General features: G+C 67.3%; 101 protein-coding genes and 1 pseudogene (1 of these 102 running past the window's edge). 36 read left to right on the top strand and 66 right to left on the bottom strand.

Annotation, left to right across the window (positions count from 1 at the left end; translation table 11 throughout):
- The 3 genes from pyrR to efp all read right to left on the bottom strand — a co-directional run.
- A protein-coding gene (pyrR, locus tag ABD115_RS06270) for a bifunctional pyr operon transcriptional regulator/uracil phosphoribosyltransferase PyrR (RefSeq protein ID WP_343959319.1) crosses the window boundary here: on the bottom strand, positions 1-90 show its beginning. It extends 435 nt beyond the left edge of the window; the window shows 90 of its 525 coding nt (coding positions 1-90); the start codon lies at positions 88-90; its stop codon lies off the left edge, out of view.
- A gap of 102 nt (positions 91-192) precedes the next feature.
- Positions 193-609 (bottom strand): transcription antitermination factor NusB, encoded by a 417-nt coding sequence (gene nusB / locus ABD115_RS06265; protein WP_343959317.1) that lies wholly within the window; start codon positions 607-609, stop codon positions 193-195.
- Between the two features lie 2 nt (positions 610-611).
- Positions 612-1,175, bottom strand: coding sequence for an elongation factor P (efp, locus tag ABD115_RS06260; protein WP_343959315.1), 564 nt, complete (start codon positions 1,173-1,175; stop codon positions 612-614).
- Between the two features lie 170 nt (positions 1,176-1,345).
- Here efp and ABD115_RS06255 point away from each other — a divergent pair, with 170 nt between their 5' ends.
- Together ABD115_RS06255 and ABD115_RS06250 are read left to right on the top strand one after the other, a co-directional pair.
- Complete coding sequence (locus ABD115_RS06255) at positions 1,346-1,939, top strand: thioesterase family protein (protein WP_343959314.1); 594 nt, start codon at positions 1,346-1,348, stop codon at positions 1,937-1,939.
- A 53-nt stretch (positions 1,940-1,992) separates the two neighbouring features.
- Positions 1,993-3,072 carry a VanZ family protein gene (locus ABD115_RS06250; RefSeq protein ID WP_343959312.1) on the top strand — a complete coding sequence of 360 codons (1,080 nt, stop codon included), beginning with the start codon at positions 1,993-1,995 and terminating at the stop codon, positions 3,070-3,072.
- Here the strand turns inward: ABD115_RS06250 and ABD115_RS06245 are convergent.
- Both ABD115_RS06245 and ABD115_RS06240 read right to left on the bottom strand, forming a co-directional pair.
- The gene (locus ABD115_RS06245; RefSeq protein WP_343959310.1) at positions 3,062-3,901 is read right to left on the bottom strand and encodes a serine/threonine-protein kinase; all 840 of its coding nucleotides are present in this window, start codon (positions 3,899-3,901) and stop codon (positions 3,062-3,064) included. The two genes, ABD115_RS06250 and ABD115_RS06245, sit on opposite strands and share 11 nt — an antisense overlap.
- 89 nt (positions 3,902-3,990) lie before the next feature.
- Positions 3,991-6,030, bottom strand: coding sequence for a VWA domain-containing protein (locus ABD115_RS06240; RefSeq protein WP_343959308.1), 2,040 nt, complete (start codon positions 6,028-6,030; stop codon positions 3,991-3,993).
- A gap of 104 nt (positions 6,031-6,134) precedes the next feature.
- Here ABD115_RS06240 and ABD115_RS06235 point away from each other — a divergent pair, with 104 nt between their 5' ends.
- Complete coding sequence (locus tag ABD115_RS06235; RefSeq protein ID WP_343959306.1) at positions 6,135-7,586, top strand: AAA family ATPase; 1,452 nt, start codon at positions 6,135-6,137, stop codon at positions 7,584-7,586.
- Here ABD115_RS06235 and ABD115_RS06230 read toward each other — a convergent pair.
- The gene (locus ABD115_RS06230; RefSeq protein WP_343959304.1) at positions 7,519-8,751 is read right to left on the bottom strand and encodes an acyl-CoA dehydrogenase family protein; all 1,233 of its coding nucleotides are present in this window, start codon (positions 8,749-8,751) and stop codon (positions 7,519-7,521) included. The two genes, ABD115_RS06235 and ABD115_RS06230, sit on opposite strands and share 68 nt — an antisense overlap.
- Before the next feature lie 177 nt (positions 8,752-8,928).
- Between ABD115_RS06230 and ABD115_RS06225 the strand changes: the two genes are divergently transcribed.
- The 4 genes from ABD115_RS06225 to ABD115_RS06210 all read left to right on the top strand — a co-directional run bounded on the left by ABD115_RS06225 (position 8,929) and on the right by ABD115_RS06210 (position 14,495).
- Positions 8,929-9,825, top strand: a complete 897-nt coding sequence (locus tag ABD115_RS06225; protein ID WP_343959302.1) for a LysR family transcriptional regulator — start codon at positions 8,929-8,931, stop codon at positions 9,823-9,825.
- Between the two features lie 115 nt (positions 9,826-9,940).
- Complete coding sequence (locus ABD115_RS06220) at positions 9,941-11,875, top strand: acyl-CoA dehydrogenase family protein (protein WP_343959300.1); 1,935 nt, start codon at positions 9,941-9,943, stop codon at positions 11,873-11,875.
- Positions 11,872-13,080, top strand: a complete 1,209-nt coding sequence (locus ABD115_RS06215) for a CaiB/BaiF CoA transferase family protein (RefSeq protein WP_343959298.1) — start codon at positions 11,872-11,874, stop codon at positions 13,078-13,080. Before ABD115_RS06220 ends, ABD115_RS06215 begins: the two co-directional genes overlap by 4 nt.
- A gap of 104 nt (positions 13,081-13,184) precedes the next feature.
- Complete coding sequence (locus ABD115_RS06210) at positions 13,185-14,495, top strand: MFS transporter (RefSeq protein WP_343959296.1); 1,311 nt, start codon at positions 13,185-13,187, stop codon at positions 14,493-14,495.
- A gap of 58 nt (positions 14,496-14,553) precedes the next feature.
- On the opposite strand, the gene ABD115_RS06205 is transcribed toward ABD115_RS06210, so the two are convergent.
- From ABD115_RS06205 to ABD115_RS06145, 13 genes are all read right to left on the bottom strand, one after another.
- Positions 14,554-16,107 (bottom strand): HNH endonuclease signature motif containing protein, encoded by a 1,554-nt coding sequence (locus ABD115_RS06205; RefSeq protein ID WP_343959294.1) that lies wholly within the window; start codon positions 16,105-16,107, stop codon positions 14,554-14,556.
- Between the two features lie 69 nt (positions 16,108-16,176).
- On the bottom strand, positions 16,177-16,746 hold the full coding sequence (locus ABD115_RS06200; protein ID WP_343959293.1) for an RES family NAD+ phosphorylase: 570 nt from the start codon (positions 16,744-16,746) through the stop codon (positions 16,177-16,179).
- Positions 16,747-16,855: 109 nt separating this feature from the next.
- A complete protein-coding gene (locus tag ABD115_RS06195; RefSeq protein WP_343959291.1) occupies positions 16,856-17,209 on the bottom strand; it encodes a helix-turn-helix transcriptional regulator in 354 nt (117 codons plus the stop codon).
- 38 nt (positions 17,210-17,247) lie between these two features.
- A complete protein-coding gene (gene aroB / locus ABD115_RS06190) occupies positions 17,248-18,330 on the bottom strand; it encodes a 3-dehydroquinate synthase (RefSeq protein ID WP_343959870.1) in 1,083 nt (360 codons plus the stop codon).
- Positions 18,331-18,332: 2 nt separating this feature from the next.
- Positions 18,333-18,998: a shikimate kinase gene (locus ABD115_RS06185; protein WP_343959289.1), complete on the bottom strand. Its 666-nt coding sequence runs from the start codon at positions 18,996-18,998 to the stop codon at positions 18,333-18,335.
- A 299-nt stretch (positions 18,999-19,297) separates the two neighbouring features.
- Entirely contained in the window at positions 19,298-20,494 is a 1,197-nt protein-coding gene (gene aroC / locus ABD115_RS06180; protein ID WP_343959287.1) for a chorismate synthase, read from the bottom strand.
- Between the two features lie 5 nt (positions 20,495-20,499).
- Positions 20,500-21,372 (bottom strand): shikimate dehydrogenase family protein, encoded by an 873-nt coding sequence (locus ABD115_RS06175; RefSeq protein WP_343959285.1) that lies wholly within the window; start codon positions 21,370-21,372, stop codon positions 20,500-20,502.
- 3 nt (positions 21,373-21,375) lie between these two features.
- Positions 21,376-22,518: an endolytic transglycosylase MltG gene (mltG, locus tag ABD115_RS06170; protein WP_343959283.1), complete on the bottom strand. Its 1,143-nt coding sequence runs from the start codon at positions 22,516-22,518 to the stop codon at positions 21,376-21,378.
- Positions 22,515-23,024 carry a Holliday junction resolvase RuvX gene (gene ruvX, locus ABD115_RS06165; RefSeq protein WP_343959281.1) on the bottom strand — a complete coding sequence of 170 codons (510 nt, stop codon included), beginning with the start codon at positions 23,022-23,024 and terminating at the stop codon, positions 22,515-22,517. Before ruvX ends, mltG begins: the two co-directional genes overlap by 4 nt.
- A 2-nt stretch (positions 23,025-23,026) precedes the next feature.
- Entirely contained in the window at positions 23,027-25,711 is a 2,685-nt protein-coding gene (alaS, locus tag ABD115_RS06160; RefSeq protein WP_343959279.1) for an alanine--tRNA ligase, read from the bottom strand.
- A 115-nt stretch (positions 25,712-25,826) separates the two neighbouring features.
- The gene (locus ABD115_RS06155) at positions 25,827-26,048 is read right to left on the bottom strand and encodes a hypothetical protein (RefSeq protein WP_343959277.1); all 222 of its coding nucleotides are present in this window, start codon (positions 26,046-26,048) and stop codon (positions 25,827-25,829) included.
- A 142-nt stretch (positions 26,049-26,190) separates the two neighbouring features.
- Entirely contained in the window at positions 26,191-26,820 is a 630-nt protein-coding gene (gene rpsD, locus ABD115_RS06150; RefSeq protein WP_343959275.1) for a 30S ribosomal protein S4, read from the bottom strand.
- Between the two features lie 248 nt (positions 26,821-27,068).
- Entirely contained in the window at positions 27,069-28,478 is a 1,410-nt protein-coding gene (locus tag ABD115_RS06145) for a replication-associated recombination protein A (protein WP_343959868.1), read from the bottom strand.
- A 173-nt stretch (positions 28,479-28,651) separates the two neighbouring features.
- Here ABD115_RS06145 and ABD115_RS06140 point away from each other — a divergent pair, with 173 nt between their 5' ends.
- On the top strand, positions 28,652-29,881 hold the full coding sequence (locus tag ABD115_RS06140; RefSeq protein ID WP_343959273.1) for a DUF349 domain-containing protein: 1,230 nt from the start codon (positions 28,652-28,654) through the stop codon (positions 29,879-29,881).
- A 138-nt stretch (positions 29,882-30,019) separates the two neighbouring features.
- Positions 30,020-30,589 (top strand): hypothetical protein, encoded by a 570-nt coding sequence (locus ABD115_RS06135; RefSeq protein WP_343959271.1) that lies wholly within the window; start codon positions 30,020-30,022, stop codon positions 30,587-30,589.
- On the opposite strand, the gene ABD115_RS06130 is transcribed toward ABD115_RS06135, so the two are convergent.
- From ABD115_RS06130 to leuA, 7 genes are all read right to left on the bottom strand, one after another.
- Positions 30,586-32,739, bottom strand: coding sequence for a RelA/SpoT family protein (locus ABD115_RS06130; RefSeq protein WP_343959269.1), 2,154 nt, complete (start codon positions 32,737-32,739; stop codon positions 30,586-30,588). The genes ABD115_RS06135 and ABD115_RS06130 overlap by 4 nt on opposite strands.
- Before the next feature lie 278 nt (positions 32,740-33,017).
- The gene (gene secF, locus ABD115_RS06125) at positions 33,018-34,058 is read right to left on the bottom strand and encodes a protein translocase subunit SecF (RefSeq protein ID WP_343959267.1); all 1,041 of its coding nucleotides are present in this window, start codon (positions 34,056-34,058) and stop codon (positions 33,018-33,020) included.
- Between the two features lies 1 nt (position 34,059).
- Complete coding sequence (secD, locus tag ABD115_RS06120; RefSeq protein WP_343959265.1) at positions 34,060-35,910, bottom strand: protein translocase subunit SecD; 1,851 nt, start codon at positions 35,908-35,910, stop codon at positions 34,060-34,062.
- Between the two features lie 53 nt (positions 35,911-35,963).
- Positions 35,964-36,419, bottom strand: a complete 456-nt coding sequence (gene yajC / locus ABD115_RS06115; RefSeq protein ID WP_343959263.1) for a preprotein translocase subunit YajC — start codon at positions 36,417-36,419, stop codon at positions 35,964-35,966.
- A gap of 86 nt (positions 36,420-36,505) precedes the next feature.
- Positions 36,506-37,531, bottom strand: coding sequence for a Holliday junction branch migration DNA helicase RuvB (ruvB, locus tag ABD115_RS06110; protein ID WP_343959261.1), 1,026 nt, complete (start codon positions 37,529-37,531; stop codon positions 36,506-36,508).
- Entirely contained in the window at positions 37,528-38,139 is a 612-nt protein-coding gene (gene ruvA / locus ABD115_RS06105; RefSeq protein ID WP_343959259.1) for a Holliday junction branch migration protein RuvA, read from the bottom strand. Before ruvA ends, ruvB begins: the two co-directional genes overlap by 4 nt.
- A gap of 121 nt (positions 38,140-38,260) precedes the next feature.
- Positions 38,261-40,027 carry a 2-isopropylmalate synthase gene (gene leuA / locus ABD115_RS06100; RefSeq protein ID WP_343959257.1) on the bottom strand — a complete coding sequence of 589 codons (1,767 nt, stop codon included), beginning with the start codon at positions 40,025-40,027 and terminating at the stop codon, positions 38,261-38,263.
- Between the two features lie 156 nt (positions 40,028-40,183).
- On the opposite strand from leuA, the gene ABD115_RS06095 reads away from it, so the two are divergent.
- Both ABD115_RS06095 and ABD115_RS06090 read left to right on the top strand, forming a co-directional pair.
- Positions 40,184-42,007: a DUF2207 family protein gene (locus ABD115_RS06095; RefSeq protein ID WP_343959255.1), complete on the top strand. Its 1,824-nt coding sequence runs from the start codon at positions 40,184-40,186 to the stop codon at positions 42,005-42,007.
- Positions 41,997-43,913, top strand: a complete 1,917-nt coding sequence (locus ABD115_RS06090) for a DUF2207 domain-containing protein (RefSeq protein WP_343959253.1) — start codon at positions 41,997-41,999, stop codon at positions 43,911-43,913. The genes ABD115_RS06095 and ABD115_RS06090 overlap by 11 nt, the downstream gene beginning before the upstream one ends.
- A 28-nt stretch (positions 43,914-43,941) precedes the next feature.
- On the opposite strand, the gene ABD115_RS06085 is transcribed toward ABD115_RS06090, so the two are convergent.
- From ABD115_RS06085 to lepA, 12 genes are all read right to left on the bottom strand, one after another.
- A complete protein-coding gene (locus tag ABD115_RS06085) occupies positions 43,942-44,328 on the bottom strand; it encodes a DUF5684 domain-containing protein (RefSeq protein ID WP_343959251.1) in 387 nt (128 codons plus the stop codon).
- 90 nt (positions 44,329-44,418) lie between these two features.
- The gene (gene era / locus ABD115_RS06080) at positions 44,419-45,360 is read right to left on the bottom strand and encodes a GTPase Era (protein ID WP_343959249.1); all 942 of its coding nucleotides are present in this window, start codon (positions 45,358-45,360) and stop codon (positions 44,419-44,421) included.
- Positions 45,357-46,274 carry a hemolysin family protein gene (locus ABD115_RS06075; RefSeq protein ID WP_343959246.1) on the bottom strand — a complete coding sequence of 306 codons (918 nt, stop codon included), beginning with the start codon at positions 46,272-46,274 and terminating at the stop codon, positions 45,357-45,359. The genes era and ABD115_RS06075 overlap by 4 nt, the downstream gene beginning before the upstream one ends.
- A gap of 5 nt (positions 46,275-46,279) precedes the next feature.
- A complete protein-coding gene (gene ybeY / locus ABD115_RS06070) occupies positions 46,280-46,735 on the bottom strand; it encodes an rRNA maturation RNase YbeY (protein WP_343959244.1) in 456 nt (151 codons plus the stop codon).
- Positions 46,732-47,796, bottom strand: a complete 1,065-nt coding sequence (locus tag ABD115_RS06065; RefSeq protein ID WP_343959866.1) for a PhoH family protein — start codon at positions 47,794-47,796, stop codon at positions 46,732-46,734. The genes ybeY and ABD115_RS06065 overlap by 4 nt, the downstream gene beginning before the upstream one ends.
- 97 nt (positions 47,797-47,893) lie before the next feature.
- Positions 47,894-48,241, bottom strand: a complete 348-nt coding sequence (locus ABD115_RS06060) for a histidine triad nucleotide-binding protein (protein WP_343959242.1) — start codon at positions 48,239-48,241, stop codon at positions 47,894-47,896.
- A 65-nt stretch (positions 48,242-48,306) separates the two neighbouring features.
- Entirely contained in the window at positions 48,307-49,083 is a 777-nt protein-coding gene (locus ABD115_RS06055) for a 16S rRNA (uracil(1498)-N(3))-methyltransferase (protein ID WP_343959240.1), read from the bottom strand.
- 2 nt (positions 49,084-49,085) lie between these two features.
- The gene (dnaJ, locus tag ABD115_RS06050) at positions 49,086-50,177 is read right to left on the bottom strand and encodes a molecular chaperone DnaJ (protein ID WP_343959238.1); all 1,092 of its coding nucleotides are present in this window, start codon (positions 50,175-50,177) and stop codon (positions 49,086-49,088) included.
- Positions 50,178-50,229: 52 nt separating this feature from the next.
- The gene (gene hrcA, locus ABD115_RS06045) at positions 50,230-51,261 is read right to left on the bottom strand and encodes a heat-inducible transcriptional repressor HrcA (RefSeq protein ID WP_343959236.1); all 1,032 of its coding nucleotides are present in this window, start codon (positions 51,259-51,261) and stop codon (positions 50,230-50,232) included.
- 55 nt (positions 51,262-51,316) lie between these two features.
- On the bottom strand, positions 51,317-52,558 hold the full coding sequence (hemW, locus tag ABD115_RS06040) for a radical SAM family heme chaperone HemW (protein WP_343959234.1): 1,242 nt from the start codon (positions 52,556-52,558) through the stop codon (positions 51,317-51,319).
- A 2-nt stretch (positions 52,559-52,560) separates the two neighbouring features.
- Entirely contained in the window at positions 52,561-53,373 is an 813-nt protein-coding gene (locus ABD115_RS06035; RefSeq protein ID WP_343959232.1) for a DUF1990 family protein, read from the bottom strand.
- On the bottom strand, positions 53,370-55,223 hold the full coding sequence (gene lepA / locus ABD115_RS06030; protein ID WP_343959230.1) for a translation elongation factor 4: 1,854 nt from the start codon (positions 55,221-55,223) through the stop codon (positions 53,370-53,372). Before lepA ends, ABD115_RS06035 begins: the two co-directional genes overlap by 4 nt.
- Positions 55,224-55,317: 94 nt before the next feature.
- Here lepA and ABD115_RS06025 point away from each other — a divergent pair, with 94 nt between their 5' ends.
- The 7 genes from ABD115_RS06025 to rpsT all read left to right on the top strand — a co-directional run bounded on the left by ABD115_RS06025 (position 55,318) and on the right by rpsT (position 61,078).
- On the top strand, positions 55,318-56,244 hold the full coding sequence (locus ABD115_RS06025; RefSeq protein WP_343959228.1) for a hypothetical protein: 927 nt from the start codon (positions 55,318-55,320) through the stop codon (positions 56,242-56,244).
- 77 nt (positions 56,245-56,321) lie between these two features.
- Positions 56,322-57,272, top strand: coding sequence for an ABC transporter ATP-binding protein (locus tag ABD115_RS06020; protein ID WP_343959226.1), 951 nt, complete (start codon positions 56,322-56,324; stop codon positions 57,270-57,272).
- A 3-nt stretch (positions 57,273-57,275) separates the two neighbouring features.
- Positions 57,276-58,046, top strand: a complete 771-nt coding sequence (locus ABD115_RS06015) for an ABC transporter permease (RefSeq protein ID WP_343959224.1) — start codon at positions 57,276-57,278, stop codon at positions 58,044-58,046.
- Positions 58,047-58,056: 10 nt separating this feature from the next.
- Positions 58,057-59,421 carry a sensor histidine kinase gene (locus tag ABD115_RS06010; protein WP_343959222.1) on the top strand — a complete coding sequence of 455 codons (1,365 nt, stop codon included), beginning with the start codon at positions 58,057-58,059 and terminating at the stop codon, positions 59,419-59,421.
- Positions 59,418-60,053 (top strand): response regulator transcription factor, encoded by a 636-nt coding sequence (locus tag ABD115_RS06005; protein WP_343959220.1) that lies wholly within the window; start codon positions 59,418-59,420, stop codon positions 60,051-60,053. Before ABD115_RS06010 ends, ABD115_RS06005 begins: the two co-directional genes overlap by 4 nt.
- Complete coding sequence (locus ABD115_RS06000; RefSeq protein ID WP_382389205.1) at positions 60,044-60,694, top strand: Pr6Pr family membrane protein; 651 nt, start codon at positions 60,044-60,046, stop codon at positions 60,692-60,694. The genes ABD115_RS06005 and ABD115_RS06000 overlap by 10 nt, the downstream gene beginning before the upstream one ends.
- Positions 60,695-60,817: 123 nt before the next feature.
- Entirely contained in the window at positions 60,818-61,078 is a 261-nt protein-coding gene (rpsT, locus tag ABD115_RS05995; protein WP_343959217.1) for a 30S ribosomal protein S20, read from the top strand.
- A 227-nt stretch (positions 61,079-61,305) separates the two neighbouring features.
- On the opposite strand, the gene holA is transcribed toward rpsT, so the two are convergent.
- The gene (gene holA, locus ABD115_RS05990) at positions 61,306-62,304 is read right to left on the bottom strand and encodes a DNA polymerase III subunit delta (protein ID WP_343959215.1); all 999 of its coding nucleotides are present in this window, start codon (positions 62,302-62,304) and stop codon (positions 61,306-61,308) included.
- A gap of 118 nt (positions 62,305-62,422) precedes the next feature.
- Here holA and ABD115_RS05985 point away from each other — a divergent pair, with 118 nt between their 5' ends.
- From ABD115_RS05985 to ABD115_RS05965, 5 genes are all read left to right on the top strand, one after another.
- Positions 62,423-63,319, top strand: a complete 897-nt coding sequence (locus ABD115_RS05985; protein WP_343959213.1) for a helix-turn-helix transcriptional regulator — start codon at positions 62,423-62,425, stop codon at positions 63,317-63,319.
- 230 nt (positions 63,320-63,549) lie between these two features.
- Positions 63,550-64,674, top strand: coding sequence for an iron chelate uptake ABC transporter family permease subunit (locus ABD115_RS05980; protein WP_343959211.1), 1,125 nt, complete (start codon positions 63,550-63,552; stop codon positions 64,672-64,674).
- 11 nt (positions 64,675-64,685) lie between these two features.
- Positions 64,686-65,750, top strand: a complete 1,065-nt coding sequence (locus tag ABD115_RS05975) for a FecCD family ABC transporter permease (protein WP_343959209.1) — start codon at positions 64,686-64,688, stop codon at positions 65,748-65,750.
- 44 nt (positions 65,751-65,794) lie between these two features.
- Positions 65,795-66,754 (top strand): ABC transporter ATP-binding protein, encoded by a 960-nt coding sequence (locus ABD115_RS05970; protein WP_343959207.1) that lies wholly within the window; start codon positions 65,795-65,797, stop codon positions 66,752-66,754.
- Between the two features lie 79 nt (positions 66,755-66,833).
- Positions 66,834-67,880, top strand: a complete 1,047-nt coding sequence (locus ABD115_RS05965) for an ABC transporter substrate-binding protein (RefSeq protein WP_343959205.1) — start codon at positions 66,834-66,836, stop codon at positions 67,878-67,880.
- Between the two features lie 54 nt (positions 67,881-67,934).
- Here the strand turns inward: ABD115_RS05965 and ABD115_RS05960 are convergent, their stop codons facing one another.
- Both ABD115_RS05960 and ABD115_RS05955 read right to left on the bottom strand, forming a co-directional pair.
- Complete coding sequence (locus ABD115_RS05960) at positions 67,935-68,789, bottom strand: ComEC/Rec2 family competence protein (RefSeq protein WP_343959864.1); 855 nt, start codon at positions 68,787-68,789, stop codon at positions 67,935-67,937.
- A 225-nt stretch (positions 68,790-69,014) separates the two neighbouring features.
- Positions 69,015-69,693, bottom strand: a pseudogene (locus ABD115_RS05955) (ComEC/Rec2 family competence protein); the annotation flags it as partial.
- Between ABD115_RS05955 and ABD115_RS05950 the strand changes: the two are divergent.
- Positions 69,670-69,801 (top strand): hypothetical protein, encoded by a 132-nt coding sequence (locus tag ABD115_RS05950; protein ID WP_343959900.1) that lies wholly within the window; start codon positions 69,670-69,672, stop codon positions 69,799-69,801. The pseudogene ABD115_RS05955 and the gene ABD115_RS05950 sit on opposite strands and share 24 nt — an antisense overlap.
- An 857-nt stretch (positions 69,802-70,658) precedes the next feature.
- Here the strand turns inward: ABD115_RS05950 and ABD115_RS05945 are convergent.
- From ABD115_RS05945 to ABD115_RS05935, 3 genes are all read right to left on the bottom strand, one after another.
- Entirely contained in the window at positions 70,659-71,609 is a 951-nt protein-coding gene (locus ABD115_RS05945) for a ComEA family DNA-binding protein (protein ID WP_343959202.1), read from the bottom strand.
- Between the two features lie 236 nt (positions 71,610-71,845).
- The gene (gene leuS / locus ABD115_RS05940) at positions 71,846-74,383 is read right to left on the bottom strand and encodes a leucine--tRNA ligase (RefSeq protein WP_343959200.1); all 2,538 of its coding nucleotides are present in this window, start codon (positions 74,381-74,383) and stop codon (positions 71,846-71,848) included.
- Between the two features lie 74 nt (positions 74,384-74,457).
- Complete coding sequence (locus tag ABD115_RS05935; RefSeq protein ID WP_343959198.1) at positions 74,458-75,852, bottom strand: anthranilate synthase component I family protein; 1,395 nt, start codon at positions 75,850-75,852, stop codon at positions 74,458-74,460.
- Between the two features lie 28 nt (positions 75,853-75,880).
- Between ABD115_RS05935 and ABD115_RS05930 the strand changes: the two genes are divergently transcribed.
- Positions 75,881-76,624, top strand: a complete 744-nt coding sequence (locus tag ABD115_RS05930; protein WP_343959196.1) for an aminotransferase class IV — start codon at positions 75,881-75,883, stop codon at positions 76,622-76,624.
- A 184-nt stretch (positions 76,625-76,808) separates the two neighbouring features.
- On the opposite strand, the gene ABD115_RS05925 is transcribed toward ABD115_RS05930, so the two are convergent.
- Positions 76,809-77,672, bottom strand: coding sequence for an IclR family transcriptional regulator (locus tag ABD115_RS05925; protein WP_343959194.1), 864 nt, complete (start codon positions 77,670-77,672; stop codon positions 76,809-76,811).
- Positions 77,673-77,796: 124 nt separating this feature from the next.
- Here ABD115_RS05925 and ABD115_RS05920 point away from each other — a divergent pair, with 124 nt between their 5' ends.
- The 8 genes from ABD115_RS05920 (at position 77,797) to ABD115_RS05885 (ending at position 86,128) form a co-directional block, all read left to right on the top strand.
- Positions 77,797-78,804, top strand: coding sequence for an ABC transporter permease (locus ABD115_RS05920; protein ID WP_343959191.1), 1,008 nt, complete (start codon positions 77,797-77,799; stop codon positions 78,802-78,804).
- Positions 78,797-79,702, top strand: coding sequence for an ABC transporter permease (locus ABD115_RS05915; protein WP_343959189.1), 906 nt, complete (start codon positions 78,797-78,799; stop codon positions 79,700-79,702). Before ABD115_RS05920 ends, ABD115_RS05915 begins: the two co-directional genes overlap by 8 nt.
- A 72-nt stretch (positions 79,703-79,774) precedes the next feature.
- A complete protein-coding gene (locus ABD115_RS05910; protein ID WP_343959186.1) occupies positions 79,775-81,358 on the top strand; it encodes an ABC transporter substrate-binding protein in 1,584 nt (527 codons plus the stop codon).
- Between the two features lie 77 nt (positions 81,359-81,435).
- On the top strand, positions 81,436-82,716 hold the full coding sequence (locus tag ABD115_RS05905; RefSeq protein ID WP_343959184.1) for a M20 family metallopeptidase: 1,281 nt from the start codon (positions 81,436-81,438) through the stop codon (positions 82,714-82,716).
- A gap of 34 nt (positions 82,717-82,750) precedes the next feature.
- Positions 82,751-83,695 carry a DUF1177 domain-containing protein gene (locus ABD115_RS05900; protein ID WP_343959182.1) on the top strand — a complete coding sequence of 315 codons (945 nt, stop codon included), beginning with the start codon at positions 82,751-82,753 and terminating at the stop codon, positions 83,693-83,695.
- A gap of 27 nt (positions 83,696-83,722) precedes the next feature.
- Positions 83,723-84,562, top strand: a complete 840-nt coding sequence (locus ABD115_RS05895; protein ID WP_343959180.1) for an ABC transporter ATP-binding protein — start codon at positions 83,723-83,725, stop codon at positions 84,560-84,562.
- Positions 84,559-85,413, top strand: coding sequence for an ATP-binding cassette domain-containing protein (locus ABD115_RS05890; protein ID WP_343959178.1), 855 nt, complete (start codon positions 84,559-84,561; stop codon positions 85,411-85,413). The genes ABD115_RS05895 and ABD115_RS05890 overlap by 4 nt, the downstream gene beginning before the upstream one ends.
- Positions 85,403-86,128: an AroM family protein gene (locus ABD115_RS05885; RefSeq protein ID WP_343959176.1), complete on the top strand. Its 726-nt coding sequence runs from the start codon at positions 85,403-85,405 to the stop codon at positions 86,126-86,128. Before ABD115_RS05890 ends, ABD115_RS05885 begins: the two co-directional genes overlap by 11 nt.
- A 398-nt stretch (positions 86,129-86,526) precedes the next feature.
- Here ABD115_RS05885 and cydC read toward each other — a convergent pair whose 3' ends face one another.
- From cydC to ABD115_RS05865, 4 genes are read right to left on the bottom strand one after another with little or no spacing between them, the layout of a single operon-like run.
- Positions 86,527-88,281: a thiol reductant ABC exporter subunit CydC gene (gene cydC / locus ABD115_RS05880; RefSeq protein WP_343959174.1), complete on the bottom strand. Its 1,755-nt coding sequence runs from the start codon at positions 88,279-88,281 to the stop codon at positions 86,527-86,529.
- Complete coding sequence (cydD, locus tag ABD115_RS05875; RefSeq protein WP_343959172.1) at positions 88,278-90,284, bottom strand: thiol reductant ABC exporter subunit CydD; 2,007 nt, start codon at positions 90,282-90,284, stop codon at positions 88,278-88,280. The genes cydC and cydD overlap by 4 nt, the downstream gene beginning before the upstream one ends.
- Positions 90,285-90,299: 15 nt before the next feature.
- Positions 90,300-91,355, bottom strand: coding sequence for a cytochrome d ubiquinol oxidase subunit II (gene cydB / locus ABD115_RS05870; protein WP_343959170.1), 1,056 nt, complete (start codon positions 91,353-91,355; stop codon positions 90,300-90,302).
- Positions 91,356-91,370: 15 nt separating this feature from the next.
- Positions 91,371-92,834, bottom strand: a complete 1,464-nt coding sequence (locus tag ABD115_RS05865; protein ID WP_343959168.1) for a cytochrome ubiquinol oxidase subunit I — start codon at positions 92,832-92,834, stop codon at positions 91,371-91,373.
- A 219-nt stretch (positions 92,835-93,053) separates the two neighbouring features.
- Between ABD115_RS05865 and ABD115_RS05860 the strand changes: the two genes are divergently transcribed.
- Both ABD115_RS05860 and ABD115_RS05855 read left to right on the top strand, forming a co-directional pair.
- A complete protein-coding gene (locus ABD115_RS05860) occupies positions 93,054-94,106 on the top strand; it encodes an App1 family protein phosphatidate phosphatase (RefSeq protein ID WP_343959166.1) in 1,053 nt (350 codons plus the stop codon).
- Positions 94,103-95,170, top strand: a complete 1,068-nt coding sequence (locus ABD115_RS05855; RefSeq protein ID WP_343959164.1) for an FUSC family protein — start codon at positions 94,103-94,105, stop codon at positions 95,168-95,170. Before ABD115_RS05860 ends, ABD115_RS05855 begins: the two co-directional genes overlap by 4 nt.
- A 126-nt stretch (positions 95,171-95,296) precedes the next feature.
- Here the strand turns inward: ABD115_RS05855 and ABD115_RS05850 are convergent, their stop codons facing one another.
- The 13 genes from ABD115_RS05850 to ABD115_RS05790 all read right to left on the bottom strand — a co-directional run bounded on the left by ABD115_RS05850 (position 95,297) and on the right by ABD115_RS05790 (position 109,074).
- Positions 95,297-95,854 carry a YceI family protein gene (locus tag ABD115_RS05850; RefSeq protein ID WP_343959162.1) on the bottom strand — a complete coding sequence of 186 codons (558 nt, stop codon included), beginning with the start codon at positions 95,852-95,854 and terminating at the stop codon, positions 95,297-95,299.
- A 341-nt stretch (positions 95,855-96,195) separates the two neighbouring features.
- Positions 96,196-96,921, bottom strand: coding sequence for a type 1 glutamine amidotransferase (locus ABD115_RS05845; protein ID WP_343959160.1), 726 nt, complete (start codon positions 96,919-96,921; stop codon positions 96,196-96,198).
- Positions 96,921-98,276, bottom strand: coding sequence for a MurT ligase domain-containing protein (locus ABD115_RS05840; RefSeq protein ID WP_343959158.1), 1,356 nt, complete (start codon positions 98,274-98,276; stop codon positions 96,921-96,923). Before ABD115_RS05840 ends, ABD115_RS05845 begins: the two co-directional genes overlap by 1 nt.
- Before the next feature lie 9 nt (positions 98,277-98,285).
- The gene (trmD, locus tag ABD115_RS05835; protein WP_343959156.1) at positions 98,286-98,972 is read right to left on the bottom strand and encodes a tRNA (guanosine(37)-N1)-methyltransferase TrmD; all 687 of its coding nucleotides are present in this window, start codon (positions 98,970-98,972) and stop codon (positions 98,286-98,288) included.
- The gene (rimM, locus tag ABD115_RS05830) at positions 98,969-99,595 is read right to left on the bottom strand and encodes a ribosome maturation factor RimM (protein ID WP_343959154.1); all 627 of its coding nucleotides are present in this window, start codon (positions 99,593-99,595) and stop codon (positions 98,969-98,971) included. Before rimM ends, trmD begins: the two co-directional genes overlap by 4 nt.
- The gene (locus tag ABD115_RS05825) at positions 99,595-99,843 is read right to left on the bottom strand and encodes an RNA-binding protein (RefSeq protein WP_343959862.1); all 249 of its coding nucleotides are present in this window, start codon (positions 99,841-99,843) and stop codon (positions 99,595-99,597) included. The genes rimM and ABD115_RS05825 overlap by 1 nt, the downstream gene beginning before the upstream one ends.
- A gap of 17 nt (positions 99,844-99,860) precedes the next feature.
- Positions 99,861-100,307 (bottom strand): 30S ribosomal protein S16, encoded by a 447-nt coding sequence (gene rpsP, locus ABD115_RS05820; protein ID WP_343959152.1) that lies wholly within the window; start codon positions 100,305-100,307, stop codon positions 99,861-99,863.
- Positions 100,308-100,481: 174 nt separating this feature from the next.
- Positions 100,482-101,990 carry an aminopeptidase P family protein gene (locus tag ABD115_RS05815; protein WP_343959150.1) on the bottom strand — a complete coding sequence of 503 codons (1,509 nt, stop codon included), beginning with the start codon at positions 101,988-101,990 and terminating at the stop codon, positions 100,482-100,484.
- Between the two features lie 178 nt (positions 101,991-102,168).
- On the bottom strand, positions 102,169-103,464 hold the full coding sequence (locus ABD115_RS05810; protein WP_343959148.1) for an alpha/beta fold hydrolase: 1,296 nt from the start codon (positions 103,462-103,464) through the stop codon (positions 102,169-102,171).
- Positions 103,461-104,426 carry an ABC transporter permease gene (locus ABD115_RS05805; RefSeq protein ID WP_343959145.1) on the bottom strand — a complete coding sequence of 322 codons (966 nt, stop codon included), beginning with the start codon at positions 104,424-104,426 and terminating at the stop codon, positions 103,461-103,463. The genes ABD115_RS05810 and ABD115_RS05805 overlap by 4 nt, the downstream gene beginning before the upstream one ends.
- Positions 104,423-105,385 carry an ABC transporter permease gene (locus ABD115_RS05800; protein WP_343959143.1) on the bottom strand — a complete coding sequence of 321 codons (963 nt, stop codon included), beginning with the start codon at positions 105,383-105,385 and terminating at the stop codon, positions 104,423-104,425. The genes ABD115_RS05805 and ABD115_RS05800 overlap by 4 nt, the downstream gene beginning before the upstream one ends.
- Positions 105,382-107,208: an ABC transporter ATP-binding protein gene (locus tag ABD115_RS05795; RefSeq protein WP_343959141.1), complete on the bottom strand. Its 1,827-nt coding sequence runs from the start codon at positions 107,206-107,208 to the stop codon at positions 105,382-105,384. The genes ABD115_RS05800 and ABD115_RS05795 overlap by 4 nt, the downstream gene beginning before the upstream one ends.
- Positions 107,209-107,307: 99 nt before the next feature.
- Positions 107,308-109,074, bottom strand: a complete 1,767-nt coding sequence (locus ABD115_RS05790) for an ABC transporter substrate-binding protein (RefSeq protein ID WP_343959138.1) — start codon at positions 109,072-109,074, stop codon at positions 107,308-107,310.
- Between the two features lie 177 nt (positions 109,075-109,251).
- Between ABD115_RS05790 and ABD115_RS05785 the strand changes: the two genes are divergently transcribed.
- Positions 109,252-110,229 carry an aldose 1-epimerase family protein gene (locus ABD115_RS05785; RefSeq protein ID WP_343959136.1) on the top strand — a complete coding sequence of 326 codons (978 nt, stop codon included), beginning with the start codon at positions 109,252-109,254 and terminating at the stop codon, positions 110,227-110,229.
- A 14-nt stretch (positions 110,230-110,243) separates the two neighbouring features.
- Here ABD115_RS05785 and ABD115_RS05780 read toward each other — a convergent pair whose 3' ends face one another.
- The 4 genes from ABD115_RS05780 to ftsY all read right to left on the bottom strand — a co-directional run bounded on the left by ABD115_RS05780 (position 110,244) and on the right by ftsY (position 115,185).
- Positions 110,244-111,386: a hypothetical protein gene (locus ABD115_RS05780; RefSeq protein WP_343959134.1), complete on the bottom strand. Its 1,143-nt coding sequence runs from the start codon at positions 111,384-111,386 to the stop codon at positions 110,244-110,246.
- The gene (gene ffh / locus ABD115_RS05775; RefSeq protein ID WP_343959132.1) at positions 111,387-112,946 is read right to left on the bottom strand and encodes a signal recognition particle protein; all 1,560 of its coding nucleotides are present in this window, start codon (positions 112,944-112,946) and stop codon (positions 111,387-111,389) included.
- 288 nt (positions 112,947-113,234) lie between these two features.
- Positions 113,235-114,083, bottom strand: a complete 849-nt coding sequence (locus tag ABD115_RS05770) for a 3-hydroxyacyl-CoA dehydrogenase (RefSeq protein WP_343959130.1) — start codon at positions 114,081-114,083, stop codon at positions 113,235-113,237.
- 223 nt (positions 114,084-114,306) lie between these two features.
- On the bottom strand, positions 114,307-115,185 hold the full coding sequence (gene ftsY / locus ABD115_RS05765) for a signal recognition particle-docking protein FtsY (RefSeq protein ID WP_343959128.1): 879 nt from the start codon (positions 115,183-115,185) through the stop codon (positions 114,307-114,309).
- Positions 115,186-115,343 lie beyond the last annotated feature (158 nt).

The raw sequence follows: 115,343 nt of genomic DNA, 5'->3' as shown, positions 1-115,343 counted from the left end.
AACGCCCTTATTCGCCTCGATTATTTCATGCGAGATTCGGGTCAAGGCCCGCGAAATCTCGGCTCCATCGAGAACCGTTCGCGTGGTCATTCACCGCCCCCCTTCTGCGCCTCACTGGACGCCATTAAAGAAAAGCTGTAGCTGCGCCAGTCTAGCGCACCTCGAGCGCGTGCACCGACACGCGGTGCCGCGCTACGCCTGCGCGTGCTCCGCGATTCTGCCGAGCACCCCGTTGACGAAGCGGCTCGAATCATCGGTTGAGTACTCCTTGGCGAGACCGACTGCCTCGTTGATGGCGACAGGGGCCGGCACCTCGGGGTTGTGCAGCATCTCCCAGGAGGCGATGCGCAGAATCGCGCGATCCACATTCGGCATGCGCTCGATCGTCCATCCCTGCGCGTAGCTCGCGATGAGCTCGTCGATCTCCTCCCGGTGATCGGTGACGCCGTCAACGATCTCGCGGGCGTACAGCCAGGAGGCTACGCGGTCGGGCTCGCCGACCGCGCGTTTTGCCTCCGTGGCCACGATATCCATGACCGGCACGTCAAGCACGTCGGCCTGGAACAGCATGTCCAGTGCGCGCTTTCGGGCCTTCGTTCGAGCCGACACGCTTAGTCGTTTACGCGGCCGAGGTAGTCACCCGTGCGGGTGTCAATCTTTACCTTCGTGCCCGATTCGAGGAACAGCGGAACCTGGATCTCTGCGCCGGTCTCGACCGTCGCTGGCTTCGTGCCGCCGGTCGAGCGATCGCCCTGCAGGCCTGGCTCGGTGTAGGTCACCTCGAGCACAACAGAGGCAGGGAGCTCGAGGTAGAGCGGGTCACCCTCGTGGAGGCCGATCTGCACCTGCTGATTCTCAAGCATGTACTTGTGGGCGTCGCCGACGACTGTCGCCGAAACGGTGATCTGATCGTAGTCGGTCATGTCCATGAAGACGAAGTCGGCGCCATCCTGGTACAGGTACTGGAAGTCGCGGCGATCGACGGTTGCGGTCTCGATCTTCGTGCCGGCGTTGTAGGTCTTGTCGATGATCTTGCCCGAAACGACGTTCTTCTGCTTGGTGCGAACGAACGCACCGCCCTTACCGGGCTTCACGTGCTGGAACTCGAGGACGGTCCAGAGCTGCCCAGCCTCCTTGATAACCGTGCCGTTTTTGATGTCGTTCGAGGTTGCCATGCGGTGATCTCCAAAGCCCGTGTAGAAAGTGCATGCGCCGTGCGCGCCGATCCATCCTACACCGCCGCCCCGTACCCTTTCCCCGAAATGCCGCCCCGCCTTCGCCGCGACCGTTGCAGGTCTCCGACAATTGAGAGCACGCTTTCTTGGAGAGCTTCTAAGATCGCATCATGCACATGCTTCCCCGCACCCTCTGGCACCGGTGGTTCGTCGGCTCTCGCGGGCCGCGCCTCGATTTCAGCGCGGTCTCGCGCTCCCACTTCAGGGTCTGGCCAACCGACCTCGACATTCTCCGCCACATGAACAACGGCAAGTACCTGTCGCTGATGGACATCGGGCGGTTCGACCTCATGCAGCGCAACGGCGTGCTCGAGCTGCTGGCCCGCGAATCGTGGTACCCGGTGGTTGTCGGCCAGACGATTTCGTACCGGAAGTCGCTGAACCCGTGGATGAAGTTCACGATCGAGTCGCGCGTGCTCGGCTTCGACGCCCAAGCCGTCTACATGGAGCAGCGCTTCGTGCGCCCGGCCCCAGCCGGCAGCGGCATTGCTGGCTCCCCAGAGGTCTACGCCCGCGCCATCGTGCGCGCGCGCATCCTCCGGCGCGCCGGCGGCGTCGTGCCGGTCGAGGAGATCATCGCGAAGTCTGGTGCGGATCCTCAGGCACTGCAGGTGCCTGCCGAGTACCTCGAGTGGGGCGAAACGACAAAGCTTCCCTCGACGCGCGCCGACGCACCGAGCGTTTGGGCGGAGGCACTGCGGTAGCGCTGCGGTCGCGTTGCGGTCGCGTTGCGGTAGCGTTGCGGTAGCGTTGCTGCATGGAATCGCGGATCTGGCCCGGGCTCATCGCCATACTCTTCGGCAGCCTCTTTCTGTTCGTGATCATCGTGCCGCTGATCGCTGCGAACTATCGCCGGTTCGGCCGGCTCTCCCCCGGCCGAATCTTCACTTGGGCGGCATTCACCGTCTACGGCTTCGCGCTGATGAGCTACACGATGCTGCCGCTGCCCACACCGGGGAGCTACGAGTGCGTCGCACCGCGGCTCGCCCCCGGGGCCTCGGTCGCCGACATCGCGGAGTTCGACACCTCTTCGGCCAGAGCGCTGCTCACGAACCCGGCCGTGCTGCAGATTGCGTTCAACGTGCTATTGTTTCTGCCCCTCGGGTTCTTCACCAGGCTGCTCTGGGGCCGCGGGGTGCTCGCCACGACCCTCATCGGTCTCGGCATCTCGCTGGCCATCGAGACCTCGCAGCTCACCGGGCTCTGGGGCATCTACCCGTGCGCCTACCGCCTGTTCGACGTCGACGACATCATCGTGAACACGGGCGGCGCGCTCGTCGGCGCGGTGCTCGCTTCGCTGCTGCGGCTGCGCACTGTTGCCCCGCGAGGCGATCTCGGCCCGCGCCCGGTCACCTTCGGTCGCAGACTGCTCGGAATGCTCGCCGACCTCGTCGTTGTCGGTTTTGTGGCGGCGGTCGCCGAGGTCTGCCGCAACCTCGTGCTCGCGGCTGCCCCCGGCTACGACCCGGCGGTCGGAGCTCCGGCGGCGTCGCCCTACCTCGGGTGGGGCGCGGCGATCGCCGTGCAGCTGCTGCTCGTCGTGTGCATCGGCCGCACCGCCGGCGATCTCATCGTGAATGTGAAGTATGAGCCAGGCTCCGTGCCCGCACCCATCGCCCGCCCGCTGCGATTTCTCGGCGGCATCGGTGGCTACCTTGCACTCACCGCGCCCCCGCTCGTCGCGGCGGGCCTCAGCTGGGTGTCGGCACTGTTCGCGCTCGCGCTGCTGGTCTGGGTCATCGCGACCCCCGATCGCTCGGGGCTTGCCGGGCGACTCTCGGGCCAGCGTGTCATCGACGCTTTCCGTGGCGAGACGGGCCAGCCGACTACCCGATAGGCGGCCGCGCCCCGAGGTGAGGGCCCTGATTGCCGATCTCGCGGGTGTTCACCCGCACGCTGCGGTCGGTCGTGTCGTAGAGTTCTCGCGCCGCGAACTTGCCGCCACCGAGCGTCCCGTCAAGCCACGTGAGGCTGCCCGAGTCGAGCAGCGGCTTGCCCGCCACGAGGTGCATGAGTTGCAGCATCAGCATCTCGGGCAGCGTCGGGTGCGGCCCGTGTGCATGGCTCAGCCCGACGAGCGGCGGCTTCGGGCTGCCCGGCACGAGCCGCAGGGCCCAGCTGAGGTCGCCTGAGCCCACGGCAGGCACGCCCCGCGGCGGCACGTCGAGCAGGTCAAACTCCGCGGCAACCTCTGGCGCGAGCGTCAGCGGAGCCGCAAGCGAGAGCGGGCTCGCGGCCTGGCGCGCTGCGGTCCGGTACAGCGCCGTCCATCCGGCCGCGCCGAGGCCGTAGACCGCCGGCACCGCAACGAGGCTCGCATCGGCCATGAGTGCGCGGGCGAGCGCGCCGTGGTCGGCCCCTGCGCCCCAGAACTCCTCCGGCGCGGGCAGCGCGAGGCCAGACCAGGCCGCGACCTCGGCAGCCAGCTCGAACGCCCGTGCGAACCTGCTGGCCTCCAGGCCGTCGATACCCGCGAACGCTGCACGGGCAAGGTCCCCCTCGCGGGCAGCGAGCGCTGCTGCCTCGACAATCTGCTCAGCGCGCGATGTGGCTGCGCGGCCACCCGCAGCCCGTTGGGAGTCTGCGAGCGCGCGGTCCACCTCTTCGGCAACATCGGCAAACAGCAGCCGCGCGAGCCGCGCGGCTTCCCCGGAATGTGCTGGCATGTTCGTTCCTCCAGCTTTGAGCCTATCGCCCCGGTCGCTGTGGTAGCTCCGCCGGCCCGCCACGCACGCCGCGGCCCGCGCGCACCCGGCTACCGGCCGAGGCCCGCAGCGGTAACGAGGCGTTGCAGCACCGCTGGCAGCTCGTCGGCTGCGTCGAGCCGCATGCCGTCGGGTGCGAAGCGCGCCGCGAGGTCGTCCGTGCGAATGCCGATGCCAAACACCGTCACGCCGTGGGCCCGCAGCCGCGCAAGCTCACTCGCAGCCCGTACCGCGTCATTGGTGCCACCATCGCTCACCAGAATCACGACGCGCCGCCTGGTCACCGAACCGGAGGCCGGGCCCGCTCCCTGGCGAGCGTTCAGCCCGAGCTCGTCGGCCGCAGCTCGCAGCGCAGCAGCGTCGTTCGTCGACCCCTGAGGCGAGTGAATGGCCTCGTCAAGCGCGAGGCGAGCCCTATCGTCGAGGGCGCCCGCGAGGGGCTTCACGGTGTGCGGGGTCGAGTCGAAGACGATGAGCGCGGTACGCAGGCTCAGCTCAAGGTCAATGCCGAGGGCACGCTCCTCGGCAGCAATATCGCGATCGACAGCGGCAAGCGCCTCGAGCATAATGAGCGCCGCGGTCGCTGCCCCAGCGGAAGGCGGCCCCTGCATCGAGGCAGACCGATCAATCAGCAGCACGTAGTCGGTGCTGCCCTCGCGCTGAGTCGGCCTGACTCGGCGCTCACGCCGCAGAAATGCGCGCGGCCGCTCGACTCCCGCGGCGACGTCTGACACCACGCGCACAAGCGCGCCGCGGTCGAGCAGGTCGCCCTCCGCCTGCGGAGTCCGTGAGAAGCCGCGAGTGACATGCACCCGCTCAGAGACAATGTGACGCCAGACCTCGCGGACGCCGTCAATGCTCCTCGCGTTGAGCGCGACTCGGTCTCGGTAGCTGCTGAGCGCTGCGTGGCCGCCCGCGCCGCCGGGCGTACCGGGGTCGGCCCGTCGCGGTTTCTGCTCTTCTGTGTCTCGCTGCGGGTCGGTCACCGCCTGCACATCCGGCAGCTCGGCGCCGGCTGCCCAGGCCCCTGAGGCGGGAAGCGGGGTCGCGAGCACCGTCTCGACAAACCCGGCGTGCTCTGCCTCGAACAGGTCGGAACCCTCGGCCCCCTCGCGGGTGTCACCAGCACGGGCCTGGTCGGCGTCTCCCCCGCGCGCGGAATCACCGCCCGCCGCCGACTCCGCTGGCTGCTCGGGGCCCTGTTCTCCCTCGCCCGCACCGCCGGTGTCACCAAGGCCGAGGTCAGCGTCGGAGCCTGGCGGCTCCTCGCCCGCTTTCGATTCGCCCGCCGCAGGCCCGCCCGATTGCGGCCCTCGGCCAGCCAGGTCGGCCGCGAGGAGGCGCTGATAGCCGGGGGCGAACACCCCGTATGCCCGTTCGAAGCGCTCGATCGGGGTGCGCCGCGGATCCGGAGCGAATGCGAGACCGATCACCTCGGCGGTCTCCCCACCCAAGCCGTCGAGCAACTCAAACTCGTGGCGCACCTCTGGGGCGAGCGTCTCGGCGAACTCGGGGGTGCCCCCGCCGCCCGTCGCCCAACGGTGCGCGCACACTCCGAGGGCGAGCACCACCCACTGCAGGTGCCGCGGCAGCTCCATCGGGGCGCGGTCGCCCAACGCCGACTCGTCTGCGAGCGCCTGCGCCACCGGAAGCCGCAGGCTCGGCATCGCCGCGAGCAACTCAGCCGCGGCGAGCAACCGATCAAGCATCGCGAGCAACGGCTCCAGCTCGGGCCGCTCTGCCGACAGCGCGAGCCGACGCCGCCTCCGCGCGGGCGCGACGCGCACCTCGCGCACTGATTCCCAGAGCAGCAGGGCAACGCGGGCGACCGTGTCGGCGGTCGGGCCGGGGTCGCGGGCTGGGGCGCCGGGGTCGTGGGCGGGGCCGCCGGGGTCGTGGGCGGGGGCGCCGGGGTCGTGGGCGGGAGCGCGGCCGGGGCCCCGGCGCGCAGCCCACCCGAGCCCGATATGAACGACGCCGTCGCGCATCCACCAGTCACGCCCGTCATGCACCGCCACGCGCACCCCCAGGATCGCTGCCGCGGCGGTAATGCCGCCGCGCACGGCGTCGTCGAGCGGATCGGGGGTCATGGTCTTACCCTACCGATGGCGCCGGTGTCTCCGCGGGCTCGGGCTCGGGCTCGGGCGCGGGCGCGGGTGCCGGCTCCGAGCCGCCTCAGTGGTAGCGTGGCACCATGCTTCCCTTTGCCGATAACCCCGTGCTGGCCGAGGCCGCTGAGGTGGGCAGGGAGCTCGCACGCACCCGCCGGGTCGCGGCAACTATCGGCTCCCCGCGAGCTGCGCTCGCCGCCGACGCGCAGCGCTCGCTCGAGGCGCGCCTCGAAGCGCTCTACGAGGACCCTGAGACCCGCGGGCTGCTCGACGGCGCTCTCACCGCGCGTGCGGGCGTGCTGCGCGCAGCCGTCGAATCGTGGCGATCGACCCTCGCCGCCCGCGAACTGCGCGAGCAGGCTACCGCGGTGGCAACCGACGCGGCGAGCGAGCGCCGATCGCTCATTCAGTCGGAGGCGCTGCTCGTTGCGACCCTCCGCGGGCAGGCAGACCGCCTCGAGCGGGATCGCTCGGCGCGGCTGGCAGAGCGCATCGACGGTGAAGCGTTCAGGGATGGCGTGCTCGAAACGCTCGCGGCGATCCGCATCCGCGAGGCTCGTGCGCAACTGGAGCGCGGGCTGCTGCTCACCGGGCAGATGCGAGCCATCATCACCGAGGCGCTGCCTGCGCTCACGCGCGGCGAACCGCTCCTCTTGCTCGGCGAAACCGGCGGGGCGAAGACTGCGCTCGCCGAGTATCTCGCGAGGGTCGAGCTCGGTCGCGAGCCGGAGTTGGTGTCGGGCTACGGCGACATCACGAGCGCGCAGCTCATCGGCAGCCACGAGCTACGCTCCGTCGGCGGGGCGACCGTGAGCGTGTTTGTTGCGGGCCCGCTGCTTCGCGCCATGACCGAGGGGCGCCCCGTCATTCTCGACGAGGTCAACGCAATGCCCGCAGAGTTTCTCAAGCGGCTCAATCGCATTCTGCAGCTGCGGCCCGGGCAGCAGTTTGGGGTGCAGGAGAACAACGGAGCCCCGGTCACGATCGCCGCTGGGTTCGCAGTTCTCGCGACGGCGAACGAGCAGACGCCGCACCGCTACCGCGGCATCGATCGCATGAGCGCAGAGCTTGTGAATCGCTTCGGCGCGAACAGCTACCGGGTGCACTACCCCGACTCCGGGCTCGAGTACACGGCCACCCCTCGCGAGAACGCGCTGCTCGCCGCGGCCTCGATTGCCGACGCTTCGGGCGAGGTTGCGCTCAGCGTCGATGAGCTTGAACGCGTGGCCCGCGCCGCGTTCGTGAGCCAGCAGGTCTTCGCTGGGTCCCACGGCGAGGGCTTCAGCCGGTTCGTGTCTACCGAACGCGAGATCGACGGGCGCCCCGGCCTCGAGGAGTCGGTTCTGGCCCCCCGCACGCTCGTCGCGATCGTACAGAAGGTCGCAGGCAGCGGCGGGCAGGTCTCGCTCGACCAGGCGTTGCGCCGCTTCGTCGACGGCGTGATGCACGCTGAAGACCGCCAGGTACTCACGGTGATTCTGCAGTCGCAGGGGTTTCTGAGCGGGCGTGGCGACGAAACGCCGAGATCCCAGTGAGGTCTCGCCCGATCAGCAGCGTCTGAATCGATTCCGTACCCTCGTAGGTATGGTTGATCTCACTGTCGGTGAGATGCCGCGCCACGTGATTTTCGAGCAAGAGCCCGTTCCCCGCAAGAAGGTCTCGAGCCTCCCGGCACACTTCCCGCGAGGCTGCAGCGGTGTGGAGCTTCAGCATGGAGGTCATCGTTCCCGTCAGGTCACCAATCTCACCGAGCTCTGTCGTTCGAAAGCACATGCCGTACATCGTTGAGATTTTCGTGAGCATTCCCACGAGCCGTTCCTGAACCAGCTGATACCCGGCCAGCGCAGACCCGAATTGATAGCGTTCGTTCGCGTATTCGAGGGCGATGTCGAATGCCGCGACGGCGTGCCCGAGCGCCGCCCACCCGACGTTCAGCCGTGTCCGGTCGAGGGCAGCCACCACATCGCGAAAGTCGTGCGACTTGGCGAGCAGGTTGGCCGAGGGGATCTCAAGGCCAACGATATCTATCTCTGCCTGTTGAATGGCTCGCTTGCCGATCTTGCCGGCGATATCGGTTGCATCATACCCGGCCGGGTAGTCCTCCCCCGGCGCGCGGTCCAGCACAAACGCCTTCACATTTCCATCCGAGGTGTCGCGCGCCCAGATCAATACGATGTCGGCCGATGCCCCGTTCCCTATCCAGCGCTTTCGGCCGTTGAGAACGTAGCGACCTCCGCGTCGCTCAGCTGTTGTCTCGAGCGCTACCGCGTCGGATCCGTGGTCGGGTTCGGTAAGCGCAAACGCGCCGATGCGCTCAAGCTGCATCATGCTCGGCAACCAACGCTGGCGCTGCTCGGGCGACCCAAGCGCGTGTATCGTGCCCATGGCCAGCCCCGAGTGCACGGCCATGAACGTATTGACCGACCCGTCTCCCCGCGACAGCTCAAATGCGGTGAGTCCCTGCTCACGCAGCGTCATGCCAGGGCCACCGTAGTCAGCGATAGTCGTGCCGGCGATGTCGAGGTCGCGCAGTTCGGGCAACAATCCCCTGGGAAACTCTGCGCGCTCCCACGCATCATTGATCACCGGGAGCACTGAGCCCTCCACAAACGCACGAAGCTTGGCGCTCAGGGCGAGCTCGCTGGGCGTGAGGGTCTCCCTGTGGAGAAACAGGTCACTGGGTTCATCAATTGGAAGCATCTTTGCTCACTCTCTCGGCGCACCGCACCGCACAATCGGCTCAATCAGCCCAGTCTGAGCCACCGGCACGCCGCCACCAAGGGTGCAATTGACATCACTCTATGCAACACTCGCATAGCAAGCACAGAATATTTGAGACGCAAGTTTCAGACTCCAGCGACAGAAAGGAGCAGCCTCATGGAGCACCACCACGTGATCGCATTCCTCGCGCTCGCCAAAGAGCTTCACTTCGGTCGCGCTGCAGAACAGATCTTCGTCACCCAGCCCACGCTCAGCCGAACAATTCGCAGCCTCGAAGAGGAGCTTGGCGTTCGCCTATTCGATCGTTCCTACCGCCAAGTTACGCTCACTGAAGCCGGAACGGCATTCATTGAGCCCGCACGCGCAGTGAACGACTCGCACGAGCAAGCACTCGAGAGCGTGAGCCGGTCGGCCCGGGGGCTCAGCGGCACCGTACGCATGAGTTTCACCGGGCCTTCGTCGTATCGCCTCGTGAGCGCGATAGCATCGGCAGTCTCCGTCACCCACCCTGGCATCAGACTCGAACTCAGCGCGGGTGGCTTCGCCGGCGAGGGGCTCCACAAACTCCTGAACCACTCGGTAGATACCGCGCTGGGGCGGTGGAGCGATCTTCCAGAGGGAATCCAAGCAACCAAGCTGAGTAAGGAGGGGTTCGTTCTAGCGGTTCCAAGCACACACCCGCTCGCTGAGCAAGGCAGCACACCGTTTCAAGCCGTCTCAAACGAGCCGTTCATACGTCTGCAGGAGCGCTTGCCCTCCGTCATCACCGATCGACTGAACACGCTCAGCATGGGGCACCGAACTACGCTCACGACCGCACAGTTCGCCCCAGACACCTGGACGGCGCTCGCGCTCGTATCCTCCGGTCTCGGCGTCACACTGACGCTGACGTCAGTGAGAGAAAACACAAGCATTTCTGGGGTCAAATTTCTAGATATTGAAGATGCGATAGCTCCCACTTGGCTCAGCCTCGCCTGGCACAGCTCGAACTCGAACCCTGCGTTGGCGGCAGTGCTGCGCGCGGCGGCAGATGTCACTCGCTCACGGAATTGACCTGAGGACGGGAGACGGATCACGCATCGAGGCATGTCATTTCTCGATCGTTTGAGGGGCAATTACCGGACATGATGATGGCACGGCACCTCGCCGCACCGCGAAAGGATGCACTATGCCAGGGTTTGTTACCCACACCATTGAAGACGCCGTGATGTCGGGCTCCCCCGAGAGCACAATGCCAGACACGGAGGGTATCAACGCCTTCGAGATTGACACCGACTTGCAAACGACACTCAGCTCAGCGCTCTCCCCCGAGCTCTACTCAATTGCAGCGCCGCACCTTAGGGAGCTCGGGAGACTCGTCGGAACGGAGCTCGATACGCTCTCGCGTACCGCCGACGCGAACCCACCACGGCTTCGAACCTTTGACTCGCGCGGCAGGCTCGTGAATGCCATTGACTACCACCCTGCCTACACTCGGATGGAGCATCTCGGAGTTGAGCAGTTCGGCCTGGTTGCTATGTCGCACAAGCCCGTGCTGGGTTTCGACGCTCCGGTTCCACACGTGCTCAAGTATGCGTTTTGGTATCTCTTCGTGCAGGCGGAGTTCGCGCTGGCATGCCCGATGAGCATGACCGACGCGGCGATCCGAGTGCTCAAGCGCTACGGCGACACAGCGCTCAGTGAACGCTTTGTTGAGCCAATGCTGCGCACCGAGCCGGGGCATTTCTCGGGCGCCCAGTTCATGACGGAAAAGCAGGGCGGCTCCGATGTGGGGGCCAACGTCGTCGAGGCTCGGCAAGATGGGGGCGAGTGGCGGCTCTGGGGAGACAAGTGGTTCTGCTCCAACGTATCAGCTGATCTCGCACTTGTCCTCGCGCGCCCCCACGGCGCCGCGCCGGGCACCAGTGGGCTCGCGATGTTCCTCATGCCGCGACTGCTTCCAGATGGCTCCATGAATAGCTTCCGAATCAATCGCCTCAAAGACAAGCTCGGCACCCGCGCGATGGCCTCGGGCGAAGTACAGTTTGCTGGGGCGCTCTGTTACCCAGTCGGCGAACTCGGAACCGGCTTCAAACAAATGATGTCGATGGTCAACGCTTCTCGACTCTCAAACGCGATGCGCTCCGCAGCGCTCATGCGACGCAGCTACATCGAAGCGCTCACCTCGGCGCAGGGGCGCCCCGCGTTCGGACAGATGCTTGTCGATAAGCCACTCATGCGCGCTGCTTTGTTTGGCATGCTTGTCGAGAGCGAGGCTGCCGCGGCAACACTGTTCCACACCGCGGTGAGCTATGACCGAGCGGACGCCGCAGTCGCGAGCCTCAGCCCCGAGGAGCGCCACGCCAGCGTTCCCGATGAGCCACACTCACGATATGTGCGGCTGCTCACACCGCTGCTCAAAGGGGTCATCTGCAAGCGCGGGCGACACGTCGTCTCCGAGGGCATGGAGGCCCGAGGTGGTAACGGCTATATCGATGATTGGGTCGACGGCAAGCTGCTACGCGACGCCCAACTCGGATCGATCTGGGAGGGCACGACGAACATCGTCGCGCTCGACGTTCAGCGCGCCATGCTTCGCAACGGCTCCGATGTGCCGTTCTTCGCTGAGATCCGTGGCAAGCTCACCCCCTATGCCGTTGACACTACCGTCGGCCGCATCGCCGAGTACCTACTTGCGGCTGCGACCGAGGCAGAACAGGAGTGCGATCAACTGTCGCTCCTCGGTTCCGAGCATCGGGAGCTCGGGGCCGTTCGGCTGATGCACCGCCTGTACGACCTACTGGCATCGAGTCTGCTGCTCGAGCAGGCGATGACCGAGGCACGAGATGCGAACAGCTTCAGAAAGCTCGCGGTGCTACTTGGCTATCTTGACGAGCATTTCCTCCGGCAAGAGAACACCGCAGGGTCAGCCGAACACGTGATGCTCACCCACGCAGCCGAGCAGGTACTCAGTGCGGGCCACGTTCCCCTTTCCGCGGTAGAGCCGATGCTGCTTCGCACCATCGCACGCGCCGGTTCCAGGCACCCCATGCACCGCGCAAGGGAGCGGCAGGGAGGGGCCGCTACTGCAGCTCGAATCTCGGCGTCAGGGGACATCAAGTGACTAGTCAATCGCCCGGCGCTCTGACAGGAGTGCGTGTTCTCGATCTCAGTCGCGTGGTCGCGGGGCCGCTGTGCGCGAGCCTGCTTGGCGACCTCGGGGCCGACGTTATCAAGGTCGAGGGCCCCCTGAATCCCGATGAAACCAGGAGCTGGCACCCGCCAGAGGTGAGCGGGATCGGCGTGTACTTTGCGACGGTGAACCGGAGCAAACGCGCGATCTCGGTCGACCTGAAGACTGAGTCTGGCCGGGAGATCATTCGGAATCTCGTTCGCACGAGCGACGTAGTGATCGAGAACTTCACCACCGGCACACTTGAACGCCTTGGGCTTGATTACCCCGAATTGCGAAGGATTAATCCGAGGGTGATTCTCTGCTCCATCACCGGGTTTGGCCAGACCGGGCCAGCACGCGCCGAGCCAGGCTACGACTTCATCGCCCAAGCGATGACAGGCTTCGTGGCCATGAATGGGGCCCCTGGCGACGAGGGAACTAAAGCGCCGATCGCGTTAGCCGACCTTCAGACCGGTTTGCACGCCTTGATCAGCGTGCTTGCGGCGCTGCAGGCACGCAACCAGACCGGCGAGGGGCAGCACTGCGATATCTCGCTACTAGATTCGATGACGTTTTCGCTACTGAATCTTGCCACGACGTTCCTCAATACCGGCGACGTCCCTCCGAGGTACGGCAACCAGCACCAGACCCTCGTGCCCTACCAGAACTTCGCCACGCATGACGGAGAGATTGTCATCGCCGTTGGCAATGACGCCCAGTTTGCGCGGCTCTGCGAAGTGCTCGAACGCCCGGAACTCGCCGTCAACGACAGGTTTCGCACCGCAAGCGCGCGCATTCGCAACCGCGAAGACCTCATCTCACTGCTGCAGGCAGAATTGCGAGTCTGGCACACCGCGAAGTTACTGGAACAGTTGCGCCAGGCACGGGTTCCGAGTGGGCCGCTCAACTCCATCGAGGATCTCTTTGCCGAGCCGCAGGTCGCCGCTCGCGACCTTGTTCGCACCGTCGAGCAGCCGTCTGCTCCGCCATTGAAGTTGATCGCCGCCCCGTTCGGGCTCAGCGGCACTCCGACGAGGATCTCGCTGGCACCGCCAATGTTCTCCGAGCACACCGACGCCGTTCTCGAAGAACTGGGCTACGACCCAGGGCGGCGGGCCAGGCTCAGGGCCGAGGGGGCGATCGGACCTCTCTAACACAACGGGCCATCGGGCCGCTGTCACCGCTCGAGCTAGCGCCCCGGCGCGGAAAATCACCCTGCCCGCTCTTTCATTCAACGATGCATGAAGAGGAGAATCTCGTGCGCAAAAAACTAACGAACCCACGTACCATCTGGGTCAGCGTGTTTGTGTCTTGCTTTCTAGGACTGTACGTCGACGGCTTCGACTTGCAGGCTTTATCACTCACCCTGCCAAGCCTCCGAGAAGAATGGGGCCTCAGCAATACCCAAGCCGGGCTCCTGGGAACTGCGTCGCTTGCGGGCATGGGCGTCGGCGGAATCTTTGGCGGCTGGTTTGCGGATCGATACGGCCGGGTCCGCATGGCGGCGTTGATGATCGTATTGTTTTCAATCGGGTCGTTTCTCCTCGGGTTTACCGAGGCACCCTGGCAGTTCATGATCATTAGGTTTGTGACCGGACTTGGCCTCGGTGCGGAGTACACCATCTGCATGATGCTCATGGCAGAGTACACAAGCGCGAAACGCCGGGGGTTGACTATGGGCGTGCTGATGGCGTCGTACTCCCTCGGCTACCTCACGGCCGCTCTCGCCGCCGGCGCGATCATCCCAACCCACGGCTGGCGTTGGATGTACTGGATCGCGATAGCGCCCGTCATCCTGGCCGTCTACATTCGCCGCGCAATACCGGAGCCAGTCGGATGGCGAGAGCGCCCAGACCTCGCCCCTCAGGAGCACTCGTCCCGGAGCCGAGGCAATCAGTGGCGGCTGCTACTAAGTAACCCGGTTGCTCGAAGGCTCTTGCTGTTGTGGACCGCAGTGTCTGTGTGTCTGCAATTTGGGTACTACGGTGTCAACACCTGGCTGCCCTCCTATGTGTCAGGCGATCTCGGCGTCGAATTTACTTCGATGACCGCCTACGTCGCAGGCACCTATGCTGCCGGTTTTGTGAGCCGTCTCCTTGGCGGGTGGCTCGCCGACCGCATTGGGCGACGCTTGGTCTTCTCGATCGGCTCGTTCATCACCGCGTGCTTGCTCCCCGTGATCTACCTGTTCCAAAACCCGCAGAACATCGTCGTGTTTCTGCTGATCCTTGGGTTCATGTACGGGTGGCCATACGCTGTTAACGGGGCCTACATGAATGAGAGTTTCCCGACAGCCCTGCGTGGAACCGCGACCGGCACCGCCTACAACCTCGGCAGGGTCGGCGCTCTGCTCGCCCCTCTCACCATCGGAATCATCGCCGATGCCTTTAGTGTTGGGCTAGGTCTGGCCGCCCTAGGTATCGGGTACGTGCTTGCGGCACTCATTACGTTCTTCGCCATTCGGGACAAGATTTACGACCCATCGCGCGCAGAGACCGACGACGAGCGACAGCGAGCTGCCGTTCAGTCAGGCACTGGCCCCCTGCGAGTGCCGCGCAGGTTGCCGTAGCAAAAGTGCGCGACGGAATGCGCATGAGCCCGGGGCCCGCGAAGCTGCGTTCGCGCAGTCAAGCGCGAGCCCCAAGCACCCCTCCGGCTGCCCGAAACCGCACCCTGCTCGCCGGCCGGTCGCGATGGCTTCGACCGGTCGGGCTGACCCAGTTCATGTCTCCATTGGGTTGCTGCGACACCTGCCAGTCAGTGTGGTGTTTCAGCACGTGATGCCCGCGGCACAGGTGAGCCAGGTTGGTCGTCGAGGTTTCTCCCCCAAGTGCCGCATCGCGCGTGTGGTCGATGTCACAACGGTGGGCGGGAACGCGGCACCCGGGAGCCCTGCAGTGCAGGTCTCTCGCGCCAAGCAGCCGCCGCATCTGCGGGGTGGGTCGGTAGCGGTTGACCGAGAGCACCGTGCCCCCGACGTCAATCGACACCAGCTCCCAGCCCGACGCGGTCGCGGCAAGCTCGCGCGCCGTGCCCGCGTCAATCGGGCCGTGGCCGATGAGCTCGGCAACGGGCCGCTCGTGCTGCCACTGCCCTCGGAGGGGCCGCTCGGGCCCACCAGCGGCCAGTGCGAGACTCCTCACGACGCCACCAACGACGCCACCAACGAAGCCGCTTTCGGTACCACTCTCACGAGCTCCGTTAAGCACGGTGCCGTGTTCGAGAAGCTCGCTGGGAACAACCAGCTGAATGTGCCCGTCGATTCCGCTCGCGGCACTCGCTGTTGCCCCTTCCCCTCCGAGCAAGAGGTCGCAAAATACATCGGCACGCACCGCAGCCACGCCTCGAGACGCGCCGGCTATCGCCGCGTCGGCTGCTTCAGCGCCCCGTGCTTGCGCGCCCCCTGCTTGCGCGCCCCCGTCTTCGCTACCCGCGGGCAGCTCCGCAACGGTAGCCAGCTTCTTTGCCACTCGGGCAACTCGGTCGAAGATGGCGTGGGCTTCGGGTGCTGGCAGGTGCGCGATCAGGTCAGACATGCCATCGCCAGCATCGACCACTCGAATGCACCGCTTCTGGGCAGCCCGTTCGTGTTGCTGCTCGACCGTCTCTTGCGAGTGCGCGGCAGCGAGTCGACGCGCAACTGGCCGCAGCCGGTTGGGGCTCTCGACCCGGGCGATGTCAAGCACCGCCCGCTCGTAAGCGGCGAGGCGCTCCGCCTGCTCGACCGAGCCTGGCGCCGTCAGCACGCACCCCTCGTTCGCGATCGTCTTGAGATGGTTCAAAGAAATCTCGCCCTCGCTCAGCGCACCGAGCGTTTCGCGGAAGTGATGCTTCGCGTCGTAGGCGGTTTGAAGCAGCCGCTCAGCGACTGCCTCGCTCTCGTGGAGCAGGGCAGCCACCTCGAGCCGCAGTGAGCGGTAGGCCAGCTCGCGCTCCGGCGCACGCCCGGCGGCGCGGTCGCGAGCGGGAGCGCGAGGGCCAACCTCGCCCCCTGGAGCCCCAGCGCCATCCTGGCGAACACGCGAGCCGTCGGCGCCGAGTGCGATGTCGAGCGCGTCGGCGAGTTGCGTGAGCTGCGCGGCCTCAAGGCCTCGCTTGGCCCGCTCTCCACACTCAAACTCGGTCAGCGCCAAGTCAATACCCCGAATCTGATTCGGGTCGAATCGTCCACTTGCTGTCATGTGTAAATCAAAACACAGACCACCGACACTTAGCGAAAGCGAAAGCGAAAGTGAGAGCGCCGCTGGCGACTACCCGACCTCGCGATACAGCACGGTAGCCGCCTCGATAACCGCGGGGTGCTCAACCCCAAGCGACTGAATCCCGACGAGCTCGAGACCCGAAGGAGGCGCGGCGTCAGCCCCCCAGAGCATCACGGAGGTCGCCGACGGCAACTGTGACGACCACCACGAGAGGCCACCGTGCTCCGACGCATGCGACGCAAACACCCGCCTCGCGATGCCCTGAGTAACGCCGAGGTTGTGCACCACCACCTCGCTGGGCCGCACGCGAAGTGCGCTCAGCGCCGCAGCGTCGTCAAGGTCAACGAGCGGCAGCCCGGTGAAACGAAACTCCGCGATCGCGCGCGGCTCCCCCGAAGGGGCGAGAAACACCTCGGGAATCCACCGGCGCTTATTGTAGAAACTCTCGGCAATGGCGCCAACCGCCGATCGTGAAAAATACCACGAGTCGTAGAGGTCGGCATTGTCCCAGCGCCCGTGAAACTGCGGCCGCGGCACGAACGACCAGTGCCCAGGCTTACCCGGCCGCGCACCGGCCACCCGCGGGTAGCACCGAAACAGGCGCAACTGCTCGGTCACAGCTCAGCGCCCCACTGGCCACGGTCGCCCCGGCGAGCCCCCTGGCCCCAGCGACCCCGGCGAGCACACTGGCCGCGGTCGCCACAGCGACCCCGCACGCACGCACGCGTCACGCGTACGCGCCCTCATCTTCGGCGTCGATCGCCCCGATCACCTCGGCGACGCGACCGAGTTTGATGCACTCGCGCGGGGTCGCGCCGCGCAGAAACTGGTTGGGCGAGTCGAGCCAAATCGGCACGACCTTCGTGTGCATCGTCGACTCCGCCCTCGCGATGATGTACGCGAAATCCATAATCGACCGGGCCGACTCGGCCGACGGCAGCTGCGCGCCCTGCTTCCACCGCGTTACCTGCGAGGGCTTCACGCCGAGCAACTCGGCGAGTAGCGCCCCGTTGCCCGCCGCTCCGAGCAGCATTCGGAAGCCGTCGGCGAAGCCGGGCTGCTGCGGGACTGAAATGCTCATGCCACCAGTGTACGCGCAATTCTAGAATTGCGCGATGGCTAGCTGGCGATCTCCTGGTAGGCAAACTGCAGCATCGAGTCATCAACGCCAGCGAGCACGCGCGGCTTTGCGACATCGTCGAGCACGATAAACCGCAGCATCCCAGCGCGCGCCTTCTTGTCACGCTGCATCGCGGCGAGCAGCCCTGGCCAACGGCCCCCGGGGTATGACAGGGGCAACCCCAGCAGCGTGAGCACGCGCCGATGGCGCTCAACGACCTCGTCTGAGAGCGCGCCGGCCATACGCCCGAGCTCGGCGGCGTACATCATGCCGATCGAGATCGCGACGCCGTGTCGCCACTGGTAGCGCTCGGCGTGTTCGATGGCGTGCCCGAGTGTGTGGCCATAGTTGAGAATCTCGCGGATCCCGCCCTCCTTGAAATCCTCCGACACCACCCGCGCCTTCACTCCGACGGCAAGCTCAACGACGCGCTGGAACTCCGGGGTCGTCGGGTCGGTCGCGCGCTCAACGTCGGCCTCGATGATGTCGAGAATCTCGGGCTCGGCAATGAAGCCACACTTCGCGACCTCGGCGAAGCCCGCGAGGATCTCGTTCTTCGGCAGGGTATCGAGCACGGCGAGGTCACAGATCACCGCGGCCGGAGGGTAGAAAGCCCCAACGAGGTTTTTGCCCTCGGCGGTGTTGATGCCGGTCTTACCTCCGACGGCCGCATCGACCATGCCGAGCACCGTCGTCGGCAGCTGCACGAGCTTCACCCCACGCAGCCAGGTCGCAGCAACGAACCCCGCGAGGTCGGTCACCGCTCCCCCGCCCAGGCCAATAATCGCGTCGCTCCGCGTGAAGTCTGCCTGCCCGAGAATCTGCCAGCAGAACGCGGCGACCTCGACCCGTTTGGCTGACTCAGCATCGGGCACCTCGGCGAGGATCACCTCCCCGTAGTGTTGCTGCAGCGAGGTGCGCAGCTCGTCGGCGAGGCGGCCCACCGTCGACGTGTGCACGATCAGCACCTTCGCGACGCGGCTTCCCAGCGCGGCGGGCACCCGGTCGAACAGGTCTCGGCCGACGGTGATCGTATAGTTCGTCTCCCCGGTGACGGCAATTTCGCTGACGGTCGCTGGCATGCTCACGACTGATCCTCTCCTAGGGTATTTTCCGATCGCGTGCGCTCGGCACGCGCGTTCTCTGGGCCCGGGCGCGCTTGCCGCTCCGGGTGCTGCTCGCGCTCCTGGCGCCGCTCGCGCCCCTGGCGCGCTTGCCGCTCTGGGCGCGACTGCGACTGCTGCTGGCGCTCGGGGTGCGCCGCGAGATACTCCCGCCTCGCATATGATCGCACCCACTGCACCACGCGCCTCGCGAGCTGATCTTTGCCCGCCCGGTCAGTGCGAAACGTGATATCGGCGACCTCGAGGTAGAGCGGCTTGCGCTCCTGCAGAATGCGGCCCCACGCCGATGGGTCGTCTCGCAGCAGCGGGCGGCGCGCCAGGTTCGCCGTGCGCAGCACGGCCTCCTGCGTGGTCATGAGCAGCACGGTCGGGTGCTCCTTGAGTAGCTCTCGGGTGCGCTCTGAGAGCACGGCGCCGCCGCCAAGCGCGAGTACCCGGCTGCCGGGCTGCGCCAGCTCCTCGGCGATAATCTCTTCCTCGATGCGCCGAAACTCCTGCTCGCCGTTCGCCGCAAAAAAGTCGGTAATTGCGCCGTGCTTGCGCACGAACACAACGTCGCTATCGACAAACTGCACGCCGAGATCTTTCGCGACGCGGCGCCCGAGGCTCGTCTTACCCGCGGCCATCGGGCCGACAAACACTATCGTGCGCGTCGGCAGCCTATTGCCGCCGCCGCGGCGACGGCGACGGCGCTTGGCGCTGCGGGCCGGCTGGGCGCCCCGTGCCCCCGCTGGCCGGGACGGCTTCGGCACAGCGCCGCTAGCAGCCGCGCTCTCAGCACCGGCACCGGCACCGGCGCCGCCACCGCCACTGCCGCCGGTACTGGCACCGCCGGCAGGCTTAGGCGCGGGCCGCGGGCCGCCGCCGGGCTCGGGAACGATCGGAGCGGGAGCCCCCGCTCGCCTCCCCGCCCGGCGCGATCCGCTCACGACTCTCGGGCGGTTGCGAGCTGCTCGGGAATCGCGGCGAGGAAGCCCTCGAGGTTTCGGCGGGTCTCTGCGACGCTGTCGCCGCCAAACTTCTCGACAACGGCCTCGGCGAGCACGAGCGCAACCATTGCCTCGGCCACGACACCGGCGGCGGGCACCGCCGAGACGTCAGAACGCTGGTGGTGGGCCTTCGCCTCCTCGCCCGTCGCGACGTCGATCGTCGGCAGGGCGTGGGGCACCGTTGCGATGGGCTTCATCCCAGCGCGCACGCGGAGCACCTGCCCGGTCGTCATGCCACCCTCGATGCCGCCGGCGCGACCCGTGTCGCGCACGATCTCGCCGTCGCGCAGGTGAAGTTCGTCGTGAGCGGCGGATCCGCGGCGTTTCGTCGTTTCGAACCCGTCGCCGACCTCGACGCCCTTGATCGCCTGAATTCCCATGAGCGCGCCGGCGAGGCGCGAGTCGAGCCGCCTGTCCCAGTGCACGTACGACCCGAGCCCAGGGGGCAGGCCGTAGGCGAGCACCTCAACGATGCCGCCGATGGTGTCGCCTGACTTCTTCGTGTCGTCGACCTCGGCGACCATCCGGGCGCTCGTCTCTCGGTCGAAGCAGCGCAGCGGGTCGGCGTCGAGCGCCGCGACGTCTTCCGGGCGCGGTAGCGTGGCGGTCGCCGGCGCGACGACGTCGCCGATCGAGACGGTGTGGCTCACGAGGCGGATCCCGAGCTCAGAAAGAAACGCGCGCGCGACGGCGCCGAGCGCAACACGCGCGGCCGTTTCCCTCGCGCTTGCGCGCTCGAGCACGGGGCGCGCCTCGTCAAAGCCGTACTTCTGCATGCCGACGAGGTCGGCGTGGCCGGGGCGCGGCCGAGTGAGCGCCGCTCCGCGACCGCGCGACTTTTCAGACAGCTCGGTCTTCTCGGCGCTCATCACCTCTGACCACTTTGGCCACTCGGTGTTGCCGATGCGAATCGCGACGGGGCCGCCGATGGTGACGCCCTGCACGACGCCGCCCGAGAGGTTGAGCTCGTCTTGCTCAAACTTCATGCGGGAGCCGCGGCCATAGCCGAGCTTTCGGCGCGCGAGGTCTTCTCGGATCGCATCGAGAGTGATCGGCACGCCAGCGGGCATACCCTCGATGACAGCAATAAGTTCAGGGCCGTGGGATTCCCCGGCGGTAAGCCAACGAAGCATAGGTTCTATCTTTCCACACTCGCGGCGCGCATTTCGGCGAGCACGTCTTCCTCATGGCTCAGCGGCGTGTCGGGGTCGCCGTTCAAGAACACGCGCACCTGCACCAGCGCCTGCTCCACGAGCATGTCGAGCCCGGCGTGGGCAACGCCGCCGGCGGCCCTCCAGCGCGCAGCGAGCGGCGACGGCCAGGGGTCGTAGGCGACGTCGAACAGCGGAACTGCGAGCAGCGAGCCTGGCAGCTGCACCGCCTCACCGCCGGGCCCGGGGAGCGTCGAGATCACGAGCGTCGGCGCGAACTCCGGCGCCTCACCAAGCGAGATCGCCGACATCCCGTCGCCGAAGCGCTCTGCTAGGGCGGCTGCGGCCTCGGGCCGGCGCGCCGCAACGGCGATGCGCTCGGCACCGAGGGAGCGCGCGGCGAGAATCGCCGACACGGCGGTTGCGCCGGCCCCGAGCACAACCGTGTCGCGCGCGTCGAGCCCTGCGCGGCGCATCGCGCGCGCGAGCCCGGCTACGTCGGTGTTAAATCCCGCCCAGCGCGGCGAGCCCGAGGGGTCGTCGGCGAGTCGCAGTAGCGTGTTCACGACGCCGCTTTCCGCGGCAATCGGATCCACCACGGCCGCGAGCCGCGCCGCCTCCTCCTTCAACGGCATCGTGAGCGACAGCCCCCGCCACTCGGGGCCAAGCCCGGCGAGAAACTCGCCGAGCCCTGGCCAATCGAGATCGAACGCGTCGTAGCGCCACGGCAGCCCGAGCGCACGATACGCTGCGCCGTGGATCGCCGGCGATTTTGAGTGCGAAATGGGTGTGCCGAGCACCGCGAGGCGTGACGGCGCGGGCGAGCGCAGCTCCGCGTCGCTCGGGTGGGAGTCAGTCATCGCCTAGTCACAGTACTTTCCACCCTCGGCGCGGTGCGTCGTGCACCAGTCCGCGAGCTTCTGCACGTTCCGGTCGTGCTCCTCGATTGTCTCGGCGAACTCGGTCTCGCCGCTCGACAGGTCGATTGGCATGAAGTACAGCCACGGGCCGTCTGCCGGGTTCGTCGCCGCCTCAATTGCGGTGTCGCCGGGGAGCCCGATCGGGCCAGCTGGCAGCCCCGGGTTCGCGTAGGTGTTATAGATATTCGACTTGTCGGCGCGCTCCTCGGGCGTTGTCCACACGGTGTGGGTGTTGCCCGTGCCGTACGACACCGTGGCGTCTGACTGCAGCAGCATGCCGCTGTCTATGCGGTTCAAGAAGACGCGCGCGACCTTCGGGAAATCCTCGAGCCGCGAGCCCGCCTCGCGCTGCACCATCGCGGCGAGCGTCAGCACCTGCCAGGCGTCCTCGTCGGCGACGCCGTGTTCTGCGAGCGCCTGCCACATGCGATCAACCATCGTCTGAATGATCGACTCAGCGGTTGCGCCAGGCTCGAACGTGTAGGTCGCAGGGAACAGGAAGCCCTCGATCGACGGGAACTGCTCGGGGATGCCGAAGGCGGCCGGGTTCGCCGCCGCCGCCTGGAACTCCTCGAAGGGAATATCGACAACGCCGGCGGTCAGCTCGAGGGCGTCGAGAGCAGCCGTGCCCTCGGGAATTGTCACCGTGAGCTCCATGCGGTTGGCTTCGTCGGTGAGCGCCGCGAGCGCGGCCTTGGCGCTCATCTGCTGCTTCAGACGGTAGGTGCCGACCTGAAAGTGCACCTCTTCGTCTTGCTGCAGCAGCAGATCATAAAACGCCTCAGACGTTTTCACGACATCGGCGGCGGCGAGCGATGCGGCGACGTCTGAGCCGATCTGGCCATCGGTGATGGTGAGCAGCACCTCGCCGTGCCCCTCGCCCTCGTAGTCGTTCGTCGTCCAGCCGAGCGCGACCGAGATGCGGTCTCCGAACACGTTCCACATGTAGACGGCGCCGCCGCCGACGAGCAGCAGCATCACGATCAAGACGGAGGAAATAACGATGCGCCCCCGCTTGCGCGAGCGGCGATCTTCTTCGCTCAGCGCGTGTTCGCGGCGCCCCCGGCGCGTTTCAAGATCGGTCACGGCGCTTCCTCGTTCCTTCGAAGTGCTTCGGCCGGGGTCACGAGCTCGCCCGGCGGTTCGTTTCTGTTGCGCTCGACGTCGAGCGCGTGCTGCAAGATGACCACGGCTGCCGCCTGGTCGATCACGCCACGGCTGTTCTTCGTGTTTCGCCCGGCCTGGCGAAGCTGTCCCTGCGCCGAGACGGTCGACAGCCGCTCGTCGACGAGCCGCACCGCCGCGAAGCCAGCGAGCAGCGTCGCGAGCCGCTCGGCAAATGCTACGGCATCGTCGGTCGACGGCGTACGCTCGCCCCGCAGGTTCAGCGGCAGCCCGACGATCACCTCGACTGCTCCGAGCTCGCCCGCGATCTCGGCAATCCGCGCGAGATCAGCGCCGGCACTGTCGGCGCTGGCAGTCTCCCGTTTCACGGTCTCGACCGGGGTCGCGAGCATGCCGTGGAGGTCGCTGCGAGCGACCCCCACCCGTGCCTTGCCGACGTCGACGCCGAGCCGCACACCTGCGCGCACGGCTACGCCTCGATCGTGCGGCGCATCTCGGCGAGAGCCGCGGGAATCTGCGCAGGGTCAGTGCCGCCGCCCTGGGCCAGATCGGGCTTGCCGCCTCCGCCACCGCCCAGCACCTGAGCGCCGCGCTTAACAAGATCGCCGGCCTTCACGCCAAGCTCGCGGGCAGCCGCGGTCGTCGCCGCGATCACCACGGGCTTGCCGTCGCCATCGCCTGCGACGGTGCCGGCGAGCATCACGACGCCAGCCTCACCGCCAAGCTTCTCACGCAATTGCGTAACGAGCCCGCGCACGTCGTCTGGGGAGCCGACCGTGCCGAGATCCGCCGAGACCAGTTGCACCGCGCCGGCCCGCTCAGCGCTCGCAAGCAACGCGGGTACGCGCTCTGCGAGCTTTGCAGCCTCGAGCGCGGCGATCTTCTTCTCTGCGGCGCGCAGCTGCGCACCGAGGTCTTCGACCCGTGAGACAAGCTCGGTGCGCGGCACGCGCAGGCCAGAGGCAAGCTGCTGCACGATCATGCGCTCGGCAGCGAAGCTCTGGAACGCCTCGAGGCCGACGAGCGACTCAACGCGCCGATTCGTCGACCCGACCGAGCTCTCGGAGACGAGGTTGATCATGCCAACCTCAGCTGCCGTCGCGACGTGCGTGCCTGCGCACAGCTCGCGCGACCAGTCGCCGCCAATATCGACGACGCGCACGCGCTCGCCGTACTTCTCGCCGAACAGCGCCATCGCGCCCATCGCCTTCGCGTCGTCAAGCGCCATCTCCCGGGTCACGACCTGGTAGTTCGAGCGGATCGCGAGATTCGAGATCTCCTCGATCTCGCTCTTCGTCTCGCCGCTCAGCGCCTCGGAGTGCGTGAAATCGAGCCGCATGTACCCGGCCTTATTGTACGACCCTGCCTGGTGCGCATTCGGGCCAAGCACGTCGCGCAGCGCCGCGTGCACAATGTGCGTTGCGGAGTGCGCCTGGGTGGCCCCGCGGCGGTAGTCGGCGTCGACGCGGGTTTCGGCGCGCGCGTCAAGGCCGATCACGCCGAGCGACACCTTGACGGTGTGCACGATGAGACCGGGAACGGGCTTCTGCACGTCGAGCACCTCGGCTTCGAAGCCGTCGCCGACGATCACGCCGTTATCGGAGTCTTGACCGCCAGACTCTGCGAATAGGGAGGTCTCGGCGAGCACGAGCTCGGCGAGCTGCCCCTCGCGCGCCTCGGTCGCGGGGAGCCCGTCGACGACGATGCCGAGCACACGACTCTCGTGCGTGAGCTGGTCGTATCCAACGAACGCGGTCTCGCCGAGGCCACGCAGCTCCTTGTACACGGCGAGGTCAGCGCGCTGGCCCTTCTTGGCCTTCGCGTCGGCCTTCGCGCGGTCGCGCTGCTCCTGCATGAGCGTCGCGAACACATCGCGATCCACGCTGACACCGGCCTCCTCGGCGATCTCGAGCGTCAGCTCGACCGGGAAGCCGTGAGTGTCGTGCAGCAGGAAGGCAGTGTCGCCGTCAACGCTTGCAGCTCCCCCGGCCGATTTCGCGCCGGCGACGGCAGATTCGATTGCGGTGTCGAGAATCTGAATGCCGCTCGCGAGGGTGCGCAAGAAGGTCTTCTCCTCGGCGTACGCGACTCGCGAGATAAAGTCGAAGTTCTCGGCGACATCGGGGTACGCCGCCTGCATCGCATCGCGCGACACAGGGAACAGCTCGGAGAAGCTCGGCCCCTCAACGCCGAGCAGCCGCATCGACAGCGTGACGCGGCGCAGCAGCCGCCGCAGAATGTAGCCGCGGCCCTCGTTCGACGGGGTCACGCCGTCGCTGATGAGCATGAGGCCGCTGCGCACGTGGTCGGCGATAACGCGCAGCCGCACGTCGTCGTCAATGTTCGCGCCATAGGTCTTGCCGGCGAGAGCGGCCGCACGGTCGAGCACAGGCCGCACCTGGTCGATCTCATACATGTTTTGCACGCCCTGCTTAATGAAGGCGACGCGTTCGAGGCCCATGCCCGTGTCGATGTTTTGCTTGGGCAGGTCGCCGACGATCGTGAAGTCGAGCTTCGACTTCACATCGGCGATCTGGTACTGCATGAACACGAGGTTCCAGATCTCAACGTAGCGATCGTCGTCGGTGGCCGGGCCGCCATCGATGCCGTACTCGGGGCCGAGATCAAAGAAGATCTCTGAACAGGGGCCCGCCGGCCCCGGCTGGCCCGTCGACCAGTAGTTCGTGTCTTTGCCGAGCTTTTGAATGCGCTCGAGCGGCAGCGAGGAGTGCTCGAGCCAGAGCTTCAGCGCCTCCTCGTCTTCTTCGTAGACCGTGACCCAGAGATCGTCTGGCGAGAAGCCGAGGCCACCGTCTGCCTCGGGAGTGGTGAGCAGCTCCCAAGCGAACTTGATCGCGCCCTCCTTGAAATAGTCGCCAAACGAGAAGTTGCCGCACATCTGAAAGAAGGTGCCGTGACGGGGGGTCTTACCGACCTCCTCGATGTCATTCGTGCGAATGCACTTCTGCACGCTCGTCGCCCGGTCGTACGGCGCCGGGACGAGCCCCGAGAGGTACGGCACGAACGGCACCATGCCGGCGACCGTGAACATCAGGCTGGGGTCGTCACTCACGAGCGAGGCTGAGGGCACAACCGTGTGCCCTCGCTGCTCGAAGAAGTTGAGCCAGCGGCGTTGAATCTCGGCGGTCTGCATGTGAGGTGCTTCATTCCTTCATGGTGCGTGGGCCCCGGCACGAATCTGCCGAGCGCCTGTGAAATATAGATCTGTGCGGGGGGGCAAAGGCTAGACGTCGCCACCCGCCGCACGGCTACGAGTCTTTCGCGTCGAGGCCCTTGAGCGTGCGCTCGAGCTCCTCGTCAAACTGCTCGCGCTCGGCGGCTTCGTACCCGCTCGTAAACGCGTTGGTCAGCTCGGCGAGCCCACGGTTCAGCCGCTCGAAGAAGCGGCGCCCACCCGGGCTCTGATTAACGAAGTGGGCGGCAACAAAGCCCGTCGCCACTCCAAATACGAACAACACAAACTTCCGCACGTGTTCCACCCTCCTGCGGTTTCGCGGCGACGCCCTGCGCGCCGCGCAACAATACGGGTCAAGCTTAACCGGTAACGCATGCTGGAAACGCCTGAGGGCGCTGGATTCCGTGTGGATTCCAGCGCCCTCAAGACTTTCAGACTTAGCGGCCCGAGTAGTACTCGACCACGAGCTGCACTTCACAGGTCACTGGGACCTCTGCGCGCTTCGGGCGGCGCAGCAGGCGCGCCTCGAGCTTGTCGAGTGCGACCTCGAGGTAACCGGGAACTGCGGGCAGTACCTCAGCGTGGCCACCTGCGGCAGCGACCTGGAACGGCTCGAGAGCCTCCGAGCGCTCCTTGACGTGGATGAGCTGGCCCGGCTTCACGCGGAACGACGGGCGGTCAACGAGCTTGCCGTCGACGAGGATGTGGCGGTGCACGACGAGCTGGCGAGCCTGTGCGGTGGTGCGGGCGAAGCCTGCGCGCAGCACGAGGGCGTCGAGACGCATCTCGAGGAGCTCGACCAGGTTCTCACCGGTCAGGCCGTCCTGACGACGAGCCTCGTTGAAGGTGATAACGAGCTGCTTCTCGCGGATGCCGTACTGAGCGCGCAGACGCTGCTTCTCGCGGAGGCGAACTGCGTAGTCGCTGTCGCTCTTACGCTTGGTGCGGCCGTGCTGGCCGGGGCCGTAGGGGCGCTTCTCGAGGTAGCGAGCTGCCTTCGGGGTGAGCGCGAGGCCCAGCTGACGCGACAGACGCGTCTGCGAGCGGGTACGTGACGTAGTCGACACGGGTATCCTTTCGGGTTTCTGAGACGGCAGGCGCGAGTGCGCCGCCGCTATGTTCTCTCGGCCAGGCTGCGCCCGCATTCACAAGCTTTCACTCGCAATGCACGCGACACAGCAAACCGTTTTCGGTGAGGGAACGACCGGTGCAGAAACCCGGCTACAGGGTGACTGCCAATTGCGTCTCGCGTGCAGCCAGCAGCGAGGGCAATGTTGGCCAGGGATCAGCTTAGCAGACTTCTTCGGCCCGGGCGCTACAGGCCACGGGTGATGCGCCGAATCTTCTCGAGCCGCTCTGACACCTCTCGCTCGTTCCCGTGCATCGTCGGCGCGTAATAGGCCGCGTCAGCAATCTCGTCGGGCAGGTACTGCTGCGCCACGACCCCACGCGGGTCTGCGTGGGGGTAACGGTAGCCCTTGCCGTGGCCGAGCTTCTTTGCGCCCGGATAGTGCGCGTCGCGCAACGGCTTCGGCACCGGGCCAAACCGACCGGCTTTGACGTCTGCAATGGCCGCGTCGATCGCCGAGATCACGGCATTCGATTTCGGGGCGGTCGCGATATAGATCGTTGCCTCGGCGAGCGGGATGCGCGCTTCTGGCAGGCCGATGAGCTGGGTGGCCTGCGCCGCCGCGACGGCGACGGACAGCGCGTGCGGATCAGCGAGCCCGACGTCTTCGGCCGCGTGCACCATGAGCCGCCGTGCGATGAACCGCGGATCTTCCCCCGCCTCAATCATGCGCGCGAGGTAGTGGATCGCCGCGTCGGGGTCGGAACCCCGCATCGACTTGATGAACGCGCTCACCACGTCGTAGTGCTGGTCGCCGTCTTTGTCGTAGCGCAGCAGCGCCCGGTCTACCGAGATCGAGACGAGCTCCGCCGTGATCTCGGGCGGGGCTGCCTGCACCTGCGCGGCGCCGTCGGAATCGGTACCGTCGGAATCGGCACCGTCGGAATCGGCACCGGCGGAATCGGTACCGGCGGAATCGGTACCGGCGGAATCGGTACCGGCGCCGCGCTCATCGCCGCCCGGCGAGCTCGCGCCGAGCGCGAGCGCTGAGCCAGCCGCGGCCTCGAGCCCGGTGAGGGCGCGCCTGGCGTCGCCGGAAGAGAGCTGCACGAGCGCGTCGCGGCCCTCGTCTGAGAGCGTCACCGAACCACCGAGGCCCCGCGGGTCAGCGACAGCTCGATCGAGCAGCTCCGCGATGTCGGCGTCGCTCAACGCTTCGAGCGTGAGCAGCAGCGAGCGCGAGAGCAGCGGGCTGATCACCGAGAACGACGGGTTCTCGGTGGTCGCCGCGATGAGCGTAACCCACCCGTTTTCAACGCCGGGCAGCAGCGCGTCTTGCTGGGCCTTGGTGAAACGGTGAATCTCGTCGAGAAACAGCACCGTTGCGATGTCGTAGAGGTCGCGGTCGTTCAGCGCGCGCTCCATCACCGTGCGCACGTCTTTAATGCCGGCGGTGACCGCCGAGAGCTCAACAAAACGGCGGCCGCTCGTGTGCGCGATCGCCTGCGCCATCGTCGTCTTGCCGGTGCCAGGAGGCCCCCAGAGAATCACCGAGACAGCCGAACCATCTTGGTCGCTCGCGATGACCCTGAGCGGAGAACCCTGGCGCAGCAGGTGCTTCTGCCCGACAACTTCGTCGAGCGAGCGGGGCCGCATGCGCACGGCCAACGGGGCCGTCGACCCGGTCGCACCTGTTATCTGAGTCACACCCCAATGCTACAGACCACCGCCGACAATCGTGCTCTGAGGGGCTCGCTGTGGCATAGTGGAGGGGTCTATCTAGTAACGCGGTCGGCGCAGCCGATCCCACACGACAGGTGAGCAACACGGTGAGTGAAGCGACGAACGAGATGCCCTGGGGCAGGGTCGACGAGGATCGTACGGTTTACGTACGCGAGGGCGACGGCGAACGTGCCGTCGGTGCCTTCCCCGACGGCACGCCCGAAGAGGCGCTCGCCTACTTTGAACGCAAGTTTGCGGATCTCGCGGGGGCTGTCACGCTCCTTGAGGCCCGCATTGCCCGCGGCACAGCTGACGGCTCCGTCGCCGCGACCGTGACGAAGCTGCAGGAGCAGCTTGTCGAGCCCGCTGCGGTCGGCAACATCGCCGCACTGCGCGAGCGCGTCGCAAAGCTCGCAGACAAGGCAGCAGCGTTCGGCGAGCAGCAACAGCAGGAGCGAGAGGCTGCCCGCGAAGAGGCCGTTGCCAAGCGCGAGGCCATCGCCGTCGCCGCCGAGCAGCTCGCTGCGCAGCCCGAGGCCTCGATCAGGTGGAAAGACACGAGCACCGCGTTCGAGCAGCTCTTCACTGATTGGCAGAACGCACAGCGCTCGGGCCCCCACGTGCCCAAGCCGCAGGCAGACGCGCTCTGGAAGCGCTTCCGCGCCGCCCGCCAGAGCTTCGACACCGCTCGCCGCGCCCATTTCTCGCAGATGGACGCGAACAACAAAGACGTCAAGGCCCGCAAGGAGCGCCTGATCGCCTCGGCCGAGGCCCTGGCCGACCGTGGGCTCGACGGCATTCCCGCGTACCGCAACCTGCTCGATGACTGGAAGCAGGCCGGCCGCGCCAGCCGCAAGCTCGACGATCAGCTGTGGGCTCGGTTCAAGGCTGCCGGCGACGTGCTGTACCAGGCGAAGGCCGAAGAGGTCGCCCAGACCAACGAGGAGTACCAGGAAAACCTCGCACAGAAGCAGGCGATTCTCGCCGACGCCGCTCCGATTCTTGAGCTCAGCGAGCACACCGCGGCGCGCAAGCAGCTCACTGCAATTCAGCTGCGCTGGGACGAGGTCGGCCGCGTGCCGCGCGAAGCCCTGCGCGATATCGAGGGCCAGTTGCGCCGCATCGAAGACCACGTGAAGGGTCTCGAAGACGATCACTGGAAGAAGACAAACCCAGAGACCAAGGCTCGCAGCGAGGGCCTGCGCGGCCAGCTCGAGGCATCGATCGCGGAGCTAGAGGCCGAGATCGCGGCAGCGAAAGATGCGAAGTCGAAGGCCGCAGCCGAAGAGAAGCTCGCGACACAGCGCTCCTGGCTGGCAGCGCTCGGAGACGCCTAGCGCACCGCGCCGATCCGCTCGGCCACATCGCTCGGCCGACTCGTTCGGTCGCGTACTCGGCCGAACCCCTCGGCCGCAGTTATCCACACTTCGCCGCTTGACCTGGCGCTCGCCGGGTCAAGCGGCGAAGCTGTCTGCATGCGCCCACACCCCGAGGTACCCAGAGTCGACCACTGGCCGCAAGCTCTTCGCTCGGCTGCGACACTCACCGGCACGCTGGTGAAGTGCGGCCCGGGCCTGAGGCCAGTAGCGTGGCCAGAGACCCCTGCAGCGCGCTGCGCGGCGATCGGCGGGCAGCTCAGCGACCGCTACGCCGCCATCGAAGACACCGCAGCCTGGGTCTGGGGAGCAAGGCGCTCCCCCGGCTCCCCGCTGCGACTTGCGACGCTCGGCGGGCGCGCCCCCGCGAGCTTCGAGCGGCGGGCTAGCGAAGACGTGCTCGTGAGCACGTTTCGGCTGCTCCCGGAAGACCTCGTCGCGATCGCCGCATTCGCTGTCACGAGCCGCGCGCGCACCGCGTTCGACCTGCTCAGAGCGCCGACCCAGTTCGGCGCGGCTCGCAGGGTCGCCTGCAGGCTGCTGTTCGTTGCCGAACCCGGGTCGAGCAGCGAGGTGCGGCGGCGGGCCCGGGGCGCGAGCCGCACCGATCGCGCTCGCATTCAGCGCCGGCTCAGCGAGCTCCACGGCGCCGCGCCGCTCCCCGCCTAGTTGGTGAGGCGGTAGACGTCGTACACCCCGTCGATGCGCCGCACAGCATTCAGCACGTGATCGAGGTGCGTGGCGTTGGCCATCTCGAAGAGAAACCTGCTGATTGCGAGCCGCGAGGTCGAGGTATTCACCGAGGCAGAGAGGATATTGACGTGATGGTCAGACAGGGTGCGCGTGACGTCAGACAGCAGCCCCGAACGGTCGAGGGCCTCGACCTGAATCTGCACAAGGAAGACGCTCTTTGAGGTCGGCGCCCACTCCACCTCGACAATGCGCTCCTGCTGCGACTGCAGGTTCTGAAAGTTGTGGCAGTCTGTGCGGTGCACGGACACGCCCTGCCCCTTCGTCACAAAGCCGCGAATCTCGTCGCCCGGAACCGGCGTGCAGCACTTCGCGAGCTTGGCGAGCACATCGCTCGCGCCCTTCACGATGACTCCGCTCGAGGTCGCCCGAGACGATTGCGCTCGCGGAGTATCGACGAGCGGAATTCCGAGTGCGGCCGGTTCAGTCGACGCCTGATCATCGAACAGGAGCGCTGCGACCTTCTCGACGACCGATTGCGCAGACACGTTGCCCTCGCCGATCGCCGCGTACAGGGTCGTGACATCTGCGTGATTGAGCTGGAGCGCGACCTGCTGGAGCGCCTCGGAGTTCATGATCTGATGCAGCGGCAGGCTCTGGCGTCTGAGGGCCTTGGTGAGCTCCTGCTTGCCGGTCTCTGCGGCCTCCTCGCGCCGCTCCTTCGTGAACCACTGACGAATCTTGTTCTGAGCGCGCTTGCTCTTCACAAAGTTCAGCCACGCCTGATTGGGCCCGGCATTGGGGTCTTTCGAGGTGAACACCTCGACGACGTCGCCGTTCTGCAGTGCCGTCTCGAGCGGCACCAGGCGCCCGTTGACGCGGGCCCCCATCGTGCGGTGCCCGACCTCGGTGTGCACCGCGTAGGCGAAGTCGACCGTCGTGCCTCCGGCCGGGAGCCCGATCACGCGCCCCTTCGGGGTGAACACGTAGACCTCTTTCGCCCCGATCTCGAAGCGCAGGGCGTCGAGAAACTCGCTCGGGTCTTCGGTCTCTGCCTGCCAGTCCGAGATGTGGGCGAGCCAGGCCATGTCGTTCGAGCTACTCTGTTTGTCGCTGCCCTGCTGACGTTGCTTGTACTTCCAGTGTGCAGCGACACCGTACTCGGCGCGCTGGTGCATTTCGACGGTGCGAATTTGAATCTCGACGGCCCGGCCGTCTGGCCCGATGACCGTGGTGTGCAGCGACTGGTAGAGGTTAAACTTTGGCGTTGCGATGTAGTCTTTGAAGCGGCCCGGAATGGGTGTCCACCGCGCGTGCACCGCCCCGAGCACCGCGTAGCAATCGCGAATCGAGTTCACGAGCACGCGAATGCCGACGAGATCGTAGATGTCATCGAAGTCGCGGCCGCGCACGATCATCTTTTGATAGATCGAATAGAGCTCCTTCGGCCGCCCGGTGACCTCGCCCTTAATTCGCGAATCGCGCAGATCAGTCTCAATCGACCCGATCACCTTACCGACGAGCTCGTCGCGCTGCGGGTTGCGCTGCTTCACGAGGTTCTCAATCTCGGCGTACAGCTTCGGTTTGAGCACCGCGAACGACAGGTCTTCAAGCTCCGTCTTCATCGACTGAATGCCGAGCCTGTGCGCGAGCGGCGCGTAAATCTCAAGCGTCTCTTGCGCCTTGCGCTTTGCCGAGTCGCCCGAGACAAACCCCCAGGTGCGCGCGTTGTGCAACCGGTCGGCGAGTTTGATGACGAGCACCCGAATGTCTTTCGACATCGCCACAACCATCTTGCGCACGGTCTCGGCCTGGGCCGAGTCGCCGTACTTCACCTTGTCGAGCTTCGTCACGCCGTCGACGAGCATCGCGATCTCTTCACCGAAGTCTTGGGTGAGCTCCTCGAGCGAGTAGTCTGTGTCTTCGACAGTGTCGTGCAGCAGCGCCGCTGCAATGGCGACGGGCGCTACGCCGAGCTCGGCGAGAATTTTGGACACGGCAATCGGATGGGTGATGTAGGGCTCACCGCTCTTGCGTTTCTGCCCGCGATGCGCTCGCTCCGCGACGTCATAGGCGCGCGAAATGACCGAGAGATCGGCGCGCGGGTAGTTCGCACGCACCGTTCGCATCACTTCTTCGATCGCGCCGTGCGTGGCCCCGCGTGAGAATATTCGCGGCACCAACCGGCGCAGCGAAGTCGTACTCGCCTGTGTTGCGTCTGAACTCACCACCGCAGCCTCCTCACCTGTTAGAACGCTACACCAGGGAGTGCGATTTCCAGGAATCGAGGGGCGGCACCACGCCGCGCAACCCACCGCCCTGCGCCCGCGAACCACGCAGCAGGGCCCCGCACGCAGCAGGGCCCCGCACGCAGTGTACGGGGCCCTGGCACGCGAAGCGCGCAGTACTAGCGCGACGCAGTGCTCTCAGCAGTGGCAGCGCTCGCATCGTCGGCCTCGCCCTGACGCTCACGCAGCCTGAGGATGCGCTCGTCGCGCTCCCGCACAGCCTTGTCACCGGCCCGCATGTGCGCGTAAGCCGGGGCCGCGACAAAGATCGTCGAGTAGGCGCCGGCGATAATGCCGATGAAGAGCGCAAGCGAGATATCGCGCAGCGTGCCTGCTCCGAGGAAGCCGGCCCCAACGAACAGAATCGAGGCAACGGGCAGCAGCGCGACGACCGACGTGTTGATCGAACGCACGAGGGTCTGGTTCACCGCAAGGTTCACCGCCTCGCCAAAGGTGCGGGCGTCGCTCAGCTCGCCCGGGCTCGTGTTTTCGCGAATCTTATCGAACACCACGACCGTGTCGTACAGCGAGTACCCGAGAATCGTGAGGAACCCGATCATCGCAGCCGGCGTCACCTCGAAGCCGGCTAGGCCATAGATTCCCGCGGTGATGATGAGGTCGTGGAAGAGCGCGAGCATCGCGGCAAGCGACATCTTCCAGGTGCGGAAGTAGAGGGCCATCACCAGCGCCGCGAGCAAGATGAACACGACGAGCGCGATGATCGCCTGCTTCGTGATGTCTTGGCCCCAGACAGGCCCGATGAACGAGTAGGTAACCTCGTCGGTGTCGACGCCGTAGCCCTTCGCGAGCGCCTCGGTCACCGCGCGGTTCTGCGCATCATCCAGCGCCTCGGTCTGCACGCGAACTTCGTTCTGGCCGAGCACCGAGATGCGCGGCGCGCTGCCTGGCAGGCTCTCGGCGACGGCGCGGGCTGCGACCTCGGGGTCGCGCTCCTGACTGTTCGCGACGTGCACCTGGAACTGGCTGCCGCCGGTGAACTCGATTCCGAGCTGGAAGCCACCGCGCAAAAACGGGCCGACGATGGCGATGATCAACAGCACAGCCGAGACCGTGTACCAGAGCTTGCGCCGACCGACGAAGTCGATCGACTTCTCGCCGGTGTAGAGGGCGTTGCCGAATTCAGCGAATGAGCGAGCCATCTCAGCTCTCCTTTCCTGCGCCGGCAACCTCGGCTGCCTTGCGCTCGGCGATGGTCTGGCGTCGCTCTGCCTCGCCACGACTCTTTGCGACCTTCTTCGCGCTGCCCTTCGTTGCCACGACGGGCTCACGGAAGGCCATGCGGCCCTGGTAGACCGCGCCAAGCTGGCGTGGGTCGAGCCCCGAGAACTTGTAGCCGCCCGAGTACACCTTGGTGCGCGCAAGCAGCGTCATCATCGGGTGCGTGAACAGCGCGACAACGAGCACGTCGACGATTGTCGTGAGGCCGAGCGTAAACGCGAAGCCCTTCACGTTGCCGACCGCGAGCACGAACAGCACGACCGCCGCGAGCAGGTTCACACCGTCAGAGGCCAGCACGGTTCGGAATGCCCGTTTCCAGCCGCCCTCGACTGCCGCCGTGATTCCGAAACCGTCGCGAAGCTGGTCGCGAATGCGCTCAAAGTAGACGATGAACGAGTCGGCCGTGAAGCCGATGGCCACAATAATGCCGGCGACGCCAGCAAGCGACAATCGGTAGCCCTGGCGCCACGAGAAGAACGTGAGCAGCAGATACGTCAGAATCGCGGCGATGCCGAGCGACGCGATCGTCAGCGTGCCGAGCAGGCGGTACTGGAACAGCGAGTAGACGACGACGAGCCCGAGCCCGATGAGGCCTGCGATGAGCCCGCCAAGGAGCTGGTTCGAGCCGAGCGTCGAGGAGATGTCTTCCTGGCTCTGCACGGTGAAGCTCATGGGGAGCGCGCCGAACTTGAGCTGGTCTGCGAGCACCTTCGACGAATCCTTGGTGAAGTTGCCCGAGATCGCTGGGCGCCCGTCGAGAATCTGCGCGTTCATCGTCGGCGCCGAGATCACCTTGCCGTCGAGCACGAAGGCAAACTGGTTGAGCGGAGGCTGCTGGCCGAAGAGCCTGGTGCTCACCTTGCCAAACGACTTCGCGCCCTCCTTGTTCATGGTGATCGCGACCTCCCACAACCCGGTGGTGCCGCCACCATTCGGCATGGCCTGCTGCTGCGAGACGGCGTCAGTGATGACATCGCCCGTCAGCTCGACCGGGCCGAGGATGTACTTGAGGAGCCCGGTCTCGTCGCAGGTAATCAGCGGTTTGTCGGCCGGAGCATTCGCGACCTCGAGCGCGCTGTCTGCGGTGCAGGTGAACTCCGCGAACTCCTGCAGCAGCGCCGGCGTCAGCCAGGCCTGATCTGCCGGGTCTTTCGGCAGCGGGTCGGGGTAGAGATCGCCGGCCGGCTCTTGCGTCGCAGCGTCGTCTGCGGCAGCATCCTCCGCGGCCGCCTCCTCCGACGCTGCATCCTCCGCGGCCGCATTCTCTGCAGCTGCATCCTCCGCGGCCGCATCGTCTGCGCTCGCATCCGCTGCCGGGGTATCACCCTCGACGGCAGCGCCGTCTTCGGGAGTTGCGGCGCCGGCCTCGGCCGGTGCCTCAACGAACACGCCACGGAAGTCGAGCGCGGCCGAGGCCTGAATGCGCTGGAGGGTCTCGTCATCGACCTTGCCGGGAATCGCAACCGAAATGTGGTTACTGCCCTGCGTCGTAATCTCTGCCTCGGAGACGCCCGAAGCGTTCACGCGCTGGCGAAGAATCGACACTGCCTGGTCGAGCTGCTCACCGGTGACGGCCTTGCCGTCATTTTGGTTTGCCGCCAGCAGAATCTGCGTGCCGCCCTGCAGGTCGAGCGCGAGTTTCGGGGTCCACGTCGCATCGCTGCGATACACCCCAAGGGTAATAAGGCCCGTCAGGCCGACGATGATCGCCAGCAAGAAGATGAGCGAGCGACGGGCGCTCTTCACCGCAGGCGCGACTGATGGTTTCGCCAAGACAGCTGTCTCGCTTTCAGTGTAGCGGCGCGGGAAACCGCGCCAGCGGGTAATTACTCCTTGTCGGAGTTCTTGTCTTCGCTCTTCTCGGAGGTCGCCGCGCCGTCAACGTCGACGGCGGCGTCGGTGGCCTCTGCAGCAAGCTCGTCTGCGGCTGCCGGCTTCTCTTCTGCCGAGGTGAAGCGCTCACCGAACTCGGGGTCATCGTCTGGTGCGAGCGCGCCAGGCTCGTCGTCGACGACGGGAGCATCTGCCGGGGTCACGACCTGACCGATAGCGTTGCGGTGCACCACGAGGGTGCTGGTGCCGCTCTGGACGGTCACTCGGTTCTCTTCGTCATCGACGGCAAGAATGGTGCCGAAGATGCCCGACTGCAACATCACCTCTGCACCAGGCTGCATGTTGTTCTGCATCTCTGCCATCTGCGCCTGGCGCTTCTTGCTGTTGCGGAACATGAAGAAGATAAGCACGGCAACGAGGCCGAGCATAATGAGTGTCATCGGATCCATGAGGCGGTGACCCTTTCAAAGTAGTGGAGCGCGCCCTTGAACACGCGCGGACCGCACAAGTCTAGCGGTGTTTGCTGCACGCGTCGCTACGAGTCAGAAGATGGTGGGGCAATACCCAGATGCGACCAACCAAGCGTCGTCGCGATCCGCCCGCGAGGCGACCTGGCGATGAGCCCGGCGCGCATCAAGAACGGCTCGACAACCGACTCGATCGTCTCGGCCTCCTCACCAACCGAGGCAGCGAGCGTCGAGAGCCCGACTGGCCCGCCGGCAAACCGCTCCACAATAATGCGCAGCACCTCGCGATCGAGCCGATCGAGGCCGTGCTCATCAACGTCGTAGAGCGACAGCGCGGCTCGCACTGACCGCTCGTCGGGCTGCGTGCCGTGCACTAGCGTGTAGTCGCGCACGCGCCTGAGCAGCCGGTTGGCGATGCGCGGAGTGCCGCGCGATCGCCCGGCTATCTCGACAACACCCGCGTCGTGCAGCGGAAAGTCGAGCAGCCCGGCCGCGCGGCTCAGCACGCCCTCGAGCTCCGAGTTCGCGTAGTACTCGAGGTGGGCCGTAAAGCCGAAGCGATCACGCAGCGGGTTCGGCAGCAGACCAGCCCTGGTGGTCGCGCCGACGAGGGTAAACGGCGACAGCTCGAGCGGCACCGACGTCGCGCCTGCGCCCTTGCCGACCATGATGTCGATCTTGAAGTCTTCCATCGCGAGGTACAGCATCTCCTCTGCGCTGCGCGCCATGCGATGAATCTCGTCGATAAAGAGCACCTCACCTGGCGTGAGCCCCGAGAGCACAGCGGCGAGATCGCCGGCGTGCTGAATCGCGGGGCCAGAGGTCTGCTGCAGCGGCACGCCAAGCTCGGTCGCGACGATCATCGACAGCGTCGTCTTGCCGAGCCCAGGGGGGCCTGCAAGCAGAATGTGATCTGGCGTTCTCCCCTCGATCTGCGCCGCGCCGAGCAGCAGGCCAAGCTGTTCGCGCACCTTTTCCTGGCCGACAAACTCTGCGAGCGAGCCAGGCCTCAGGGCCCCCTCGTAGCCCACCTCGGTGGGCAGCGCCTGCGGCGACAGCTCCCCCGCCTGCTGCGGGCCAGCCGCGGGGCTCATCTGCGCCCTCGCTGCAGCAGCGTGAGCGCGGCGCGCAGCAGCTGAGCGTTCGTCATCTCTGCGCCGGCGTCTCGCGCGTCGATCACGGCCTGCCGAGCCTCACCCTCACCCCAGCCGAGGCCCTGCAGCCCCTCGGTTACCGCGTCTGTGAGCGCATCGTGCGGCGCGACCGCGCCGGGGTCTGCAGCCGCGTCGTCGGCGAGCTCGAGCGAGCTCAGCTTGCCGGCAAGTGACACCGTGATGAGCTTCGCCGTTTTCGGCCCGATGCCAGAGACCTTGCGAAACGGCTTGTCATCTTCGGCGGCAACAGCGCGCGCGATCTCTGCGGGCGAGAGCTCGGAGAGCACGCCGAGCCCCGACCGCGGCCCCACCCCGGAGACGCCGATCAGCACGCCGAACACCCAGAGCTCGGCCTCGGTCTCGAAGCCGTAGAGCGTGAGCGAGTCTTCGCGAACGATGAGCGAGGTGTGCAGAAACAGCTGTTCACCGACCGCCGGCCGTGGCATTCGGCCGCCCGGCACCTCGACCCGCATGCCGACACCGCCGACGCCGAGCACAACCCAACCGACCCCGGAGGCCAACACCTCACCGCGCAACGAAGCAATCACACGCTAAGCCTAGGGCGCAACACCCCAAAACACCGCCGCGCCACACCACAAATTCGAACATATGTGCGAACTTGTGATGTGGCGCGGCGCTTGCATACCGTCTCGACGGGCGCCCGTGACGCTACGCAGAGACCTGCTCGCGCTCGACAACCGCGTTGCGCACCGACCGGTTCACCGCCGACACGATCGCCTTGAGCGTCGCGCGGCTCGTGTCTGGGTCGATGCCGACGCCCCACAGTCGCTGGCCGTCGACCTCGAGGTCGACGTAGGCAGCTGCCACCGCGTCGCCGCCGCCACTCATGGCGTGCTCGACGTAGTCGAAGAGCGTCACCTGGTGCCCCGAGGCGTTCAGGTTATTGATGAACGCGTCGACCGGGCCGTTGCCCTTCGACGTCTCCTCGCGCTGTTCGTCGCCGTCGCGGAACTCAACGGTGAGGTTGGTCACTCCGTCGCCAGCGCTCACCGACGAGGTGCGGAACAGCTCGTAGCGACCCCAGCGCTCGGCGCCGTCAGCGCCGACGGAGGGAAGGTATTCGTCTTGGAAGATCGACCAGATCGCGTCGCTCGACACTTCGCCACCCTCGGAATCGGTGACGCCCTGCACGACCGCACTGAACTCGATCTGCAGCCTGCGGGGCAAATCAAGCGAGTGGTCGGTCTTCAAGAGGTATGCGACACCGCCCTTGCCCGACTGCGAATTCACGCGAATAACGGCCTCGTACGAGCGACCGAGATCTTTCGGGTCGACGGGCAGGTACGGCACCGCCCACTCGACCTCGTCGATCGAGACTCCAGCCTCGTCTGCGTCGGCCTGCATGCGCTCGAAGCCCTTCTTGATCGCGTCTTGGTGCGACCCTGAGAAGGCGGTGTAGACGAGATCGCCGGCCCACGGGCTGCGCTCGGGCACACGCAGCTGATTGCAGTACTCCGCGGTGCGGCGCACCTCATCTAGGCGCGAGAAATCGATCTGCGGGTCGATGCCCTGCGTGAACATGTTGATGCCGAGGGTCACGAGGTCGACGTTGCCCGTGCGCTCGCCGTTACCGAACAGGCACCCCTCAATGCGGTCGGCGCCGGCCATGTAGCCGAGCTCGGCGGCCGCGACCCCCGTGCCGCGGTCGTTGTGGGGGTGCAGCGACAAGATCACGTTCTCGCGGTGGTTGAGGTGACGGCCCATCCACTCGATCGAGTCGGCGTAGACGTTCGGTGTCGCCATCTCGACGGTCGCGGGCAGATTGATGATGACCTTGCGCTCGGGAGTCGGCACGAACACCTCGAGCACGGCATTGCAGACCTCGACCGCATACTCGAGCTCGGTGCCCGTGTACGACTCGGGCGAGTACTCGTAGTAGATCTCGGTGCCCGCGGCGATCGGCTCGGCCGCCTTGCACAGCTTCGCACCCTCGACGGCGATCTGCTTGATGCCCTCGCGATCGGAGCGGAACACGACGTCGCGCTGCAGAATCGACGTCGAGTTGTACAGGTGCACGATCGCCTGCTTCGCGCCGATGAGCGATTCATACGTGCGCGTGATGAGGTGCTCGCGGGCCTGCGTGAGCACCTGAATCGTGACGTCGTCGGGAATGGCGTTCTCTTCGATGAGCTGGCGCACGAAGTCAAAGTCGGTCTGGCTGGCCGAGGGGAAGCCCACCTCGATCTCTTTGTAGCCCATCTGCACGAGCAGGTCGAACATCACGCGCTTGCGCTCCGGGCTCATCGGGTCGATGAGTGCCTGATTGCCGTCGCGCAGGTCAACGGCGCACCACCGCGGCGCCTGGGTGATCTGCTTCGTCGGCCAGGTGCGGTCTGGCAGGTCGACGGGAATGATCTCGGTGTACGGGCGGTAGCGGTGAGTCGGCATACCGGAGGGCTGCTGCATGTTCTTCATAACGTGTTCCTTCTTCGTAACGTTCGCTCAGCCAAACACAAACACCGCGACGAGGAAGGCCTGAGACTGAATTAGTTCGAAGTCGAGGACTCGTCGCGGCAGCTAAGAAGAAGCGAGCCGAACAGCATGCGGCAAGTTTAGCGTAATCTCGAAGATATGCGAAAACTCCCCAGAATCGCTTCGCTCGCGCTCGCCTCTTGTGCCCTGATTGCTGCGACGCTCGGCGTGCACGGGGCAAGCGCCCCTGCGGCCCACGCCGACACCGAAGACTTCAGCTACGAAACGTGGCACGTCGCCTACGAGATCGACGTCGATGCGGCCGGCACCGCCGTCGCCAACGTCACCGAAACCGTGGCACCCCGATTCCCGGAGTCAGACCAAAACCGCGGCATTGTGCGGGGCATTCCCATCGATTACCAGGGCGCTAGCACCAACCCGCGCGACTTCACCGTGACCGACGCAGCGGGGGTGCCCGTACCGTTCGAGGTCGAAGACGAAGACGGCTTTCGCATCGTGCTCGTCGGCGACGACAGTTTCGTGCACGGCCTGCAGACCTACGTGATCAGCTACACCATGTCGAACGTGGTGCTCTCGCGCGACGACGGCGCGGCCGACGAGTTCTACTGGGACATCATGGACTTCGAGCACCTACAGCCGGTGGGAGACTTCAGCGCAGAGGTCTCGTTCTCACCGGAGCTCGCTCCAGCGCTGACGGGCGATGCCCGATGCTACTGGGGAGCGCCGCAGAGCACCGCAGAGTGCTCGCTCGAGGGCGCGGGCAGCGAGGCCGACCCCCTCGTGCTCCGCGGCCTCGGCCTGGAGCGGCAGCAGGGCGTAACCGTTGCGGTCGGCCTCGCGCCCGGCACGATCGCGCAGCCCGCTCAGCGACTGCCAAACTTCGCGCTCGACTTCGCGCCCATGTTCATTGGCGCAGCTGGCCTCGCCACCGGAGTGACGAGCAGCGTGCTCGTCGGGCGCTTCAAACGCGCCAAGCGCACCGCGCGCGGGGTCGTCGTGCCGCAGTACGACGTGCCAAGGGAGCTCCCACCGCTGCTCGCTGCGTCGCTCGCGGGCGGCGCGCTCGAGTCGCCGGCCCCGGCCCAGATCGTGCACCTCGCGGTGAACGGCGTGACCAGGCTCGAAGACGGCGAGAAGATCGGCAAGCTCAGCGGCCGCTCGAAGCCGACGCAGGTGGTTCGCGTCGTCGACCCGAGCCGGGCCGTCGATGCGCTTGACCGCCGCGCGCTCGAGACCCTGGTGCCCGGGGGCGTCGCTGGCGACGCCCGCACACTACCGCAGAAGAGCACCGAGTTCGCCGAGGCGATGACCGCGCTCACGGCGGCGGGCGCGCAGGCAGCGAAGGATCGCGGCTACCTCGAGCGGGCCTCAGCTCCCAGCGCGCGGCCGCTCGGCATCGCCACGCTCGCGCTCGGCATCGTGCTCATTGGCTTCGGGATCGTCGGGTTCGTGTTTCGCGGCCCAGCCCTCCCGTTCCTCTTCGTGAGCGTCGGCTTTCTCCTCGGCGCGGCCGGCGCGTTCGCTCTGGCCCGGCACACCGTGCACACTCAGGCGGGCGCCGATGCCAGGGAGTACCTCGCTGGGGTGCGCATGTTCATCGAGGTTGCCGAGGCCGACCGAATTCGGGTGCTGCAGTCGGCATCGGGCGCCGAGCGGCGCGAGGTCGACGGCCTAGCCGTGATTCACCTGTATGAGAGGCTGCTGCCCTACGCGATGCTGTTCAAGCTCGAGTCGGAGTGGACGCGGGCGCTCGAAACGCGCTACAGCATGGAGCCCGGGTACGTACCGTACTGGTACCCGGGCCTTGCAGCCCACGGCATCGCCGCTCTGCCAAGCACGCTCTCCCGCTACACCGAGTCGCTGTCGAGCGCGGTGAGCTACACCTCCTCGAGCGCGGGCGGTTCGACCGGAGGGGGCTTCGCTGGTGGTGGCGGCGGCGGCGGTTTCTCGGGTGGGCGGTGACGTGGGCGGCCTGAACCCGGTTGGTGCCGCGCGTTCGCTCCGACGCCGCGCCGCGCGTGCGCTCGGTCTCGGCCTCATCGCCGGTGTGGTGGCGTTTGGGGCGCTGTTTGCCCCTCCTGGCACGGTGCCGCTTCGAGCCGCGGATCCGCCACCCGCGGCGGCGAGCGTTGACGACTACTACTACTCCGCCTGGCACGTCGAGCTGAGCGTGAGCGCCGACGCGGCGGGCCGATCGGTCGCCCGGGTCACCGAGACGATCACGGCGCAGTTTCCCGACTCCGACGTCAACCGCGGCATCGTGCGCGGCATTCCCATCGATTACGCGGGGTGGAGCACCGACCCCCGCGACTTTTCAGTCACCGACGAGGCCGGCCGCGCGGTGCCGTTCAGGGTGAGCGACGCACAGGGTGCGAGACTCGTCGGCATCGGCGATGCGAACTACGTGCACGGCGAGCAAACGTATGTGCTGGGGTACACGCTCTCAGACGTCATACTTCCCGTCGACGACGGCCCCGGCGACGAACTGTACTGGGATCTCATGGGCACCGACCACGGCCCACGCATCGACAGCTTCACGGCGGAGGTCACGTTCTCCCCAGAAACCGCGACCGCGCTCGACGGCAACATCGCCTGCTATTCGGGCCTGTTTCTTGGCGGGGCGCGATGCTCGTTCACGGGCACAGGCACCCCCGATGCGCCAATCACCATCGCTCCGATGGAGCTCTCGCGCGATCACGGCGTGACGCTCGCGGTCGGGCTCACCCCCGGAGCCTTTGCGCAGCCGCCGAACCGCCGCCCCAGCTTCACCCTCCAAGCGCTCCCCCTGATTGTCTCGGGGCTCGCCGCTGCCGGGGGCATCGCAATTCCGTTCGTCGTGCGCTCCGAGCGGCAGCGGCGGCGCGTCGCTCGCGGCACCATCGTTCCCCAGTACGACGTTCCAGCACACCTTCCACCGCTCATCGCCGCTCCGCTCATCGGGCGAAGCGCTGCGCCGGCTGGCCCGGCCCAGATCGTGCACCTCGCGGTGAACGGCGTCACGCGGCTCGAAGACGGCCCCTCCGCGCTGCAGGGCGGCGCGCCGCAGCCCGTGATTCGGGTGCTTGACCCGAACCGAGTGCGCGACCCGCTCGACCACCAGGCGCTGCAGACATTCGTGCCAGGCGCAGCCCCCGGGTCGGCGATTGTCGTGCCGCAGCGCAGCACGCCGTTCGCGTCGGGCGTTGCGGCGCTCGAGCGCGCGGGCGGCGCCGAGGCCGTGCACCGCGGGTATCTCACGAAGGATCGCCTGCGTGGCTCCGCCTGGTTGGGATTCTCGGTGCTCGTGCTCGCGGTGCTCGGCTTCGTGCTCGGGTGGGTCACGTTTGGGGTGCGCGGGCCCGGCGCGCCCGCCCTTGCGGTTCTGATCAGCGCCGTCGCGATCACTCCCACGTTTTATGCGATGAAGCGCCACCTCGTGTGCACCCCGAGCGGCGCCGAGGTTGCCGAGTGGCTCGCGGGGGTGGAGCTTTTTATTCGCGTGGCAGAGGCCGATCGGCTGCGCGTGCTGCAGTCTTACTCTGGGGCCGAGCGGCGCCAGGTCGGCGAGCTCAATGTCATCGAGCTCTACGAGAAGCTGCTGCCATACGCGATGCTGTTCAAGCTCGAGCGCGAGTGGTCAGAGGTGCTGCGTGTGCGCTACGAGGCGAACCCCCAGTATTCGGCCCCCTGGTACCCGGAGCTCAACCACTCACGGTTCGGCTCGCTGTCGAGTTCGATGACCCGCTACACGGGAGCGCTCGCCAGCGCGTCTCGGTTCAGCACGTATTCTGGCGGCGCGTCGTTTGGCTCCTACAGCGGTAGCAGCGGCAGCAGCGGCGGCGGCTACGTCGGTGGCGGGGGTGGCGGCGGGTTCACCCACGGCCGCTAGCGCCTCGCCCCAGGCCGCCCCCGCACCCCTAGTGCTGCCGGGGCACGTAGCGGGCGTCACCGAGCCCAATGATGAAGTACCCGATCATTGGGAACAGCCACAGCCAGAAGACGGAGAACGCGCCGCCCTTGCCGAAGTTTGCGCCGAGCCGCACAGCCACGAAGATGGCGAAGATGAAGCCAACGACGGGAATAAGGTAGAGCAACGACATCCACCCCGAGTAGCCGGCGATCTTCACGATGAGAATGAGGTTCACGATCGGAATGAAGGCGAGGATGCCAGGGTAGCCGGCCTTCGTGAACATCTTCCAGGCTGCGATGGCGACCACCACGTACAGCGCCAGCATAAACAGCGAGGTTGTGCCGGAGAAAACGGCTGCGAGGGCTTCGTCCATCGGGGTATTTGCAGTAGTCATGCCAGCAATACTAGAAGCAAACGCATAGCGATGTGAAAGATTCGTGCCGCGACACCCGGCCCGTTCAGCGCGATTTCACCCGGCGCTGGGCTAGAACCCCAGGCGCCCGAGCGCCTTCGGGTCGCGCTGCCACTCCTTCATCACCTTCACGCGCAGCGACAGGTACACCCTGCGCCCGAGCAGCGCCTCGATCTCGCGCCGCGCATCCTCGCCAATCTGACGTAACCGCGAGCCACCCTTGCCGATCACGATGCCCTTCTGACTGTCGCGCTCGACGTACAGCGACGCATAGAGCTCGAGCAGACCGAGCTCGCCCTCTTCCTCTGCCTCCCGCTCCTCACGATCGTCGACGGTGACGGCGAGCGAGTGCGGCAACTCCTCGCGCGCCTCACGCAGCGCGGCCTCGCGAATCAGCTCGGCGATGCGGTCGTCTTCGGTCTCATCTGTCGAGGCCTCGTCGTCGTAGAGCGGCGGCGAGACCGGCATGAGCGCGAGCAATTCGTCGCTGAGAATGTCGAGTTGCTCGCGGGTCACCGACGAGATCGGCACGACCGCATCCCACTCGCGCAGCTCGCCGAGCAGCAGCAGTTGGTCGAAGATCTCGCTCTTGGAGGCCTCATCGACCTTCGTGAGAATCGCGACCTTCTTCGCGCGAGGGAAATCGTTCAGGCGGTCGTTGATGAAGCGGTCGCCCGGGCCGAGCTTCTCGTTCGCTGGAACGCAGAAACCGATCACGTCGACGTCGCCGAGCATCGATTCGACGAGCGCATTGAGGCGCTCACCCAGCAGCGTTCGCGGGCGGTGGATCCCCGGGGTGTCGACGATGATCAGCTGGCCATCTGGCCTGTGCGCAATGCCGCGAATCGCGCGGCGGGTGGTCTGCGGCTTCGGGCTGGTGATGGCGATCTTCTCGCCAACGAGCGCGTTCGTGAGCGTCGACTTGCCCACGTTGGGTCGGCCAACGAACGAGACAAACCCCGCGCGAAAGTCGCCGGCTGCGCCGGCCTGGGGTTCGGTGCTGGAGCCGTTCATGCTGTGTCCTCATTCGTTGTGCGGTCGGGGGCCTCGCCTGGGGCTCCCTCGTCAGTGATCGCGCGTGCCCGCGCGGTAATTAGTCGCTTGCGTCGACGTTCGGTGTCGATTGCCTCGAGCTCGATGCCCTCTCCCGTCACGCGGTCGCCCACCTCGGGGAGCCTGCCGAGCCACTTCGCGAACAGCCCGCCGACGGTGTCGACCTCCTCGTCGTCGAGCTCGATCTCGAAGAGCTCGCCGAGGTCGTCGATCGGCAGCATTGCGCTCACGAGGAAGAGGCCGGGGGCCTCCTCGATGACCTCCGGGGCCTCGCGGTCGTGCTCATCGGCGATGTCACCGATGACCTCCTCGATGAGATCTTCGAGCGTCACGAGCCCCGAGATGCCGCCGTACTCGTCGACGACGAGCGCGAGGTGGTTCGACTCCTGCTGCATTCGGCGCAGCAGCTTGTCTGCGCGCTGCACCTCGGGCACAAACATCGCTGGCTTCATGATGCGCGTGGCCGGGGACTCCTCCGCCTCCTCTGGCCGGCGCAGCACGAAGCTCGAGGCATCTCGCAGGTACACGACCCCGAGCACCTCGTCGACGTCGTCGCCGATCACCGGCACGCGAGAGTGGCGCGAGTTAAGCAGTTGCTCGAGCGCATCGCGAATCGAGACGTCGGAGTCGACCGTGACCATGTCGGTGCGCGGCACCATGACCTCGCGCACGAGCGTGTCGCCGAACTCTACAATCGAGTGAATGTAGTCGCGGTCGCCCTCCTCGAGCAGGTCGAGCTCGGTCGCCTGGTCGACCATCGAGAGCAGCTGCTGCTCGTCGCGCACGCGGCCGCGCCCGAGCGCCACTCGCTCGGCGATGCGCCGCACAGCGGTGCTCGCCCGCTCGAAGAGCGGAGGCAGGTCTTCGTCGCTCATAGAGCTCACCGTTCTCGGGTGCTGAACGAGAGCACAAGATCCCGCTGCAGGCCGAACATCTCGGCCTCCTCGTCGGGGGTACCGTGGTCGAACCCGAGCAGGTGCAGCATGCCGTGGGTGACGAGCACGGTGAGCTCCTGTTCGAGCGAGTGCCCCGCGTTGTCTGCCTGAATCATCGCGATCTGCGGGCAGACCACGATGTCGCCGAGCAGACCTGCGGGCGCCGGGGCGTCGGGCCGGCCCGGGCGCAGCTCGTCCATCGGAAAGCTCAGCACATCGGTAGCTCCCGGCTCGTCCATCCACTGCACGTGCAGCTGTTCGATGGCGGCCTCGTCGACAAACATCAGGCTGAGCTCGGTGTCGGGGTGCACGTACATCGACTCGAGCACGAAGCTCACGAGTCGCTGCAGCCGATCCTCGCCGACGGCGACCCCTGATTCGTTGTTGATCTCGACGCTCATCGGTCGCGCTTCCCTTCAGTGCTGTGAGTGCTGTGTGTGGTGCCGGCGCCCCGCGTGGTGCCGGCGCTCGGCGTGGTGCCGGCGCTCCGCGTACCGCCGGCGCTGCGCGCCTCTGCGGTGAGGGTCGCGCCGCGCTCATCGTACGCCGCGTAGGCATCGACTATGCGGCCGACGAGGCTGTGCCGCACGATGTCGTCGGCGCTGAGCTCGGAGAAATGAATGTCGTCGACACCCCGCAAAATACCGCTCACGACGCGCAGGCCGCTCTGCTTCACCGGCAGGTCGACCTGAGTCATGTCGCCCGTCACCACCATCTTCGAGCCGTAGCCGAGCCTGGTGAGAAACATCTTCATCTGTTCGGGCGTCGTGTTCTGCGCCTCGTCGAGAATCACGAACGCCTCGTTGAGCGTTCGGCCTCGCATATAGGCGAGCGGGGCAACCTCGATCGTGCCGTTTGCGAGGAGCTTCGGCACGAGGTCTTGATCCATCATCGAGCCGACGGCGTCGAACAGCGGCCTGAGGTAGGGGTCGATCTTGTCTTCGAGGCTGCCTGGCAGATACCCGAGCCGCTCCCCTGCCTCGACCGCGGGCCGCGTGAGCACGATCTTCGACACCTCGCGGCGCTGCAACGCCTGCACCGCCTTGGCCATCGCCAGGTAGGTTTTACCGGTGCCGGCGGGGCCGAGCCCGAACACGATGGTGTTGCGCTCGATCGCGTCGACGTACTCGCGCTGGCCCTGCGTCTGCGGCCGAACCGAGTTGCCGCGCACGGTGACGATCGGTTCGCTCAGTGTGATCGCCGCTCGCGGGCCGTTGCCGTCGCGCACCATCTTCGCGATCGACCGCACGTCGGTGCTCGACACGGTGCCGCTGCGCCTGGCGAGTTCGAGAATCTCGCGCACGAGCTCCTCGGCGGCGCGCACCGCGCTCGTCTCGCCGCGAATCGAGAGCACGTCGTTGCGGGCGTTGAAGGCGACACCGGGGTGCTGCGACTCCAGGTCGGCAAGCAGCTGGTCGCGAAAGCCGAGAAACGACGACAGCTCGACACCGGTGAGCGTCACCGTGCGCTCGAGCTGCGGCTCGGGTCTGGCGGAGGGGCCAGCGTCAGCAAGCTGCGCCGCGTCGCCCGCCGCTGCCGCGTCGACAGGTGAGTCTGGTTCAGAACCCAAGGAGGGAACGCTCCTCAAGGTTTGCGATCACGTGAGCGTGCACATGGAACACCGTCTGCCCTGCCGACGCACCGTTGTTGAAGATGAGCCGGTACTCGCCGTTGGCGTGCTCGGCCGCGAGCTGCTTGGCAACGGCCACCATCTCGGCGAGCAGCTCGGGGTCGCCCGCGGCGAGCTCGGTCACATCGGCGTACTCGGTAGACTTCGGAATCACGAGGATGTGCACCGGGGCCTGCGGGTTGATGTCGGGGAACGCGATGACGCGCTCGGTCTCTGCGAGCAGCTTCGCGGGAATCTCGCCGGAAACGATCTTGCCAAATACGGTCTCTTCAGCCATGGTGCCAGTCTACCGAAGCCGCCGCGATCGCAGCGCGGCAATCTCTCCGCGCGAACGCACGGCCCTCACCAGCGCCCCAGCGTGGCGTTGAGCACGGCAAGCGCGGCGGGCCCGGCAGACGAGGTGCGCAGCACGTCATCGCCGAGCAGCGCGATCACGCGATCGCCGGCACTGGGAGCCGCGGCAGCACCTGTGTCACCCGAACTTGCCGCGCCCGCCCCAGCAAGCGCGGCGAGCTCTGCGTCGCTCAGCCCGCCCTCGGGGCCGACCACCAGAAACACATCGCGGTCGTCGCTTGGGCGCCAGGCGCTCAGCCGCTGCTCGCCGCGCGGGTGCAGCACGATCAGGTGCCCGTCGAGCCCGGCGAGCTGCGCGGTCGTCGCGGGCGGCAGCACCTCGGGGATCCACCCCCGCATCGACTGCTTTGCCGCCTCGCGCGCGATGCGCGCCCACTTCTGCACGCCTTTCTCGGCCTTCTCGCCGGCCCAGCGCGAGACGGAGCGCTCCGCCTGCCAGGGAATGATCGCGTCGACGCCGAACTCGGTCGCCTGCTCAACCGCCCGCTCGTCGCGGTCGCCCTTCGCGAGCGCCTGCACGAGCACGGTGCGCCGTGCGGGTCGCGGCAGCTCTTCGACGCTTTCTACGCGGATCCCGAAGCTGTCTTTGCCGAGTGCTTCTACGGCCCCGTAGGCGAGCAGGCCGCGGCCGTTGCCAACGATCGTCTGCTCGCCAAGGCGCAGCCGGCTCACGCGCACCGCGTGCCTGCCCTCGTCACCGGAGACGGTGACGAGTTCGCCGACCGAGGTGCCCGCGAGCGACTCGTCGAAGTAAAGGTTCGCCACGATTACCCGAAGAAGCGGTCGCGCAGCTTGCCGAAGAAGCTCTGCTTGAACTCGCCGAAGTGCGGCGCCTCGTCTTTGCGCAGCTTCGCGAGCTGCTCGACGAGCGACTTCTCCTTGTGCGAGAGCTTCGTCGGCGTCGCCACCTGCATCGCGATCTTGAGGTCGCCGCGCGACGTCGAGCGCAGGCCCTGAATGCCGCGGCCCCGCACCGAGACGAGATCGCCCGACTGCGTGCCGGCGGGAATCTCGACCTTCACCGAGCCGTCGAGCGACTCGACCTCAACCTCGGTGCCGAGAATCGCGTCGGTCATCGACACCTGCATCGTGCTGAGCAGGTCGTTGCCGTCGCGGCTGAACGTGTCGTCGTGCTCGACGCGAAATTCGATGAATAGGTCACCGTTTGGCCCACCAAACGGCCCCACCTCGCCGCCGCCGCGCATCTGCATGCGGGTGCCGGTGTCGATGCCAGAGGGAATGTCGACCTGCAGCGTGCGACGCTCGCGCAGCCTGCCCTTGCCCGCGCACTCGACGCACGCGTTCTCGATAATCGTGCCGTAGCCCTGGCAGCTGCCGCACGGGTGCATCGTCACGACGTTGCCGAACAGCGAGCGCACCTCGCGCTGCACCTGGCCCTGGCCGCGGCAGACGTCGCAGGTCACGGGGTGGGTGCCGGGCTGGCACCCGTTGCCGCCGCAGGTGTTGCAGAGCACGGCGGTGTTCACGGTGACATCGCGCTGCACGCCAAACACCACCTCCTCGAGCTTCACGTCGACGCGAATGAGCGCGTCTTCGCCGCGCTCCTCGCGCGTGCGCGGGCCGCGCGAGCCGCCGCCGAAACCGCCGCCGAAGAAGGTCTCGAAGATGTCTCCAAAGCCACCTGCGCCGCCCTGGCCGCCACCCATGTCGTAGCGCTGGCGCTGCTCGGTGTCGCTGAGCACGTCGTAGGCGTGCGTGACGCTCTTGAAGCGCTCAGCGGCCTCCTCGCTCGGGTTCACGTCGGGGTGCAGCTGGCGGGCCAGCTTGCGATACGCCTTCTTGATCTCTTCGAGGCTCGCTTCGCGAGAAACGCCGAGCGTCTCGTAGTGATCCGCCACAGTTGAACTCCTAGGTGTCGTTGGTGAGTATGAAACGTTGTGCTGGAGGGGCTCAGCGGTCTTCGCTGAGCAGCCGGTTCAGGTATCTCGCAACGGCGCGCACTGCCTGGATATTCCCGGCGTAATCCATGCGCAGCGGGCCAAGCACGCCGAGCCTAGACGCGCCGAGCTGCTCGTAGCTCGTCGCGATGATCGACGCATCCGAGAGGCCGTAGGCCTCGTTTTCGCGCCCGATCGACGCGGCGATCTCGCGCTCGTCTTGTACGAGCTCGCCGAACAGTCTGAGCAGGGTCACCTGCTCCTCGATCGCCTCGAGCACGGTGGGAAGGGAGCCGGCGAACTCGCCAGGCCGCGTGAGGTTCGCCGCGCCCGCAACCGCGATCCGATCGCTGCGATTGGCCTGCAATTGCTGCGACACCGCCGAAAGCACGCTGAGCGCGAGCTCGGTGTCTGCGGGCCCGATCCACTCGCTCACCGAGCTGACGAGCTCGGCGACCCCTCGATCCGCCGCGTCGATATCTTGCCCGACAACCGCGGTCGCAATGCGCTCGCGCGCGGTGTTCAGCCACTGCTCGCTCGCTCGATTGGCAGGCAGCGTCGCGGTGTGCTGCTCGACAACGCCGTTGCCCAGAATGAGCACGCACAGCACCCGATTCTCGCCGAGCGCGACGAGGTCGATGTGGCGCACCGCGACCGAGCGCAGCGACGGGTACTGTACCACCGCGACCTGGTTGGTGAGCTGCGAGAGCAGCCGCACTGTGCGGGCCATCACATCGTCGAGGTCGCTCGACTCCCCAAGAAATCGCTCGATCGCCGTGCGCTGCGCCTGGGTCATTGGCCGCAGTTTTGCGAGCGTGTCGACGTAGAGCCGGTAGCCCTTGTCGGTCGGCACCCTGCCCGACGACGTATGTGTCTGGGCGATGAGCTCATCGTCTTCGAGCAGCGCCATGTCGTTGCGTATCGTCGCCGCCGAGACGCCGAAAGCGTGCCGCTCGACGATTGACTTCGACCCGACTGGCTCGTTCAGGGCGACGTAGTCGCCCACGATCGCGTGTAGCACGGCGAGGCTGCGCTCCGAGATCATCGCGCACCCCCTCTCGCACTCGAACTGGCACTCGAACAATCTGAGTGCCAGTCTACTACTCGAGCAGTTTCGCGACGACCGTGTCCGCTAGCAGCCGACCGCGAAGCGTCGGAACGACGCGCGGCTCGGCCCCCGCGACGCCAAGCGCCGCGCGGCCATCGATCAGCCCGTCGCCGATGAGGCCAGCGATGGCGGCCCGGCCGTGTTCGCTGAGAGCGGCGATCGGGAAGCCGTCTTTGATGCGCGTCTCGAGCAGCACGCGCTCACTGTGGCGGGCCTCGTCGGTGAGCGTCTCGCGGGCGTGCGCAGGCGACAGCCCCTGCGACATGCGCTCAGCGTAGGCGCGCGGGTGCTTCACGTTCCACCAGCGCAGCCCACCCATGTGGCTGTGCGCGCCCGGGCCCGCGCCCCACCAATCCTCGCCAGTCCAGTACGACAGGTTATGCCGCGAGCGCGTGTCGGCGGTGCGCGACCAGTTGCTGATCTCGTACCAGTCGTAGCCGGCCGCTGCGAGGCGCGCGTCGAGCAGCTCGTACATCTCAGCGTGCAGGTCGTCGTCTGGCTCGGCGACCTGGCCGCGGCGAATCTGCCCGGCGAGCTTCGTGCCAGCCTCGACGATCAGGGCGTAGGCCGACAGGTGGTCTGGGGCATTTTCGAGCGCGGCGTCGAGCGAGCGCTCCCAATCGGCGAGCGACTCCCCCGGCGTGCCGTAGATCAGGTCGAGGCTCACCTGCAGGCCGACGGCACGCGCGGCTGCAACGACGACCGGCACGCGCTCAGGCGTGTGGGTGCGGTCGAGCGTGTGGAGCACGTGCGGCACGGCAGACTGCATGCCAAAGCTGACGCGCGTGAACCCCGCCTCAGCGAGGGTCTCGAGGTAGGCCTCATCGACCGAATCGGGGTTCGCCTCGGTGGTGATCTCGGCGCCTGGCGCTAAGCCCCACTCGTCGCGCACCCGGGCAAGCATGAGGGCAAGATCGCTTGCGGGCAGCAGGGTGGGCGTGCCCCCGCCAAAGAACACCGTAGACACCGGCCGCTCGGGCAGCCCGGCAGCGCGCATCACGCCCGCCCCGAAACTCAGCTCAGTCGCGGCCTCAGAGGCGTAGCCAGCCTGGCTCGCACCCCCGCCGAGCTCGCTCGCAGTGTACGTGTTGAAGTCGCAATACCCGCAGCGCACGCGGCAGTAAGGCACGTGCACGTACACGCCGAAGGCGCGATCTACCGCGCCTTCGAGCACGCTCGCGGGCAACGCCCCGTCTGCCGGCGCGGGCTCGCCGTCGGGGAGCACGCTCGGCATGGTCAGGCCCCCTGGGGCTTGTCGCCTGCGTCGGAGGCGGAGTCGGAGGCGGGGTCGGAGGCGGAGTCGGAGTCGGGGGCCGGCGCTGCCAGCGCCGTCGGTACCGGGTCGCCGGCCCCGTCGCCCGCGTCGCCGCCCGCCGCGTCGCTCGCCGCCGGCACAACGCCGGTGCGGATCGCGGCGCCAGGGGTCAGCGCGGCCACGAAGGCCTGTGCGAGCTCGACGACATCGCGAAGCTCCGAACGCTGCTTGCGGCCGGCGAGCAGGCCAGAGCTTGTCAGAAATGTGAACCCGCGCGCGACGGCCCAAACGGTGCCGTCTGCACGCTGCTCAACGGTAATGAGCTGCTCGCCGAACCCGGGAACCTCCTCGCGGTCGCCCCAGGCGAAGCCAAGCCGCTGCGGCTCCTCGACGGTCGAGATCACCAGAATGGGCCGGCGCTGCCCCCCCGCAATCGTGAGCGTCGCGGTCGTTCCCGGGAGAATGTAGGCCTCGCCCTCGGGGCTGAAGAGCTGCTCGGGTGCCTCGCCGAGTTCGGGGGTGCCCCCCTCGGAGAACTGCACGCCGAGGTATTCTTCGGCCTCGCCGCGCTCGATCTCGTCGACCACAACACCCGCTGCGCGATGGGCCCCCCAGGTCATGAGGAGATTCGCAGCGGTGAGAAAGCGCTCTTGGCCGCTGCCGAGCTGCACGGCCTCCTCGTACGGGGTGCTCCCGGCCGGCGGAAATCGCATGAGATCTGGCGCGCCAGACGCTCCGATCGCCGCGTAGGCGACGGGCATGCGTGTATAGCTTGATCTGCGGGGTGCGTTCACTTCTTCGACGATTCCTTACCCTCAACGTCGCCAGAGAGCGCGGCAATAAACGCTTCCTGTGGCACCTCAACGCGGCCCACCATCTTCATGCGCTTCTTGCCCTCCTTCTGCTTTTCAAGCAGCTTGCGCTTGCGGCTGATGTCGCCGCCGTAGCACTTCGCGAGCACGTCTTTGCGAATCGCGCGAATGTTCTCGCGCGCGATCACGCGGGCGCCGATCGCGGCCTGAATGGGCACCTCGAACTGCTGGCGCGGAATGAGCTTGCGCAGGCGCTCGGTCATCATCGTGCCGTAGGCGTAGGCGTTGTCTCGGTGCACGATCGCGCTGAACGCGTCGACAGCCTCGCCCTGCAGCAGAATGTCGACCTTCACCAGGTCGGCCTCTTGCTGGCCGCTCGGCTCGTAGTCGAGGCTCGCGTAGCCCTGGGTGCGGCTCTTCAGGTGGTCGAAGAAGTCGAAGACGATCTCGCCCATCGGAATGTTGTAGCGCAGCTCGACGCGCTCACCGAGGTACTCCATGCCGAGCAGGCTCCCGCGGCGCGACTGGCACAGCTCCATAATGGCGCCGACGTAGTCCTTTGGCGCAAGGATCGCCGCGCGCACCATGGGCTCGCTCACGCTCGCGATCTTGCCGTCGGGGTACTCAGACGGGTTCGTCACGGTAACCTCGGTGCCGTCTTCCTTCGTGACCTCGTAGATCACACTGGGGGCGGTAGTAATGAGGTCAAGGTCGAACTCGCGCCGCAGTCGCTCGGTGATGATCTCGAGGTGCAGCAGGCCCAGGAAGCCGCAGCGGAAGCCGAAGCCGAGAGCGACCGACGTCTCCGGCTCGTACTGGAGCGCCGCGTCAGAGAGCTTGAGCTTGTCGAGCGCCTCGCGCAGCACCGGGTAGTCGGAGCCGTCGAGCGGGTAGAGCCCCGAGAACACCATCGGCTTCGGGTCGGTGTAGCCGGGGAGGGCTTCTTCGGCGCCGCGAAGCTTCGTCGTGACCGTGTCGCCAACCTTTGACTGGCGCACGTCTTTCACGCCCGTGATGAGGTAGCCGACCTCACCGACAGCGAGCCCCTTCGTCGGGGTCGGGCCGGGCGATGAGACGCCGATCTCGAGCGCCTCGTACTCGGCGCCCGTCGACATCATCTGCACCTTCTCGCGCGGCGACAGCTTGCCGTCGACCATTCGCACGTAGGTCACCACGCCGCGGTACGGGTCGTAGACGGAGTCGAAGATCATCGCGCGTGCCGGGGCCTCGGTCTGGCCGACAGGCGCCGGAATGCGCGCGACGACTACGTCGAGCAGCTCCTCAACACCCGCGCCGGTCTTGCCCGAGACCTTGAGAATGTCGTCGGGGATGCCGCCGATGAGGTCGGTGATCTCGCGCGCCACCCGCTCGGGGTCGGCAGCTGGCAGGTCGATCTTGTTGAGCACGGGAATGATCTCGAGATCATTCTCCATCGCGAGGTAGAGGTTCGCGAGGGTCTGCGCCTCAATGCCCTGCGCCGCGTCGACGAGCAAGATCGCGCCCTCGCACGCCGCGAGCGAGCGCGAGACCTCGTACGAGAAATCGACGTGGCCCGGCGTGTCAATCATGTTCAGGGCGTACTCGCCGCCCTCAGACTGCCAGTGCATGCGCACTGCCTGGGACTTAATGGTGATACCGCGCTCGCGCTCGATATCCATGTTGTCAAGATACTGGGCACGCATGTCGCGATCGGACACCGTGCCGGTGACCTGGAGCATGCGGTCGGCAAGCGTCGACTTGCCGTGGTCGATGTGCGCGATGATGCAGAAGTTGCGAATCATCGAGGGGTCGGTCGACGCCGGCACCGGTGGTTTCAGACTGCGAGGAGACATTGCCAGCCATTATCTCACGCGTGAGCACCTGCTGGGGCCACACGGGCAGCCGAGCGCTGAGCACGCCCCCATCGAAGCGCCGTAGGATGACAATGTGTCTGCTTCACAGTTCTTTCGGCGCCTGTTCGCGCCTGGGCAGCCCGCACGGGCTGTGGTGATTTCAACCGCGCTCGGCGCTGCGGCCCTCATCGACCCGGCGAAGCTCACGCGCGGCAAGCGCGCGCTGTACCGTTCGGGCCTCGCAGGTGTCACGGCGGCAATGGTCGCGAGCGACGCCGCGACCGGGCTTGATCGGCGCGGCCGGGGCGCTGCGGCTGTCGCAGCGGGTGGCGCGGTGCTCGGGCTCTCGGAGGTCGGCGAAACGGTTGACGCGCGCCTGCAACGAGCGCTCGTTCGCCGCGGCGTGAGTAAGCCGCGGCTCGTCTTCGCGACGGCGACGTTCGCACTGTCGCTCATGGCCGAGCTGCCTTCGGTCGTTGCCGCACGCAGGGCTCGCTCCGCTGCGGCGCCCGGCTCGCGCCGCGGGTTCGACGGCGCCGGTGGGAGTTCTGGCACGCCGGCGGAGCTGCCGGCCGGGGCGCGGTCGCTCATCGCTGGCATGCTCGATTTCAGTGCGGATCCCAGCGCGACGGCGCTGCGCACTCAGCTCGATTCTGCGCAGGAGCTCGTGTGGGGCGGCGTGTCTGGCTCCTATGACGTCATCACGATCGCGGTGGGTGACGCTGCTGCGCTGTCGCGCGCGGTGCCGCACGAACAGCAGTTCCCTGTGACGGCAAGCTTTGTCGACAGCGCGACCGGCCAGCGGCGACTGGTGCGGATGCGTGTGGCGGGTGGCATGCTGGCAGAACTCACTATCGAGAACCCGGAAGACTCCGAGGCTCCCGGCGACCCGTTCCCCCAGACCGCCGGAAATTGGCCGAGTCGTTGGCCTGCGCTTGCCGAAGTCACCTTCCTGCTCGACAGCGACGCGCCAACAGATCCGCGCGCAGCGAAGCGTTCCCGGGCGCAGCTCCGCGGGTAGTCGACATGACAACTGTCACCTCGAGCACGTGACAGCACTGCCTCGCGGCAGCCGAGCTGGCGCGAGAGGCTGGGAGCATGGACCCAAACGAACGCCCCTCGCGGCCGCCAGCTCCCCCAGCACCCGCCCTCGAAATCACCGGCGTCACCCGCCAGTTCGGCACCGGAGATAGCCTCGTGCGCGCGGTGTCGGGCGTCGACATCGTGATCGAACGCGGCGAGGTCGTCGCTCTTCTCGGCCCCAATGGCGCCGGCAAGACCACGCTGCTCGACATGGTGCTCGGGCTGAGCGACCCCGACGAGGGCAGCATTCGCGTGCTTGGCGAGAGCCCGCGCCGCGCCGTCGCGGCCGGCGCGCTCTCGGCCGTGCTGCAGACGGGCGGGCTGCTCGCCGATCTCACGGTGTTGGAGACCGTTCAGGTCATCGCGAGCTTTCATAGCGCGCTCGGCCGCGTACCCGAGGTGATCGAGCGGGCGGATCTCACGGGCGTCGAGCGACGCAAGGTCAGCAAGTGCTCGGGCGGCGAGCAGCAGCGAGTGAAGTTCGCCCTCGCCCTACTGCCCGACCCCGACGTGCTCGTTCTCGACGAGCCGACCGCCGGGATGGATGTCACCGCGAGGCGCCGGTTCTGGGACGCGATGCGGCAAGACGCGAGCGCCGGGCGCACGATTGTGTTTGCGACGCACTATCTCGAGGAGGCCGAGCAGTTCGCGCGCCGCACCGTCGTGATGAACCACGGACGCGTCGTGGCCGACGGCGACACCGCAACGCTGCGCGCTTCCCTCGGCGGGCGCACGCTCTCGGCACGACTGCCAGGGGCTCCCACCGCGCCGAACACGGCGGCGCTGCTCGACGGTCTCCGCGCCGACGTCGCGACGGCCGAGCTCGAGGTCGACGGTCAGCGGGTGCGGATCCGCTCGGCGAATTCTGACGCGGTCGCGTCTCAGCTCCTCGCCGCCGGCGCCACAGAGCTAGAAATCGCCGCACCCACGCTCGAAACCGCGTTCACCGCACTCACGGAGGCCTAAGCCATGCTGTTCACCCCCACGTTCTTCCGCGTCGAGGTCACGCGGCAGTTTCGCAACCCGTACACGCTCGTGTTCACGCTCGGCATGCCGATTGCGATGTACCTGCTCTTCGGCGCGAACGCGGCGTATGCGACCGCGAGCGCCGGCAACGGCAACGTCGCGTTCTACGTCATGGCCTCGATGGCCACCTTCGGCACAGCAACCGCGATGACTTCGCTGTGCGCGCTCGCGGCCTCCGAGGTCGGGCAGGGCTGGGGCAGGCAGATCGCGCTCACCCCGCTCTCCATCGCCGGCTACACGGTCGTGAAGCTCGCCGTCGCGCTCGCGTTTTCCGCGATCTCGACCGCCTGCGTCTTCCTCGTCGGGGCGGTCACCGGGGCGCGCGCCGACTCGCCGTGGCACTGGCTGAGCGTCGCAGGCATCGTGCTCGCCGGCGGCCTGGTGTTCGGGCTGTTCGGGCTCGGGGCCGGCCTCGCGCTCAACTCAGACAGCGCTTCGGCGTTCGCCTCAATCGCGATCACGCTGTTCGGGTTCGTCGGGAACGTGTTCATGCCGCTGAGCGGCACGATGCTCACGATCGCACACTTCACCCCGATGTACGGCTACGCTGCGCTCGCGCGCTGGCCGATCACCGAGGGCGCACTCGTCACGGCGGGCACCGGCCCAGGCGGCGACGATGCTCTCTGGCTGGTGCTGCTCAACGTGCTCGCCTGGGCGCTGCTGTTTGGCGCGCTCGTGAGGTACGGCGTGCTGCGCTCTCGACGTCGCCGCTAGGCTGAGACGCATGAATTCCGCGCGCGAGGCAGGCGCGTCCAACGCTTGGGCACGCTACGGCTGGCTCATGGGCGCCATTTGGTTGGTGTTTCTCTACTACCCGGCCGTCGCACTGCTGCAGTCGGCCGCCCCCGCCGCGATCGTCGCACTCGGGTGGCTCGGGCTCGCCCTGTTCGGCGCTGCCTACCTGGTCGGCTTTATCGTCGGCATGCGCACCGCGCACGGGAACGAGGGCGGGCCAACGCTCGCCCTCTACCTCACGTCGATCGCGTGCGCTTTGCTCACGGTGCCCGCGATCGGGTGGGGCGCGACGAGCTTCGCCCCGTTCATCATGGCGTACGCGTCGTACCTACTTTCGCGCCCGATCCACTGGGTGGCAAACACACTCGGGCCCGCGCTCGTCGCCGTGCAGTGCATCACCGCAGAGGCCCGCGGCGCCTCCCCTGCATGGCCACTGCTCGGCATTGTGCTCATGGCGGCGACCGTGAACACGATCAACTCTTGGCTCGTCAGGCGATCCGCCGCCGCCGACGGCCTGCGCCTCGAGCTCGCGACGAGCGAGGGCCGCGAGGCCGTGGCTCGCGACGTGCACGACCTGCTTGGCCACTCGCTCACCGTGGTAAAACTGAAGGCCGAGCTCGCGGCCAAGCTCATCGACGACGATCCGGCCGCCGCGCGGGCCGAGCTCGACGAGATTGTGCGGTTGACGAGCGAGGCGCTCGCGGGCGTGCGGGGCACTGTCACGGGGGTGCGCGCCGAGCGGCTCGCGGATGGGCTTGCAGAAGGGCCCCGGGACCCGGGCGGCGCGGGGCTCGGCGTTGGGACGGTCGACGGGCTCGGCGTTGGGACGGTCGACGGGCTCGGCGTTGGGACGGTCGACGGGCTCGGCGTTGGGACGGTCGACGGGCTCTCGAGGCAGCTCGCAGCGTCGGCGAACGCGTTCGCGAGCGCGGGCATTGCGCTCGCGGTGCGGGGGGATGCGACCGCGCTGTCGCCTGCTCAGGCGATTCCGGCAGCGTGGATCCTGCGCGAGGCAACCACCAACATACTCCGCCACTCCGAGGCGAGCGCGGTCACCGTCGAGTTCGCGCCTGGCACGCTCGCCGTCGTCGATGATGGGCGCGGGTGCGCAGCAGCATCGGGGGTCGCGACGGGCGATCTGGCGGGCGGTGCCGGCAGCCGGGCGGGCGGGGCCGGCAACCGGGCGGGCGGGGCCGGCAACCGGGCGGGCGGTGCCGGCAACCGGGCGGGTAGCGCTGGCGTCGCCTCTGGGAACGGAATTCGCGGGATGCGCGAGCGCGCGGCCGCCGCAGGCGCCGAGTTGCGCGTCGAAGCCGCGGCGCCAAGTGGAACGAAAGTGAGCGTGACGTGGTGACCACGACCAGCACCAACGAATCATCGAAGATTCGACTCCTACTCGTTGACGATCAGGCGCTCGTGCGCGGTGCGCTCGGGGCGCTACTCGGTCTCGAGCCAGATCTCGAGGTCGTCGGGTTTGCCGCGTCCGGGGGCGAAGCCGCGGCCGTGGCCGCCGACCTTCGCCCCGATGTCTGCCTCATGGACATTCAGATGCCAGGCACCGACGGCATCGTCGCCACGCGGGCCGTGCTCGGGGCCGCGCCTTCCGCTCGCGTGCTCATCGTCACGACGTTCGCGAAGCCTGGCTACCTGCGCGCCGCCCTTGAGGCAGGCGCAAGCGGGTTCGTGGTGAAAGACACGCCAGCCGACAAGCTTGCCGATGCCGTCAGGCGGGTGCACGCGGGTCACCGCGTTGTCGACCCCGAGCTCGCCGAGGCCTCGCTGTTCGAGGGCGCCAACCCGCTGACCGAGCGCGAGCGGCAGGTGCTGCGACGCGCGGGCGAGGGACTCAGCGCGCCTGCGATCGCCGCCGAGGTGTTTCTGTCGGCCGGCACAGTGCGCAACGTGCTGTCGGCGGCGATCGGCAAGATCGGGGCGAAGAACCGCACCGCCGCCGCGCGGATTGCTCACGACAAGGGATGGCTGTGACGCGGGTTGCCCGGCGCTCGGTGAGTGCCGCTCGGTTGCTCCTCGGGGTCTTAGCGATCCGCATTCTCGCCTACGCCTATGTGCTGGGGGTGCCCGCGCAGGGCGCGAACCCCTTCAACTATTTCGGCTTCTTTACGAACCTCACGAACCTGCTCGCGGGCCTCACCCTTGTGGTGTGCGGTGTTCTCGGGTTGCAGCAGCACCCACCCCCTGGCCCGTTGCAATTCGCCCGAGGCGTTGCCGTGTCTTGCATGCTGGTGGTTGCGGTGATCTACAACACTCTGATTCCCGGGACGGGGTCGGCGCCTGCCTGGGTGTCGCTGGTGCTGCACGCTCTGCTACCCGCCGCGGTGCTGCTCGATTGGGCACTCGTCGGCGATCGTCAACCCCTGCCGTGGCGATCGCTGTGGGTTGTGCTCCCCTACCCCCTCACATGGCTCGCCGTGGTGCTCCTGCGCGGCGTGACCGACGGCTGGGTTCCATATGGATTCTTGCTGCCGAGCCACGGCTTCGCCTATGTGCTCGGGCATGTCCTGCTGTTGCTCGTCTCGCTGCTTATCGCGGCCGCCCTGGTCTGGCTGCTCTCGCGACTGCCCGGAGCCCCCGCCCTCACGCGACACGGCCGGCCCCGAGTATCGTGATGACCCAGAATCTGCTAAAGTTGGTTCTTGGCTTGCGTGTGGATCACACCACACCCCCGTTAGGTGCCCTCTCTCACCGCGCGGATCAACCCGATTGACCTCTACTGAAGGAACCAACCCAACGTGGCAAATATTAAGTCGCAGATCAAGCGCATCAAGACCAACGCCAAGGCTACCGAGCGTAACCGCGCGTACAAGAGCGAGCTCCGCACCGTCATCCGCAAGACCCGCGAGGCCATCGCATCGGGCGACAAGGCAGCAGCAGAGTCGACGCTGAAGGTCGCAACCCGCAAGCTCGACAAGGCCGTCTCGAAGGGCGTGATTCACAAGAATCAGGCTGCGAACCGCAAGTCGAAGCTCGCAGCTCAGGTCGCAAAGATCTAAGCATCACAGCTTTCTAACTCGGGCTCCGCTTCGGCGGGGCCCGAGTTTTTTGTGAGCTCGGCTCCCCGCAGCGCGCCTGGCCCGGCCTCAGCCCTGCACTTGCCTCCGAGATCACCTACTTACCTCCGCTAACAAGGGGGTGCCCTCGGAGGCAAGTGTAGGGCTCACAGGCGGCGGCACGGCAGCACGGCCCGGCAGCACGGCCCGACGGCGCGGCCTGGCGAGGCTCAGCCCCCGCGACCGCGCATCGCCACAAACGACACGAAGCGCTCGATCGCGTACTCCGGGTCGCGGCTGCCACCCTTGAGGTTCCACTCAGTTTCGGCGGCAAGGTCTATGGCTCGGGCAAGATCTTCCTCGCGCCAGCCGCGAATGTCTTTGAGTGCCCTGTCGACCATCCACGGGGCCATGCCGAACTGCTTCGCAAGCTGCCCAGATGAGCCCCTGGCCCCGAAGACCCGCGCCATGCCCCGCAGCTTCATGTTGATCACCGCGAGAATGGGAATCGGCGAGGTGCCGCCGAGCAAGGCCTGCCGAAGCAGCACGAGCGCGTCGGCCCGCTTGCCCGCAATCGCCGCGTCGGCAACCTTGAAACCGCTCGCCTCGACGCGGCCCTCGGTCGCCCGGTTGACCTGCTCTTCAGTGATCTCGGCCCCCACATCAGCGACGAGCTGCGCGCACGCCCCTGCGAGCTCGGTGACGCTGCCAGACGAATACGCCGCGGCGAGCATGCGCACGGCGCCCGGTGTCGCTCGAGCCCCGAGCCTGCGAAACTCGGCCTGCGCGAACGCGAGGCGCTCCTGGTCTTTCTTGAGCTCGGGGCATGCCACCTCGATCGCGCCGGGCACCTTGCGCACCGCGTCAAGCAGCGCCTTGCCTCGCTGCCCGCTCGAATGGCGCAGCACGAGCGTCGTGTCTTCTGCGGGAGCCGCGACGTAGCGCTTCGCGTCTTCAATAAAGGCATCGGAGCACTTGTCGACGCCGGCCACGCGGATCAGCCGCGGTTCGGCGAACAGCGACGGGCTCGCAATCGTGAAGAGCTCGCCCGCCCCGTAACTCGCTGCGTCGATGTCGTGCACCTCGAGCTCGGCATTCGCATCGCGAAGCAGCTCGCGAATGCGCTGCGAGGCGCGGTCGGCGAAGAACTCCTCCGGGCCGCTCACGAGCACGATCGGCGCGGGGACAACGTCACTCCACTCGACTTTAGAGATCTTTGGTGCTGCCACCCGTTCAGCCTACCGGCTCGCTCTGACACCGACCGCGGCGCGACCTCGCCCCCACTGGCACAGGCTCATCAGACTAATGTAAGGTGAACCTAACCAACCCCACGACCGCGAGGTGTCCATGACTCTGCTTGATAGCCGGCCAGCCCCAGCTCCCACCGCGGGCACCGGCGACCCCGGCGCTTCCGGCGGCTCCGGCGGCTCGGGCGGCTCGGGCCTGCGCAACCCGGCTATCGCGCCACCGGAGCACTTTGCGGCAGAGCACTTTGCGGCAGAGCACTTTGTGGCTGAGCCATACCTGCTGCGCACGAAGATTCACGTGCCGTCGAACGCAACAATCTGGCCAACGCACAGCCACCCCGAGCACGAGCTGCTGTGGACTGACCGCGGCGTCGTCACAATGCACGCCGACGGCAAGCAGTGGACGGTCGCCCCCGGCATGGGGCTGTGGATACCGGCGGGCGTCTCGCACGAGGGCTCGTCGCGCGAGAGCACCGAGGTGCGGGCCACGTACTTCGCTCCGGCTGCCTGGCCCAAGTCGTGGGATCGGCCGGTCGCAGTGCGGGTGCGGCCGGCGGTACGCGAGCTCCTGCTGCACCTCTGGAGCTCGGAGATGACCGTAGACGAGCGGCTGCGTGCCCAGCAGGTCTGCGTCGACATGCTCGAGCTCACCGACAGCGTGCGGCTCGACATTCCGCTGCCAGAAGATCGCAGGCTCGCCCTGCTCGTTGAGATGATTCTTAGCGACCCCTCAGACGACCGGTCGCTCGAGCAGTGGGCGGCGATGCTCAATATGACCTCGCGCACGCTCACTCGCGTGTTCACCGCAGAGGTTGCGATGAGCTTCGCCCAGTGGCGCAGGCTGGTGCGCATGCGCGCCGCACTCGGCCAGCTCACCGACGGGCGCAGCGTCAAATCGGTTGCGCGCCGGGTCGGCTACAGCACGACGAGCGCGTTCGTGTCGGCCTTTCGCAAGACCGTCGGCTGCACCCCGGGCGAGCTCGCCGGGCGCCTCTAGCCGGGCCCCAGCCGGCAGAGCCTCGCAGCCCTCGCGCTCGTGAGGAGCGCGCTGTCTCGAACGCAACACGCACTGTCCCCCGGCGGCATCGCCCGCGACGTAGCGTAGATAGCGGTGCGCCGAGCATCGCGCAACCTCCGCGCTTCCGCTCCGGCCGGCCTCGCCCGGCCCGGCGGCCACGGCAGCACCATCATCCCCATAGCAACCCGACCACGGAGCCGCACCGCACGATGTTCCCCCACCGCCCAACGCCCAGGCCAAACGCCACGGCGCACCGGAACGAAACGGCGGGGCCGCAAGCGGTCGCGGATCCGCCGCGCACCGCCCGCCGCTCCCCGACCTCCAACGGGCTCGCAACCACACAGCTCAGCCGGGCGCTCGTGCTGTTCGCGATTCTCGGCGTGCTCGCCCTCGTGGCGCTCACGAGCGTCGTCGTCGGATCGCGCGAGATACCGCTCTCGGTGGTGTGGGATGCGGTGTTTAATCGGAGCGATATCGAAGACCACTTCGTGATCTGGGATCTGCGTATTCCGCGCACCGTCGTCGCAATCGCCGTCGCAGCGGCCCTCGGCGTCGCGGGGGCGCTCATTCAGGCGCTCACCAGAAACCCGCTCGCAGACCCCGGCATTCTCGGCGTCAACTCCGGCGCGTCGTTCGCGGTTGCGATCGGCGTTGGAGTATTCGGGGTGACCTCGATTACGCAGTACATCTGGTTCGCGTTTGCGGGTGCGCTCGTTGTAACGCTCGCTGTGTACGCGATCGGATCGGCGGGCCGGGGCGGGGCGGATCCGCTGCGGCTCGTGCTCGCCGGCGTCGCACTTGGCGCGGCCCTCAGCGGCCTGACGAGCGCGCTCACGCTGCTCGACCCGCAGGCCTTCGACAAGATGCGCAACTGGGGCGCTGGCACGGTGGTTGGGCGAGGCCTCGACCTGGTGTGGCCCGTGCTGCCCTTTCTCGCTGCGGGGCTCGTGATCGCCTTTCTCATGGCGCGGCCGCTCAACGCGATCGCGCTCGGCGAAGACCTCGCTCGCGCGCTCGGCGCGAACGTGTTGCGCACGCGAATCTTCGTCATCATCGCCGTCACGCTGCTCGCTGGCGGGGCGACGGCGATCGCTGGCCCGATCGGGTTCATCGGCCTCATGGTGCCGCACGTCGCGCGGTGGATCGTGGGGCCAGATCAGCGGTGGATCCTCGCCTACACGATTGCCCTGGCCCCGATCCTGCTGCTCGTCGCCGACATCGCCGGGCGACTGATCATGCGCCCTGCAGAGGTACCCGTTGGCATCGTCACCGCCTTCGTCGGCGCGCCAGTGTTGATTGTGCTCATTCGTCGCCGAAAGTTGAGCGGGCTGTGAAGGGCTCACGCGTGGCACAGGCGCCAATTCACAACAAGATCGATTTCGGCCGCAAGGTGCGTAGGTTTCGCATTGGCGGTGCGTGGATTCGAGTTGATGTGCGCACCGTGGCGGTGTGCCTCATTCTCGCCGTCCTCGCTCTCGCCCTCGGCGCGTGGGCGCTCGCCAGCGGCGACTACCCGCTGACGCTCCCCCAGGTGTGGCAAGCGCTCACATCGGGCACTCACGACTTCACGCGCACGGTCGTGGTCGAGTGGCGCATGCCCCGCGCGCTCGCGGCGCTCACCTTCGGCGCGGCCCTCGGGGCGAGCGGGGCGGTGTTCCAGTCGATCACGCGCAACCCGCTCGCAAGCCCAGATATTCTTGGCTTCTCGGCGGGGGCCTACACCGGCGCGATCGTCGTCATGATCGTGTTCAAGGGAACATACCTCGATGTCGCGCTCGGAGCGTTCGTCGGGGGCCTCGCGAGCGCGGCGGTCGTCTACCTGCTCGCGTTCAAGGGCGGCGTGCAGGGCTTCAGGCTGATCATCGCCGGCATCGCCGTGTCGGCGATGCTGAGCTCGCTCAACACCTGGCTCACGCTCACCGCAGACCTCGACACCGCGCTTGTGGCGGCCGTGTGGGGTGCCGGTTCGCTCAACGGCATGACCTGGGCCCAGACCGGGGTCGGCAGCGTGCTCGTCGTCGTGCTGCTCATCGCAACGATCGCCCTGTCTCGGCCGCTGAAACAGCTCGAGCTGGGAGACGATGCCGCACAGGCACTCGGGGTGCGCGTCGAGCCGACTCGGCTCGCGCTGATGCTGCTGTCCGTTGGGCTCATCGCTGTGGTGACGGCCGCGGCCGGCCCGATCTCATTCATCGCGCTGGCAGCCCCACAAATCGCCAGGCGCCTCACCCGCAGTGCTGGTGTGTCTGTCGTCGCCTCGGCGTTCATGGGCGCGGTGCTGCTCTCGGCCTCCGACTACGTTGCGCTGCACGCGCTCCCGGCCATGCTCCCCGTCGGCACGGTCACTGTGGTGATCGGTGGGGGCTACCTTATCTGGCTGCTCATTCACGAGGCGCGGCGCCGACTGTAGCCAGGCGCAGGCGACGAACTTCTTTTCCATACGAAAGCGACACGATGACATCTTCAGCAGACTCCGGCAACGCACCGACAGTTGGGCCAGACGCGACCTCGGCAGTTGGCCCGAGCTTGGCGCCCGGCACAACCTCGGCGCTTCGCGTCGAGGGCGCGACGATCGGCTACGACCACAAGACGATCTCCGAGGGGCTCTCCGTGGCGATTCCAGACGGGTCCTTCACCGTCATCGTCGGCCCCAACGCCTGCGGCAAGTCGACCCTGTTGCGCGCCCTGTCGCGACTCATCAAGCCCACGGCCGGGAGCGTGCTGCTCGACGGCAAGAGCATCTCTGCGTACCGGGCAAAGGAGGTCGCCAAGCGCCTTGGCTTGCTCCCCCAAACCTCGCTGGCCCCAGACGGCATCACCGTCGCCGACCTGATCGCGCGCGGCCGCTACCCGCACCAGGGCATCATCAGGCAGTGGAGCGATGCCGACGAGCAAGCCGTGCTCACTGCGATGGAGGCGACGGGGGTAACCGAGCTCTCTGCTCGCCTCGTCGACGAACTCTCGGGCGGCCAACGCCAGCGCGTGTGGGTGGCAATGGTGCTCGCGCAGGAGACGTCGCTCTTGCTGCTCGACGAGCCGACAACGTTTCTCGACATCGCTCACCAGATCGAGTTGCTTGAGCTGTTCACAGACCTGCATCTCGCGGGCAACACCCTCGTGGCGGTCTTGCACGATCTCAACCAGGCAGCGCGCTACGGCACGCATCTCATCGCGATGAAAGACGGGCGGATCGTGGCCGAGGGCCCGCCAGAGGAGGTCGTCACGGAAGAGATCGTTTCCGAGGTATTCGGGCTCGCGTGCCGCGTGGTGCCCGACCCGGTTGTCGGCACACCGACGGTCGTGCCACTCGGGCGCGATCGGGGGCAGCGCGCGACCGTGAGCGATGAGCCCGGCGGCGTCGCCCGTCTTGAACGCGACACCCTTCGTCTCCCTCGCGCCTCCGCTGCTTCGTAACGTAGTTCTTGGGGCCGTTTCAGCCCCGTTCGCATCACGGCTCGCTAGCTCGGGCCATCGCACTTCAGCAAGGAAACACATGCCTGTTGTAACAACTCCATCACCACGCGGCGGGCTGCGCCGCGCGGGCCGGCGGCGCGCATTCGCGCTCGTCTCGGCAGCCCTCACTGTCGGGCTCCTCGCAGGCTGCGCGGGCAGCGACGTCACGACGAACGAGGGCGCGGGCTCAGACTCGAACTCGGGCTCGAGCGAGACCATCAAGTTCGAGTACGAGGGCTACGCCGCAGAGATTCCGGCTGACCCGCAGCGCGTCGTCGTGCTCGACAGCCGCAGCGGGCTTGAGATGGCGCTGCTCGCCGACTACCCGCTCGTCGCCACGGCCTACGGCACCGACAGCCCACTGTCGCCGCTCATCGATAGCGACGTTGCCCACCTGAAGAACACCGCCTTCGACCTGAACCGCGAAGAGATCGCCTCGTACAACCCCGACCTCATTGTCGTCGGAGTTGGCTGGTGGAACTTCTACGAGGGCGAAGACTTCAAGCTCGACGAGATCGCTCCGGTGCTCGCCGTGAACGACGGGCTCGACGTCGAGGGGGCCTCGATCGACAACCCGTTCGAGGCAATGACCGCCCAGTTGTCGCTGTTGGGGCGCGAAGACAAGGCGGAAGAGGCGATCGAGGGCTACGAGAAGGCGGTCGAAGACGCCAAGGCCCGCATCGGCGCCTACGCCGACGGTAAGGTCGCCTCTGTGATTCACTCCCCCGTCGATAACTTCACCGTGATCTCCGACGAATCGATCTACCAGCTCGTGTTGCCAGCGCTCGGCTTCACCATTCTCGAGAGCGATGAGATCACCTCGGCACCGCCGAACCCGAACGGCATCGGCCACATGCTGAGCTACGAGAATGCCGTCAGCGTATTCGCCGACACCGACATGTTGCTTGTATACAAAGACAATGTTGCAGCAGATCTCGACCCGCTGCTCAAGCGCGTGCCAGCTGTCGAGAAGGGCAACTGGATCGACGGCAACCTCGCCGAGCGCTTTGGCTTCGCGCTCACCTACACGAGCTTCGTCAACGGCATAGCCGATGCCGTCGAGGGCTTCAACGACTTCTCGTCGTAGTCACTCTCACCGGCTCAGCGCCAGCCCCAACTCCATGTCACTTTCCCTCTGAGATCACCGGTATTTACCGGGTTTCGCTGGGCAAAGTGACATGGAGTTTTTGCGTGTGCCGGTGCCCGACCGCAGAACGGCGGAGCTTCGCCGCCCGGCGTTCCAGTAGCCGAGCTCTCCCTGCCGCACCGTGATCGCGACAGAACCGAGCTCATCGGTGCGCAGCACCACGTTGCCCGCGGCAGTGATGGTGTCGACGAGTTGCGGGTTCGGGTGCCCGTAGCGATTCTCTGCGCCGACCGAGATAAGGGCGACGCGCGAGCCGAGCACGTCGTAAAACCCCGCGGCTTGATTCTTCGAGCCGTGATGCGCGACCTTCACCACGTCTGCAGTAGGCCGGCCGCCCTCGCGCATGAGGGGAACCTGCTCGGGCCCGCCCGTATCGCCGAGCAGCAGCAGCGACACCCCCGCAACAGTGACGCGAAGCACCAGGCTCGTCGAATTCTCGTCGGGGTAACTCTCGAGCGGCTGCGGGCCGAGAACCTCCCACCCCAGCCCCGCCGCAGCGGGTGCGCTGCCTCCCGTCATGCCGATCTCTCCGGTGACTGCTGTCACACCGGCGCGCCGCACACGTTCGGCGAGGGGCATGCCGGTGTTCTCGGCACTCTCTGGCGGCACAAGCGCCGCCTCCGAGATGCTCAGCACCGCGCCGAGGGCGCCGACGTGGTCACGGTGGTCGTGCGAGAGCACCAGTAGCGCGACGCGCGTCACGCCGAACAGCGCAAGGCAGGTCTCTAGTGCCGCCTCGTCATCACCGGTGTCGACGAGCATCACCTGCTCCGGTCGCTCCGGGTCGCGCACCAGCACGGCATCTCCCTGGCCAACGTCACACGCCGCGACGGCCCAGTCGCCTGGCACGCCAAACCGCACGGTAGCCGGAACGGCGATGGAGACACCAACCGTCACACCGGCCGCCACCCCAGCGACCGCGCGTATCGCGAGCCGGCGCCCAGGGGGCACCGACGCCTGCTTCGGCCACCCTCGGTGGCGCGCGCCGCCGCTGCGGCCCAGCGTCAGCGCGACGGCGCCGAGCACGTACACCGCGGTGAGCGCGAGGGCGCCGCCCCAGCCGGCTGGCCAGTACAACCGCGCTCCCGGAGGGGAAACACCAACCACCCCGGCAGCCTCGATCCACCGAGCCGGCCACACAGCGAGCCAGAGGGCCCCACCCCCGAGCGTTGCACTCGCCGGCAGGAGCAACAGCGCAATCATGCCGGCGGCCGTGCCGAGCGGCGCGGCGGGCGCGGCGAGCAGGTTGGCGAGCACCCCTCCCGTCGACAGGCCAGTTTGGAGCAAGAGGAGCAGCGGCGCGCAGCTGAACTGGGCGACCGCAGCGACCGCCAGCGGCAGCGCGACGGCGCGCGGAAGCCGGGTGCGCACTCGAAGCCAAGCCTCGACAGGTGTCGCCCACACAAGTATGCCAGCGGTGGCCACGACCGACAGCGCGAAGCCGGGTTGGGTCGACTGCCACGGGTCGGCGAGCAGGAGCACGAGCGTCGCCAGCCCCAGCGCTGGGAGCGCCTGGCCGCGCTTGCCGCCGAAGCGTGAGGCCAGCAACACGCCAGCCATCACCGCGGCGCGCTGCACGCTCGCATCGGGCCCAACGAGCACGACGAAACCGCCGAGCGCCACCGCGGCGACGACGATACGAAGTCTTCTCCCCCCCGCCGAGCCGCGAGGTCACTGCAGCCATCGCCGCGACGATCAGCGCGCAGTTTGAGCCGGAAACTGCTGTGAGGTGCGTGAGGTTCGAGTCGAGCATGAGCTCTCCGAGCTCGTCGCCCACAAGGCTCGTGTCGCCGACAGCGAGACCCGGTACGAGCTGCGCACCGGGCATTTCAGCTGCACGCTCCCGCAGGCCAGCGCGTAGCTGCGCGGCTGCCCCGCCAACAGCCAGTCGGCCAAGCGTCGAGCCAGCGTCATCGACCCCCGCGCCATCGGCCCCCGCGCCGATGGTTCCAGTGCAGCCAATGCCATCGGGTCGCCTCGGCTCCGCCACCGCGAATTCAAGGGTCTCCGTGGGCATTGCCTTCACGTCGAGCTCGTAGGCCGAGAGCGCCTCCGGGGGGCCGCGCCGCAGCGCGCCGACGACGCACAGTCGTGTACCGGGGTGCCAGGCGCTTGGCGCAGTTTCTGGCAGCCACAGCATCACCGACACCTCCGATACGGGATCCGGCCCCGCGAAGGCACCTGGCTCACCGACGGGCTCTCGCCCGGTTGCTGGCTCTCGCCCGGTTGCTGGCACTGGCGCGGGCCCCAGGGCGAGTATCCGCGCTCGCACCCACCCACGCTCTTCGCCCGCAAAACCAGCGGTCGCAGCAGGGAAGCCGACAAGCCGCACCTGCGCTTCGACAGTATTGCCCCGCTGCTCCGCAAGCCAATTTGCGGGCACATCACGACCCCGTTCAAGCGCGTCAATCCGCGCGGTGATGAGTAGCAGTGCCGCGACCGAAACCAACAGCGGCCCAGTCCCCGCACGCAGCAGCCCTCGCCACCGCTGCCCTCGAGCTGCCCGTTGCCGGGTTGTGCGGGGCGGGGCTGCCACGAAGAGCGCGACGAGTGACAGGCCAAGGAGCGCGGCGCCGCCGGCGATCCACCTCGCGACTCCCGGCGCGTGGACGAGCGCGGCCGCCGCACCCCAGCTCAGCAGGGCCGGGCCGAGCAGCCGCCATTGCCCGTGGGGCAGGCCACCGCTCGACGTCGCCGCCCCGCCCTGGCCCCGGAGTGTCACAACCCGACCCGGTCGCGGAACTTCTCAAGCGTCTTCTGGCCTATTCCGCTCACCTCGAGGAGTTGATCAACAGAGCCGAACGCGCCGTTGCTCTCGCGCCAATCGATGATGCGCTGCGCGAGCGCCGGGCCGATACCTGGCAGCTGTGTGAGCTGATCGACGCCCCCGGTGTTCACATTCACGAGCCCGCCAGCACCGCCAGCGGCGCTCGAACCGGCGCCCGTTCCACCGTTCGACGCAGCGTCGCCACCGCCCGGGCCGCTCGGCCCGTCACCCGCAGTGCCAGCGGCGCGCCAGTCGGCAGCGATGTCGGCGTTGGGTATGAGAATCTGCCCGCCGTCGCTGACCTGTCGGGCAAGGTTCACGGCCCCCAACTCGGCCTCCGCGGTCGGCCCACCGGCCTCGGTGATCGCGTCAAGCACTCGAGAGCCGGCTGGTAGCTCGACGACACCGGGGCGCTCGACCTCGCCGACGATATGCACGAGGAGGGCGCCCTGCTCCCCGGCCGCGATCACTCCGCCCGCGGGGCCAGAGGTTGCCCCGGTGACGCCGTCGGCTGCGATCTCGGCGGCGCCTGCCTCGGCTGGCGGGGCGATTGCGCCGACGCTGCTCAGCTCTGCGCCACCCCCGCCGAGGCTCCGCAGCATCACAATAGCGGTGACCGCAATCGCGAGCACGAAGACGCCGACGCCGAGCGCGGCCGGGAGATTCACTCCGCGCACGAAACGCCGCCACGGCGGTAACTCGGGTGCCCAGGTGTGCGGATCGGGCCCGCCGCCGACGGCCGGGGCCCGCTTCCAGCGCCCACCGGGCCCGTCGGCGGCGGAGACGGCAGGGTGCCGGGTGGCAGGTTGCTGGTGCGGGGTCACATGGTCACCCGAGGGATATTCGTCGTCAAGGGCCGCTTCGCGCAGCAGCCGTACTGGTTCGCGAGGTGAGAGAGTCATGCCGCCAGTCTCAGGGGCCGGGCGGGGCCGGCCCCGGCGTTCAGCGGAATGGTGGTGCGTGCGCGGCCCGATGCACTCATCGCGCGCCTGTGGAGTGCGCTTGCGCAGGGGGGGGACGAGCCGAAATGGACGAACCGTAATGCACGAACCACGACGGACGCGCGCTGACTCGCCGCACCACACAGCGGCGCCCCCGGTCGAAACCGGGGGCGCCGCTAGCTACAGAAAGCCACCCGCTACGCGGCGGGCTTGGTAGCGATCGAGACGATCTTCGGGGCGCGCGCGATGACCTTGACGATCTCGCGGTCGCCGATCGCGCGCTGCGCGTTCTCCGAGGCGCGGGCCGCCGCCTCTGCGTCTTCGGCGCTGATCGACGCCGACACGGTGATCTTGTCGCGCACCTTACCGTCGACCTGCACGATCATGAGCACCTCGTCGACGACGAGCAGCGAGGCGTCGGCCTTGGGCCACTCGACGAGCGCGACGGTCGGCTCGTGCCCGAGCATCGCCCACATGTCTTCAGCCGCGTACGGAGCAAACATCGACAAAATCACGGAGATCGCCTCAGCCGACTCGCGAACCGCGGGGTCGGCGACACCGCAGCCGGAGTCGATCGCCTTGCGGGTCACGTTGACCTGCTCCATGAGCCGCGCGATGAGCACGTTGAACTTGTACGACTCTGCGAGCTGCGGGCCGTCGGTGAGCAACTGGTGGGTTGCGCGGCGCAGCGCCTTGTCCCCGCCATCGAACGAGGCCCCGACCGGCGCGCCGCCGAGCTCAACGTCGTGCGCGACGCGCCAGGCGCGGGCGAGGAACTTCGCCGAGCCCTGCACCGACACGTCGGCCCAGTCAATGTCGTCCTCGGGCGGGCCCGCGAACGCGAGCGTCACGCGCAGCGCGTCGGCACCGTGCTCCTTGAGCTCCGACGCGAACTCGACAAGGTTGCCCTTCGACTTCGACATCTTTGCACCGTCGAGCAGCACCATGCCCTGATTGAGCATGTCGAGGAAGGGCTCCTCGAAGTCGATGTAACCGAGGTCGAACATCACCTTCGTGATGAAGCGAGAGTAGAGCAGGTGCAGAATCGCGTGCTCGACGCCGCCGACATACTGGTCGACGGGCGCCCACTTCTTCGCCTCCGCCGGGTCGAAGGGCTGAGTCGGGTCGTTCGCCGAGAGGAAGCGGAAGTAGTACCACGAGCTGTCAACGAACGTGTCCATCGTGTCGGGGTCGCGGGTGAGCGTTTCACCCGTCTCGGGGTCGACGACGGTCGCCCACTCGGTGGCGGCGCCGAGCGGCGACGACCCCTTGGGCTTCAGGTCAAGGCCCGCGGCGTCGGGCAGCTGCACCGGCAGCGCCGTTTCGGCGACCGGCTGCATCGAGCCGTCTTCGGCGTAGAGGATCGGGATCGGGGTGCCCCAGTAGCGCTGCCGCGAGATGAGCCAATCGCGCAGGCGGTACGTGGTCGTCGCGCGGCCAGTGCCACGCTCCTCGAGCACCTCGATGGCGCGCGCGATCGCGGCTTCCTTCTCGAGGCCGTCGAGCTCGGCGGAGTTCACCGAGACACCGGCACCGCTCGTCGCCACGCCCGAGACTGCGGGGTCGGCAAGCGGCTCGCCGTCTTCGTCGCGCACGTCGACGACGACGCGCACTGGCAGGTCGAACTTGAGCGCGAAGTCGAGGTCGCGCTGGTCGTGGGCCGGCACGGCCATGATGGCGCCGTGGCCGTAATCCGCGAGCACGTAGTCGGATGCCCAGACGGGAATGCGCTCGCCGTTGACCGGGTTGACCGCGAAGTGATCGAGGAAGACGCCGGTCTTCTCGCGCTCGGTGCTCTGGCGCTCGATCTCCGTCTGCTTCTGCGTCGCCTCGAGATATGCCTGAAACTGCATCCGCACGGGGGCCGACGCGCCGGCCGCGAGCTCTGCCGCCAGATCGGAGTCGGGGGCGACAACCATAAAGGTCGCGCCGTGGAGGGTATCGGGCCGCGTCGTAAACACTGGCACCTTCTCAGACCGGCCCTCGATCTCGAACTCGACCTCTGCACCGCGCGAGCGCCCGATCCAGTTGCGCTGCATGCTCAGCACCTTCGCTGGCCAGCGCCCCTCAAGCGAATCGAGGTCGTCGAGCAGCCGATCTGCGTAATCGGTAATGCGGAAGTACCACTGCGTGAGCTTCTTCTTCACGACCATCGCGCCCGAGCGCTCGGAGGTGCCGTCGGCGAGCACCTGCTCGTTCGCGAGCACCGTCTGGTCTACCGGGTCCCAGTTCACCCAGCTGGCCTTGCGGTAGGCAAGACCCTTCTCGTACATCTTCAGGAAGATCCACTGGTTCCACTTGTAGTACTCGGGGTCGCTCGTGTGCAGCACGCGGCTCCAGTCGAACGAGGGCGCGTACACGCGAAACGACGCCTTCTGCTGCGCGATGTTCGCGTAGGTCCACTCGCGCGGGTCGATGCCGCGCTGAATCGCAGCGTTCTCGGCAGGCAGCCCGAAGGAGTCCCAGCCGATCGGGTGCAGCACGTCATGCCCCTGGCCGCGCCAGTAGCGTGCGAGGATGTCGCCGAAGCAGAACGCCTCGGCGTGCCCCATGTGGAGGTCGCCCGAGGGGTAGGGGAACATGTCGAGCACGTACTTTCGCGGCTTGTCTGACTCGAGCCCAACGGGCACCTCGAACGGCTTCAGCTCTTCCCAGACGGGAAGCCAACGGTCCTGAATCGTCTGGAAGTCATAGCCCTGCTCAGCATCCTGCTGGCCGGTTCCCTGCTCGCTCACACGCACCTCAACACTTATCGATCGTTACCGGCCCCTCGGGCCGCACATATCTCCCCAGTTTATCCCGCCAAGCGTCAAAGATTTGCCAGCATCGCGGCGGCCTTCAAATCGCGCTCGGCGAGCTCGTCCGCGGCAACGGAATCGATCGTGATCCCGCCGCCTGCGCCAACGAGCGCGCGCCAGCGCGCTCCCGTCCACGCCTCGCCACCAGGCTCGCCGCCGCCGGGCTCTCCCCGGCGCAGCTCGACACCGCGGATCGTCATCGCGAGTTCCGCGGCACCGCCGTCACTGACCCACCCGAAGCACCCCGAATACAGCCCGCGCGGCCCCGGCTCGAGCTCGCCGAGCAGCTCAACCGCGCGTCGCTTCGGCGCGCCTGTCATGGAGCCACCGGGAAAGCAGCTCGCAATCGCGTCAAAGCTGTCGGATCCGCCCGCGAGAACCCCCGAAACCGAGCTCACGAGCTGATGCACGCGCGGGTGGGTTTCCACGGCAAGGAAGCGGTCGACGCGCACGCTCCCGGGCACGCACACGCGGGCGAGGTCGTTGCGCATGAGGTCGACAATCATGAGGTTCTCGGCGCGCTCCTTCGGGTCTTTCGCGAGCTCCTCGGCGAGCTCGGTGTCGCGCTCGGGGGTATCGCCGCGCGGGCGCGTGCCCTTGATGGGATGCGTCGAGACCGCGAGACCGCCCTCGCCGGGCAGCGCGCGCACGCTCAAGAAGCGCTCGGGGCTCGCGCTCACGAGGGCGCGATCGGCCAGCGCGATCACGCCGCCGCGCACAGCCCCGCCCCGCAGCCCCTCGTACAGCTCGAGCGGGCTCTTCGCGCTCTCAGATTCGACGGTGTCGGTGAGGCACAGCACATAGGCGTCGCCGCGGCGGATCGCCGAGCGGCACTGCTCAACGGCGCCAATATAGTCGGCGTTGCGCCAGCCGCGCCCCAGCCCCTCGGGCCGTGGCGTCGGGGCCGTGCGCGATGCGTTGGCCGGCGGGCGCGGGGCGCCGTCGGGCGCCTCGAGCAGCTGTCGGAGCGGCGCCGCTGCCAGCGGATCCCCAACAATCTCACACGTGCCTGCCTCGTGATCCACAACGATGACCGCGTCGGCGCGCAGCGCGAAGCCTGGCGAGGCGTCGTCGGGGTGCGGATCGACCCCAAGCAGACCCACCCCAAACTCGTAGCCGAGGGCGAGGATCCACCCGCCAGAAAAACCAGGCGCAGCGGCACCCTCGCCGCAACCGCGCCGGAGCCCACGGAGAAATTCGGCCTCGCTCCCGCGCCGCGCCTCGCGCACCTCGCTCGCAATACCGAGGTAACTCGCGCGCGGCTCGCCCGCCGCCGCCCCCTCGCCATCGAGCCAAAACCACGGTCGGCCGCTCGCGGCGAGCCGCCTGGCGACGGTGAGGGCATCGCTCCGCTCGGCTCCCAACAGGCCGCGACGTGCGCCGACCCGGACTCCCCCAATACTCACGATTCAAGCGTAATGCTACGCTCGCGATATGACCGCACCTGACGCAGCCCGCCTGCTCGTGGCCGACTCGTTTCGCGTTCGGGTGCGAGACGGCGAGGCAGAGGCTCGCGGCATCTGGCAGCACGTGGCGCGATTCTCGTGGTCGGTGATGCGGGCGACCGGCGGAACGCTTCCCGCCGTCGGCAACTTTATCGACACTGCGCGCGATCAGATTGCGAGCTTCGGTGCAGGCAACCCGCGCCTCGAACTGTGGTCTGTGCCGGGCGGCCGGCACGAGTTGCGGCTCAGCCTGCGGCCGCTCCCGGAGCTGCGCCGCACGATCGAGCTGCGGAGCGTCTCGCCCGTTCCGCTCGAACACCCCGAGCGCAAGGGCATGAACATCGAACGCTTTGCTGCGCTCAACCGCGCCGCGGGCGCCGAGGCCGTGCTGACCGACCCTCATGGCAGCGCGATTGAGGGCACCACCACCGCGCTGCTCTGGTGGGAAGGCGATGCGCTCTGCAGCGTCGCAGCGACGGCCAGGGTTGCGAGCGTCACCGAGGCGCTTCTGCTGGCGTTGGCGGAGGGGCTCGGGGTTGAGACGCGCACTGGCACGGCGTCACCGAGGGAGCTCGCGGGGCGCGAGGTGTGGGCTGTGAACGCGCTGCACGGCCTGCGGCCCGTCACGAGCGTCGACGGGGTGCCCGCGCCGACACCGGACGGGGCCAGGCTCGAACGCTTTCTGCGCGCGCTCGACACGACGTGGGAGCCCGTGCGGGTGCCCGAGGCCTAGCGCGGCCTGGGCTGCGGCCGGGGCTGCGGCCGGGGCTGCGGCCGGGGCTGCGGCCGGGGCTGCGGCCGGGGCAGCATAATCCGGGGCGATCTGCGCAGGATAGGCCCCGGGCGGGCCCGCGGGAGCTGGGTTCTGCAGATCTGCCGGTTTGTGCAGCCGGGAGGCCGGGCCACCGGGCCGCGGGTCAGCTGGTTTCGGGGGCCTGGGTTGAGAGCAGCGCGCCGAGCTTTGCCGCTGTCTCGAGCACCACCCCGACGTGATCGCGAATGTCGCCGCGCTCCTCGCGCTTGTGCTCGCCGAGGCCGATCGAACCGACAGCCCGGCCCAGCACGAACACCGGCGCCGCTACCGCCCGCGTATTGCTGTCGTACTCGCCCTCGGAGTAGGCCCAGCCGGTGTCAGCGACCGCGAGCATCTCGGCCTCAATCGCGTGCGCGTCTTGTGCCGTGAGGTCGCTGAACTTTGCCAGGGGCCGGTGGTACATCAGCGACTGGCGCTGCGAGGGAGACAGATAGGCAAAATAGGCTCGCGACGTTGCCCCCGCGTGAGCGGGGTACAGCTCGCCAACGAGCGGGTGGTCTCGCATGGGCGCGTTTCCACCGTCGACCGCGGCGACGCAGCGAACATACGAACCGTCTGCGAGGTTAAACGACGCGGTGCGACTCGTAGCGTCGGCGAGCTCGGCGAGCAGCGGCTCAACGAGCAGCGCCATGCCGCCGCGCCGCTCCCAGGTGCTCGAGATGCGCCACATCGCCGGCCCCATTCGGTAGCGCCGGGTGACTGGGTCGGCGTAGAGAAAGCCGCGGTGGGTGAGGGTGCTGAGCAGCCGCTGAGCGGCCGACTTGTCGAGGTCGAACTCCTCGGCGAGCTCCATTACGCCCCACTCTGTGCGCCTCGAAGAGAACGAGAGCAACACAGCGAGTGCACGGTCAACGGTTTGCAGCGCGGGGCGGCGGTGGGGCGCGCCCGAGGGGTGAGTGTCGATGGTGACGCTCCTTTCTGGTTCGAATCCTAGTAAGTTCGCGCACCACGCGCACCACCGTCTCATATAGTGAGATTGAGTTGCGCCACCGTCAGGCCGCGTTTCATAATCGTTCACGTTCCACTCAGAACAGTGCCGCAGCCCCGCGCAGCAGCGCCACGAGCACCAGCCCCACTCAAAGAGGAGAGAAGTGCAGACAGCAGTTCGACGCATCCTCGCGATGATCCCCACGCTGTTGGGCGTCATCGTGAGCATCTTCGTGATCACTCGTGTCTTGCCCGGCGACCCCGCGCGCACGCTCGCTGGCGAAAACGCCGCAGACAGCGTGGTCGAGAAGCTGCGGGTTCAGATGGGGCTCGACCAGTCGATCTGGCAGCAGTTCTTCGACTACTTCACCGGCCTCTTCCGCGGCGACCTCGGCTTCGCCTGGCACACCGGGCGCCCCGTCGCAGAAGACTTCGCCGCCCGCTTCCCGGCAACGGTCGAGCTCGCCCTGATGGCGCTGTTCATCGGCATCATCATTGGCATCCCGCTCGGCATCCTCGGTGCCACGCAGCGCGGCAGGGTGGCCGATCACGCAACGCGCATCATCTCTCTGCTCGGCGCATCGATGCCGCTGTTCTGGCTCGGGCTGCTCGTCATCTCGATCTTCTACGGCACGCTCGGCTGGGAGCCCGCCCCCGTCGGGCGCATTGACGACGCGATCAACCCGCCGACGCACATCACCGGGCTGTACCTGCTCGACAGTTTGCTCACGGGAGACACGATCGCTTTCAAGAGCGCGTTCTCGCACCTCATCTGGCCCGCGATGGTGCTCTCGGTCGGCGCACTCGCAATCATCTCTCGAATGACTCGCTCGGCGATGCTCGAGGTGCTCGGGCAAGACTACATTCGCACGGCACAGGCAAAGGGCATGAGCCAGACGAGGGTGATCGGCGCCCACGCCCTCAAGAACGCGTCGCCGTCGATCGTGACCGTCGTCGGCCTCGAGCTCGGGCAGCTGCTCGGCGGCGCAGTGATCACCGAAACGATCTTCAACTGGCCGGGCATCGGCGGGTACGTCGTCGAGTCAATCGAGGCGACCGACTACGCCCCCGTGCAGGCGATGACCCTCGTCGCCGCCGTGATCTTCCTGTTCGTGAACCTCATCGTCGACCTCTCACAGGGAATTCTTGATCCGAAGGTGCGCAATGCCTAAGACATCAACCGTCGCAATCCACACCCAGGCGCTGCGGGCAAAGCCCGAGCACAAGGCAGTCAGTGCGTTCTCATTGCTGCTCAGAAACCCCTCGGCAATGGTCGGGGCCGCAGTGATCTTGTTCTGGACGCTCGGCGGCATCGCAACGCTGCTGTGGAGCCCCTACCCGCCGAACATGACGGGAGCGGGCCCGCTGCTGCAGCCACCGAGCCTTGAGCACCTCTTCGGCACCGACAACTTCGGCCGCGACATCTTCTCGCGGGTGCTCGCCGGCGCACGGGTGTCGCTGTGGACTGGCCTGCTCGCCGTCGCACTGTCGCTTGTCATCGGGGTGCCCATCGGCGCGATCGCAGGCTACTTCCGCGGCAGCGTCGGCATGGTGCTCATGCGGCTCATGGACATGCTGCTGGCGTTCCCCTCGTTGCTGCTCGCCATGACGCTCGCCGTCGCGCTCGGCCCCGGGCTTTCGTCGGCGATGATCGCCGTCGGCATCGTCGGCATCCCAGAGTTTGCGCGCATCATGTATGGGCAGACGGTCTCGCTGCGCGAGAAGGACTACGTCGAGGCCTCGCACGCGATCGGTTTGAAGGACGGGGCTATCCTCTTTCGCCACATCCTCCCGAACGGGATCGTGCCGATCATCGTGCGCTGCGCGCTCGGCATGGGGTACGCCATTCTCACCGCCGCGGCGCTGAGCTTCATCGGCCTAGGTGCGCAGCCGCCGCTTGCCGAGTGGGGCGTCATGATCTCCGACGGCCGCGGCTACATCATCTCAGGCGAGTGGTGGATGACGTTCTTCCCCGGCTTCGCCATCGCGACCTCGATACTCGGGTTCAACCTCTTCGGCGACGGCCTGCGCGATGTGCTCGACCCTCGGCTGCGCACCTCGGCACGGTAGCCGGGCAGCCCCTTGGCCATCGTTTCTTCACTCACTCACACGCATCACCAGTTCCTCCCACGAAAGGGCATCATGAGAACACCAAAACTCCTCACCACGGTTGCCATCGCAGCCGCGGCAGCGCTCGCCTTCACCGGCTGCGCACAGAGCGCAAACAACGCAAACTCCGGCGCCGGCGAAGACACCGGCTCGGCCATGACAATCGCCTACTCGGAGGGCGGCACCACGCTCGACCCCGCTGAGGCCAACGACGGCACCAGCGACACGCTCGTGCTCGCCGCCTACGACCAGCTCGTCACCTACGGCACGAAGGAGGAGAACGGCAAGCGCGTGTCTGACACCGCGACGATCGAGCCGATGATCGCCTCGGAGTGGTCGGTCGACGAGTCGAACACCGAGTACACCTTCACCCTGCGCGACGACATAACGTTCCAATCGGGCAAGGCTCTCACCGCCGACGACGTCGTGAAGTCGTTCGAGCACATCGCTGACTCCGCCTCCGCGAGCTTCCTCTACGGCATGGCCGGCATCAAGAGCGCCGAGAAGACGGGCGAGCACGAGGTGAAGATCACGCTAAACGCGCCAAACCATCTCTTCCTGCAGATCATTCCGATGTACTCGTTCTCGATCATCGACATGGATCTCGTTGAGGAGAACGGTGGGGCCGAGTGGCTGAAGCAGAACACCGCGGGCACCGGCCCGTACGTTCTCGACAGCTGGGACCCGGCGAGCGAGGCGAAGCTGCACCGCAACGAAAAGTACTGGGGCGAGTCCCCCGCAATCGACAAGGTAAACCTCAAGTTCATCGGCGACGCGTCGAACCGCCTGCAGCTGCTCACCAAGGGCTCGGTCGACATGGCGCTCGAGGTCGCGCCGAAAGACCTCGAGGGCCTCGACGGCACGAACGGCGTCGTCGTCGACTCACGCCCCAGCAACAAGATTCTCTACTTCGCTATGAACAGCAACGTTGCACCGTTCGACAACGAGAAGGTGCGCCAGGCCGTCACCATGGCTATCCCCTACGACAAGCTCCTCGAAGACGTCATGAAGGGCCAGGCAAGCGCGATGCGCTCGTCGGTAGCAAGCTCGACCCCAGGCTGGACTGACAAGGGCAACGAGGCGGAGTACAACCTCGACCGCGCGAAGGAGCTGCTCGCAGAGGCGGGCTACCCCGAAGGCTTCGAGTTCACCTTCACCCTCGGCTCAGGCTTCCCCGATTGGAACGACGACGCCGTGCTCATTCAGGCAGAGCTCGCGAAGATCGGCGTCACTATGAACATTCAGAACATGGCCCGCGCGCAGTTCCTCGACGCCCTCGCCGAGAAGAACGTACAGGCATATATTTCGCGCTGGACCTCGTTCGTCAACGACCCCGGCTACCACCTCGGGCTGCTGCTCGTCGACTCGGGCTCGAGCAACTACAGCAACTACAACAACCCGCGCGTGAACGAGCTCTGGGCCGAGGCCGCGTCGGAGCCCGACGCCGAGGTGCGCAACGGCCTCTACGGCGAAATGCAGCAGATCATCAACGCAGAGTCACCGTGGGGTTACCTCTACGAGTACAACATCGCGGTCGCGCACCGCGACGGGCTCGAGGGCTACACCTCGTACCCAGACGGCCTCGTTCGATTCGCCCAGCTGAGCAAGACCAGCTGAGCAAGACCAGCTGAGCAAGACCAGCTCGCACCACCACCCGCCCATCGCGCCCCCTCAACCGCAGAAAAGAGTGTGTCATGTCAACCGCTTCGTCTTGGGAAACCCAGGTACTCCAGGCCATCGATGAGTCGTCAGAGGAGCTCCTGAAGCTCGCCGGGCTCCTCATCCAGACGCCAAGCGAGAACCCAGAGGGCGACTGCACCGAGATCGCAAGAGTAATCTCGGAGTACCTAGGCTCCGCGGGCATCGACACCGAGCTCCACGATGCGGGTGAGGGGCGCGTGAGCGTCGTCTCGCACCGCGGCGAGAAGGGCGAGGGTGACAGGCACCTCGTGTTCGCCGGCCACCACGATGTGGTTCCGGTCGGCGACACGGCGCGCTGGGATTTCCCGCCGTTCGCCGGCGACGTCGTTGACGGCTGGCTGCGAGGTCGCGGCGCGAGCGACATGAAGGCGGGCCTCGCTGGGCTCATGCACACGCTGGTCGTGTTCGACCGCCTCGGCGTGCCGCTCAAGGGCAAGCTGTCGTTTGCGTCGGTGCCCGACGAGGAGACGGGCGGCCCGCTCGGGGCACACTGGCTGCTCGACCAGGGCGTGCTCGACGGCGCGACCGGCGGCATCATCGCCGAGCCAGCCGAGCGCGACCACCCGACAATTGGCCAGAAGGGCAGCAACTGGTTTCGCCTGACGATTCAGGGCACCCCAGGTCACGGCAGCCTGCAGCCGCTGCACGGCGTGAGCGCCAACCTGCTCGGCGCGCGTGCAATCATCGCCCTCCAGAAGCTCTGGGACATGGTGCCCGAGCAGTCTGACGACCTCAAGCAGCTCATCGCAGACTCGAAGGCGTACGCCGAGGAGCGCGAGGGCTACGGCCCCGGAATCGGCGACGTCTTCGAGCACGTCACGATCAACGTCGGCAAGATCACCGGCGGCACGTCGACGAACGTCGTCGCCGACACCTGCGTCATCGAGTTCGACACGAGGGTGCCGCTCGGGCTCACCCGCGCGCAGGTCAACGAGCGCGTGCTCGAGATTCTCGCGGAAGAGGGCATCGAGGCCGAGATTGAGTTCCTCGGCTTCATGAGCGAGCCGAACTGGACGCCCCCGACCGACCCCATCGTCGAGACCCTGGTCGACGCGCTGCGCGACCTGTCAGACCCCGCAGCGCAGGGCGTGCTGCAGTGGGCCTCGTCAGATGCCCGCACGTTCCGCAGCCACGGCATTCCCGTGCTGCAGTACGGGCCGGCTGACCTCAAGACGATCCACAGCTTCAACGAGCGCGCGCTTGCCGCTGACGTCGTGCTGGCGGCGAAGGTTTACGCGCTCACCGCGCTGCGCTACCTCGGCCTCGCAGACTAATCGAACACCAGACCAAGAACAGAAAGAACCACGCATGCTCCGCTATGTACTCGACGTCGTCGAGCTCCTCGACACCCCGAAGACCTCGGGGGAATCCCTCGCAAGCTTCTTGCGCAGCCAGGGCGCTGACAACGCCGAGATCACCGTCAAGACCATCGAGGGAGACTCAGGCCTGTCGACCGATTTCGTGCGCGTGTTCATTCCGGGCTCCGCGGGCAAATCGGTGGGCGGATCGGCGCCGACCCTCGGCATCGTCGGTCGCCTCGGCGGCGTCGGTGCGCGCCCCGAACGCATCGGCTTCGTCTCTGACGGTGACGGCTGCGCGGCCGCGCTCGCTGCTGCGGCGAAGCTGCTGAACATGTCGGCGCAGGGAGACGTGCTCCCGGGCGACGTCGTCGTCACGACGCACGTCACCGGGTGGGCCCCGACCGAGCCACACGACCCCGTACCGTTCATGGGCTCCCCAGTCGACATGGGCACCATGAACGACCACGAGGTAGAGGCCGACATGGACGCGATCGTGTCGATCGACACGACCAAGGGCAACCGCACGATCAACCACCGCGGCATCGCCATCTCGCCGACGGTGAAGTCGGGCTACATCTTGCGCCCGAGCGAGGATCTCGTGAGCATCGTGGAGACCGTGACTGGCCAGAGCGCCGTCGTCTTCCCGCTCGCGACGCAAGACATCACCCCCTACGGCAACGACCTGCACCACGTGAACTCGATCCTCCAGCCGGCCGTCGCAACAGATGCGCCAGTCGTCGGCGTCGCGATCACCACCGCAGTGCCCGTCGCCGGCTGCGCGACCGGCGCGAGCCACGCGACCGACATCGAGCTCGCCTCGCGCTTCGCAATCGAGACTGCAAAGTACTTCGGCGCGGGCCAGGTCGCATTCCACGATGCCGAGCAGTTCGCCCACCTCACGAGCCTGTACGGTGAGGCAACCCACCTGCAGACCCTCGGCCGCACCCAGTAAACAAATAGGCAAGTAAGCGAGTACGCCATGTCAGCACTGCTGCAAGTTGAAGATCTCGTCGTCGAGGTGCAGGCCCGACGGGGCACGAGCACGCCCGTGGACGGCATCAGCTTCGAGATCAATCGCGGCGAGACCCTCGGCCTCGTCGGGGAGTCGGGCTCGGGCAAGAGCCTGACCGCGATGTCGATCATCAAGTTGCTGCCCACCAGGGCTGTGCAGATGACCGGGGGGCGCATCGTGCTCGACGGTGTTGACATGGCCTCCTACTCCAACCGCCAGATGCGCGACATCCGCGGCCTGCGCATCGGCACGATCTTTCAGGAGCCGATGACGGCGCTGAACCCATCGTTCACGATCGGGTTCCAGATCGCCGAGCCGCTCAGGCGCCACCTGAAGCTCGGGCGCAAAGCGGCGCGCGCCCGTGTGATCGAGCTGCTTGAAATGGTCGGGATCCCGCGACCACAAGAGATCGCAAGCTCGTACCCGCACCACCTCTCTGGCGGCATGCGGCAGCGCGCGATGATCGCGATGGCGATGTCGTGCGAGCCAGACCTGCTCATCGCCGACGAGCCGACCACCGCCCTCGATGTCACGACGCAAGCGCAGATTCTCGACCTTATTCTCGACCTGCAGGAGCAGCACGGCACCGCGGTGCTGCTCGTCACCCACGACCTCGGCGTCGTCGCGCAGGCCTGCCAGAACGTGACGGTCATGCGCCGCGGGCTGATCGTGGAGCAGGCGAGCGTGTTCGACATCTTCGAGCGGCCAGCCCACCCCTACACCGAGGCGCTGCTCGACTCGATGCCAGCCAGAAACGCCGGCAAGGCCCGGCTCCCCCACATCGCCGAAGGAGTGTTTGAGGCATGAGTGTTCTCGTCAGTGCGCAGCACGTCGTCAAGGAGTTTGACCGCCGGGGCGCGAAGCGCGGCGCAGGCAAGTTTCGCGCGGTCGACGATGTGAGCTTCGACCTGCGCAAAGGGTCGACCCTCGCAATCGTTGGCGAGTCGGGCTCGGGCAAATCGACCGCCGGGCGATGCGTGCTACGGCTCATCGAGCCGACGTCGGGTGACGTATTCTTCGACGGCGTGAACCTCGTTGGGCTCCCCGACGACGAAATGCGCCGCCGCCGCAGGCAGATGCAGATCGTATTCCAAGACACCTACGCGTCGCTCGACCCGCGGTGGAACATTGGCCGGCTGCTCGCCGAGCCGTTGCGGCTGCACGAGAACCTGACCAAGGGCGAAGAAAGGCGCCGGGTGGCCGACATGCTCGTGCGCGTTGGCCTCGAGGCGCAGCACGCCGACCGCTACCCGCACGAGTTTTCCGGCGGGCAGCGCCAGCGCGTCGGCATCGCCCGCGCGCTCATGCTGAACCCGCAGCTCGTCGTGTGCGACGAACCGGTGTCGGCGCTCGACGTGTCGGTGCAGGCGCAGGTGCTCAACCTCATGAAGGACCTGCAGGAGGAGCTCGGGCTGAGCTATCTCTTCATTTCGCACGATATCTCGGTCGTCGAGTTCATCGGTGATGACATCATAGTGATGAACAAGGGCAAAGTCGTCGAGCAGGGGGTGTGCAGCGAGGTGTTGGCGAACCCGCAGGATGCGTACACGAGGGCGCTGCTCGCCGCCGTTCCGGTGCCCGACCCGCGCCAGGTCATCAGCCGCGAGGAGCGGCGCCGCATCATCGCGGCCGGCCTCAAGGGGCGAGATGCCGCCTGAGGCCGCCACCATCAAAACGCTCGCGCCCAAAACGCTCGCGCTCATCACGATCGGCCAGGCTCCGCGGGTCGATCTCACCCCCGACATCATGCCCCTGTTCGAGGGGATCAACGTCATCGAGGCCGGGGCACTCGACGAGCTCTCACCGGCCGAGATCGCCAAGCTACGGCCCCGTGCGGGCGAGGGAGTGCTCGTGTCGCGGCTGCGCAGCGGGGGCCACGCGGTGCTCTCGGAGGAGCGAATCCACCCGCTCATTCAGCAGGCGGTCGATCGCGCGGTCTCGCTCGGCGCCACGGCGATCCTCGTCGTGTGCACTGGCGACATTCCCGGCCTGAGCGCCCCCGTGCCGCTGTACCTCGCCGAGGCGCTCGCGCACGGCGCGGTCGCGGCGCTCATCGGGGAGGCGCCCCTCACCGTCGTGGTGCCCGAGCCCGAGCAGGCCGGCGCGATCGCTGCGCGCTGGGCCAGGCGTCTCGGCCGCGAGGTCACGACGATTGCGTGCGACCCGTACACCGAGCCACTCGCCCGCTTCGCCGAGCTCGGCGCGGGGCTCGACGCGGGGCTCGGCGCGGGGGCTGCTGGCTCGGCCGGCTGGGTGTTTCTCGACTGCATCGGCTACTCCGAAGCGATGGCCGCCGAGATTCGGGCCAACACGGGTGCGCGCGTGCTCACCGCCCGCACGCTCGCCGCGCGCCTCGTGACCGCCGCGCTGTAGTCGCGCCGGGGAATAAGCGCGGACCGGTTCGCGCCAGCCTGCGCTGCTCACTCGCGCAGGCGCGCGGGCCGCGCGCCTGCGCGCCTGCGCGCCTGCGGAACCGGGGTGGATCGGCACAAACCCTGCTCAGCCCGGCCCCATCGAGCCGATCCACCGCAGATCACCTATGCTGCGCAGGCCCCTCGGGGGCGCTGCTCGAGCGGCGCCCGCGGGCCGCGCCCGCCGTGTTCCTGCACAACCGGGGTGGATCGGCACAAACCCGGCTCAGCCCGGCCCCATCGAGCCGATCCACCGCAGATCACCTATGCTGCGCAGGACCCTCGGGCAAGCCCCGCGCGCGGGGCTCGGCTACGGGCGGCTCGGCTACGGGGGCTCGGCGACGGGCCGCTCACCTGCGTTTAGAGTGCGAGGCGCGCGGAGACCGGGATCTCGGTGGGGAGATCGGTGTGCGTGATGAGGATCACCGCGCGATCCGCGGGAATCGCCCCGAGCAGGTCTCGGAGCAGCCTGTCGGCCACGAGCTGGTCGACCCCGGCGGTCGGCTCGTCGAGGATCACCACGGGGAAGTCGGCGAGGATCACGCGGGCGAGCGAAATGCGCTGCATCTGCCCGCCAGACACGAGCGCCCCGCGCTCACCGACCTGCGCGTCGAGGCCTCCGCGAGCACGCACCCACTCCCCGAGCCCCACTCGCTCGAGCACCTCGAGCAGCTCTTCGTCGGTCGCGTCTTCACGAGCGAACTTCAGGTTTTGCCGAATGTCAGTGTTGAACAGGTGCGGTTGCTGCTCGCACAGCCCGACGAAGCCGCGCACCGCAGCGCCCGTGAACTCCCGCGCCTCGACGCCGCCAAGTCGGTAGCTGCCGCCGTACTCGAGAAACCTGCTGAGCCCGAGCGCGAGGGTCGACTTGCCGCTCCCGCTGTCTCCCGTGAGCACGAGCAGTTCGCCGGCTTGCAGCGCGAACGACAGCCCGGTGATCACGGCATCCCCACCCGGGTGCGCAACGCTCAGGTCGCGCACCTCGAGCAGGGGCGAACCCGGAGCGGCAACGGGAGCGGCAACGGGAGCAGCAACGGGAACCCCGGCGGGCGCAGCGGCGGGCACAGCGCCAGGCGCAGCACCTGATGTTGCAGCGGCAGGCCCAGCGGCGACATGGGCGGCCGATGCGGGCGTCGAAGCAATCGGATCCACCGGGATCTCGCTCGGTAGCTCCCCGGCAGTGAGCCGCGCCACTCGCTCGGCGCTCGAGCGCACCGTGCGGCGCGCCGTGAGCGCCGCGAACACCTGCGCGAACACGTCGAACACGGCGGCCGGCACGACGACGATCGCCGCGAACACCGGCACAGAGAACGCCTCGCCCGCCTGCGGCGCAACAGCGAGCAGTGTCGCGACCGACGCGACTCCAGCGCCGAGCGCGACGAGCGCCCCCGTCAGCCCGGCCGCCCGCGTGCGGGTGAGCAGCACGCGGGCGAGGCGCTGCTCCGCCGCCTCGATGCGCGCGCGCTGCGCCCCGAGCGCACCGAAAGCGGCGAGCACACCGGCCGACGCGAAGCGATCGAGCAGCGCGTCGGTGAGACCCGAACGGGCATCGGCCAGTTCACGGTCGCTCTGCCCCGCGATGCGCCGAGCGAGCCAGGCCCCAACGAGCGCCGCGAGCGCGAGCACGGAGGCGAGAATGAGCGCCGCGACGGGCGACGCGATCGCAACAACGATGACCGTGAGCGCGGTCACCGTCAGGCTCACGATGAGCGGCTGGCGCACGCGCAGCGGGTGGTCTTGCAGCTGGTCGACGTCGTCGACGAAGGTCGCGAGGATCTCGCCGCGACGCGACGACTCGATCGCGCCGGGCACCCGCGGAACGAGCGCGGTGAAGGTATCGGCTCGCAGCTTCGCCAGTTGGAAGAGCGCCGCGTCGTGACTCGACAGCCGCTCGGCGTAGCGGAAGGCGGCGCGGCCGATCGCGAGGGCGCGCACGCCCACGATGGCGAACGTGAGGTGCAGAATAGGCGGCTGCGCGCCGGAGCGCGTGATGAGCCACATGCTCAGCGCCAGCAGGCCGACGGCCGCACCGTCGGAGAGAATGCCGAGGAGCTGGCCTGGCAGCGCCCGGCGGCGCGACGGGGTGGCACGCTGCAGCACGGTGTCGACGCTCACGAGCGGGCCTCCTGGGGGTCGGGGGTCTGGGCTTGGACCCGGGGCTGGCGTTGGGGTTGGGGCTGTGCCTCGGGTTGGGGCTGTGCCTCGGGTTGGGGCTGTGCCTCGGGTTGGGGCTGTGCCTCGGGTTGGGCCTGTGCCTCGGGCTGGGCCTGTGCCTCGGGTTGGGCCTGTGCCTCGGGCTGGGACTGGGCCTCAGCCGGGGCCTCGGCCCGGGCCTGGGTGGGGGCCTCGGCGTGCATAAGGGCCGCAGTCGGCTCCGCCGGGGCGATCTCGACGATGCGGTTGGCCGCGGCGAGCAAAGCTGGCCGGTGGCTCACAACGAGCACGGCGCGCCCGCGCCCTGCCTCTGCGCGCGCGGCGTCGATGACGAGGGCCTCGCTGGCGGCATCGAGCGCGGAGCTCGGCTCGTCGAGCAGCACGACGTCGGCCCCCACGGCTTCGGCGCGATACAGCGCCCTGGCGATGCCGACGCGCTGGGCCTGGCCGCCCGAGAGCCCCGAGCCCTGCGCTCCAAGCTGCCTGTCGAGCTCGAGCCCGTGCAGGCCGAGCCTGTCGAGCATCTCGCGCGCGAGGGCGGGGTCGGGGGTGTTGCTGCCGAGCGCGACGTTCTCGAGCAGGGTGCCCTGAATCAGCCCCGGCTGCTGGCCGGCCCAGGCGATCGGGCCGCTCGCGCCGACCCGCCCGCCAGCGGGGGCGAGGAAGCCGAGGGCGGCAGCAAGCAGCGACGACTTGCCAGCGCCAGAGGGGCCAGCGAGGGCGACGAACTCCCCCGGTTCGACGGCGAAGCGTACCGGGCCGGCGACGGGCCGGCCGCCGCGGCTCAGCCGCACGTCGGAGAACGTGAGCCCGGGCGGCGCAGAGGCGGGTGTCGGGCGGGCGAGCCCGCGATCCGCCACCGACGTCGCCTCGCGGCCCGCCAGCTCAGCGCTCGGCTCGTCGGCCGAGGCCGCGCTGGACCCTTCGCGTGCCTCTTCGCGTGCCTCCTCGGGCATATCTTTGCCCTCGATGAGCGCGAACACATCTTCGGAGGCGGCGAGGCCCTCCGTCGAATCGTGAAAGGCCGCGCCGACCTGGCGAATTGGCACGAACACCTCGGGCAGCACGAGCAGCACGAACAGCCCGAGCGCGAGCGGAAACTCCCCCGCGACCAGCCGCGTGCCGACAGTTACCGCGACGAGGGCGATCGAGAAGGTGCCGGCGAGGTCGAGCACGAACCCGGAGAGGAATGTCACCCGCAGCACCCTCATGGTGCGCGAGCGATACTCCTCGGTCTCGCGCTCGATGCGCGCGGCCTGGCGCTGTTCGCGCCGGAAGATTTTGAGTGTCGGCAGCCCCTCGACAACGTCAAGGAATGAGGCCGACAGCCGCTGCAGCTGATCCCACTGCTTGCCCTGCACCGATTGTGTCGCCAGGCCGATAAGAATCATGAAGAGCGGAATGACGGGGAACACGAGCAGCACCGTGACTCCGCTGAGCAGGTCTGAGAAGAGCACGGTGGCGACAAGGATCGGGGTCGCGACGACCGCCAGTATGAACTGTGGAACGTAACCCGAGAAGTACCCGTCGAGGGCGTCGAGGCCGCGCCCAAGCACGGTCGCGAGCTTGGCGTCGGGGGTGCCGGCGGTCGCCTCGGGGCTCCTCGCGTCGAGGGCGTCGAGCGCGGCGGCCCGGAGCTGCGCCTTGACGCGCACTGCCCCGCGGGCCGCGACGACATCCATGCCCCAGCCAGCAAGGGCCCGCACGATCGCCGCGGCGAGGGCACCGGCCGCGAGCCAGGGCAGGCTGCCTGGGGCGTACACGCCCTCGGCAACCCGCCCGGCCCCAGCCGAGTCCCAGAGCCCCTCGTACACCGGAATCGCGACCGCGGCTATCGCCTGCGCGAGGAACCAACTCCAGGCGATGATCGCGAAGGTGCGCACTACTCCGAGGAGCGCACCGAGCGCGAACACCGAGCGGGCAGCTCCCGCAAAACGCAACAGGCGTGGGTCGAGGGGCTTCATGGGTGTCGGGGCCGCCTACGCGGTGGCCTCGGCGGGCGCACCCTGCGGCTCCTCCGCAGGGATCATGTCGTGGGTGAGCCGCTTGCGGAACACCCAGTACGTCCACGCCTGGTAGGCGAGCACGAGGGGCAGCGTAAACACGGCGACCCAGGTCATCAGCTCGAGCGTCTTCTGCGAGCTCGCTGCGCCAACGATGTCCATCGAGTGCTCGGGGCCGAGACTCGAGTGCATAAGGTTGGGCATGAGCGCGACGAAGATCGTGAGCAGCGCAAAGGCGATCGTGACGGTGTTGCCGACGAACGCCCAGCCCTCGCGGCCCGCGAGGTTCGCGACCCACCCGCCGATGAGCGCGACCGCGGCGACGGCGGCGCACGCGATGATGAGACCGATGTTCGGGCTCGACAGGTGCATGACGATCGTCCAGACGAGGAACGCGGCTGCGAGCACGATCGTGACGATGCCGACGTTCTTCGCCATCTTTCGTGCGCCATCGCGCATCTCGCCAACGGTCTTCAGCGCGACGAACACGAGGCCGTGCGTGAAGCACAGCAGCATCACGACAACCCCGCCGAGCAGGCCGTACGGGTTCAGCAGCGTGAGCAGCGTGCCCTCGTAGAGCCAGCCCCCGGTCTCGACTGTGCGAATCGGCACGCCCTGCACGAGGTTCGCAAAAGCCACGCCCCAGAGCAGCGGCGGGAGCACGGAGCCCCAGAAGATGAACTGGTCAAACCAGCGAGTCCACTTCACGCCCTTGCGCTGATGCCTGAACTCAAACGAGACGCCGCGCAAGATGAGCGCGACGAGAATGAGCAGCAGCGCGAGGTAGAAGCCGGAGAACATCGTCGCGTACCACTCGGGGAACGCGGCGAACAGCGACGCACCGGCCACGATGAGCCAGGTCTCGTTGAGATCCCAGACCGGGCCAATCGTGTTGATGAGCAGGCGCCTGTCGTTGTTCGTCTTCCCCAGGAAGGGCAGGGACATGCCCACACCGAAGTCGAAGCCGTCGAGCACGAAGTACCCGATGAGCATGACGCCAACGATGAGGAACCATACGGTTGTCAATTCCATGATCTGACTCCCTTCCTAGTAGACCGTCGCGAGTTGGTTCTTGTCGACAGAGCCCGAGCCGTCGGCCCCGCCCCCGTCGCCCGTGCGGGCGATCTCTGGTGGGCCGGCCTTCACCGTCTTCACGATGAGCCCGAACTCGACAACCGCAAGCCCGCCGTACACGATCGTGAACACCACGAGCGAGACGAGCACCATCCACCCCGGCACGCCCGGGGATATGCCTTGCTCTGTTGTCATCACCCCAAACACAATCCAGGGCTGGCGGCCCATCTCGGTGAAGATCCAGCCGACGAGCGATGCGAGCATCGGCAGCGGCGCTGTCCAGATGGCAACGGTCCAGACCCACTTGGGCAGGTCGACGGTCTTGCGAGTGATCCACAGGCCGACGAGCGAGACGAGCGCGGCGAGGGCACCGAGCCCGATCATCCAGCGGAACGACCAGTAGGTGACCCACACGATTGGCATGAACGCGCCATCGGTCGGGCAGGTGAGCAGCGAGTCGGCTGCGCCGCAGTACATCTCGGTGTACTCGGCCTGGAGATCGTTGATGCCCTCAACAGTTCCATCGAGGGAATTCGTTGCGAGGAAGGATGCCAGGTAGGGAATACGCACGGAGAAGATCTCGTGCGCGCCGTCTGGCGTGCCCAGGCTGAACAGCGAGAACGAGGCGTCGCGGCCCGTTGCGGTGTTGTACATCGCCTCGGCCGCAGCCATTTTCATCGGCTGGGTTTCGGTCATCACGAGGCCGAGCGAGTGCCCGCTCAGCCCGACGCCAGCGAACGCGATGAGGTTTGTCCATGCACCGAAGCGGAGCGTGGTGCGCATCTCGTCAACGAACTGGCCGCGCTTGAGGTGCCACGCCGCGACCGACACGAGCACGACGCCGGCGAACATGATCGAGGCGAAGATTGTGTGCGGGAACTGGGTGAGCGCCACCGGGTTCAGCAGCACATCGCCGATGCTCTCGAGCTCGGCGCGCCCGCGCTCCTCGTTGATGTTGAAGCCAACGGGGTTCTGCATGAAGGCGTTCGCGGCGAGAATGAAGTACGCCGAGAGCACGGTGCCGATCCACACGAACCAGATCGTCATCAGGTGAATCTTCTTGGGGAGCTTCTCCCAGCCGAAGATCCACAGGCCAATAAACGTGGCCTCGAAGAAGAAGGCGATGAGGCCCTCCATTGCGAGCGGTGCGCCGAAGATATCGCCGACGAACCGCGAGTAGTTCGACCAGTTCATGCCGAACTGGAACTCCTGCACGATGCCGGTGACGACACCCATGGCGAAGTTGATCAGGAAGACCTTCCCGAACAACCGAGTCAGACGGAGGTACTTCTCCTTGCCGGTACGTACCCACACCGTTTGCAGAATCGCTACGAGGAGCGCCATGCCGATCGTGAGGGGCACAAAAATGAAGTGATACAGGGTGGTCAATCCGAATTGCCAGCGCGCAAGCGCTACCGGATCGAGGAACTCATTCATTTATTCTCCTAAAACCAGGAGATGGGCGCTCGCCGCGCGGGAACGCATTACTCCCGTAGGAATTCCCTACGGGCGGGTGTACCCGCGGGGCGCCGGCATAATTGCCAACTGTTGTCAGTATATGCAAGCTGAGAGTTACCTGCGAATCAATTTTGACGTCGAGATTCTTTTGCCGTTGTGCCTCACAATGACCCAGGCGATTCGTCATACACTGGCTAGGTGACTTCGCCAGACGACCTGCCTGACAGCCGCCCGCGCTTCGCGGCACGGTTCGAAGACCGAATGCACCGCAGTCGCGCGAAGCAGGCGGTGAAGCGAGGCAAGACGCCGTCGGTGATCCCGTACATCGGCTACGGCACCACCGAATGGGTGCGCGTGCTCGGCCGCGTGCTCTACCTCAGGCCAGACACGACCGAGCACTCGCGGGTTCGCCCCGACGTGCAAGAGGTCTCGCGCGTGCGTGGGTGGCGCACGTTCACGAGCGTGTACGTGCCGTACCAGCGCATCACGGTGCTCGTCGACGATGTGCCTACAGCCGAGGTCGTCGCCGATCGTGGCGGCGTGATCGACTCGATCGTGCGGGTCGCGCTCTCCCCCGGCTGGCACACGGTCACGCTGCGGGTGAGCGACGAGGAAGAGGCGCACGCCCCGGTGAAGATCGTCGACCCTGCCGCCGAACTCGGGGTTCTCTCCGACGTCGATGACACCGTGCTCATCACCGCGCTCCCCAAGCCCTTCGTCGCGGCATGGAACAGTTTCGTGCTCGACGAGACTGCACGCCGGGCGACGCCCGGCATGCCCGTGCTCTATGACAGGCTCGCAAAGCGCCACGTCGGCTCGCCGTTTATCTACCTCTCGACAGGCGCATGGAACGCGGCGCCGGCCCTCAGCCGATTCCTCGCACGAAACCTCTACCCAATGGGCCCACTGCTGCTCACCGACTGGGGCCCAACGCACGACCGCTGGTTCCGCAGCGGCCGGGAGCACAAGCAGCGCGAGCTCAAGCGTCTCGCGCGAGAGTTCCCCGGGGTGCGGTGGATCATGTTCGGCGATGACGGGCAGCACGACGAGGCGCTCTACGCCGAGTTCGCGCGAGAGCACCCCGAGAACGTTGCCGCGGTCGCGATCAGGCAGCTGTCTGTCGGGCAGGCCGTGCTCGCGGGCGGGCGCTCGAAAGCGGAGCAGCAGAAAGACGCCAGCGGCATTCCGTGGGTGTACGGCCCCGACGGCGCGACGCTCAGCGAGGAGCTCATCAAACTCGGGTTGCTATGAGCGACCTCGCGGCCCCGTGGTGGCGTCGGGCTGAGCAGCGCGTCACCGGGCGGTTCACGGTCGCGGCGAGGCCGCCGGCGCTGCAGCTCGCGAAGGCTGGCGGCGCCGCGGTGCTCAGCTGGTTTGTCTGCCTGCTGGTGTTCCCTGGGTCGCTGCCGATGTTCGGGGCGATCGCCGCGCTGATCGTCGTGCAAGAGAGCGTGGATCAGTCGCTCACCAAGGGCATCGAGCGCGTGGTCGGCGTGCTCTTTGGAGTCTCGGTCGCACTCGGCGCCGGTGCGCTGTTCGGCACAAACTCGTGGCTCTTTATCGCGGCCATCCTCGTGTCGATGGCGGTGGGCTGGCTGCTGCGCATGAGCGCGACGTCGACCAACCAGATCGCCATCACCGCAATGCTCATGATTGCGCTCGGCGGGTCTGAGATTGGGTACGGCGTGGAGCGGCTCGTCGAGACCGCGATTGGTGCGGCGATCGGGGTTGCGGTCAACGCGGCGATCGCCGCACCGGTGCGAACCAATGTCACGCACACCCAGATCACCTCGCTCACGGTGAATGCTGCGCGGGCGCTCGACCGCCTCGCCGACACCCTCGACGAGCCGCGCGACGACGCGTGGCTCGAGGGCATGCTCGACGAGGCGCGCGAGCTGCACGCTGAGCGCGCGCAGGTGCACGCCTCGCTTCGCAGCGCGCGCGAGAGCCTGCGGCTCAACCCGCGCGGGCGGCGCCACATGCGCCAGCTACTCGAAGACGATGCTCTGTTTCAACGCGTCCAACCGATCGTGACCCAGGTCATCGGCATGTCGCGGGCGCTCTACGATCTCTACGACCCCGAGCTCGTTGACGACCCCTCGGTGATCGGCATGCGCCGCGAGATTCGACGGGCTGCGCACGACCTGCTGCTCCTTGGCGAGGCTCCCGCGGAGCCGAGCGCGGCCGCCGAACCGCCCGCGCTCACGGCGCCCTATACGATTCAACGACCGCCGCCCAGGCACTGGGTGTTGATTGGCTCACTCATGGAGGATCTGCGCCGCGTTCGCGGCCGCATTACCGGCGAGCTCGACTAGTGCCGCGGTGCTTCCCCGCGCGCGGCACGAGTCGGTTTCGGCGAGGTTCGCAGCGGATCCGCGACTGCTGACGCGCCCCACGCGTCGAGCTCGCGGATCCGCCTGGAGACCTCGCCGAGCGGGCAGTTACGCGACGAGCGCGGCCTGCACGTCGATCGTGATCGTGACGTCGTCGCCGAGCAGGAAGCCGCCCTTCTCGAGCGGGGCGTTCCAGGTGAGGCCGAAGTCTTCGCGCTTCACGACCGACTTCGCGGTGAAACCGGCCTTGTAGTTGCCGTAGGGGTCTTCGCCGAAGCCACCGAACTCGAAGTCGAAGGTGACGGGCTTCGTCACACCGCGCATCGTGAGCTCGCCGTCGACCTTGAAGTCGCCGTCGACAACACGCACGCCGTTCGAGGCGAAGGTGAGCTGCGGGAACTGCTCGGCCTCGAAGAAGTCGCCTGTGCGCAGGTGGCCATCGCGGTTCTTCTCGTTCGTGTTCACCGAGGCGACCTCGGCGGTCGCGGTGACGCTCGAGTCGAGCGGGTTCTCGCCCGTCACGAAGGTCGCGTCGAAGTCTTCGAACTTGCCCTTGACCTTGCTGATCGCGAGGTGACGGATCGCAAAGCCCACCTCGGAGTGCGTGGCGTCAATCTTCCAGGTGCCTGCGCGGTAGCCGGGGATCTGGTCTGCGGTGATCGTCATGAGTGAATACCTTTCAAAACTTGTCCAGCGCCAAGTGTCTGCCACTGAATTGGCTGTCCGGGATCTTGCGGACACTAAGCACAACTTACATGCGCATGCATCTATTCCCGGAAACGCGAAAAAGTTTTGCGCGGTGCTGCCTACGATCGGTTGTTGCCCGGCTTAGCGCGCTCGAAACCTACACTTCCCTCCGGGGCCGATGGTTGTTTCGCGCAGCAAGGGGGTGGTTTCGGAGGCAACTACAGGGGTGGATGGCCCCGCGGGCCGTGAGGGGGTGAGGGACGTGAGGGGCGGGGGTAGCGCGCTAGCAGGGGTAGCGGCTTGGCGGCAGCGAGCCGGCGCTAGCGGGGGCGGCGCTTGGCGGCAGCCCGCGCGCGGTCGGCGGTAGCGTCGGCGCCAGCCAGCGGCTTGAACGAACCGTAGCGCCGTGTTGCGGCGGTCGCGATGAGAAAGTCGCTGATCGCGGGGTTTTTTGGCAGCAGAGCCCCGTGCAGGTACGACCCGAGCACGTTGCCAGTGCGCGCGCCCTCGGCGCCGTCGGTCGGGTTGTTGCCCGCGCCCTGGATCACCCGGCCGAGGGGCTCCGAACCCGGCCCAAGCACGGTGTTGCCACTGTGGTTTTCGTAGCCGATGATCTCACCGAAGTCGGCCGATTCGACGACGACGTTGCCGATCATGCGATCCTCGCCGCCACGGGTCTCGACATCGAGCAGCCCAATGCCTTCGAGGGTCGCCCCCGAGGCCGTAACGAAGCGGTGGCCAAATAGCTGATAGAGGCCACAAATTACGAGCATGGGTGTGCCGGCATCAGCGAGCTCTCGAAACTCGCCAGCGCGCCCCACGAGGTCTGCTGAGACCCGCCCCTGCCCCGAGTCTTGGCCCCCGCCGCCGATGACGATATCGACGTGCTCGGGCAGCTCATCGCCGACATTAAGCTCGACGACGCGCGGCTCAAAGCCGTGCGCGCGGGCGCGGCGCGTCAGCGCGAGCAGGTTGCCGCGGTCGCCGTAGATGTTCATGTCACGCGGGTAGAGCGACACGATGACGAGTTCGCGCTGATCTGCCATTAGATTTCCTCCACGTCGGTGACCTCGGAAAGCCGCTTACGCAGGCCCAGCATCGCGGTGTAGGTGCAGTAGATGCGCCGGGGCTGGCCGCTCGTGCGCGACCTGAACGCGGCAAGCGCTGTGCCCAGATCTTCCTCGACGGCGCCGACTGCAACATCGTCGTGCTCGAGCCGCAGCGCCATGTCCCAGGCTCGCGTGCCGGTGACCGTGTCTACTCCCCCGGCCCGCAGCGACTCGAAGTCGACGTCCCACAGCCACGACATATCGCGCCCGTCTGCGTACTGGTCGTTCACGGCGATCATCACGGCGACGCCCTCGGCGTCGAACGACGCGAGGCCGAGCCTGAAGCCGGCCGGGTTCTTCACGAGCACGAGCTCGAGCGGCTGGCCGTCGAGCTCGAGCTTCTCGCCGCGCCCGAACGCCGGCCGCACAGACGCGAGCGACTCGAGCACCGCCGTGGTCTCAGCGGTCTGCGCGAGCCCGGCCGCAACGGCTCGCCCGAGCACGGAGCGCACGGTCACGAGGGCGGCGGCAGCGTTGTACGTGTTGTACAGGCCCTCGAGCTGCAGCGGAGTCGAGTGCAGCTCGCCATCAATCTCGAACGTGGCCGAGTTCTTGCCGAGTTCGACGAGCGTCACGTCTGCGCCCGCACGCTCTGCACCGGCGCCAGCACCGGCGCCAGCGCCAGCGCCAGCGCCAGCACCGCCTCCCGACCCCGCATGAAAGTCGTCGTCGCCAGGGAAGGTGCTGAGCAGCGCCTGCGTCAGCCCAAACTCGCGCACCTCGGGCCCCGATGTGCCGGCCGCCCGCACGCGGGTACGCGCGCCGATCTCTGCGATGAGCCGATCTTCGCGGTTCACGACGAGCACATCGGTCGTCGCGTCTGCGATGCGCTGCAGGTAGCGCGCGGTGGTGTCGATCTCGCCGAAGCGGTCGAGCTGGTCTCGCAGCACGTTGAGCAGCAGCGTGAAGCGCGGCTTGACGCGCTCGATGAAGAACATCGCGTGGGCTTCGTCGAGCTCGAGCACGGCCACATCGGCCGAGAGCTTGCCTCCGAGAGATGCTTCCTCAACCATCGCGGCGACCACGCCGCGCGAGAAGTTCGACCCGGTGCGGTTGGTGAACACGCTGAGCCCCTGCGCCTCGAGCATCTCGACGATCATCTTGGTGGTCGTCGTCTTGCCGTTCGTGCCGCTCACGGCGATAACGCCGAGCGGGAGCCGCTCGAGCCCGCGGGCCATGAACCCGGGGTCGAGCCGCTCGACAACGAGGCCGGGCAGCGCGGAGCCGCCCCCGCGCAGCCGCGCCACCGCACGCACCGCTTTGCCGGTTACCGCCGAGAAAAAATCACGCATGGATCAAGATTAGTCGCCAAGCAGGTCAGGCCGAACCCTGCGGGTGCGCTCGACGCTCTGCTCGTGTCGCCAGGCATCGATCGCGGCGTGGTTGCCAGAGAGCAGCACGTCGGGCACCCGGCGGCCCCGCCACTCGGCGGGTTTCGTGTAGCTCGGGTATTCGAGCAGGCCAGACTCGTGCGACTCCTCGACGAGGCTGTCGGGGTTGCCTACGACTCCGGGGAGCAGTCGGCCGATCGCCTCGATCATCGCGATCGACGCGACCTCTCCCCCGTTGAGCACGTAGTCTCCAATGCTCACGAGCCTGACGCGCCCGCGCTCGGCGTATTCGTCGAACACGCGGTGGTCGATGCCCTCGTAGCGCCCGCAGCCGAAGACCAGGTGCTGCTCGTGCGCGAGCTCGCGGGCCATCGCCTGCGTGAACACGTCACCGGCTGGCGACGGGAAAATGATGAGCGGATCCTCGGACTCCGGCAAAATGCCATCGAGCGCCTGGCCCCACGGCTCAGGTTTCATCACCATTCCGGCCCCGCCGCCCGTCGGCGTGTCGTCGACGGTGCGGTGCTTGTCGTGCGCCGACTCGCGCAGGTCGTGCACGTGCAGGTCGATGAGCCCGCGGTCGCGCGCCTTCCCCATCAGCGAGAGCTCGAGCGCGTCAAAGTACCCCGGGAAGATCGTGACGACGTCGATTCTCACGCGCCCGCCCCCGGCTGGTTCGAGCCGTCTTCGATCGCGCCCTCGCCGAAGAGCCCTGGCGGTGGCGTCATCGTGACGATGCCGGCTTCGAGATCGACGTGGGGCACGATGGCCTCCACGAAGGGCACGAGCACCGTACCGTTCGCGGTCGCAACCGAGAGCAGATCTTGCGCCGGGAAGTGCTGCACCTCGGCGACGGTTCCGAGCTTCTCGGTACGGCCGCCCTCGAGGGGCTGAACAACGTCGAGGCCGACGAGCTCGTGGGCGTACCACGCGTTCTCCTCGGAGCTCGCTGCGACAGTCTGCTCATCGATCCACAGGATCGCGCGGACAATGCTCTCGGCCGCGGTGCGGTCGGGAACCTCGACGAAGAACCCGACGGGCATGCTGTTGAACCAGCGCAGCTCGCGCAGCTCGATGAGCTGGCCAAACCACGGCGAGTCCTCTGGCACCTGCAGGTGAAACTTCGCCCCCGGCACGAACCGAAGGTCGGGGTTGTCGGTGAACATCTCGAGCTTCACGCCACCCTTGAGCCCGTGCGGCTTGGTCAGGCGACCGACACGCAAACTCCCCGCCCCGCTAGCGGGACGGGGAGCTTGCGCACGCTTGGGAGCGTCAGCCATCAGCCGGCCTCAGGTGCGTCGGTGTCGACAATGTCGACCCGCACGCGTTCGCCGGATGCGAGCGCTGAGATGACCGTGCGAAGCGCCTGGGCGGTGCGGCCGCTGCGGCCGATCACCCGGCCGAGGTCTTCGGGGTGCACGCGAATCTCAAGACTCTCGCCGCGGTTACCAGCGCGCTGGTTGATGCGCACCTCGTCGGGGTGATCAACGATCCCTTTGACGAGATGCTCGAGCGCATCAGCGAGCACCATCTCAGCCAAGGGTCTTACGCCTCGGTCGACTCTGCGGCGGCTTCTTCAGCCGGCGCCTCGGTCTCGGCGGGAGCCTCTGCGGCCTCCTCGGCAGGTGCCTCGGCAGGCTTCTCAGCCTTCGGGCGAACGACTGACTTCTTCTTGGCGTCTGCCTCGAAGATCTCCTTGCCCTCGGGCGCGAGCACCTTCGACTCGGTGTTGCCCTCGCCGGTGAACTTGCCCCAGTCGCCGGTCAGCTTGAGCAGCGCGGTGACCTGCTCGGTCGGCTGCGCGCCAACGGAGAGCCAGTACTGCGCGCGATCGGAGTCGACCTCGATGAACGAGGGGTTCTCGGTCGGGTGGTACTTGCCGATCTCCTCGATGACGCGGCCGTCGCGCTTGGTGCGCGAGTCAGCAACGACGATGCGGTAGAACGGTGCGCGGATCTTGCCGAGGCGCTTGAGGCGAATCTTGACTGCCATGTGATGGCTCCTTCAGGTTGGTGAACATGTGACGCCGCGCGGCAGCTGGGTCGGGTGACCGCAGGGCAGGGCGCGAAAGCCTGGGACGCAAAAGCGAACTAGGTAAGTGTGTCACAGCCGAGCCCAAATTGCAATTTTTGATGGGATCAGGGCTTTTGCGGGGGCGACGAGGTGCTACTCGCGCGAAACCTCGCGCATCCAGGCCTCAATTCCCGCCGCGTCGATGGGCAGGGCATCAGAAATCACCTCGTGGCCGGTCTCGGTGACAACGAGATCATCTTCGAGCCTGACGCCAATGCCGCGCAGCTCGGGCGGCACGGTTTCGTCCCAGGCATGGAAGTACAGCCCGGGCTCGACGGTGAGCGCCATGCCGGTCTGCACGGTGCCGCCGAGGTACGTTTCGTAGCGCGAAGAATCACAGTCGTGCACGTCGAGCCCGAGGTGGTGGCCGACGCCGCACACGATGTATCGCCGGTGGTGCTGGCCGTGCTCCGACAGCGCCTCATCGACCGACACGGGCAGCATGCCCCAGTCGCTGAGCCCTTCGGCGAGCACCTCCATGCACGCAGCGTGGAAGTCGGCCCAGAGCCTGCCTGGCTGCACCGCTGCGAGGCCAGCGCGGTGCGACTTCTCGACGAGGTCGTGCACCTGCCGCTGCGCGGCACTAAAGGTGCCGCTCGCAGGGAGGGTGCGCGTGACGTCTGCGGTGTAGCCCGAGCGCATCTCAACGCCCATGTCGAGCAGCAGCAGCTCGGCGGGGTCGACATTGCCGTCGGCGCGCACCCAGTGCAGAATCGGTGCGTGCGCGCCCGAGCCGACGATCGTCGCGTAGCCGGGAGCCTGGCCGACGGTGCGCGCGTGCCTGTCGAAGGTGCCCTGCAGCCAGCGCTCTCCGCCCTGCGCGATCGCACGGGGAATCTCGCGGGAGACCGCGGCAAAGCCGTCGACCGTCGCGAGGTTCGCGGCGCGAAGCTGGGCAATCTCCCAGGCGTCCTTGATCTGGCGCAGCTCTGACAATACGGTCGCGAGCCGCGCGGAGCGCGCCCGCCCGCCGATTGCAGCGCCAGCGCCGCGGGCGACGACCGCGGCGCCGGCAATGAGCGCCCCGTCTGGCACGTCTGCGTCGGCAAGCTCCCCGATCGGCCGCACATCGAGCCCGAGCGCCAAGGCGACCTCGGTCACGCCCGCGATGGGGCCGACCCAGAGCTCGCCGTGGTTCGCATCGGCGTGGAACGCCTTGCTCCCTGGGCGCGCGGGTGGCGTGATGTACAGCGTCGCATCGTGCCCGCCCCCGGATGGCCGCATCACGAGCACGGCGTCTTCGATGCCGTGGCCAACGGCCCAGAGGAAGTCGCTGTCGGCGCGGAACTCGAAGTAGGTGTCGTTGGCGCGCAACTGCGAGCGCCCCGCCGCGATGACGAGGGTCTCCCCCGGAAGCTCGGCAGACAGCCTGCCCCGGTGATGCGCCGCCGCCGTCGCCGCGCCAGGCTCGACCCGCAGCTCGCGGTCAGCGTCGCCCCACCCCTCTGACATCCACGAGGTAAACCCAGCGGCCTCACTCAGCAGCGGCATGCGCGGGTCACGCCTCGTGGCCCGGGAGTTCGGCATACCCGACTCCCAGTCGACCACGTTCACGGTCAGGCCGAGACCGTTGAGGGTTGGTCCGTTGTGGAGGTGAGTCATGCTGCTGATTCCTTTCGGGCAGTGCGCCAGCTGGCGCGGTGATGGGGCCGCGCGGGAGGGATCCGGCACGGCGAGAATCCGGTGCGGCGAGCAGGCAGCGTGGCCGGCACGCGGCAACACGGAGCCGCCACAACGCGGAGCCGCCACACCACGGAGCCGCCACACCGCGGAGCCGCCGCTAGTCGCGGCTGCGCAGCGCGCCGCCGAGGCGCACCGCGAGCGCGTCGAACAGCCGCGGCGCGACGTTGCCGACACGCAGGCCGTCGTGCTCGAACTCGTTGGTCACCCAGGCGTTGACGCCGGCGACTCGGGCGGCGGTGTCGAGCGAGAGCTGCGCGTCGACGTACATGTCGTCGAAGTAGACGGCGGCCTCGACGGGCACCTCGTTGCGCGCGAGCCGCTCGTGGTCATAGGTCTCGATCGGTTGCTCGTGCGCGGCGAGGTGCTCGACCGCGGCGCGGAAGCCGCGGAGCGCTGAGATCTCCTCGAACATCCACGGGAACACGGTCTCGCCGGTGAAGCTCAGCGGGCGGGCGCTTTCCGCGAACTCCGGGTGACGCGCGCGCTCGCGCTCGGCAGCCCAGGCGCTCGGCCCCGGCCCGTAGATCGCCTCCTGCAGCGAGATAAACAGGGGGTTTGAGACGAACGAGGTCTCGGCCTCAACCGCCGCGAGGAAGGTGTCAGACAGTACGGTCTCGGCCTCGTCAACGAACGCCTCGTCGAAGATCCAATGGACGCGGTCGTAGCCGGGCTGCATACCGAAGTCGAGCCCGAGCGTCTGGAGCCTGCGCACCGTGAGCCGGTCGCCGCCGGGCAGCCGCACGTCTTCGCGTTCGAGCAGGTCGGCGACGCGCGAGATGCGCCCGACGAGGTGCGGGTGCCGCGCCCGGAACTGCCGGTTCTTCTCGGCGATGCGCGGGAAGGTGCGCGCGTACACGACCTCCGGGTCTGGGTCGATGCTCGGCAGCCCGCCGGTGATGGCCGATGCGACGACCGACTCCGGGAAGTGCGAGAGGTACTGCAGGGTGAGGAAGCCGCCGTAGCTCTGACCGAGCGTCCACCACTGGCGGCCGGGGAAGTGCTCCTCGCGCAGCGCCTCGAAGTCGCGCACGATCGAATCCTGGCGGTGACTAGCGAGCAGCCGGGCGCCGGCGGCGGCGTCGAGGCCCTCGAAGTCGCGAGCGCTCAGCGGCGTGGACCGACCCGTGCCACGCTGATCGGGCAGAATCACGCGGAAGCGGGTGACGGCGTCGCCGATCCACCCATCGGCCCCGAGCGGGCGCGGCGATTTGCCGCCGGGCCCGCCCTGCAAGAACACGAGCAGCGGCAGGTCGGCGTCGCGGTTCGTCGCCTCGGCGACCTCGCGGGCGAACACGCGAATCGTCTCGCCCGCCGGCTCGTTCCAGTCGAGCGGCACGGTGACCCAGAGGTCGCGGGCGACGAGGCGGTCTCCGATGGGGTACCAGTCGGTCATTTTCGGGCTGTCCTTACTCTCGAATCAAGCAGCGCGTAGAGGGTGTCGACGATGAGGTTCGACAGCACGACGAAGAGGCCGCCGAGCAGCACGATCGCGATCACCACCGGGCGATCCTGCATCGCGACGCTTGTCACGGCGAGCGAACCGACCCCGGGGAGCCCGAACACCTGCTCGATGACAATCACGCCTCCGAGGAGCATACCGATGTCGATTCCGAGCTGCGTCACGAGCGGCGGCATCGCGCTGCGAAACGCGTGCACGTAGGTCACGCGGCGCTCGGTGAGGCCCTTCGCGCGGGCGGTGCGAATGTAGTCTTGGCCGAGCACGTCGAGCATCTGCCCGCGCGTGAGGCGCGCGTACACCGCCGCGATGACGAGCGCCAGTGTCAGCCACGGCAGCACGAGGTGCCACGCCCACTGCGCGGGGTTGTCGCCGAGCGGAATATACCCCGAGGGCGGAAACAGCGTGACCCCCATCTTCGTCGGGAGAAAGTAGAGCACGTACAGCGCGATCATGCCCAGCACGAAGGTTGGGAAGCTGATGCCGATGATCGCGAAGCCCTGGCCGACGCGGTCGCGCAGGGTGCCAGGGTGCTTCGCCGAGCCGATGCCGATGGGAATGCCGATCGCGAGCCACACAAGCACCGCTCCGAACACGAGCGACATCGTCACCGGAATGCGCCTGACGAGCAGATCCCACACCGGCAAGTTCGAGCGGTACGAGAAGCCAAGGTCGCCCTGCAAGAGGTTTCCGAGGAACATGAAGTACTGCTGAATCATGGGCTTATCGAGCCCGAGGTTCACCCGAATCTGGGCCATAAGCGCCTCGGTCGCCTTGTCGCCCGCGATGATGCGCGCCGGGTCTGACGGCGAGACATAGAACAGCACGAACACGAACACGCTGAGCAAAAAGAGCACGAGCGCACCGAAGCCGATGCGCGAGAGAACGTAGCGAATCATGCCTTGTTTCCCTTCGAGGAGGTCGGGTCGAGCGCGTCGCGCAGCCCGTCGCCGAGCAGATTGAACGCGAGCGTGAGCGCGAGCAGCGCGAGGCCCGGCACGAGCACCATCCACGGCGCGACCATGTACATCGAGCCGTTCGCCGCGTCGGCGAGCATGTTGCCCCAGCTCGGGGTCGGCGGCACAATGCCGAGGCCCAGGAATGAGAGCGTCGCCTCGAACACGACAGCGGCGGGGATGCCGAGCGTCGTGTAGACGATGATCGGCACGACGAGGTTCGGCAGCACGTCGCGGAACATCATCGACAGGCGCGATTCGCCGAGCGAGCGCGCCGCCTCGATGTACTCGCGCTCGCGAATGGCGAGCACCTGGCCGCGGATCACGCGGGCGAGACCCGCCCAGCTGAAGAACACGATGACGACGATCGACAGCCCAAGGCTCGGCCCGAGCACGGCAACGAGCGCGATCGCAACCAGCAGGAACGGCACGCTCATCACGAGGTCGATGATGCGACTGAGCAGGGTGTCGACCCACCCGCCGAAGAAGCCGGCGGTGGCGCCGATGATCACCCCGATCGCCGAGGCGATGAGCGAGGCGATGACGCCGACGACGAGCGACACGCGAGCGCCGTAGGCGAGACGCACGAGCACGTCGCGACCGAGCTGATCGGTGCCGAGGAGAAACTCCCCGTTCGGCCCGACGGGAATGCCGGCGGCCGACAGGCCCGTCTCTCGGAACTGCTCGGCGGGCCCGTGCCCCGTCCACTGCGCGATGAGCGGCGCGCAGATCGCGAACAGCGCGATCAGCACGATGACGATCGCTGAAATCACGCTCGCGGGGTCGCGCAGCAGCCTGGCGAGCGTGAGCTGCGCCGAGCTCTTCGCCTGAATATCGGCGACCTTCTGCGCGGCGTAGCCGGGCGTGGTGATGAGCTTGGTGTCTTTCGAAAATACGCTCACAGTGCGCCTCCTGACGCTGAGACAAGCTGGCGCTCGCGCTCGACGCGCGGAATCTCGGGGGCTGCTGCAGACAGGAGCTTCTTCGTGAACGCCTGCTGCGGCGCACCGTAGACGGTTTCTGCCCGGCCGAGCTCGATGATGCGCCCGCCGTCCATCACCGCGATGCGGTCGCAGACGTGACGTACCACCGCGAGGTCGTGCGAGATGAAGAGATAGGTGAGGCCGAGCTCGCGCTGCAGTTCGTCGAGCAGATTGAGCACCTGGGCCTGAATGGAGACGTCGAGCGCCGACACCGGTTCGTCGAGAATGACGAGCTCTGGGTTCAGTGCGATGGCGCGGGCGATGCCGATGCGCTGGCGCTGGCCGCCAGAGAACTGCGATGGGAAGCGGTTGTAGTGTTCGGGGTTGAGGCCAACGATCTCCATGAGTTCTTGCACGCGCGCGAGCCGGGCCTCGCCGCTCGCGACGCGGTGGATCCGAAACGGATCACCGATGATCGAGCCAACGCGGCGCTTCGGGTTCAGCGACCCGAACGGGTCTTGGAACACGACCTGCACCTTGCGGCGCATCTGACGCCACTCGGCGCCGGTGAGGCCCGCGGTGTCTTCGCCGTCGAAGCGGATCACGCCGCGCGTTGGCGGGATGAGGCCGGCGATGGCGCGTGCGAGCGTCGTCTTGCCGCAGCCGCTCTCGCCGACGAGGCCGAGCGTCTCGCCGCGGCGCACGCTGAGCGAAATGTCGTCGAGCACCGTGCGGTCGTCGCCGCGCCGCTGCGGGAAAGTGAGGGTGAGGTGCTCGACCTCGACGATGGTGTCGTCGCTCGACGCGATGATCTCGGCGGGCGGCAGCTCGGGGGCCGGCGGCTCGACCGGCGGCACCGTGAGCCAGCAGAGCGACTCGGTGCCGTCATCGTAGCGCTGCAGTGGCGGGGCCTCGGAGCAGATATCCATCGCGTTCGGGCAGCGGTCGCGAAACACGCAGCCGCTCGGCGGGCTGAGCAGGCTCGGCGGCCTGCCAGCGATCGGTATCAGGGGCGTGCCCGGAGCCCGGTTGAACGACGACGAGCGCAAGAGGCCCGCGGTGTAGGGGTGTGCGGGGTTGCCGAGCACGCTGTCGCTCGCCCCGCTTTCGAGCTTGCGCCCGCCGTACATCACCATGACGCGGTCTGCGACGCGCGAGAGGATGCCGAGGTCGTGGCTGATCATGAGCACGGTCGCGCCGAAGTCTTGGCGCATCTCGGCGAGCAGGTCGAGGATTTGCGCCTGCACCGTCGAGTCGAGCGCGGTCGTCGGCTCATCGGCGATGATGAGGGCTGGGTTCAGCGAGAGGCTCATCGCGATCATTACACGCTGGCGCATGCCGCCCGAGAACTGGTGCGGGTAGGCGTCGAACCTGGCTGCCGCGTCGGGGATCCGCACCTTCTCGAGCAGTTCGATCGCTCGCGCCTTCGCGGCCTCTTTCGACACGCGCTCGTGCGCGCGGATCTGCTCGACGATCTGCCACCCGACCGTGTACTGCGGGTGCAGGCTCGACAGCGGGTCTTGGAAGATCATGCTGATCTTGGCGCCGCGCTTCTGGCGCAGCGCCTCTGGCGAGAGGGTGAGCAGATCCTCCCCCTGAAACAAGACCTGCCCGGTGCGCTTTGACTGCGGAATCAGCCCCATGACCGACTGCACGAGCACGGATTTGCCCGAGCCCGACTCGCCGACGATGCCGAAGAACTCGCCCTCGTTGACGGTGAATGAAACGTCTTGCACGGCGTGAACCGCGCCGTCTTCTGTCGGAATGTCGACGACGAGATTCCGAACATCGAGTATTGCCACTCGTACTCCCAGATAGTGGTTGTGTGCGAACTCTTGCGGCGGTGCCGAGCGGCGGCGGGACTATGTGCCCGCCGCCGCACGGCAGCGCTCACGCAGGCGCTACTGCTTCAGCCAGACGTTCGTCCAGTCGCCGTTCTGCGCGAGCGCGTAGATCTGGAAGTTCTGCACGCGATCGGAGTGGTAGTTCGCCTTCTTGCGCGAGACGATGCTCACGATCGGCGACTCCTCCATCACGGTCTTATCGACCTCGTGCCAGAGCTTGCCCGCCTCCTCTGGCGTCGCCGCCGCGAGGGCCTGGTCAGCGAGCTCGTTCGCCTTGTCGCTGTTGAAGTCGACGTAGTTGTACGTCTGCGGGGTGCCGTCGAAGGTGAACTGCGGCTGGAACACGCTGCGTGCCGCTCCGCCGACCCAGTCGGGTGACCAGCCGACGAGGGCAACATCCCACGCGCCACCCGAGGCGTTCTCGCGGTTCGACATGAAGTTCGCGTAGTAGTCGGTCGGCGGCACCGGGAACAGCTCGACCGTGATGCCGGCGGCCTCGAGGCTCGCCTGCACGGTCTGCGCGATGTCGGGCTGAGTGCCGACGTTGCGGTACGGAAACTTGAGCGTCAGGTTCTCTACCCCCGCGGCCTTGAGCAGCTCCTTCGCCTTGTCAGGGTCGGCCTTGCCGCTCTTATCGCCGTAGAGACTGAAGTCTTCGTAGCCGTTGATTCCCGGCCCAAAGATGCCGTTTGTAACGCCCGCGATCTCTTCGCCGCCCATCACCTGCACGACGGCGGGCTTGTCGATCGCATACTGAATCGCCTGACGCACCTCGAGCTTCTGGAGGGCGCTGTTGTTGTTCGTCGTCGCTGTGTTGAACCACAGGAATTGGTCGACGCCGCCGTTCTCCATCGTGGTGAACTTCTCGTCGTTCGCAGCGGTGAGCTGCTGAATGTTCGCGGGGCTCGGGCTGAGGTCGAAGAGCAGATCGGCCGAGCCTGCCTGCAACTGCTGCATCGCGGCGTCGCCCTCGACGCCCATCGTCATCTCGATCTTGTCGACGTAGGCCTTGCGCAGCGGGTCACTGTCGGCAATCCACGACTCGTTGCGCACGAACTCCCACTTCACGTCTGGCGTGTACGAGGCAACGGTGTACGGGCCCGAGGCGACGAAGTTCTCGCGATACTCGGGCGAGTCGGGCAGGTAGTCGAGCACTTCGATGGGCGCGGGGTTCGCCGTCGGCAGGCTGAGCATCGACGTAAAGTCTGACGCGGGCTCGACGAGCGTGAACACGACGGTCTGGTCGTCTGGGGTGGCGATGCCGCTGATGTCGTTCGCCTCGATGTACTCCTTCATGGCTGCGGGCTCGGCGGCCACTCCCGCGAAACCGTCGCAGTACTCGGCCATGCCGTCGATGAGGCTGATGAAGTACCCGCCAAGGGCTGCGCCGATGTGCGGGTTGCAGATGCGCTCGATGCCTCGGGCGACGTCGCCCGCGACGATGGGCCTGGCGCCGTCGGGCGCGTCCCAGGTCGAGCCCTCGCGCAGCTTGAGCTCGTAGGTGAGGCCGTCTTCGCTCGCCGTTGGCACTTCTTCGGCGAGGTCGCCGGTGAGCGCGATGCGCGCCTCGACGTCGTTCGACGATTCGTAGCTGAGCAGCGAACGCGACAGCGTTCGCACGACGCTGTTCACGGGCACGTAGGCCGTCAGTTGCGGGTCGAGACGATCGACGTCGCCGTTCGCCAGCACTTTGAGCGTCCCTCCCGTCTGTGCCTCGCCGCCGGCCGCACCGCCGTCGCCCGCGCCGCCACTCGCGCAGCCGCTGAGCACGAGCATCGCGGCGGCGCCGAGCGCAACACCTGAAAAAATCTGTTTCCGAGCCATAGAGTCACCTTTGAATCGCTGAGAGGCTTACTTTGCGCCCGGCGGACGCAACGGATGCGGATCACATCACGAGTACCATAGTACATGTCATAGCGTGCATGCTGCACGGGTCGAGGATCCGCACCGACCCGAATGGCACGAAGCCGCCACGATGGCCCGCCGCGTTACGCTAGTGCCATGCAACGCAGCGACTCCCCCGCCACCGACCGGCACCCATCTGGCGCCGAGCTCACCATCTCCCGCGGCGCCGAGACGGCCCGCATCGTCACCGTCGGCGCATCGCTCGCGAGCTACCGCGCCTTCGGCCGCGACCTCGTCGTTCCCTTCGAGGTCACCGAGATTCGCCCGGCCTTTCGCGGCGCGACCCTCGCGCCGTGGCCCAACCGCATTCCCGACGGCAGCTACCTCTTCGACGGCGAGCAGCAGCTGCCGCTCACCGAGCCAGGTCGCGGCCACGCGATCCACGGGCTCGTCGCCTGGCTCGACTGGAGCGTCATTGAGCACAGCGAGCACGCGGTCACCCTCGCGACAACAATCGTGCCGCAGCCCGGCTACCCGTGGCGGGTTTACGTCACGACCGAGTATCGCCTTGGCAGCGACGGCCTCACGCAGACCGTGACCGCACGCAACGACTCAGCGACCCGGGCACCGTTCGGCGCGGGGCCGCACCCCTATCTCGTCGCCCCCAACGGCGCGCTCGACACCTGGGAGCTTGAGCTGCCAGCCGCGACCGTGCTACTCACCGACGACAGGCTCTCGCCCCGCGCCCTGGCCGAGGTCACGCACGAGCCGGAGCGATTCGACTTTCGCGAGGCCAGGCGCATCGGCGCGGTCGAGCTTGACCACGCGTTCACCGAGCTCAGCCGCGGCGTCGACGGCCTCGCTCGGGTTCGCGTGACCGACGCCTACGGGCACGGCGCCGAAATGCGGTTTGACGAACGGTGCCCGTGGGTGCAGGTGCACACCGCCGACCAGGCGAACCGGGCGGTCAACCGGCTCGGGCTCGCCGTCGAACCGATGACGTGCGCGCCCGCCGCATTCCAGTCGGGCCAAGACCTGCTGGTGATCGCGCCGGGCGCCGAGGTCGCCGCCGCGTGGACGATCGCCCCAATCGAACCGGCCCCCGGCCAGCTCGAGGCGAGGCCCATCGAGTAGCGCTCGCTGCCCGACTACCGGTCGAGCCACCACCCGAGCACAAACGGGTAGGTGAACATGACCACCACGCCGACCGCTAGCGCGACCGTTGCCCACACCGTCGAGCGGCGCCGCAGCCTGCGCCCCTGCGCCGCCACCTGCACCCGTGGCGTGGTTGCCCGCGGGTCGGAGTAGGTCGCCGCCTGGTGCCCGAGCTCCTCTCGCGCCAACTCGGCGAAGTACAGCAGCGCTGCCGACTCGTCGCGATCGCGGCGCCGCCACAGCCTCGTCGAAGCAAGCTGGAGCGTGTCGTCGATGACCTCGATGTCCCACGACCTGCCGTAATCGATGAGGCAGGCCATCACGTCGGGGGTGAGCAGCTCGAGCGCATCACGCTCGTACCCCTGCGGCACGTAGACGGTGAAATAGCGATCGAAGTTGCCCTCGAGCCTGAGCCGCTGCGAGCCAGGGAGCAGGGAACGCAAACTTCCGTTGCCGCGCGCATCGATAATGAGGTGCGGCAGCGCACGCGGCAGCTTCATCGAGAGATAGCGAAAGGCGTGTCGCGGCCCCTTCGGGTCGCTCTTGCTGCCCTGGTGGCTCGCAATGCCGAGCTGCAGCGTTGGGTTGAGGCCGTCGCGGCCCTGCCAGAGCACGAACGCCGTTCTGAACAGGGAGGGCGGCGGCGTCGCGCCCATTGGCGGCCGCGCCCTGGCCGGGTCGCGCATGCCCGGAAGCTTCTCGGCAAAGAACACCCCGAGCGTCGGCGAAGCGAACCCGAACCTCGCATAACTCAGGCCCGCGCGCTCGGAGAAGCCCTGAAACGCCAGCGCTCGCCGCGTGTCGGCCGGCATCGAGACGAGTATTCCGCCGAACAGCCACAGCAGAATGCTCGCGAACAGGCCGACGACCGTGAGCAGCGGCCGCAGCCAGTCGAGCCACGTCGGCAGCTCGAGTGCGACCGGCCAATCCATGGTTGTGACCAACCACAGCAGCGTCACGCAGCAGGCGGCGACGAGCAGCAGGCAGCCCTGGGCCGCCTGTTTGAAGACGGCCGGGTCTGCCTCGCGCACCTGCTCCCAGGTCACTCGCGCTGGCCATGCGGCCAGCAGCTGCGCGAGACGATCGGCGGGTGGGTTTGCACCCGCCGATGGCTGGCGGCGCTGCGCCCCGCTCACCTAGCGGAGCCCACCGCCGAGCATCTGCTGCAGCTTCTCCATCTCTTCGGCGCTCGGGGCAGCACCGGCCCCGCCGCCCTTGCCGAGACCGAAGCCGGAGCCGCCAGCAGTCGCCGGCGCTTCAGCCGGAGTCTGGGCGCGCTTGGCCGGGTTGCCCGAGCGCTTTGCACCCTTGCCCTTCTGCTGCTGCTTCTTCTTGCCGCCGTGACCACCCATGCCGGGAATCGGCCCCATGCCTGGAATCTGCGGCATGCCGCCGCGGGCGACGGTCTTCATCATCTTTGCCGCCTGCTCGAACCGCTGCACGAGCGAGTTCACGTCGGTGACCGTCATGCCGGAGCCCTTGGCGATGCGCAGTCGCCTCGACCCGTTGAGAATCTTCGGGTTCTCGCGCTCCTCCATTGTCATCGACTGGATGATCGCCTCGGTGCGCACAATCTCGCGATCGTCGAAGTTCTCGAGCTGATCTTTCATCTTGCCCATGCCAGGCAACATGCCCATCATCTTCTTGATGGAGCCGGCGCCACGCAGCTGCTGCATCTGACTGAGGAAGTCGTTGAGCGTGAACGCGTCTTTCGCGATCTTCTCGGCGACCTTCTTGGCTTCCTCCTCGTCGAACGCGCTCTGCGCCTGCTCGATAAGCGTGAGAATATCGCCGAGGTCGAGGATGCGGCTCGCCATGCGGTCGGGGTGGAACGGCTCGAAGTCGTCGAGCCCCTCTCCCGTCGAGGCGAAGAGAATCGGCCGGCCGGTCACCCCGCGAATCGAGAGCGCGGCGCCACCGCGCTGATCGCCGTCGAGCTTCGTGAGCACGACACCCGTGAAATCGACGCCCTCTTGGAAGGCCTGCGCGGTCGCGACCGCGTCTTGGCCGATGAGCGAGTCGATGACGAACAATACCTCGTCGGGGTCGGTAGCCTTGCGAATGTCGCTCGCCTGCTTCATCATTTCGGCGTCGACGCCGAGGCGGCCGGCGGTATCGATGATGACGAAATCGTGCTGCTTGGTCTTCGCCTCGGCGACGCCTCGCTTGGCAACCTTCACCGGGTCACCAACGCCGTTGCCGGGCTCGGGCGCAAAGATGGCGACGCCAGCCTGCTCGGCGACGACACCGAGCTGGGTGACGGCGTTCGGGCGCTGCAGGTCACACGCGACGAGCAGCGGGGTGTGCCCCTGGCCCTTCAGCCACTTCGCGAGCTTGCCCGCGAGCGTCGTCTTTCCCGCACCCTGCAGGCCCGCGAGCATAATGACCGTCGGCGGGTTCTTGGCGAACTGCAGCCGGCGCTGGTCGCCGCCAAGCACCTCGATGAGCTCCTCATTGACGATCTGCACGACCTGCTGAGCGGGGTTCAGCGCGCGGTTGACCTCGTCGCCGAGCGCGCGCTCGCGCACCTTGCCGGTGAAGTCTTTGACAACGTCGAGCGAGACGTCGGCCTCGAGCAGGGCGCGACGAATCTCGCGAACCGTGCCGTCAACGTCGGCAGCAGAGAGCTTGCCCTTCGCGCGAAGGTTCTTGAACGTGTCGGTAAGCCGCGAGGAAAGGGTGCCGAAAGTAGCCATAGTGACAGTAGTCTACCGGCCCGCGGGGCCCTACGGGTGCGCCATTGGCCCGGCGCGGGCTCGGCGCTCACCCGGCTCTGCTCCGCACCCGCCCTGCGCCGCGGCTGCACCGGCGCTTCGCCGCGGCTGCACCGGCGCTTCGCCGCGGCTACACCGGCGCTGCGCCACCAAGTCGATGTCAGTTTGCCCCAGCGAATCGGCCAAAACTGCCGAAAAACTGGGGCAAACTGACATCTACTCGACGGCGGAAGTGTGCCGGGCGCCTGGGTGCGGGGCGCCGGGGTGCGACTAGCTGTAGTTGTAGAACCCCCGGCCGGCACCCTTACCCAGGTAGCCCTTGTCGATGTAGTCGCGCTTGATCAGCTCGGCGAACTCGCGCATCACCGGGTCATCGCTGTCTTTGCTCAGGTGGTACGGGGTCATCATGCCAACAACGTCGTAAATCTCGAACGGGCCTGCAGGCGCGCCTGTCGCGATCTTCCAGGTCTTATCAATATCGGCAGGCTCCGCGATGCCCTTCACGAGCAGGTGGGCCGCGGCGTTCAAGAACGGTACAAGTAGCGAGTTCAAGACGTAGCCGGGCTGCTCCTTGCGAATGCGAATGGGCACCATGCCAATCTCTTCAGCAAACGTCGCGACGGCTTCGAAAGCCTCAGCGTCGGTACCGGCGTGCCCCATGACCTCGCCGACATTGAACTTCCACACCTCGTTGGCGAAGTGGAGTGCGAGAAAGCGGTTGGGGCGCCCGGTGAACGGCGCGATGTCGCTCGGCAGCAGCGTCGACGAGTTCGTTGCGAAGATCGTCTTCTCGGGCGCGACGGCGGCAACCGCCTCCCAGGTTTGCTGCTTAATGTCGAGCCGCTCGGGCACCGCCTCGATGACGATGTCGGCGTTCTTCATCGCATCAGCGAGATCGGCGGTGGCGCGAATTCGCGAGACGGCCGCGTCGAGCTTTTCGTCGGTTGCGTCTGCAATATCGCGGCGGTACGAGGCCTTGAGGTATTCCCAGCGTTCCGGCAGCTTGCCGAGGATCTCCTCGTTGATGTCGTACGCCACGACATCCTTCCCCGCATACGCAGACTGGAAGATGATCTGCGAGCCGAGCACTCCTGTGCCGAGTACGGTGAGGTGTTGCATAGTGTTGCCTTTCTCGAGAATCGCCCCTGGTCGGGGGCGGCTTCGGTCCGGCGGTCGCGCCTTCGGCTTGGCCGTCAGGCCTTACTCCTAGCCTAGCGAGGGCAGTTGGTTCTCACAGCGAGTTTCGCTCGCGGCTAAGCTCAGCCACGTGAGGCACGGCCCCATGAGGCTCGGCCGCGGGAGGCTCGGCCCCTCCCACCGCGAGAGCGAGCTCGAAGTCGAGCTAGGCGATCAGCTGGGCGGCGAACACGTGCGGCGTAAAGCCAGTGAGGTCGCCGATGCCCTCCCCCTGCCCCACAAGCTTGATGGGCAGCTTGGTGTGCTCCTGCACGGCCAGCACAAACCCGCCCTTTGCCGAACCGTCGAGCTTCGTCAGCACGAGGCCCGTGACGCCAGCGTGCTCGATAAAGGCCTGCGCCTGCGCGAGGCCGTTTTGACCCGTCGTGGCATCGAGCACAAGCAGCACCTCAGACACGGGCGCGAGCTTCTCGACGACACGGCGAATCTTGCCGAGCTCGTCCATGAGCCCACCCTTGGTCTGGAGCCGGCCGGCGGTGTCGATAATTGCGACGTCGTACGACTCGTCGATCGCCCGCTGCACGGTTTGAAACGCGACCGACGCGGGGTCTTGCCCCTGCTGTTGCGGCTTCACTATTGCGACGCCAGCGCGATCCGCCCACGTCGCGAGTTGTTCCACCGCGGCGGCGCGAAACGTGTCTGCCGCGCCGACGATAATCTTCTTGTCGAACCGCGTGAGGTAGTTCGAGAGCTTGCCGATGGTCGTGGTCTTGCCGACGCCGTTGACGCCGACGACGAGAATCACGGCGGGTCGTTCGGTGAGCTTGAGCGTCGGGTCGAAGGCGGCGAGGCGCTCCTCGAGGGTCTCGCGCAGGATGCGCTTGAGTTCGGCGACTTCGTCTACGCGGTGCCGCTCGACGGCCGAGCGCACGTCAGAGAGAATCGAGTCGGCGATGTCGGGCCCGAAATCGGCCGTGATCAGAGCGGTTTCGATGTCGTCCCAGGTCTCGTCGGTGATGGTTTCGGAGGCGCCACCAAAGACGTTCCGAAAGGCGCGAGCAAACGACCAAGACTTTTCTGCCATGCCTCTAAGACTAGCGACAAGATCGGAGCCTGTTCGATGGTGCCCGATGTTGCGTATCGGCAACGATGCCGATGAGACACGCGGTATCGCCCCGTGTGCTTGTCGCAGCCTTGTATATTCTGATGAGACAGCAACGACGCTTGAACACACGCGCGGGT

This window comes from Leucobacter albus (assembly GCF_039528015.1).
GTDB lineage: Bacteria > Actinomycetota > Actinomycetes > Actinomycetales > Microbacteriaceae > Leucobacter > Leucobacter albus.
This window is presented reverse-complemented; position numbering and strand designations above follow the sequence as displayed.

What these genes read in the sequence shown, in the direction of transcription:
- ABD115_RS06245 (WP_343959310.1), bottom strand. Translation starts at nt 3,901, where the DNA reads ATGCCAGCACATTCCGGGGAAGCCGCGCGGCTCGCGCGGCTGCTGTTT.
- ABD115_RS05810 (WP_343959148.1), bottom strand. Translation starts at nt 103,464, where the DNA reads ATGACCGACTGGTACCCCATCGGAGACCGCCTCGTCGCCCGCGACCTC.
- ABD115_RS05895 (WP_343959180.1), top strand. Translation starts at nt 83,723, where the DNA reads ATGTCAGCACTGCTGCAAGTTGAAGATCTCGTCGTCGAGGTGCAGGCC.
- ABD115_RS05865 (WP_343959168.1), bottom strand. Translation starts at nt 92,834, where the DNA reads ATGAATGAGTTCCTCGATCCGGTAGCGCTTGCGCGCTGGCAATTCGGA.
- yajC (WP_343959263.1), bottom strand. Translation starts at nt 36,419, where the DNA reads ATGGATCCGATGACACTCATTATGCTCGGCCTCGTTGCCGTGCTTATC.
- ABD115_RS05980 (WP_343959211.1), top strand. Translation starts at nt 63,550, where the DNA reads ATGTTCCCCCACCGCCCAACGCCCAGGCCAAACGCCACGGCGCACCGG.
- ABD115_RS05790 (WP_343959138.1), bottom strand. Translation starts at nt 109,074, where the DNA reads ATGGCTCGGAAACAGATTTTTTCAGGTGTTGCGCTCGGCGCCGCCGCG.
- ABD115_RS06255 (WP_343959314.1), top strand. Translation starts at nt 1,346, where the DNA reads ATGCACATGCTTCCCCGCACCCTCTGGCACCGGTGGTTCGTCGGCTCT.
- ABD115_RS05900 (WP_343959182.1), top strand. Translation starts at nt 82,751, where the DNA reads ATGCTCCGCTATGTACTCGACGTCGTCGAGCTCCTCGACACCCCGAAG.
- era (WP_343959249.1), bottom strand. Translation starts at nt 45,360, where the DNA reads ATGAACGGCTCCAGCACCGAACCCCAGGCCGGCGCAGCCGGCGACTTT.
- ABD115_RS05770 (WP_343959130.1), bottom strand. Translation starts at nt 114,083, where the DNA reads ATGCAACACCTCACCGTACTCGGCACAGGAGTGCTCGGCTCGCAGATC.
- ABD115_RS05805 (WP_343959145.1), bottom strand. Translation starts at nt 104,426, where the DNA reads ATGATTCGCTACGTTCTCTCGCGCATCGGCTTCGGTGCGCTCGTGCTC.
- ABD115_RS06000 (WP_382389205.1), top strand. Translation starts at nt 60,044, where the DNA reads ATGGCTGTGACGCGGGTTGCCCGGCGCTCGGTGAGTGCCGCTCGGTTG.
- ABD115_RS05915 (WP_343959189.1), top strand. Translation starts at nt 78,797, where the DNA reads ATGCCTAAGACATCAACCGTCGCAATCCACACCCAGGCGCTGCGGGCA.
- ABD115_RS06175 (WP_343959285.1), bottom strand. Translation starts at nt 21,372, where the DNA reads ATGACTGACTCCCACCCGAGCGACGCGGAGCTGCGCTCGCCCGCGCCG.
- ABD115_RS06015 (WP_343959224.1), top strand. Translation starts at nt 57,276, where the DNA reads ATGCTGTTCACCCCCACGTTCTTCCGCGTCGAGGTCACGCGGCAGTTT.
- ABD115_RS05910 (WP_343959186.1), top strand. Translation starts at nt 79,775, where the DNA reads ATGAGAACACCAAAACTCCTCACCACGGTTGCCATCGCAGCCGCGGCA.
- ABD115_RS06185 (WP_343959289.1), bottom strand. Translation starts at nt 18,998, where the DNA reads ATGGCCGCGGGTAAGACGAGCCTCGGGCGCCGCGTCGCGAAAGATCTC.
- hrcA (WP_343959236.1), bottom strand. Translation starts at nt 51,261, where the DNA reads ATGATCTCGGAGCGCAGCCTCGCCGTGCTACACGCGATCGTGGGCGAC.
- ABD115_RS06145 (WP_343959868.1), bottom strand. Translation starts at nt 28,478, where the DNA reads ATGCGGCCCCGCTCGCTCGACGAAGTTGTCGGGCAGAAGCACCTGCTG.
- ABD115_RS06130 (WP_343959269.1), bottom strand. Translation starts at nt 32,739, where the DNA reads ATGCGAACGGTGCGTGCGAACTACCCGCGCGCCGATCTCTCGGTCATT.
- aroC (WP_343959287.1), bottom strand. Translation starts at nt 20,494, where the DNA reads ATGCTTCGTTGGCTTACCGCCGGGGAATCCCACGGCCCTGAACTTATT.
- ABD115_RS06220 (WP_343959300.1), top strand. Translation starts at nt 9,941, where the DNA reads ATGCCAGGGTTTGTTACCCACACCATTGAAGACGCCGTGATGTCGGGC.
- ABD115_RS05890 (WP_343959178.1), top strand. Translation starts at nt 84,559, where the DNA reads ATGAGTGTTCTCGTCAGTGCGCAGCACGTCGTCAAGGAGTTTGACCGC.
- ABD115_RS06240 (WP_343959308.1), bottom strand. Translation starts at nt 6,030, where the DNA reads ATGACCCCCGATCCGCTCGACGACGCCGTGCGCGGCGGCATTACCGCC.
- ftsY (WP_343959128.1), bottom strand. Translation starts at nt 115,185, where the DNA reads ATGGCAGAAAAGTCTTGGTCGTTTGCTCGCGCCTTTCGGAACGTCTTT.
- ABD115_RS05970 (WP_343959207.1), top strand. Translation starts at nt 65,795, where the DNA reads ATGACATCTTCAGCAGACTCCGGCAACGCACCGACAGTTGGGCCAGAC.
- ABD115_RS05925 (WP_343959194.1), bottom strand. Translation starts at nt 77,672, where the DNA reads ATGAGACGGTGGTGCGCGTGGTGCGCGAACTTACTAGGATTCGAACCA.
- efp (WP_343959315.1), bottom strand. Translation starts at nt 1,175, where the DNA reads ATGGCAACCTCGAACGACATCAAAAACGGCACGGTTATCAAGGAGGCT.
- ABD115_RS05855 (WP_343959164.1), top strand. Translation starts at nt 94,103, where the DNA reads ATGAGCGACCTCGCGGCCCCGTGGTGGCGTCGGGCTGAGCAGCGCGTC.
- ABD115_RS05945 (WP_343959202.1), bottom strand. Translation starts at nt 71,609, where the DNA reads ATGACTCTCTCACCTCGCGAACCAGTACGGCTGCTGCGCGAAGCGGCC.
- leuA (WP_343959257.1), bottom strand. Translation starts at nt 40,027, where the DNA reads ATGAAGAACATGCAGCAGCCCTCCGGTATGCCGACTCACCGCTACCGC.
- ABD115_RS06235 (WP_343959306.1), top strand. Translation starts at nt 6,135, where the DNA reads ATGCTTCCCTTTGCCGATAACCCCGTGCTGGCCGAGGCCGCTGAGGTG.
- ABD115_RS05845 (WP_343959160.1), bottom strand. Translation starts at nt 96,921, where the DNA reads ATGGCAGATCAGCGCGAACTCGTCATCGTGTCGCTCTACCCGCGTGAC.
- rpsP (WP_343959152.1), bottom strand. Translation starts at nt 100,307, where the DNA reads ATGGCAGTCAAGATTCGCCTCAAGCGCCTCGGCAAGATCCGCGCACCG.
- ybeY (WP_343959244.1), bottom strand. Translation starts at nt 46,735, where the DNA reads ATGAGCGTCGAGATCAACAACGAATCAGGGGTCGCCGTCGGCGAGGAT.
- ABD115_RS06095 (WP_343959255.1), top strand. Translation starts at nt 40,184, where the DNA reads ATGCGAAAACTCCCCAGAATCGCTTCGCTCGCGCTCGCCTCTTGTGCC.
- ABD115_RS05905 (WP_343959184.1), top strand. Translation starts at nt 81,436, where the DNA reads ATGTCAACCGCTTCGTCTTGGGAAACCCAGGTACTCCAGGCCATCGAT.
- ABD115_RS06205 (WP_343959294.1), bottom strand. Translation starts at nt 16,107, where the DNA reads ATGACAGCAAGTGGACGATTCGACCCGAATCAGATTCGGGGTATTGAC.
- ABD115_RS05985 (WP_343959213.1), top strand. Translation starts at nt 62,423, where the DNA reads ATGACTCTGCTTGATAGCCGGCCAGCCCCAGCTCCCACCGCGGGCACC.
- ABD115_RS06135 (WP_343959271.1), top strand. Translation starts at nt 30,020, where the DNA reads ATGCGCCCACACCCCGAGGTACCCAGAGTCGACCACTGGCCGCAAGCT.
- ffh (WP_343959132.1), bottom strand. Translation starts at nt 112,946, where the DNA reads ATGGCTACTTTCGGCACCCTTTCCTCGCGGCTTACCGACACGTTCAAG.
- aroB (WP_343959870.1), bottom strand. Translation starts at nt 18,330, where the DNA reads ATGCCAGCGACCGTCAGCGAAATTGCCGTCACCGGGGAGACGAACTAT.
- ABD115_RS05885 (WP_343959176.1), top strand. Translation starts at nt 85,403, where the DNA reads ATGCCGCCTGAGGCCGCCACCATCAAAACGCTCGCGCCCAAAACGCTC.
- ABD115_RS06075 (WP_343959246.1), bottom strand. Translation starts at nt 46,274, where the DNA reads ATGAGCGACGAAGACCTGCCTCCGCTCTTCGAGCGGGCGAGCACCGCT.
- ABD115_RS05930 (WP_343959196.1), top strand. Translation starts at nt 75,881, where the DNA reads ATGACCGCACCTGACGCAGCCCGCCTGCTCGTGGCCGACTCGTTTCGC.
- ABD115_RS05965 (WP_343959205.1), top strand. Translation starts at nt 66,834, where the DNA reads ATGCCTGTTGTAACAACTCCATCACCACGCGGCGGGCTGCGCCGCGCG.
- ABD115_RS06010 (WP_343959222.1), top strand. Translation starts at nt 58,057, where the DNA reads ATGAATTCCGCGCGCGAGGCAGGCGCGTCCAACGCTTGGGCACGCTAC.
- ABD115_RS05815 (WP_343959150.1), bottom strand. Translation starts at nt 101,990, where the DNA reads ATGACTCACCTCCACAACGGACCAACCCTCAACGGTCTCGGCCTGACC.
- alaS (WP_343959279.1), bottom strand. Translation starts at nt 25,711, where the DNA reads ATGCAGACCGCCGAGATTCAACGCCGCTGGCTCAACTTCTTCGAGCAG.
- ABD115_RS05840 (WP_343959158.1), bottom strand. Translation starts at nt 98,276, where the DNA reads ATGCGTGATTTTTTCTCGGCGGTAACCGGCAAAGCGGTGCGTGCGGTG.
- ABD115_RS06085 (WP_343959251.1), bottom strand. Translation starts at nt 44,328, where the DNA reads ATGACTACTGCAAATACCCCGATGGACGAAGCCCTCGCAGCCGTTTTC.
- ABD115_RS06250 (WP_343959312.1), top strand. Translation starts at nt 1,993, where the DNA reads ATGGAATCGCGGATCTGGCCCGGGCTCATCGCCATACTCTTCGGCAGC.
- ruvB (WP_343959261.1), bottom strand. Translation starts at nt 37,531, where the DNA reads ATGAGCCCCGCGGCTGGCCCGCAGCAGGCGGGGGAGCTGTCGCCGCAG.
- rimM (WP_343959154.1), bottom strand. Translation starts at nt 99,595, where the DNA reads ATGGCTGACGCTCCCAAGCGTGCGCAAGCTCCCCGTCCCGCTAGCGGG.
- cydD (WP_343959172.1), bottom strand. Translation starts at nt 90,284, where the DNA reads ATGAAGCCCCTCGACCCACGCCTGTTGCGTTTTGCGGGAGCTGCCCGC.
- ABD115_RS06195 (WP_343959291.1), bottom strand. Translation starts at nt 17,209, where the DNA reads ATGAGCATTTCAGTCCCGCAGCAGCCCGGCTTCGCCGACGGCTTCCGA.
- ABD115_RS06225 (WP_343959302.1), top strand. Translation starts at nt 8,929, where the DNA reads ATGGAGCACCACCACGTGATCGCATTCCTCGCGCTCGCCAAAGAGCTT.
- ABD115_RS06230 (WP_343959304.1), bottom strand. Translation starts at nt 8,751, where the DNA reads ATGCTTCCAATTGATGAACCCAGTGACCTGTTTCTCCACAGGGAGACC.
- lepA (WP_343959230.1), bottom strand. Translation starts at nt 55,223, where the DNA reads ATGTCTCCTCGCAGTCTGAAACCACCGGTGCCGGCGTCGACCGACCCC.
- ABD115_RS05850 (WP_343959162.1), bottom strand. Translation starts at nt 95,854, where the DNA reads ATGACGATCACCGCAGACCAGATCCCCGGCTACCGCGCAGGCACCTGG.
- ABD115_RS05785 (WP_343959136.1), top strand. Translation starts at nt 109,252, where the DNA reads ATGCAACGCAGCGACTCCCCCGCCACCGACCGGCACCCATCTGGCGCC.
- ABD115_RS06020 (WP_343959226.1), top strand. Translation starts at nt 56,322, where the DNA reads ATGGACCCAAACGAACGCCCCTCGCGGCCGCCAGCTCCCCCAGCACCC.
- cydB (WP_343959170.1), bottom strand. Translation starts at nt 91,355, where the DNA reads ATGGAATTGACAACCGTATGGTTCCTCATCGTTGGCGTCATGCTCATC.
- secF (WP_343959267.1), bottom strand. Translation starts at nt 34,058, where the DNA reads ATGGCTCGCTCATTCGCTGAATTCGGCAACGCCCTCTACACCGGCGAG.
- ABD115_RS06060 (WP_343959242.1), bottom strand. Translation starts at nt 48,241, where the DNA reads ATGGCTGAAGAGACCGTATTTGGCAAGATCGTTTCCGGCGAGATTCCC.
- hemW (WP_343959234.1), bottom strand. Translation starts at nt 52,558, where the DNA reads ATGCCGAGCGTGCTCCCCGACGGCGAGCCCGCGCCGGCAGACGGGGCG.